Here is a 115,343-nt window from a genome sequence, read left to right on the forward strand (position 1 = left end):
ACCAGCCATACCTCCTGTCAATTTTCTTCGCAAAGACATTAGTAGAAATTTAGTCACTAAATTTCTATTGAGTGTGGAAGGTGGCTCAGCCTTCCCAACGGGTCCACTTCATCAGACAGATTATCTCTACGAATTTGACAAGTACGGTCGGGTACGTCGCCAAATTTTTAACCAAAAAAATATCGAATCGGGCTGGGGTCAGTATGTGCTGGGTAGCCGCATAGCCGTGTTCGACTATACGTATGAGTGTCCTTAATTTTTGTTTCGTTTTGTTCCACTAATTCCCCGTTCACATCTATGCGATCATTTTTCCTGGGGTTAGCCTTTTGGCTGACCTATGCGGTAGCGTTTGCCCAAACGTTATCTGTTACATTCCCTAAAGACGGGGCTGTTTTCCGATGCAACCGTATGATTGTTAGTCTATCAATCATACCGATATAAAGATATTGGTATATTTTAAAAAAAGAAAAATAGTAACTAAAGCTTGACGCGTTCTATGCCTTTATGCACCTTTGCATCAGTTAAACACCCCGCTTAATCCACCTATCGCTATGCCCCGCTTCCTGACCTTGTTGTCCGCCTTCCTACTCCTGCTGACTCTTGCTTTTAGCTGCAAAGAGCAGGTGCAACTGCCCGTTACCCCGCCCGACGAACCCGCGCCGAATCTGGCAACCTGCCGCATTGTGCGTACTGTATATAAAACTCCGTCTGTAGGTAGAACCGGCGACCTCCTCAAAGGTGAAGAAACGGTGAAACTGCCCGATGGCTCAACCACGAAGGTAAGTACAGTAGTGACGACAACCTACCAGTATGATGAGCAGGGGCGTATTCGCGAAGTATATGAACAACGGCTAAAAGGGCAGTACTCCCGTTATGTCTATGAGTATAAAAACGGAGGAGTGTACACGTTTGAGAGAAGTGGGGAACCACAGCGTGACCCTTATCGTACCCAAACTGATAGTGTTCAAACCAATGAGCAGGGTCTCATTATTCGTCCGAGTGGTTTTGGATCGGCTTATTATGTCTACAATCAGGATGGACAACTTCTTAACCATTATCCTTCCTATCTGCCCTATACGCATCAGTATGTCGATGGTAACCTAACGGAGAAATTGCTCTATGCCTCCTGGCAAAAGATAGACGGCCAATGGCGGGGTTTCGACCAGGAGTACCTGCGTTATCGCTACGATTTGAGCCGCCCCAACCTGCCAATCATTCACCAGTTCCGGGGCAAAGAGAGTCGTAACCTGCCTCTGGAAGAGACGTTGGAAATTCAAAATGGCTCCCAATATCCTACTGGGCTGGCCTACCGCAAGCGGTTTGCGTATAGCTACGACCGGTGGGGCCGCGTCACTCGGCGCATTGTTCAGGGCAAGGCCCTGGTCAACTGGTGGCTACTCGAAGATAGTCTCTACGGCATCAGCGTGACCGACTTCGAGTACGCGTGTTCGCCCAACTAAGCTTCTGACTTTCCCTCCCTGACCAGCACTCTTTCAGCACAGGCTCTGCGGCCTGACAGGAAATGTATTGTTCAACCCTTTTAAGTACCTGTATTATGGTAAAACGTTTAGTGTGGCGTTTGTCGCTCTGGGTATGTCTGCTGCTGTCGTTACCGGCAACCGTCCAAAATCTCAGTGTCAGTTTGCCCATCAATGGGGCCGTGTTTCAGCAAAACGCCCAGAAGCACTTATTTATATTTCACATGAACATATTTGTATATATATGTATCAAAAAAAAGTAATAGTTACTAATGCTTGCTATGTATTCAACCCTTACATACCTTTGCATCAGTTCAACCTATCTCGCTTATTCAACCAACTATGATGAACCGAATCACTGCCCACCCCCTTGCCTTCCTACTCCTGCTGACTCTTGCCCTTAGCTGCAAAGAGCAGGTGCAATTGCCTATAGAACCCGCCCCTAATTTGGCAACCTGCCGCATTGCTAAGGAAGTGTACTGGAATGGCTGGCGACCTGGAGCCAACGCTAAAAAAGAAATAGTAAAGGCGGCTGGAAAATCGTATGAAGTGATGTTGGCGCGGGAGACTACTTATAGCTACGATGAACAAGGCAGAATTGTAAAAGAGGATCATAAGATGGCTCCTTTTGAAGCACGAAGTACTTCAGTTACTAATCATACCATCTCTTATACATATACGCCCCAGGCGGTCTACGTACTCTATTCCTATCAAACCAAGACCTACGGTGATACCATCCCGTTGAATGAGCAAGGCTGGCGAAGCCGTGAGTACGAGCGATTATTTTCATATGACGCCCAGGGTTATGAAATCAACAGTGTTGATAAGACAGGGCGGGTGCTGACACAGAATTTTTATGATGCTAGTATGAATTTAACTGTAGTGAAAGATTCGTATTCATGGAGAGGGGCTACTTATACTTACACTTATGCCTATGATCTGACAAGGCCAAATATTCCAAACAAGTACTTTTTTTATGGGCGTATATCTCCCAATTTACCTGTGTACTTTGAATTTGCCAATGATTCAAACCTTGAATTTCCTTTAGGCGAGTTAGTGGAATTAAAAAGTTTCTACTCCTTTGATCAATACAATCGAGTTAGCCGCCAAATCGCGGTAGAAACTCATAAATACCCTGACCCCTACTACGGCCAATACATGCATAGCGGAGGTATTGGCGTCACTGATTATACTTATGAGTGTCCTTAATTTGAATTCCTTTTTGTTTCACTAATCCACCGTTCACATTTATGCGTTTACTTCTACCGGGGTTAGCCCTTTGGCTAACCCATGCGGCAGCGTTTGCCCAAACTTTATCCGTAACTTTCCCCAAAGATGGGGCTGTCTTTCAGCGCGAGGGTTCTTCAGGCACGATTCACATTTTGGGGAGCTATAACTCCCGACTTTACGCCACTGGGCGCATGACCATCAGGGCTACTTTACGCCGGTTAGACGTCCGTACCGGGCAGGTTATTCAGTCCGAAGCTCCGCAGGTTATCACCCTTAACCGCGACAATAGCGTTTTTGCACAAAACACCTTTTTTTCGGGCAGTATTCATACTCCGCAGGGCTGGTACGAGATTAAAACACAGGCATATCTTCAACCTGGCGATACGCCCGTCGGGTCGCCAAACACCAGGAAAGTGGGTATTGGCGAGGTATTCTTAATTGCCGGCCAGTCGAATGCTCAAGGGCTATCGAGAGCCGATAATACAAATGATATCGTGGCGACTGGGTTTGGGGCGTACCCTAACAACAATGCCAATCCGTCGTGGGACGGGGTACGGGTACAACCCCAGGCTATATCGGCTGCAATTGTAGGAGCTAACGTAAGTGAAATTCAACAGCGCGTCAATCAGGAGGTACTCAACAAGCCCTGGCCCGAGCTTGCCAATTTAGCGTCAGTAGGGCAAAACAGCGGAAGTCTCCAAATTGCCCCGTTGGGAAAGTCGCTTTGGTATTGGGCCGCTGTTGGTGAGCGGATTGCCAACCAGTACAACGTACCAGTAGCTTTCTTTAATGCGGCCTGGGGTGGTACAACTATTACCCAATATAGCCTGACAGCAGCTAATCAAACAGCTACTCCGTTGGGCGATCCTCTGCCCGGGAGCGGAGGAAATGCCCGTTTCAATGCGGGCCAGCCTTACTCTTATATTCGCAATACAATACGTTATTTCGCGTCAGCCTATGGAGTAAGGGCTATCCTCTGGATGCAGGGTGAAACTGATAATCAAGCGTGGTACTCCGGCGGTAGGTGGCACGTTGAACCCGCTGCGAACAACGAACGGCGGGCGGTTTGGGACGGCAACGACTACACCAACAAACTGCGGACGGTTATCAACAAAACGCGTAGCGACCTGGGCGGTCATGTGGCGTGGGTAGTTGCTCGAACCTCCTGGTTTGACGACCGTAAAGAACCAATTATCACGCAAGCTCAAGTAAACGTCATTGACCCTGGCAACCGCATCTATCCCGGCCCTGAAACCGATAATATTCCGCACCGGGTAGACCGAACCCACTTCAACAATCAGGGCCTGATCGATGCTTCCAACGCCTGGTGGGTTGCCATCAAAGATATTGTTGGCACAGCTCCCCCGATGACCCCTGACAATTTAGGCACTCAGCCCCGGCCCATTGAAATCAGTGCTGATGGCAATACGCTGCTGGCCCCGCAGGGAAGCCGCTATACGTGGGTCGATGAGTATGGCGACGTGACCAACTCTAACGCGGTCATGAGCAATCAGCGCGGGGTGTCCGCCAATGGAGGTGGTGGCCTTTGCCGGGCTATCGTGCAAAACACGCAGGGTAACGTTATCTTCACGCAGGCCGTTAGTATGCCCTACACTCTAATCGATGACACGGGCGGAGGCAACACCAATACCTGCGATGTCGGCCAGCCCCGGCGCGTTGGCTCCTGGAATGGCATGGAGGTGCAGATCCGCCAATTCAACGACCGGCGCGTGCTGGTGCTGGTTCAGCCCGGCTCCTCAACCGATAAACATTACCCTCGGGGCGATAACTTCTGGGATAGCTTCAGCAAAGACGGTGGGGCCGATCAGTACCGGGGCTGTCTCAACGGGGGCAACACGGGCTGGGGCGGCATGGAAGGTCCCGCCGGGCTGGCTACACCTGCTGGCTACCGAGCCAGTCAGGAAGCCGACGGTGCCAAATTCTTTGAACGCTCCACCGGGGAGGGAGACAACTGCAACTTTACCATATCGGCCAACACCGCCAATGCGGGCTGCGGGCAGGGCGTTACCCTCCAGGCCACCTGCCAGGGCAACAACTGCGACAACATCAGCTACGGCTGGAGCGGCAACGGCATCGGCCAGGGTGGGCAAACCATCAGCGTCAATGCGCCCGCCAGCAATGGAACGTATACCTACACCGTTACGGCCAGTCGGGGTGGGTGCGGCAGCAAAACGACCACCGCTACGGTCAACGTCAGCGGCTGTGGTGGCGGCAGCACGGGCAATGGCGGACTGTCGGCAGGCAACTGCTACGTGATCCGGTCACAGAAGACCAACCAGCTTATGCAGGGTATGGGCGATGGGTCGGTGCAGCAGCAGAATGCCAACGGGCAGCTTAATCAGGTCTGGAAAGCCGAGGACGTGGGCAGTAGCCGCTACCGCTTCACGCTTCAGGACGGCACGGGGCGGGTCATTCAGACACCCAACGGCAACTACGGCGTTGGCCTGACGCTGACGCCCTACACGGGCAACGCGTTTCAGCAGTGGAGTGTGCAGCAAAACGGCAACACGGGCAACTACCGGGTTGTGACGCCCACCAACAGCACCTGGGATTTGCGGGCGGGGGGCAACGAGCCGGTGTTGCAACTGTGGGGTAACACGGGGGAGAGCTTCATGGACTTCCGCTCGTTCCGTTTCGAGTCGGCGGGCTGTAATGGGGGCAGCACCCCCAGTGAGCCGCCGACCAATCCGGGGGGCAGCAACCCGGCTGGTGGCACTTACGAAGGCTTCTTCGACGGTATCGACTGCGGGGGAGCCGGGGGCTGGGTCTGGAACTCGTCGTATCCGAATCAGGCCATTGTGGTCGAGATTGTTGAAGGCGGCACGGTAGTGGGCACGGTAACGGCTTCTACGTATCGGGGTGATTTGCAGGGTGCAGGCAAAGGCAACGGTCAGCATGGCTTCCGGTGGGCGTTGCCGGCGAGTTTGAAGAACGGGCAGTCGCGGACGTTGGGGATTCGGGTGCAGGGTCATGGGTATATATTGAACAACTCACCCCGCACGGTTGCGTGTTCGGGTGGGGGCCGGTTGGCGGCAGCGTCAGCCACTGGCGAAACCGATGGTGGCTTGATTGTGTGGCCCAATCCGGGCAAAGGGTTGGTGACGGCCCGTTTCACGTTGGCAGCAGGCGAGCAGGCCCGGTTGTCGGTGGTCGATATGCTGGGGTTGGAGGTGGTTGGTCGTGCCGTGGTGGGTACGGGCGGAGTCCAGAGTGAGGAGCTGGAGTTGGGCCGGTTGTCGGCGGGGCCGTATGTGGTGCGGCTGCGGGGGCCACAAAGCGGCCCCCGCTCGACCAAATTATTGCTGGAACGTTAACCTAACCCATTTACGGCAGTTGCCCCCTCCAGTTCGTAATCGGATACGAATCGGAGGGGGCAACTGCTTGTATTATTGTGTAGTGTGGCCTTAGTTAGTACGAGCCACGGCTTCGGTCTGGATCAGGCGTTCGGGCGTGACGGGCTGTTTGGTTGCCAGCGTAACAACTTGTTGCGTGGTGTCGACGCCGTTCGAGATTTCGACGGTGTAGGTGCCATCGGGCAGTTCGTTCAGGTCCAGGCGGGTACGGAACTGTTGCTTACTCTTACCGACACGATAGCTGTACAGCACTTCGCCTTTGGTGTTTTTCAACAGAACCAGCACTGTGCCGCTCTGGTCTTTGTCTAAAGCGATGTTCAGCTTGCCGCTTTTGTTGGAGTAGATACCGGTTTGGTACGCAGCGGCTGTTTTGGTTTGGCCACCGGGGTTGCCATCGGCGAAGGTAGCGGCAGTGGTAACGATGCTCAGTGAGAGAGCGAAAGCGAGAGTTTTGATGAGCGTTTTCATGACTATTTGTTGTTTTTTTGGTTGTTGTTTTCTGTTCAAGCAAGTCGGATTATTTCCGATTGGTGAAACAAAGATATAGGCGATAGTTGGTACTATGTAATGCAAACTACTGGAACGGCAAAACTTCGGGATGAGTGGTTGGAGGGAAGATGGAAGTGGTACAGTTTGGTTTAAATAAAAATGAAGGCGATGACCGTCCGGTCGGTCCAGGCATTACGTTTCAGGAGCGTAGGTAGTTCGAGCCACCACAGCAAAAGCCCCAGAATAAAAACAATACCCAACAAGCGTACTAACGGACCAGCTACATCGGCGGTCCAGTCGAACGCTACGCGGGCACCCGTTGTGTGGATGTTGCAGCCGACACTGACGTAGCGTTGGTAGTTGTTTCCGGTGTTTCACTGACTGACGAAGCATGCGACGTAGTGCCTGACGAGTCCTGCGCGAGTAGCTGTGGTCCAGACAGTAAAAAGCCGACAAGTAGCGTAAGAAGAACGGTTTTCATAAAAGAGGTGTGGATAGAAGTAATTGACTGGCACAAAGTTGGCCCAGCGGCAAACACTTGCGCCATACCTGAAATCCGGTATTTTTCAGTTATCAAACTTCCCGTATCTTCGCTATCGTAACCTGACAGTCAGTTACCTGTAGGACTGCCGATATCGCTTCGCCACCCATGACCTACCCATTTACGCTGATTGCCCCCGTACTGCCCCACAAGCGTACTGACCTTCTTCGGCTACTTGAACAAATGGCCCGTGAGCTGGATTGTAATCCGGTACTGCCCTTCGACCGACTGGCTGGGGTGCATTTTGGCCGTGTTATGCTCATCGACGCCGACTCGCCCGGGTTTGCCCCGCTGTTGTCGATGGAAACAAACTTCGACGGTGACGAGTCGGCGCATCTTGCCGATTTGGCGCAGACTGCCGGACCAGGACTGGCGGAGTTGTTTAGCCATTGCGAGGGGTTTACCGGCAACGTGCTGACATTCTTGCAGACGCACCGAAAAAAAACGGCAGCTTTTTATCAGGGCCACCCGTACCGAAGCCGTGAGCAGATTTTGCAGGAGCAGGCGTTGCAACAGAATATCCGCGATTTTCTGGACGCAAACACGGCTTCGCTGGCCGGACTTACGCAACGCAGCATTCGCGAACGCATTCAGCAGCATATAAAAAGTCAGCCCGATTTTGCCTGGGCCGTGCAAAACCGGGGACTGAGTGCCGTTGGGTTGTGGTGGCAGCAGCACCGGGGGCTGCTCGGTATTTACGCAACATTGGCCCTGCTCTTCTCGGTAGCGGGGGCGTTGATGCCGGATGCGCCGGAATTTGCTGTGCCAACTGCCCTACGGGTTTGGCTGTGTGCGCTGGTGGGTGTGCTGTTTGCCATGCTGGCAACGGGCATACGTAAGTTATCGCTTCGGCTGGTGGTGGCTGTTGTGCTGGCGGGATTGCTCAGTTGTCTGCTACGTGTGGGGTGCGCGTTTCTATACGCGGTTTTGTTGGCGGGCGGGTTAGGTCTCATCCTGCGCTACGGCGTCGTTAGCTGGTGGTTTTGGGCCTTGAACAAACGAGAGGCCGCCGATAAGCCCGAACGCATTGTAAGCGAGGGCGAACGACTTCCTCGCTTGCTGGCCGTTGAGGATTTAACAACACAAAACCAGTTAACCCATCTTGTGCGCCTAAAGCCGTATAGTTTCCGGTGCAGAAGCCTGAAGGTGGTACTAACGGCTATCGACCTGCTGGCGAAACTGCTGTATAACAAGGGCAATCTGGGCGGTATTCCAACCATTCACTTTGCCCGATGGGTGCTGATTGACAACGACCAGCGACTGCTGTTCAACAGCAACTACGACGGAAGCTGGGAAAGCTACCTCGGCGACTTTACTGATAAAGCTGCTGAAGGGCTAACGGCGGTCTGGAGTCATACCATCAACTTCCCGAAAGCATGTGACCTGACTGAAGGTGGCGCACGGGATGAGCAACGGTTCAAAAAATGGGCGCGTGCCCACCAGCTACCCACACAGGTCTGGTACAGTGCCTATCCTGAGCTGTCGGTGCCAAACGTCAACAATAATTCGCGCATTCGCGATGGGCTGTTTTGTCCGCTGTCCGATGCGGCACTGGCCCGCTGGTTTCGGCGGCTGTAATCCACTCCACAATCTAACCGCTCAAAAATACGATGAAAGCTCCCGAATCGAATGTCGAACTGGCCGATGTACAGGGCTTGCTGGCGGGCGGCTATGGCAAATTGCCGGTCGCGCAGTTTATATTGCTGCAAATCATCGATGCCCAACGCGCTACGTACTGGCTCCGGCGGCTTGCCGACGATCTGACGAACGCTGCTCAGAACCCCGACGACGGGGCTGTCAATCTGGCGTTTACGCTGTCGGGGTTTCAGGCGTTGGGAATGCCCCAACAGGCGTGGGAACTGTTCAGTCAGGAGTTTCAGCAGAGCATGGCTGCACCGCATCGGGCGAAAAAATTGGGCGATCTAAACGAGAGCGACCCCAAACGCTGGCAGTGGGGCGGACCTTCCAACCAACCAATCGACTTGCTACTGATGCTCTACGCCCGTAGTCTGGACGAACTCAACGACCGGCTCACTACGTATCAGGCGGGTTTTGCGGCTGGCGGAGTGCAGATTGTTCACCTCCCGGCAGTGTCGGCCCCGGCATCGCTCGAAAAAGAGCATTTTGGGTTTGTTGACGGTATTTCGCAGCCCGCCGTAGAGGGTCTGCCCCGTTCGGCAACCAACAGTTTCGCGCAGAATACTACCCGCACCGGTGAGTTTATTCTGGGTTATCCGAATCAGTATAACTGCCTCCCCGACAGAGTTGTATGGCAGAAGTCCGGTCTGCCCGACGATGATTTTAGTAAGAATGGCACCTACGTAGTGTTTCGGCAGTTGGAGCAGGACGTGCGCGGTTTCTGGACATCGGCGCGGCAGGCGGCTCAAAAACTACATAAGCGAGCCGATGCCGATACCTGTTTGCAGGTTGCTGCGAAGTGGATAGGCCGCTCGCCCGATGGTACGCCCACTACATACTTTCCCAATACCGACAAACAAACCGACAATCAGCCGCCGAACGACTTTGCCTACGCGCAGGCCGACCCGCATGGGCTTGGTTGCCCGCTGGGTGCCCATATTCGCCGGGCCAATCCGCGCGACGCCCTCGGTCCCACGCCCGACATTTCGGCGGTTGTGTCGAGCAAACACAGGCTGCTACGCCGGGGGCGGCTCTACGGACCTCCGCTGGTCAATTCGATGGCCCCCGCCGACATGCTGGCCGCACTCGATGAGCAAGCGACCGAAACCGAGCCGCGAGGGCTGTATTTCATCGCCCTGAATGCCAACCTGAGCCGACAGTTTGAGTTTGTGCAGCAAACGTGGCTGCTGAACGGAAAATTTGGGGGCCTCTACAACGACGCTGACCCGATTATGGGCCGCGCTCCGTTTACCACTCAGGCCGAACCGTTTGCCCAGCGTACCGATTCGTTGCCAGCATTTGTAACGGTGCGCGGAGGGGCTTATTTCTTCATGCCCGGTCTGCGGGCCATTCGTTTGCTAACCGAATAATGACCCAAACTCCTCGTTCGACCCGCTTCTGGCTTTGGCTGACCGCGTGCTGGTTGTGGGCGGGCAGTGGCGGCCATGTGTGGGCAGCCCAGCCACCCGTGCTTACCGTTGGGCCTGATTTCAAGGTGTCGAACCTGCGTGGTCATATCTGGCAGCTCGGTGATTCGGCCACTACGTCGGCGCAGATGTTTTTAGAGCTGTTTCAGCAAGGGCAGAACGGCGCGGTGCTTCAGGACGAAGTGCCGAACCTCGGCGACGACGACTTTTTGCAATGGGTAGGTTTTCGACTGCAATACACCGGTCAGAAACCAAAAACGCTTATTCTGGAACTCGACTTTGTAGCTCCCGACGACATCGGTTTCTATGTCTGGCAGGGCAACCGTTTGGTAAAGCAAGTGGCGCACACGTCCTGGAAAACACCGCCCCTTGAGCGCGACGTACCGCACCGGGTTCCGGCTTTTCGGTTTGTGGTACAGCCGGGGCAAACGTACACCTGTGCGCTGCGGCTCCAACAACGGGCGGGTTACCTGGTGCTGCCGGTTCAACTCCACGACGAGCATTACTTCAATACCTACGCTACGTTCGTGAATGTGACCCACGGCCTGACGTTGGGTTTTCTGTGTCTGGCGGCCATTATCGGGCTGGCGTTTTATCTGCTGACCAGGCAACGGCTATACGTGTATTACGTATTGTACGTGATTGGTATAGCCGGTTTTGCCACCGAAGAGCAGGGGTATCTCAACTACTATCTGCTACCGTATTCCGATTTGCTGGCCAGTCAGCGGGCGTGGCCGTTTTTTTCGCAGCTTGCCGTGATTGGCCATACGCTGTTTGCGATTCAGTTTTTGCACCTCGATCAGCAGCGGTATCGGAAGTGGGTCATCGCCGGAGCCGTTGTTTGTGCATTCAGCGTAGGGTTGATTCTGGCCTTGCTGGTTGGCATTTCGTTTACCGATACGTTTTACCGAGTGTCGCTCGCGGTCAGTTTCAGCTATATATCGCTTTCGTTTGTGTATCTGCTGCTGGCCGCCCGCCAAAAACGGCGCGAGTCGTACCTGTACGTGCTGGCCGTTAGCCCACTGTTTCTGTCGATTCTGTATGGCGTATTGGCAACCGTTGGCATAGTACCCGAAAACTGGCTGCTGTTTGCCATGATGAGCTATTCGCCTGCCTGGGAAGTGGGCGTGTTGTGCATCGGCCTGGCCATCAGTTTTAGTTGGGAGCAACGTCAGAAGGTGCGGGCTTTAGAGCAGGCAAACCGAGTGCAGATGCGTATGGTACAGGCGTTGGACGAAGCGCAGGAGTCTGAACGACAGCGTATTGCGCAAGATTTACACGACGATGTAGGCAATACGCTCGCAGCCGCAAAAGGAACGCTTGGTACCATCCTGAACAAACTTATTATCCGTACCGAATTTCCCGAAGTTGCCAAAGCACACACGCTGATCGAAAAAGCCGGGCAGGATTTACGCACCATAAGCCACAACCTGATGCCCGTCGAATTCAGCAGATACGCCCTGACCGACGTGGTGCGGCAAACCGTTGAGCGGGCCGGTCAGGCGTCGCCGGTGCGGTTTGCGTATGTGCAGGCCGGTGTGGTTCGTTCGTTGTCTGCCGAGCAGTCGCTGATTATTTATCGCATTATCAACGAATTAATTAGTAACATTCTGAAGCATTCCGGGGCCAAAACCGCCGTGGTGCAACTGCTGTTTCAGCCCGAAAGCCTCGTTGTGACGGTCGAAGACGATGGAAAAGGATTTTCTAACGTAAATTCTGACCAGACTGTATCTGGAATTGGCCTGCGGAATGTATCTTCCCGGTCAAATTACTTAGGTGCCCGGCTCGACGTTTCTTCTACAACCACTGGCACCTGCGTAATTTTGGAAGTGCCCTATGGCTGAACCTGCTCTAACCATAATTCGTGCGTTGATTGTTGACGACCATCGACTGTTCAACGATGGACTCAAATCCATGCTGGCTAACGAACCAAGCATCGACGTAGTGGGGCAGGTGTATCAGAGCAAAGACACGCCCAATGCCGTGGCCCGGCTAACGCCCGACATCCTGCTGATGGATTTCAATATGCCTGGCATCAACGGCCTCGACCTGACCCGCCAACTCCTGCGCGACTGGCCCAGGCTGAATGTGCTGATCCTGAGCATGTACGCCGAACAACGGCATATCGACGAGTTCAAAAAAGCAGGCGTGAAAGGATACGTCCTGAAAACTGCCGACGTCGATGAGGTCGTAAAGGCCATTCGGGTTACAGCCGATGGTGGTATGTACTTTGGTTTGCTCAATACCCGTACCGCTGATCCACACGCTGATGACGGGTTCATGCGTAAGTTTCGGCTGACGCCCCGCGAGGTTGAAGTGATCGGACTTATTCGGCAGGGGCTTACCAATCCGCAAATTGCTGACCGTATGAACGTGAGTTTCTACACTATCGAAACGCATAGACGTAATGTCTACCTCAAATTAGACGTCAACAGCACCGCTGATCTCATCCGATTTATGGAAGAGAACGGAGGTTGACCGCCACTATGACAACGCAGATTGTACCACCGCTTTTCCAAAAACCAACCATTTTCGCTCCCTTTGCCAACCTGATTGCCGCCGAAAGTACCCGACACGGGGGCGTTAGTCCGGCCCCGTTTGCGTCGCTCAACCTCGGTATCAACACCAACGACGATCTGGCCAACGTTTCCGAGAATCGGCGTCGATTCTTCAGCGCAGCAGGAGCCGAATCAATGGGTTTTGCGTCGTCTTATCAGGTGCATGGCACAGAGGTTTTACATGCTACCGAAGCGGGTCGGTACGAGGGGTACGACGCGCTGATAACCAATCAGCCCAATTTGCTGGTGGGCGTGACCATTGCCGATTGTGTTCCGATTTTAATTTACGATGCCGATAAACAGGCTGTAGCGGCCATTCACGCGGGCTGGCGCGGCACGGTCGGCGGTATCGTAAGCAAAACGCTGACAGCCATGCAAATACAGTTCGGTACTCAGCCCGAAACCTGTTATGCCTACATCGGCACCTGCATTGATGAATGTTCGTTTGAGGTAGGGCCGGAGGTGGCCGCTCAGTTTATGCCGACCTTCCGGCGCGACGACCTGAACTCGACTAAAAGCTTCATCGATTTGAAAGCCGCCAATCGGCAATTGTTGACTGATTTCGGTATTCCGGCAAAACAGATTGAACTGTCTGCATACTCTACGGTTCAGCACAACGCCGATTATTTCTCCTATCGGGCCGAAGCCGGGCAAACAGGCCGGATGCTGGCTGCCATTGGCATAAAAAAATAAACAAGCCTAATCGGTAAGTCGTTATGTATCTGTACGTAAGTTCTAACGTCTAACTCAACGTTTACAAACTAAACTTTTCCGCAATCATGGGTATTCTGATATCTATTCTGGTAGGAGCCGTAGCCGGTTGGCTGGCCGACCTCGTTTTCAAACGCTTTTCGTTCTCACTGCTCACGCAGATTTTGCTCGGTATTCTGGGCGGCTTTGTTGGTGGCTGGATTTTCGGTAACACCTTCTCTACCGGCGCAGGCGGCATTCTCGACCGCATTCTGACGGCTTTCGTTGGTGCCGTTATCGTTCTCGGCATTGCTGCCCTGATTAAGGGTGCCCGCCGGACAGCGTAGAAGTCAAAACCATCAGAACCAGGATTAGCCAGGATTGTCAAGATTAAACAGGATTTATGCGCTGCGCTTGTTTTACAGAATCAACTGAGCGTAGCGTAGAATCCTGTTTAATCTTGACAATCCTGGCTAATCCTGGTTCTGATGGTTTAAATAATTTGCCGGGCAATCACTACTTTCTGAATTTCGCTGGTGCCTTCGCCGATAGTGCAGAGCTTGGCATCGCGGTAAAAACGTTCGACAGGAAAATCTTTGGTATAGCCGTATCCGCCGAAAATTTGCACGGCTTCATTGGCTACGCGCACGGCGGTTTCTGACGCAAATAGTTTTGCCATTGCTGATTCTTTCGTAACCGTTTTTCCGGCATCTTTCAAGTCCGCAGCCTGATAGGTCAATAGTTTGGCCGCTTCGATTTCGGTAGCCATATCAGCCAGTTTAAAGCTGATTCCCTGAAACTTAGCTATCGACTGACCGAACTGTTCGCGTTCGCGGGCGTAGGCCAGAGCCGCATCGTAGGCTCCGTAAGCAATGCCCAAACTGAGTGCTGCAATCGAAATGCGGCCTCCATCCAGCACCTTCAGCGATTGAACGAATCCTTCGCCCACCTGACCCAGCCGCTGACTGTCGGGAATACGGCAATCCTGAAAAATCATCTCCGCCGTTTCCGACGCCCGCATCCCCAGTTTGTCTTCTTTGCGCCCGCCCGAAAAGCCGGGTGTGCCGCGCTCGACCACAAAAGCCGTGGCATTGCGAGACGTATTTGGCTCACCAGTTCGGGCAATCACTACGGCCACGTTGCCGCTTTTGCCGTGGGTAATAAAATTTTTAGCCCCATTCAGAACCCAGTCGGTGCCATCGCGCACGGCGGTAGTACGCATGTTGCCCGCATCGGAGCCAGTGTTTGGTTCGGTCAGGCCCCAGGCACCAATCCACTCACCCGTAGCCAGTTGGGGCAGGTAAGTCTGCTTCTGCGTTTCCTTACCGAATAATAAAATATGGTTGGTACAAAGCGAATTGTGGGCCGCCATCGATAACCCAATCGCGCCATCCACCCGCGACAGCTCGACAATGGCCGATACATATTCACGATAGCCCAGCCCGGCCCCACCATACTCAACGGGCACCAGCATACCCATCAAACCCTGTTCGCCCAACTGGTGGAATAAATCTATTGGAAAATGCTGCGCTTCGTCCCATTGGCGGCTATTAGGCCGAATTAACCGCTCGCTCAAATCCCGCACCGATTGAGTAATCAATGCCGACATAGCCGAACGTTCTGATGTACTTACTTGGTTTTCTACAATTTCGCTGACCATTCTGGTTTACGTTTATGTTAATAGTATGTTGATGAATCTGCCCGTATAACGGACAAATACAATATCTTCTTACATAACCACAATATAGGCAAAATAGATACCAAAGGCTACCTGTTTCGTTCATAGCAAAGTAGAAATAGGTCAAAAAGTTAGCCGGAAATTACTTAACGTAATACTTGCGCTAATTGAACGCCCGAATCGGTGCAGGCTCAACGGTTTGGCAGCTAATCGTTCCTGCCTGATAGCTATTCGCTGGCATTCGTAGCGGGTTATAAAAAAACTCCTATTTTTGTGCCGCGCAGCCAATGTGTTGCTATGTTACCGAAATTGATAACTTTGCAATAAATTTAGCACAATCAATCTATGAAATTAGCAGTTGTCGGAACCGGCTATGTAGGTCTTGTTACAGGTACGTGTTTTGCTGAAACAGGCAATCAGGTAACCTGCGTTGACATTGACGAACGAAAAGTTGAAAAACTCAATAACGGCATCGTACCCATCTACGAACCTGGCCTTGAAACGCTGTTTCACCGCAATGTAGAAGAAGGTCGGTTGCTGTTTACAACAAACCTTGAAGAAGGTATAAAAGGAGCCGAGGTGATTTTTCTGGCTCTGCCTACCCCACCGGGCGAAGATGGGTCTGCTGATTTGAAATACATTCTGAAAGTAGCCAGCGATCTTGGCCCTATTCTGAAGCAATACGCCGTAATTGTCGACAAAAGCACCGTACCCGTTGGCACCGCCGAGAAAGTACATGCCCACATTGCCGATAACGCAACGGTTGATTTCGACGTGGTATCGAATCCAGAATTTCTGCGTGAAGGCGTTGCCGTTGAGGACTTTATGAAACCCGACCGGGTGGTAATCGGTACGAAGTCGGAACGCGCCAAGTCGGTGATGAACAAGCTGTACGCGCCGTTGGTACGTCAGGGCAACCCAATCATTTTCATGGACGAGCGTTCGGCAGAGATGACCAAATATGCCGCCAACGCGTTTTTGGCAACGAAAATTACGTTCATGAACGAAATTGCCAATCTGTGCGAACGGGCTGGCGCGAACGTCGATGATATCCGGCGCGGTATTGGCACCGACAGCCGCATTGGTAAGCGGTTTCTGTTTGCCGGTATTGGCTACGGCGGTAGCTGCTTCCCTAAAGACGTGCAGGCTCTGGCGAAAACAGCACAGGATTTTTCGTATGATTTCAGGGTGCTGAAGGCAGTAATGGATGTCAACGACGCCCAGAAAACCAAGCTGATGCCGCAGATTCTGAATCATTTCGGGGGCGATCTGAAAGGTAAAACCATTGCCGTCTGGGGTCTGGCGTTCAAGCCTTATACCGACGACATTCGCGAAGCACCGGCCCTCGATAATATTCGGGCATTGGTTGAGGCAGGCGCGAAGGTGACGGTTTATGACCCCGAAGCAATGGATAACGTGCGTAACATGATTGGCAATACCGTGACCTACGCGCACACGCAATATGCCGCGCTCGACGACGCCGACGCGCTGATGATTGTGACCGAATGGCCGCTGTTCCGCACCCCCGACTTCGACAAGATGAACCTGTTGCTGAAAAGCAAGGTGATCTTCGATGGTCGGAATGTTTATGAACTCGAAACCATGCGCGAACAGGGTTATACCTACTATAGCGTTGGCCGCGAAGCTGTTTTGGCCCCAGTTGAGCAAGCTGTTAAGTAATGAAAAGTGAAAAGTGAAAAGTGAAAAATGACCGATGCAGCCATTTTTCACTTTTCACTTTTCATTATACATTTTTCAATCATGAAGAGAGTTCTCATCACCGGCGGGGCCGGTTTTTTAGGGTCGCACCTGTGCGACCGGTTCATCAAAGAAGGCTATCACGTCATCGCGATGGACAACCTGATTACGGGCGATATTCGGAACATCGAACACTTGTTTCATTTGCCCAATTTCGAGTTCTACCACCACGACGTATCGAAGTTTATCCATGTGCCGGGCCAACTGGATTATATCCTGCACTTTGCTTCGCCCGCCAGCCCGATTGACTATCTGAAGATTCCGATCCAAACGCTCAAAGTAGGGTCGCTTGGTATCCACAATTGCTTAGGGCTGGCCCGCGTAAAAAACGCCCGCGTTCTGATTGCCAGCACGTCGGAGGTGTATGGTGATCCAACGGTTCATCCGCAAAACGAAGAGTACTGGGGCAACGTGAACCCCGTTGGCCCGCGTGGCGTATACGACGAAGCCAAGCGATTCCAGGAAGCCATGACGATGGCCTACCATACCTATCACGGCCTGGAAACGCGCATCGTTCGGATTTTCAACACCTACGGTCCGCGTATGCGCCTGAACGACGGTCGGGTGCTGCCCGCCTTTATTGGGCAGGCTCTGCGGGGCGAAGACCTGACCGTTTTTGGCGACGGGAGCCAAACCCGGTCATTTTGCTACGTAGATGATCTGGTTGAAGGGATTTACCGGCTGCTGCTGAGTGATTATGCGTACCCAGTTAATGTTGGCAACCCCGCAGAAATCACGATTAAGGAGTTTGGTGAGGAAATCATCAAATTAACTGGTACGTCGCAGAAACTCATTTTCAAAGAGTTACCCAAAGACGACCCAAAACAGCGTCAACCCGACATCACGAAGGCAAAAGCCATTCTGGACTGGGAACCGAAGGTGTCGCGGGATCAGGGATTGCGGATTACGTATGAGTATTTCAAAAGTCTGCCCGAAGAGGAACTCTACAAAGCGGCTTACCACCGGGAGTTTAAGTAACTGACTTTGTATTTCGTAAATCTCTGCATACTTTTACAGTTGTATCTGCCTTGCGCAGAACACCTTTAGCTGTCTATATGAAAACCTGCGAACTTCTTGTGCGCAGGTTTTTTGTTAATGTATAGCCGACCGGGACGGCGGTTGTGCGTTAACTCAGGCGGTCTTTGAAACTCTCGTAGCCATATTCCCGAATCAGGTCGAATTGTCCGTTTGTGCGCAAAATGCCAATGCTGGGCAGGTTTACGCCGTTGAAGGTGGTGGTTTTCACCATCGTGTAATGAATCATATCGTCGAACACAACGCGGTCGCCGATCTGTAACGGCTCATCGAACGAATAATCGCCCATAAAATCGCCTGCAAGACAGGTCATGCCGCCGAGCCGGTAAGTGGGTTTGCCCGCTACAGGGTCGTGGTAAGCTCCCAGAATACGCGGCTTGTAGGGCATTTCGAGCGTATCGGGCATGTGAGCCGCAAACGACGTGTCGAGAATAGCGACATCAATGCCCTGACTATTAAATACGTCGAGTACTGTGGAAACCAGCACCCCCGTTTGCCAGGCAATGGCTGAGCCGGGTTCTAAAATGACTTCCACATCATATTTCTCGCGGAAAGCTTTCAGTACGCCAATCAGGTGCTCCGTATCGTAGCCTTCGCGCGTCATGAGGTGCCCTCCGCCCATGTTCACCCACTTGGCCTGATGCAATAAATCGCCGAAACGGCTTTCTAACGCGTGGAGCGTTCGTTCGAGCGTGAATGAGTCATTTTCGCAAAGGGTATGAAAATGTATGCCTTCCAAACCTTCGGGCAGTTGGTCGGGCAGTTGGTCGCGGGTGGCACCGAGCCTTGACCCCGGTACACAGGGGTTGTACATGTCTGTGGCTACTTCGGAATACTGCGGATTGACGCGAATACCGAAGGAAGGGAGTGAAAAGTTAATAGTGAAAAGTGAAGAGTTTCCTTCAGAGGTATCTGCTTCACTTTTCACTATTAACTTTTCACTAAATCTTTCCCACTGACTCCATGAGTTGAACGTAACGTGGCTGCTGCGTTCCAGTATGTCAACAAACTCATCATCGCGGTAGGCAGGAACGTATGTATGGGCTTTCACCCCCATGTACTCGTTAACGAGCTTGACTTCGTTGAGCGACGAAGCCGTGGCCCCGCTCAGATACTGGCGCACAAACGGGAATGTGCTGTACATGGAAAAACCCTTGAGTGCTAAAATAATAGTGACGCCAGCCGCTTTCTGTACGGAGTCGATCAGTTCCAGATTGCGCTGAAGTTTAGCCTCATCCAATACAAAACAGGGAGATGGAACGTCGTTCGTATAGACCTGTGTGGTTGTGTTCATACGGCAAAGGTACGGTGATTTATACCCGGCCTGAACGCAGTTTTTAAAAATGTGTGGTGCATTAACAGACGCACATTAAAATTTAAAATAATAGTAATACTATCGAAACATTTACTGTTACTATTACGTTACTTAGCACAGGCATAAAAAACTGTTTCTCTAAATCATTTTTTCACAATTACTTAACTTAAACTTTCATCGTTATGCGGATAACGTGTATCAGACTTCTATTCGGGGTTTGGCTGCTGGCATTGTCAGGTTTGGCATATGCTCAGGAACGTACCATTACGGGCCGAATCACCAGTGCCGAAGACGGCACCCCCATTCCAGGAGCCAGCGTAGCCATCAAAGGCACTAATCGCGGTACTACTACCGACGCCAACGGAACTTACCGGCTCGGTGTTGGCACCGCCGACCGGCTGGTTGTCAGTTTCGTAGGTATGCTGAACCAGGAGGTTGAAATTGGCAACCGTTCAGTAATTGATGTGTCGCTCAAAGCCGACTCGCGGCAGTTGAACGAGGTTGTTGTTACGGCACTTGGGGTGCAGAAAGAAGCTAAAGGGCTGGGTTTCTCGCAAACCACCATCAAAAATGAAGAACTGACCGTTGGTCGAACCACTAACATTGCCAACGCATTGAGCGGCAAAATTGCCGGGGTGCGCATTTCCGGTTCTAATGGAGCTACCGGCTCGTCGTCGAACATTCAGATTCGCGGCCTGACCACCTTCACGCAGAGCAATCAGCCGCTGTTTGTTGTCGATGGTATTCCGGTCGATAATGGTGGTGGCGTAGGCGGTTCGGGTTTGCTGAATACGTCGAACTCGCAAACGGGCGTGTCGAACTCAAACCGGGGTATCGACCTTAACCAGGACGACATCGAGACCATGACCGTGCTGAAAGGGCCAGCCGCTGCCGCCCTCTACGGGTCGCGGGCCGCAGCCGGGGTTATCATGATTACGACTAAAAAAGGCAAAGCCGTTGGCAACAAAAAAAATGTGGTGAACTACACAGGTTCGTATAACGTGGTAGAAGTGAACCGCTTCCCCGATTATCAGAACCAGTACGGTCGCGGTACGTCGCTCAATGCTGCCGGTCAGCCCGTTGCGCCTATATACCAGCCCAACGCCGACCAGTTAAGCTGGGGACCTATTATTCAGGGGCAGCGCGTACCGAGTGCATACTCGGCAGCAGACCGGGCTTTGTTCAACCTGCCCGATTCGGTGGCACTTACGGCCTATCCGAACAACGTGCGCGATATGTTCCGGCAGGGCTTCAACCAGCAACACAACGTTAGCTTTTCGGGAGCTACCGATAAGTCGAACTACTACTTCTCATATGGTCTGCTCAGCGACAAAGGCTATATGGAAAGCAACAAACTGGATCGCCACACGTTTACGGCCAATGCCAGTTCGCAACTGACCGACCGGCTGAATGTAGGCACGAATATTCAGTATGTTTATAACACCTCGCAGCGGAGCCAGATTGGTAATCAGCTATCGAATCCGTTGTTCCGGGGTTGGTTTTTGCCGCGCGATTACAACCTGCTGGGCGAACCCAACACCCGCCCCGATGGTTCGCAGGTGTTTTTCAATGCCAACACCGACAACCCGTTCTGGACACTTCGCAACAACCTCTACAACGACAACCGCAGCCGTCTGATCGGTAACGTGAATCTGAGCTATAAGCTCAACAACTGGCTGACGTATTCGGGTCGTGCCGGTACGGATATGTTCACCGAAAACCGCTTCACGGTTGATGCCATTGGCGCACGCGGGCAGGCTAACCACGCCGTTGCCGGTGTTGGAGCCATTGGCAACCGCAATATCACCCGCCGGGAAACCAGCTTTTACAACAACCTGACGGGTACGTTCAACCTGAACGACGACCTGAAGATTACGGCACTCGTAGGCTCTGAAATCAACCAGATCAATCAGGTCGACCAGGCAGTTGTAGGCAACACGCTGGCAACGCGTGACTTCAACAACATCAACAATGCCACGAACTTCATTCCGTATTACGAGCAATTGCGTCGGCGGCTGATTGGCGTGTTTGCCAACGTCGATATCAGCTACAAAGGCTGGGCAAACCTGACCGTAACAGGCCGGAACGACTGGTCTTCGACTTTTGCGCGGGGCAATCGTTCGTATTTCTACCCATCGGTGTCGGGTAGCGTGATTTTAACCGACGCGCTGCCGCAGGTGTTTGGCGATCAGCGGATTCTGTCGTTTGCGAAAGTGAAGGGAGCCTGGGCGCGTGTGGGGCGTGAAGCATTTCTGTTTGCCACGGCTACTTACTTCGACAATGCCAACCCATCCGATGGCTTCGGACCACAGATTCAGTTTCCGTTCTTAGGGCAACAGGGCCGCACATTGCAGGATGGAGCCGGCAACCCGCAGCTTGGTCCTGAGTTTACGCGTTCGGCAGAAGCCGGTATTGAACTCAAGTTCTGGGACAACCGCGTTGGGTTAGACGTTACCCGGTTCAGTCAGCGTTCGACCGACATCATTATATCTGTACCCATTGCTGGCGCATCGGGCTTTACGAACGTAGCCCGTAACGCTGGCGTGCTTGAATCGACGGGCTGGGAATGGAACCTGAGTTTCACCCCCGTTCGGAACCCGAACTTCAAGTGGGACATCAACTTCAACGGTTCACGGATTCGTAATAACGTAATTTCGCTGGCACCGGGCGTACAGAATATCTCGCTCGGACCCTTCACTACGGCCCAGGGTCGTATTCAGGAAGGCTTGCCCTACGGAGCTATGTTTGCCAACACGTTGCTGCGCACGGCAGAGGGCCGGTTAGTGGTTAACCCCACCAACGGATTCCCCATCTTGGATCCGCGCGGCCTGCAATACGTAGGCGACCCGAACCCACGCTGGACGGGTGGTGTTGTGAACAATTTCAGCTACAAAGGCATCAACCTGAATTTCCTGATCGACATTCGGAGTGGCGGGCAGGTGCTGTCGCGCGTGATTGGCGACCTTCGCCGGACGGGCGTTGCCGCCGAAACCGCCGAACTGCCACGCTTTGGTGCCGACGGGCAGCCACTGCGTAACTACGTTGTGGATGGCGTCTTTGGTAACGGAACCGTCAGCAACGGGCAACCTGTATTGACTTCACGTGAGGGCACCGCTCTGGCTACCGGAGCCTCGCCCGTGGCGAATGATGTGGCTATAACAGGGCAGCAGTATTGGGGTCAGCTTTATACGTTCAACGCGCCGGGGATGTTCATCTTCGATGGTTCGTGGACGCGCCTGCGCGAAGCCAGCCTCACGTATAACATTCCGAAGAAATGGCTGCAACGTACTCCATTTGGCAATGTGGAAGTGGGCGTCAATGGCCGCAACCTGCTGCTCTGGACGAAGGTGCCGCACATCGATCCTGAATTTAACGTGAACAGCAATCAGAACCTGCAGGGTATCGAATTCAATACGTTACCACAAGCCCGTACCTACGGTGGCCTGGTGCGCCTGTCGTTCTAAAAGCAGCCAAAACCGAAATCAACCATGAATCTATATAAACTTACACTTCGTTCGCTCACGGTAGCCGCCTTGATGCTGACCGGCACGAGCTGCAACGATTATTTTGAGGTAAATACCAGCCCCAACTTAGCCGCATCGGCACCAGCCAACCTGCTGCTGACCAGCGCACAAGCCCGACTTGGTTTCAACGTAGGGGGTGAAGTGGGTCGCTTTACGCTGCTGTTTGCCCAGCAGGTTGCGGCTCAGAACGGACGGCAAACCGAAGCCTGGGATGCCTACAACCTGCAATCGACCGAGGTGAACAACCTGTTTCGGGATGCGCTGTATGCGGGTGTTCTGGCCGATTTGGAGGAGATTGTGCGGAAAGACCCGCAGGCTACGCACCCGGCATTTTTTGGTATTGCCAAAGCAATGAAAGCGTATACCTACAGCGTGGCAACCGATTTGTGGGGCGACGTGCCGTTCTCGGAGGCTTTGCAGGGTACTGCTAACGTTCAGCCCAAACCCGATAATTCGCGCGATGTGTATGCAGGCGTTATCCGGCTGCTCGATGAAGCCATTGCCGACCTCGGCAGAACATCGTCGCTGACGGCTCCGACCGTAGCCGATTACGTTTACGGTGGCAACGCGCAACGCTGGATTCGGATGGCGAACACGCTCAAACTGAGGCTGTATCTGCACATGCTGAACGCCAATGCCGTAACGCCCGACGTGGTGAATACCTTTGTGCGTGGCTTGGATGCCAACACCACTACCGGCTTTATGACTGGTGTCGCGGATGATTTCCAGCAGCGGTTTGAAACAACGGCCAACCGCCAGAACCCGACGCACCAGTTTATTCTGACACGCACCGACGACATTGCCACCAGCGCGACGCTCGTGAACCTGATGAACAGCAAAGCCGACCCGCGCCGGGCTGCGTATTTTACGCCCGCGCCGTTTACCCCGGCTCTGCTTGCTACACCACCGGTTAGCACTACAGGCGGTTATATAGGTTTAGCAAATGGTACCGGTGGCAACCAGGTACGTAATACTCTTTCGCGGTTGCATACTTTTGTGCGGGGTGCCCTGACAACGCCAGCGGCTTCGCTGCCCGCTGGCCCAACGCTGGGCGTAGCGCAGTTGGCCTACGACGGCACGGCCCCCGTGCAGATGCTGACGTTTGCCGAATACAATTTCATCCGGGCCGAACTGGCGTTGCGTTATGGTGGTCCCGGCAGTGCCCAGGACTTTTTCCAGCGTGGTATCACAGCTTCGTTTACGGATGCCGGGCTGGGTACGCAGGCGGCAGCCTACATTTCCCGGTTAGGTACGCTGACCGGTTCGCCTGAGCAGCAACTCCAGCAGCTAATCGAAGAAAAATACATTGCCAACTTCATGGTGCCCCTCGAACCCTGGAACGACTGGCGTCGGACGGGCTTCCCGGCTCTGTCGCGCATTCCGGTGGGGTCTAACCCTGGCAATCAGGGCCGCGTACCGCGTGCGTTGCCTTACCCGCAACAGGAGGTCGATGCCAATCCGAACCTTCAGCAGCGCACCAACCTGAGTGAGCGGCCCGTATTCTGGGACACGCGTACCACCGGCCCGCAATAAGGCAGTTTTAAGTTAGGTATAAACGGTTAAAAGCCGCCTTCGGTTGAGGGCGGCTTTTTTGATGGTAAGGGCTATAACATGCCATTGAATTACGCGTGGTGGCTGGTTGGCGCAAAGGGTGGCTGACGCGAAGGAGACACAAAGGCTGGCTGGCGCATGTGGAGACGCAAAGGGTTGCGTCTCTACGTGGGATGGTCACCTGTAGAGACGCAACCCTTTGCGTCTCCTTCGCGCCAGCCAGCCACACGATAGCAATGTCAATAGGGTCGTCTATTCAGGACATTACTTTTTGGGTTCAAACACATCAGCAACGCCAAATGATACAGGCAGGTTGTACTTAACATGAATTGGAAAGCCCGACTGTCTGCCGGGATTCCAGCGCGGCATAGCCTTCACAACGCGTAAAGCTTCTTCATTGCAGCCGTGGCCCAGGCCAAGCACCACATCAACGTCAGTTAGTTGTCCATCTTTTCGCACCACAAAGGTCACAAATACCCGGCCTTTCACACCTGCTTTCCGGGCTGATTCGGGGTATTGAACAGCTTGTTTGAGGTAATGATACAGGGCCTTTTCTCCACCCGGAAATGTTGGTGGTGTTTCAACAACGGTGAATACAATTTCTCCGTCAAACTGGTTAGTTTGGCCCAGGCAGTCGATAGCCGTTTTGGGGGAGGTTAGCAAAAATAGTCCCCAAATAAGGGTGGGTAGCGGTTTAAAAATAAGCATAGCATCGAAGCGGTTTAGTGCGATACTGTTTCGATGCTGGTTTTGGGGTGATTACACAAACGGCTTATAAACCATCGTACTCTTTTACCAGCGCGATGGCGTCGGCTTCGGTTTTCAGGCTGAGTTTGTCGGCAGCGGGTTTGAGCGCGTCGCGTTTGTCGGCGAGCGCGTCGAGCAGCGATTTCTTGCTCAGTTTAACTTTCGTCAGCGATTGGTCGGGTTTGAGCAGGTAATAAGTATTGGCGTCGGTGAAGGTATCGTAGCGATCACCGCTGGCGTAAGCACCTTTGAAATCGGCAGCCTGAAAGGTTTTTGAAACGCGTTTGAGCAGACTGGTTTTGCCCTCGTGCAATACCAGAAAATACCCACCGGCGGCTTCTGCTTCGCTGGTTTTGGCCGATGGATACCGCCGAAACAAGTACACCTGCCCCGCGCCGTTGTCTAACCGGAAATTTTGCACTGTAGCCCGGTCAATGATAATAGAATCATTTCCTTGCCGGGGCCGCAACAGAATCAGTGCCTGCCGGGCTGCATCGAATTTGAGTGGTACGTTCGTGTACGTTTTGCCGCCCACCAGATCAACCTGCCCATTGGTCCATTTGGGCAGAAAATAAGGTGTGCCAACCAGCCCTTCGTACCGATTATCGACCGTCAGGATGAATGAATTGGGCGTTATGCCCGCACCCTGCAACACATTGGCCCGTAAGTTAGCATCGGTCGTTTCGAGCGCGCTGGGACCTTGCGAAGTCGAAGTTGCCGCAGCCTTTCGCCGGGTAGTATCGGGTGTTTGCGCCAGTGCTGGCAGCACGGAAAGGCAGAGTAAAAGCAGATAGTAGCGCATTAGAGACTTTATTAGCATCTGTTTCCGTAAGGGGGCGACTTAAGTCGCCCCCTTACGGAAACAGGCGGTTCATGTGACTTCATTAGTTCGGGTACTCGTGTGGAAGCGGAATATTTACACGCTCCTGTACGGGCAGTCCCTGCTTATTCATCTGCTCGATAAACGGATCAGGGTCAAGTTCTTCGCAGTTCCAGACGCCGGGTTTCATCCAGACGCCGGTCAGCATCAGCATGGCGCCAATCATGGCCGGAACGCCCGTTGTGTAACTAACGGCCTGGCCGCGTACTTCCTTGTATGTCTCAGCATGGTCGCAGTTGTTCCAGATATAGTAGGTACGCTCTTCGCCGTCTTTTACGCCTTTAATCTGACACCCGATACTGGTTTGACCGGTATAGTTTTCGCCGAGCGAGTCGGGCGCGGGCAGAACGGCTTTCAGGAATTCGAGCGGTACAATGTCCATGCCCTGAAACTTGACGGGGTCGATGCGGGTCATGCCCACGTTTTGCAACACGTCAAGATGGGTCAGATATGCCTGCCCAAAGGTCATCCAGAAGCGTGCCCGTTTCAGCGTCGGGAAGTTTTTAACGAGCGATTCCAATTCTTCGTGATAAAGCACATACGACTCGCGTGAGCCAATTTCGGGATAATCAATCGGCTTGTGAATGCTCATGGCCGGAATTTCGACCCAGCCGCCGTTTTCCCAGTAGCGGCCCGGCTGCGTAATCTCGCGAATGTTGATTTCAGGATTGAAATTGGTAGCAAACGCCTTGCCGTGATTGCCGGCGTTGCAGTCTACAATGTCTAAATAATCCATCCGGTCGAAATGGTGTTTGGCAGCATAGGCCGTAAACACCTGCGTGGCACCGGGGTCGAAGCCGCAGCCGAGCAGGGCCATCAATCCGGCCTGTTCAAACCGCTCCTTGTAGGCCCACTGCCAGCTATATTCAAATTTGGCAACGTCTTTCGGCTCGTAATTGGCCGTGTCCATATAGTGAACTCCCGCTTCCAGACAGGCATCCATGATGGGTAAATCCTGATAGGGGAGAGCTACGTTAATGACCAACACCGGGCCAAACGACCGAATCAGAGCCACCGTGTCGGCCACTACGTCGGCATCGACCTGAGCCGTTTGAATAGTAACGCCGTGCATTTCCTGAATTTCGGCGGCTATCCGGTCACACTTCGACCGGGTGCGGCTTGCCAGCATAATGTTGGTGAATACGTGGCTGTTCATAGCACATTTGTGTGCTACAACACTACCCACGCCCCCGGCTCCAATAATGAGCACTTTTGCCATATTGTGGTTTGCGTTTGTTGCGTTTGGTTTCGGGCGCAAAGATAGAACAGTTGCCGCTTGGTGGCATCAGTCAGGCTCGTAAAGTAGCTGGGTTGGAAAGTTGGATGCGAACATTATTTTTACTATATTTGTTTAGTAGATAATTCATTGAATTCTCAAAACACACTACGTTATGAAATTTACGTCTTCACTCGGTTCGTTTGAACTGTCGATTGTTGGCTACGGAAAGAAGGTATCGAACTGGCGCGAACGCAACCGGTTGCAGTGCCGTTTTTCGACGCATTGGCGTCAGCAAACCGATACGCAATCGGTGCCGTTACAGACGTGGGAAGTGAGCCGGTTGCTAAGCGGCCTGCGGTCACTGTGGAATAAAGCAGCTAATCATATTGAGCTGACATTTACCAATCCGGGATTAAGCGTAGAAGCCACGGCACTGCCCAACGAACAATACAGGCTCCAAATTCAATTAGATAATGAATTAACGCCTTCGTGGCATCAATACCCCGATTTTCCGGTATCGATGGATATGACCTTAAACCGGAATCAGTTACAGGAAGCGATCAAGGACTTATCGGGCCAACTGGCGGCTTTTCCTGAGCGATAACTCAGTAGTATGCACCGGGTTAATATCCCGAACGGATTGGGTCGATCCGTTCGGGATTTGTGTTTCATGACGTATATGCCTATCTTTCAGACGTATATATACGATTTCTCTTAATAACCAACGAATTACGTGGCCCATAGAGGTCGCTTTTGCTATGCTCCTGACCGGACAACGCAGCTTTTTTGAACTTAATATTCTGGATTATGAACATGACGCGGCCAACCCGGTCATGGCCGACCGGAATTTGTTGTGGATCGCCATCCGGTCGGGCTGGCAGCATCACCAGTCAACCTCAACGGCAGCTATTTTACATACCTATGAGGTGGAAACACTTCTTGGCTGGATGCGTCATTTATACACGACAGGACGTCCGTTACCCCGGCTCTTATTTTCAGAACCCTGCCTGAGCGTTGAGTGCATATCGGCTGATACTGATGAATTTTTGCTACAGATAAAACTGGCCTATGAGATAGCCCCTGATTGGCATTCTGACCCATTTCTACCTTTCTGGTTACCTGTTGTAGTGTCAAAACGGAAGTTAGCCGAGGCAATTGACGAATTATCGGGCCAGTTTATAAATTTTCCCGTACGATAATCACGTTACCGCTTGGTAACAGCGAATCTATTCTACATATTTGTACCCAGACTTGTCTGTCGGTAGCGTTATATAGTTGCTATCCTATGAGGGGTTTTACATGCCTAATTATTACACTAACCAATCACGAGTATGAAAGTCGTCAAGCGTAGAAACCGCCAGATGACCATGGAACGCATCCTGCGGGCTATGGGAGACGTAATGGCCGAAAGAGGTACTGCCAAAGCTGGTATCAATGCCGTAGCCGAGCAGGCAGGCGTAAACAAAGTACTGATCTACCGTTATTTTGGCGGATGGAACGGGCTACTTGAAGCCTATGTTCATCGGGGATTTTTCCTGTCGATGTTCAATGACAAGTTCCTCGATCAGGTGCCGGATAACCTGACCCCCGAAACCCGCAGTAAGGTATGGTCGGAATACACCATTCAGTTTATGCGCGAGTTTCGGCAGCGCAAACCATCGCAGGAACTGATTCGCTGGGAAATGACCAACGGCGAAACCGAACTGGCCCGCCGTTTGGCCGAATTCCGCGACAAATCGTACAAAACGCTGGTAACGAAACTGGCCCCTTACAACGATTTCGACCCTATTGCCATCACCAGCCTGATGGTATCGGCAGTAACGTATATCGTGCTGACCAGCACGCAGCGTGATCATATCGTTGATATTGACCTTACGTCTGAAGCGGGTTGGGAGCGGCTCGAAACGGCCATCCGCCGAATCTACTCCAGCCTGAACATCGCCCTCGAGCGCGAAAAAGCAAAAGAGAAGTAGTTTTGTAGTGAAAAATGAAAAGTGAAAAGTTGGCTGACGCATAGAGGACCTGTAGGCGTCAGCCAACTTTTCACTTTTCACTCATCATTCCTTCAATCTCCTCCGCTTCGAGCGGGATGTTTGCCATCAGGTCGATGTTGCCCGAATCAGTCAATAATACGTTGTTTTCGAGTCGGATGCCTAACTTCTCCTCCCGGATGTAAATGCCCGGCTCTACGGTAAACACCATGCCCGGCTCCATACGCCGGTATTTGTTGCCCACGTCGTGAACGTCGAGTCCCAGGAAGTGCGACGTGCCGTGCATGAAATATTTTTTGTACAAGGGCGCATCGGGGTTTTGTTTCGCTACCTCGTGCCGGTCGAGCAGGCCCAGTCCAATCAGTTCTGACTCCATAATTTTGCCGACTTCGCGGTGATAGTCGTCCCACAGATTGCCGGGGCGTAGCATCTGTTTTGCCTCTTTCATTACGCGCAGCACGGCATCATAAACGGCCCGTTGCCGGGCTGTAAACCGACCATTGACCGGAAGAGTCCGGGTCATGTCGGCGTTATAATTAGCATATTCAGCACCCAGATCGAGCAGCAGTACGTCGCCAGCCTGGCATTGCTGGCTGTTGTCGACGTAATGCAGTACGCAGCTATTGGCTCCCGATGCTATGATGGGCGAATAGGCCGTGCCGCGCGACCGATGCCGCAGAAACTCGTGCATCATCTCGGCCTCGATTTCGTATTCCCAAACGCCCGGTTTCACGAACGTCAGCAATCGCCGGAACATGCGGTCGGTGATGTCGATGGCGGTTTGGATGAGCGGAATTTCGAGCGGCTGCTTAATAGCCCGCAGGTGGTGCATGAGCGGAGCCAGCCGTTCGAGCCGGTGTAGCGGGTAACGCTGCCTGAACTCGTCGACGAAGCGGGCATCACGGGTTTGCACGTCTATCGTTGCGCGGGTGTGTTCGTTGGTATTCAGATACACCTGTTCGGCCTCGAAAACCATCTGCCCGAAGACCTGCTCGAACTGGTGGGTCCAGTAGATTTGCCGCTGTGGCAGACCCGTTACCTGCTCGGCTTCGGCTTTGGTGAGTTTGTGACCTTCCCAGATTTCAATCTGTTCGCTCGTTTCGCGCAGAAACAGCACCTCGCGAAATTTAGGATCGGGATGGTCGGGGAAAAGTACGAACTGGGTTTCTTCCTGGTCAACGCCGGTCAGGTAAAACAGATCGTTATTTTGCCGAAATGTCATGGTGCCGTCGGCATTGGTGGGCATAATGTCGTTGGCATTCAGAACAACCAGCGAGTTGGGTTTGAGCAGAGCCGTGAGCCGTTGCCGATTCTGAACAAACAAAGACGGGTCAATGGGTAAATAGCGCATCGAACATGAATGAGTAAGCCTGTATCTGGCAAAAATACAAAGCCCCGGTACAGATTTGCCCAAAATCGTGCATCTTTAACGGCTTAACCGAAATCATCTGATTACACAACTATGTTCTCCCACCCATGGCGGCTATGGATAGCCGCGAGCTTCTACTTTTTTTCTCAGATAAACCCCATTTTCGCACAAACGGCTTATGACGTTTCGCCCGGCCAACCCGCCCAACTGAATGGCGTTGAATACGGTGTTGAGGTATTGAACGAACGCTCGAAAGATGTGAAAACGGAAGAATACAACCGCGTCGAACTGGGACTTTATGTAGCCAATCGGAGCGGCTGTACTAAACTGATCTTCCCACGTCAAACCCTGTTCGGCACCGAAAGCGACCCCGATTTACTGGCTACGTTCGATTGCCTGAACGCCACCGGCAAGCGCATGACCAGCAAAAGCGGCACCGTCTCGGCCCGGCCCTTTACTATACCCTACAAGCAGACGGTGAAATCTGCCGAGGGTAAAGACGTGGTTACTACTACCGATGTTCCCGCCGGTTTTATACTCCGAAACGGCGAGAGCATCACTAACCGAATTATCGTAATTGTGCCGTCTGGTGAACAACCACGCCTTCGGGTGCGTATTAAAGAAATAGTCGATACGTTTTAATTCTGCCGATGAAACGATTTGCCATAGGATTGGTTGGGTTAGGGCTGCTTATCAGCAACTTGACGCTGGCTCAGCCAGCAGCCAGCGCACCGAAATACTGGATTCTGTTCGACGCTAAAAACACCGCCGATGCCCCGGCCTTGGCACCCGCATCGCTTAGCCGCCGACAGCAGCAGAACCTGCCGCTCGATGATACTGATCGGCCTGTTCAGGCGTCGTATTTGGAGCAACTGGCCGGGCTGGAGGTGCACATCGAGTGCCGGTCGCGCTGGCTTAACGCGGTGTCGGCCCGGTTAACTACGGCGCAGGTGGCGCAGGTGCAGACGTTGCCGTTTGTGAAAGCCATCCAGGCCATCGATCCGGCTATCACGATTACGGCCCTCGACCTGCCTGCCAATCCGCAGTTGGCACCGGTGATGAATCAGATTCAGGCATCAGATTTTTCTCGGGCGGGCCTGACAGGCCGTTTCGTGACCATTGGCGTAATCGATGCCGGGTTTTTCGGGGCCGACTCGACCAACGCGCTCAAACACGTATTTGCCCGGCAGGGAGTAAAGCAGGTGCGCGATTACGTGAACAACGCCAAAACGCGCGGCAACCTGCTTCGCACGATGGAAACCATGTCTGACTTTCACGGCACCGAAGTGCTGGCCGCTATTGCTGGCAGCGACCCCACCGACAATATTCAGTACGGGCTGGCAACCGACGCGCAGTTTTATCTGGCCCGCACCGATCAGGGCAACCGCGAATTCAGGGGCGAGGAAGATAACTGGGTGGCTGCTATGGAATGGATGGACAGCCTCGGTGTGCGGCTCATCAACACCTCGCTGGGCTACGCTAAAGGCATGAGCAATCCGAAAGAAAACTATTTGCCCAGCCAAATGGATGGTCATACCAGTCTCATTAGCCGGGCCGCCCAACTGGCCGCCGACAAAAAAGGTATTCTCATCATTGTGTCGGCAGGCAACGAAGGCGAAGACCGTTCGTGGCGCATCATCAGCACCCCCGCCGATGCGCAGGGCGTACTGGCTATCGGTGCTACGAACGACCGGCTCTGGAACCGCATTGGCTACAGCAGCATTGGTCCCGAAAGTCTGCCGTACCTGAAACCCAACGTGTCGTGTTTTTCGCGCTATGGCACCTCACTGTCGGCTCCGGTCATTACCGGCTTTGCAGCCTGTTTGATGCAGGCGAATCCGAAGTTAACAAATAAAGAGGTGATTGAGATTATCGAAAAATCGTCACATCTGTATCCTTACGGAAATAATTACGTTGGCTACGGTGTGCCACAGGCGTCGCGGGCGTTGGCACTGCTGAAGAATCAGCCGCTGCCTGCCACAGCCCATTTGGTAAAGGCGTCGGGCAAAACGTGGTCGTTGCCGGTCAGTACGTCAGAAACGATAGTATCGGTTTTCCACAAGAAAAACGGACTACACGTATTGCAGCAGGAAGCGGTTAAAGTACAGAATGGCCGGGTTGTGCTGCATCGGGAAAAAGGCGAGAAGCAAACAACCGTTGATTTAAAGAGAAAAGTAATAGAAGTGATTTGGGAGTAATCTGCTGTCGGGTGAACTAACTGGCACTGTCGGGCGTTTTCGGGCTATTAATAGGATTTATGGCTGATATTTTTGACTATAGCCATGATAGTAAACGATTTGCCCGATTTATAATAGACGCACTAATTCGGTGAATCTGCTCCTGACCCTGCTTTGTTTAGGTTATTTACTACTCGCTTATTCACCAGGAGTAGCGCAGATAAATCCGCCCGCAGGTCGGATGGGTGCTCAATCCTTGCCCATCCGAAACCAGTTTGATCATCTGTCGGTGAAAGATGGGTTGTCGAATAATTCGGTTTTGTGCATTCTGCAAGACCGCGAAGGGTTTATGTGGTTCGGCACCGACGATGGTCTGAACAAATACGATGGCTACACGTTCCGCGTGTTCAAACCCGACCCCGCCGACCGGGGCAGCAGCTTCCAGAATAATCAGATTTACGGCTTGTGCGAAGATCACCGGAACCGGCTTTGGGTGGCTACGCTGGGTGGCTTGCATGAGATCGATAAACGGACAGGACGGGTAACGCCACACCTCATACAAACCGCCGATGCTCACCGCTGGAATTACCAGCATTCGGTTTGCGAAGACAGTCAGCACCAACTCTGGATCAGTACGCTGGGGGGCGTGGCCCGCTACGAGCCCCGGCAGCACCGCTTCAGGCTCTACCCGTTGCCCCGCCCCGAAGCTACTATCAAAACCGTTTTTGAAGACCCGCAACATCGGTTTTGGGTGGGCACTTACGAAGGGTTGTATTTACTGAATCCGGCAACGGGACATTATACGCTGGTACCCGTGTCGGTGCCGGCAGGAGCCGTTCAGCCTACGTTCATCGCATTTCAGATCGATGCCCGACAGACCCTCTGGATGGCTACCGCTACAACCGGCCACGGCCTGTTTCGGCTCGACCTGAACCGGCAACCGTTTCGACCCGAACCCTACAATCCGCAGGGAAAAATCAACCCGTTTACGTTCCTGAATTCCCTGCGTAGCGATCAGCAGGGGATTTTCTGGCTGGCTACCACCACCGGACTGCAACGTATTGACCCGGCCCGGCATCAGGTCTTTACCTACCAGCCCGACCCAAACGCGCCCAATGGCATCAGTAGCAACACGGCACAGACAGTTTACATCGACCGGGCCGGTACGCTGTGGGTAGGCACCGATAACGGTGTCGACCGGCAATCTGTCAGCCTGAAATCCTTTCAGACGTATCAGATTCAGCCAACCGTTGGCACGGCTAATCTGACCCAAAACAAAGTGATTGCGCTGGCACCTGATCAGGCAGGCCGGTGCTGGGTCAGTACCGGCTATGACGTATACCGGCCCGCGTCAGATGGTCAGCCGCGACGCGTATTACCAGTGGTGTTAGGCTCAACGAACCGGTTCCGAAACTACATCCGTGCGCTTCTTCCCGATAGTGCCAGTGGCATCTGGCTGGGAACTACTACGGGGCTGTATCGTTTCAACCCGGCATCGGGCCGATACACATTCTACCCATCTGACGTGCCGATAGAATACATTAGTCGGGCAACATCGGGCGAGTTGTGGGTAGGCGGCTACGTAGTGCCTACGTCGGGCATAGCGTCGTTCAATCCGCAAACGCACCGCTACTGCTACTACAAATACCAGCCCGGCAATGCCGCCGGGCTGCCCGATCAATTTATTCATGGCCTATTAGCCAGTCGTACTGGTAATGAGGTGTGGATACCATTTCGGAAGCAGGGTGTAGGGTGTCTGAATCGGCACACGGGCCGGTTCTGTCAGTATCGCGCCGGGCCACATACGGGACTGAGCAGCAATGACATACAAACTATCTATGAAGACGATGCCGGCATTATCTGGGTCGGTACGAATCAGGGTGGTCTCAACCGGTTCGATCCCCAACAGAAGCGGTTCAGGGCGATTACAACCCAGCAGGGTCTGCCCAGCAACAACATTACCGCCATCAGCAGCGACCGGGCCGGTAATTTGTGGATCAGCACCGACAACGGCCTGTGCCGGTTCGACCCCATCGCCAACGTGTTTCGCAATTACTATGCTACCGACGGCCTGCCCAGCAATAGCTTTATGCGTAATGCGGTGTATCGCCAGAACGACCGGCTGTATTTCGGTAGTCTGAACGGGGTGGTGCATTTTAACCCCGATAGCATTCGCGACGATAACCGGCCTTTTCCTGTTCACATTACCGCTCTATCGGTCATGAATCGGCCCCGCCCGCTGACTGATAGCCTGATTACGCTACAGCACGACGAAAATTTTCTGTCGTTCGGGTTTACAGCCCTGAACTACGCCCAGCCCGAACAGAATCGGTTCGCCTATCAACTCGTTGGCATCGATAAAAACTGGGTCGATAATGGTAACCGGCATTTCGCCAACTACACCAATCTATCGCCGGGCCGCTACACGTTCCGGGTAAAAGCCGCCAATGGCGATGGCTTCTGGAACGAAAAAGGAGCGTCGGTAGCGTTGTTGATACGCCCGCCCTGGTGGGCCACCTGGTGGGCGTATAGCCTGTACGCGCTGCTGGCAATGGGGGCTATTTGGGCCTCCGTTCGGGTGTACGCCAATCGGATTCGGCAGCAACAGGCGGTTGAGCTGAGCCGCCAGGAAGCCGGGCAACTCAAAACGGTTGATGAGTTAAAGACGCGGTTTTTCACGAACATGACGCACGAGTTCCGAACGCCGTTGTCGTTGATTTTGTCGCCGGTCGAGAAGTTGTTGCGTGATAATCAGATAGATTCAGTAACGCGGCAGTCGCTGGGTTTGGTGCAGCGTAATGCCGAACGGCTTCTACAGTTGGTGAACCAGTTATTGGACCTGTCGAAGCTCGAATCGAATCAAATGACGGGGTCGCTTGTGCGGGGCGAACCCGGCAGCTTTGTCAGTCGGTTGGTTGAATCGTTTTGTCAATTTGCTGAACAGAAGGGAGTTCGGCTTGACTGGGTGGTAAACATGCCCTCGCACGAATACCTGTTCGATGCCGACAAATGGGAGAAAATAGTCACGAATCTGCTGTCGAATGCCGTGAAATTTACTGACGCAGACGGTCAGATTACCGTAACGCTGCAAGCAGATACCGGGTCTGATACGGCTTTGGCTACTGCCGTAACCATTTCCGTGACGGATACCGGCATTGGCATCGCACCCGAAAACCTGCCGCATATTTTCGACCGATTTTACCAGGTCGACACGTCGCACACGCGGGCTTACGAAGGCACTGGCATTGGGTTGGCGTTGGTGAACGAATTGGTTCGCTGGCTGCGTGGAATTATCGAAGTACGGAGTCAGCCGGGCCGGGGCAGCACGTTTGCGGTAACGCTGCCTGTGCTGCCCGTGTCGGCAAATTACAACGCGCCCCGCCTGCAATTAACTGGCTCTGAGCCTATACCGATGAACTATTCCTCGGCAACCAATGAGTCGATACGTGTCGAGCCGATACAGGATGAGCAAATTCCGCTCGTCTTGCTGGTTGATGACAACGACGACCTCCGAACGTTTCTGGCTTCCGAACTGTCGGCCACGTACCGCGTTTTGCAGGCGGCTGATGGCGAACAGGGCTGGCATCTGACCCAAACCGAACTGCCCGACATTGTTGTTTCCGACGTAATGATGCCCCGGCTCGATGGCTACGAACTAACCCATCGAATTAAAAATAACCCCTATACCGACCACATTGCCGTAGTGATTCTGTCGGCCAGAACGGCTCATTCGAGTCGGCTGGAGGGCTTGCAGGAAGGAGCCGATGATTATCTGGCAAAGCCGTTTCACGTAGCTGAGCTACACCTGCGCCTGCGCAATCTGACCCAGCGGCAGCAGCGATTGCGCGATCAATATCGGCAACTGTTAGCCCAGTCCGATACGCCCAGTCCGCTCAATCGGGTCGAAGACCTGTTTTTGCAGCGGGTGTATCAATTGCTCGAAAGCCACCTCAGCAACCCAGCCCTAACGGTCGACTGGCTGGCCGACGAACTGGCGATGAGCCGTAAAACCCTGTATCGGAAAATTCATAGCCTGACCCAGCTTAACCCGCACGAACTCATTCGGCAATATCGCCTTCGCAAAGCCGCCGATTTACTGCGGGCAGGTCATACGGCTTCGCAAACGGCTTATCTGACCGGCTTCAAAACGCCCTCTTATTTTACAATGGTGTTTAAAGAGTTCTACCGGAAAACACCTACCGAGTTTGTCGCCGACAGCCCGCGCCGAGTCTGAGAAAAGTGCTACATAGCTCGATTCAGGCGTATTTCTTGTAAAATCCGGGACAATTTCTATCAACTGCGGGACAACATCGTAAACGGTGGAGTCGGTGCTGTGCCGACGCTGTATTTTAGTTTCGCCAAATTGGCAGTGCTCAGTTTCTACAACAAAACGTCACTCTTACCACTATGGAACGTAAGCTTCTATCTATCGCATCTGGCGTGAGACTCACGCTCATGGGGTTGCTTCTGCTGAACAGCCGGATCGCCCGCCCGCAATCTATTCCCGACCCGCAATGGGCCAGGGCCGGTGCAACCGTGGCCGTAACAACCGACGGCAATCTGGCAACAACCGAGTCGCTGACGATAGCGGCACAGGCATTTAATTATTCTGCCGACCGAATTATTAAATATGATTTGCAGGGTAATCGAATTCAGGGTATAGGTATATTTCAAGGCGGTTTTTTTATCGGTGGTCGGTTGCCGGGCATTTCTTATGAGTCTATCGGGAAAATCTTTGCTATGGCGGCCACGCAGGACGGGGGCTTGGCTATAGCCGGTAAAACGGGTATTCGGTCGGCAGGCGTGGTTATTAAGACCAACGCCAACGGTACTTTTCGCCGTTGGGAAGACAGCGACCTGTTTGCCGCCGACCAGATCGATGATATGGTTGGTACGCCCGATGGCGGCTTCGTTCTGCTCCGAACGGTGCTAAACTACGACGGGCCAACCAGCGCAACGATTCGCAAATATGATGCGTCGGGTAATTTCCTCTGGACGAAACAGATTGCCTATCCAACACCCAACCCGGCTTCGCCCGACCGCAGCCTTAGCAAAGGAGAAGCCATTATCAATACTGCCGATGGTGGATTTCTGATTGTTGGGTACTACAACACAACCGGCACCATTGTCGATTTAAACAACCTGGGTTCGTTGGCCGCTACGGGCTGGGTTGCCAAAGTAGACGGACAGGGCAACGCAACCTGGCAGAAACTGCTGAATGGTCTGCCATTGATGTCGGGATTTAACGGTTTCGTGCCGGGTACAATCGTCCAACTGACAGCCGCAACTGATGTAATACCGGCTGCTGATGGCATCGGATACGCCATAGCTGGTGCCGGACTTGCTCCGCATTCGGTAGGTGTTCCGCCCGTTGTCTCGGCAATAGTCGAACTCAATGCCGACGGGTCGTTTAAGCGGGCAAAATCGTTTGGAGATGCTCCGTTTTCCGATTCGTTTATTACGCCTTATACGGCTAATGGTGCTTCCCATTATGCCGTTGGCAATACCAACCGGCAGTCGGGTTCAACGCCCCAGGTTTCGCTGATTAGTACAGCCGACGTCCCGAGTAACAGTGCTGACCTGTTCAAAATACTGGCGCAGCGCACGTTCGATGGGGGCGGTTTTTTACAGGGGATTACTACAGCAAGCGATGGCAGTCTGGCATTCGTTAGTTCGGCCAATCAGTTGACTAAATTGAATGCCCCTACAACTGCTAACTGTGATTTTTCCCAACCACGCCGAGTGGGTGTGTGGAACGGCCTGGAGGTACAAATTCGGCAGTATGGCGACAAACGGGTGCTGGTTACGGCGGTGGTTGGTTCGGCGTCGGACAAGCACTACCCACGGGGCGACAACTTCTGGGACGCTTTTACCAAAGACAGCGGAGCAGATGCCCTGCGGGGATGCCTGAACGGAGGCAACACCAATTACGGTGGCTTAGACGCACCAGCCAATCTGAACGCACCGTCGGGTTATCAATCGGGCCGGGAGACTGACGGTGCGTTTTTCTTTGCGCGAAGCAGTGGTGGTCTATGCGATTTTTCGCAACCGCGTCGGGTAGGTAGCTGGAACGGCCTGGAGGTACAAATTCGGCAGTATGGCGATAAACGGGTACTGGTTACGGCGGTGGTTGGTTCGGCGTCGGATAAGCACTACCCACGGGGCGACAATTTCTGGGACGCTTTTACCAAAGATAGCGGAGCAGATGCCCTGCGGGGATGCCTGAACGGGGGGAACACCAATTACGGCGGGTTGAGCGCACCGGCTAATTTACAAACGCCATCGGGCTATCGGTCGGGACAAGAGGCCGATGGCGCATTCTTTTTCGAGCAAAACGGTAGTCAGCCCCCCACGGGCGGGCCGCTTACGCTACTGGCACCGACTTATGACTGCGCGACGGGAGCTTTCCGGTTTAACATCAGCGGAGGCAATGGCAGTACGATTGAGTACCAGTCGCCCGGTATTACCGACTGGACTACCAACCCTAATCAGTTTGTTGATAAAGACAGCCGAACGGCCAACGACGTACCTCCCTTTACGCTGTTGGCCCGCCAGAGCGGACAGGTTGTTACCTACGTCTGGAATCTGAGAGCAGCCTGTGGCCGGGCACGCGCCGGAGCCAACGAACCGGGTACGCGCTTACAGGTGAACGTGCTTGGCAACCCAGTCGAAGGAAGATCGGCAGAGATTGACATCAACGGAGTAGCCGACCAGAACGTACAGGTCGATTTGATTGACATACAGGGCCGCATCATTCATCAGCAGCGCATCGGGCAGGCCGCAGCGACTGAGCGGGTTAACATACCTCTTGGTAACAGCCGTGGTTTGCTGTTTTTAAACGTTAGCACGGCCACCCAACGCCAGCGTTTGACGTTGGTAAAACCATAAATCAATCAAAAAAGGGAAGCCTGCAAGGGCTTCCCTAAATCCTGTTTAATCTCGTGAATCGTGCCAGGCCAGCGTTCTGGTTCAGAAATAGTTTTTCCCCTGCAAATAATTCTGTACGTAATCGGTAATGCCTTCTTCGAGCGTATGAAACGGGCGGTCGTAACCGATTGACCGGAGTTTTGCCATATTCGCCTGCGTAAAGTATTGGTACTTATCGCGGATGTCGGCGGGCGTGTCGATGTAAGAAATAGTGGGTTCGAGACCGAGGGCGCGGAACGTATTTTCGGCCAGGTCGCGGAAGGTGCGGGCTTTGCCACTGCCGAGATTATAAATACCGGAGTTGCGCCGGTGATGCATCAGAAACGAGCAGACTTCTACGACATCTTTCACATAGACAAAATCGCGCATTTGTTCGCCATCTGCATAGTCGGGATTGTGCGACCGGAATAATTTCATTTCGCCTGACTGGCAAATTTGCCGGTGTGCATGGAAGATTACCGATGCCATTCGCCCCTTGTGGTACTCGTTGGGGCCATACACGTTAAAGAATTTCAATCCAGCCCAGAAAAACGGTTTACGTTCCTGTTCTAAGGCCCAACTATCAAATTCATTTTTAGAATCGCCGTAGGGGTTGAGCGGTTTAAGCTGCGGAATCAGCGACTCGTTATCGTCGTAGCCGAGTTCGCCTAAGCCATACGTAGCTGCTGAGGAAGCATACACTAACGGAATCTGGTAATCGATACAGCGTTCCCAAATCTGTTTGGAGTAGTCGACATTTAACTGGTCGAAAATTTCGCGGTCGAACTCGGTCGTATCGGTACGGGCACCAATGTGAAAAATGAATTCAACTTCCTGGTAATTGGCATCGAGCCAGCGAAAAAAATCAGTTCGATCTACTCGTTCCTGAATGCGTTTATGAGCCAGATTGGCTTCTTTTTCGGGGTGCGAAAAATCATCGACAGCGATGATGAAATTGAAATTTTCCTGATTAAGTTTACTAATCAAACAGCTTCCAATAAAGCCGGCGGCCCCCGTAACGATAATCATAAAATGGTGGTCGTAAACGTGTTTGTAGATAAAGAGAGATTGATATCCGGTATAAAGGCGCAAAAGGGTGCGTAAAGGTACGTTTTTTCCAAGAAAGAATAGAATAGCGTTTATAGGGATTAAATTGTATTATTTTTAGATACGGTACGTAAACTGGCACATGTACTGGTCATAAAACAACGCAATCGTTTTTTTGCCCTTGTAGAGTGTGTACTTTTGCAGTTTCATTGTTCATCGGCGTTTCTGGCAACCGCCCTATCTAAACCAGACAAATGGTATACATTAATCGAATCGAACATTTCAATGCGGCTCACCGGCTCTATAACCCAGCCTGGTCGGACGAGCGCAACCGCGAGGTCTTCGGCCCCTGCGCCAATATGAACTGGCACGGCCATAATTTTGAATTAATAGTCACGGTTAAAGGCCAGCCCAATCCTGATACGGGCTTCGTGATTGACCTTAAGGTGCTGGGCGACATTATCAGGCGCGAAGTAATCGAAAAAGTCGATCACAAAAACCTGAACCTCGACGTCGATTTCATGCAGGGGAAAATGGCGAGCTGCGAAATCTTTGTAATGGAAATCTGGAAAATTCTCGACCGCGCCCTGGCTGAAGTATCAGAAGCACATGGCCCGACGGTCGGGCTGCATCAACTGCGTCTGTACGAAACGCCCAAAAATTTCGTAGATTATTTCGGAGAGTAAACAAAAATGGCAGCCGCCAAAAGCTGCTGCCATTCTGAAAACCCACTCTATGAGAAATAAATGAGCGTTTACCGGCCACCCAGCGGAAATACGTAGCCAAGTGTAGCCTGAACGGGGATGACCCGGCTGTCGGTGCTAAAGCCACCATCACTATTACCCAGCGGATACAGACCCCGCACCTCAACGGTGAGGTGGCCCGGCCCCGTTTTTAAGGCAGTTCCAACACCAAGCGCAGCACCGAAGCTGAATCGGCCTTCCCGCCCATCGAGCGATTGATTTTTACCGTCGACACTTGTATTGAGCAGATAGCTGGCGTAGGGACCCACGTTCACAAAAAAGCGGGTACTGTTTGCCGTACCCGACGCTATTTTGAGCAGAAGCGGAATTTCAACTACGTCGGCGGCATTTTTGGTCGTGATAACCTGTCCGGTGAAGATGTCGGGAATTTTTACCGTAGCAGCATAGCGGGTATAGTTAATTTCGGGCTGGAACGAAAACGTACCGGCTCCAAAATTCAGTACCAGTCCACCTACGAAGCCCACGCCCGGCTCAATGCCTGTAACGGTTTCGGTGAAAATTTGATAGGTGACACCCCCCCGAACGCCAATCCGAACACCCGACGCGCTGCCATCCGACGAGCGGGGTGCTGCCTGTGGTTGCCGACTTGCCATGTCTTCGACAGGCTGTGGTTTAGGCGGCTCAGCAGGCCGACTCGGCTGGCGCGTGGGTTGCTGAACAGGCGTGGCAGGAGCCGCCGGTTTTTTTGTGATGCCGTGGTATTGGTCGTATAATTCCTGCTGACGATTGGTTGAGGTTGGCTGGGTTGTTGATGAAGGCGGTGTAACGGGGCGGGTTTGGGCAAGTGAAAAACTGGTTGTTAAAGAGATTAGTGTCGCGAGAAAATAGGGTGTTTTCATCGGAAGGTCTGTAAAAAAACGTTTTTGTAATAATTAGTCGGTAAGGTACAAAATCCCGTAACATCAATGAGGGAGCGGTAAAGTCAGTTGAGTATACGGCTCATTTATTTTGCCAGAGCGGTCTTCACGGCACCATACGCGTTCAACAGCCCGCCCGAACGGCTCAGGCTTTTAAACGGTATCTTTTCGTCGGACCGACCAGGTTTGCGTACCAGTACGTCGGGTTTATAACTGCTTTTTAGCAGAATTTCTTTTACCTGAATGGCTGTTAAATTCGGAAAATACGACCGTAACAAAGCGGCTACGCCGGCTACGCAGGGCGCGGCCATGCTGGTTCCCGAAAAAATAGCGTAGCCGTTGTTCGGCGTGGTCGACACAATTCCCGAACCTGGGGCAAACAAATCGACCGTCTGCGGCCCGTAATTCGAAGAGCGACTGGCTAAATTTTCGCCAACGCGCCCGCTGCTATTGCCCACTACGAGCACATTTTGCGCTACTTGCCCGTTTTCATAGCGGGCCGACGGGTAGGAGGGCAGCGAGTCGTAGTTTTCGCCGTTGTTGCCAGCCGCGTGAACAATCAGCACGTCGCGCTCTTCGGCAAAGCGAATGGCTGCGTCGATTTGTTCTTTAAACGGCGACAACCGCTTGCCAAAGCTCATATTTATCACTTTTGCGCCATTTTCAACCGCATAGCGAATGCCGTTGGCAACGTCTTTATCGCGTTCGTCGCCGTTGGCGGGCACAACCGACACAGGCATAATACGCACATTGTCGGCCACGCCATCGATGCCACGACCGTTGCCGCGTTTGGCTCCGATAATGCCCGCTACATGACTGCCATGAACAGCCAATTGCTCCGACGTGCCGATGCGCATAGTTGGGCTACCGTAGTAGCGTTCGGTGGGGTCGGCTGGGTCATCGCCCACGGCCCGGCGGGCGTTGTAGCTGGGGTTGTAGGCAATAACCGTATCGATGCGTTGCCGTTGCAGAAACAGGGTTTTAGCCCGCTGATAGGTGTCGTATTGCCGCTTCTCGGCTGGGCTTAGTGCAGCCGGGTTGGCTTTGTCGAATTTATTGCGAAACAGCAGGTAGGTCTGCGTAATTTCGGGCTGGTCGTATTCGTAGGTGGTTCCGTCTTTCGCGCCCATAAAATTCCAGCCGTTATAATCGTCGGCGTAGCCATTTCTATCGTCGTCGATGTTGTTATCGGGTGTCTCATTGGGGTTTGCCCAGATCACGTCTTTCAGGTCTTCGTGGGCAATGTCTACGCCTGAATCGAGTACGGCTACCGTTACTGGCACCGAAGGCAGCCCTTTCAATAGTTCATAAGCCCGGTAGAGACTAATGCCTGCAATGGAATCGGTTTCGGGGTCTAAGTGAGGCCAGTTGAGCGGGAGCTGGCGGGCAGGTCGGGCGCGGGCAAACGGTGTTTTACTGGCGAGAAGGTCTGTTCGCTCAAGGCAATCGTCGTTGATGGGCTGGAGCGAAAACTGTTCAGCACTGTTCAGATAAGCCAGCCGGTAACGGCCCATTACGCCCGTACCGCAGGGGCTGCTGCCAACGAGCTTACGCACATAAAGCGTATCGCTTTGCTGGCGGTATTCCATTGCTTCCACCAGCGCGTTGCCGGCCTGAGTTGTAATCAACAGCGTGTCGCGACCAAAGGTAATAAACACCGGCACGTCGCTCGGCGAAAGAACGGTGCCCCGCCAGCGAGAGTTGCGGATGGGCAGTTGCGCTTCAGTCAGTAGGGGCAGCAGGAGACAGGCAGCGACGATGAGTCGTAAAAAGGAGCGTGGATTCATGCAGTTTCTGATTACTTTCGTTTTATCACATCCTAAACGTCGTGGATAACCAATTTGCTTTCCTGTTCTGTCTTTTTATTGTCGGGTTTGTGTACGCGTCGGTAGGCCACGGCGGAGCCAGTGGTTATTTAGCCATGATGGCTTTGTTTGGCGTAGCTCCAGTGCTGATGAAACCATCGGCTCTGTTGCTCAACCTGTTCGTATCGACGGTATCGTTCGCGCAGTTTTACCGGGCGGGGCATTTTCGGTGGGCTACCTTCTGGCCGTTTGCTGTGTTGAGCGTGCCGCTGGCATTTGTCGGTGCCAGAATTCCGCTGAGCGACACGGTTTATCGGCAACTACTGGCTGTGTGTCTGCTGCTGGTGGTGGTACGGCTGCTCTGGACAGTGCGCGGCAACGAAGAAAGCGTTCGGCCCGTTCCTGTTGGCGTGGGCTTGTTAACGGGTGGCGTCATTGGTATCCTGTCGGGTATGATTGGCATTGGCGGGGGTATCATTCTCAGCCCAATCATGCTGATATTCCGGTGGGCACGGCTGAAAGAAGTAGCGGCTACGTCGGCCCTGTTTATTTTCGTAAACTCGCTGTCGGGTTTGTTTGGGCTACTCAGCAAAGGCTACTCGCCCGACCCAGCCTTGTACGGCTGGATTGGCGCGGCTTTCGCGGGCGGGCTGCTGGGCGGGTATTTCGGTAGCCACCGGTTCAATGTGCCCACGCTGCGGTATTTGCTGGCATTGGGCGTGAGCGTAGCCTGCATAAAGTTGATTTTTACATAAACAAACCACTAACCTCAACCCGTAAACCCGTTAGCACAAAGGACTCTACAGCACCGGTTTCAGCGGCAAACGACATGAGTTCGTAGCCTGTTTCCTGCCGCTGATACACCTCAATGCTGCGATTGTTGATATCGACAATCCAGTATTCGGCCACATTCATACGTTCATATAGCCGAAATTTTTTGCCCCGGTCGGTTTTTATCGAACTGGGCGAGATGATTTCCACGAGCAGGTCAGGTACGCCGAAAACACCATCTTCCCGGATAATTTCCTGTCTGGCCGACGAGACGAAAATTAAATCAGGCTGAACATCATCAAAATCATTCAGCACAACGCCGAAGGGCGCGAACAGGACGCGCCCAAGCTGGTTTGCTTTGACATGATTGCCAATGAGCATAGTTAATTCAAAAAGGGCACTCTGATGGGACGCAGTTGGATAGTTACGGGGCACGATTTCTCCGTCGATAAGTTCAAAAATAAACTCGCTGAGTTCCTGCTCCTCAAACTCCATCTCTCTGAACTCCTGGTACGTAATCGGCTTCGTGAGCGTTTGCATACGCGTCGGCGGCTTAGTTGGCATAAAAGTAAGTATTTATACGAACATTTCCTTGTGGAAAACAACGCCTGTACCGCGCAGGGTCACTTTGCCCGTGGCCGGGTCTATGACCGAGCAGGTAATCTCGGCGGTATGCCGGTGGGTGTCGATGCTACGGCACTCGAACCGGGCTTCGTAGTCGGTATCGGGGTACATGGGCCGCACAAACTCCAGCATCTGCGACAGATGTACACCGCCCGACCCGCCGAAATCTCGACCAAAAACCCGCGCAAACACGCTCGCGCTCAACATGCCGTGCATGATTGGCTTTTTGAAGGGTGTTGTGGCTGCAAACTCCGGGTCGAGGTGCAGCGGATTATCGTCGCCGGTCAGTTCGGCAAACGTCCGAACGTCGTCCTGCGAAAAACGATAGGAATAGCTGTGTGTATCGCCAACTTTCATGGTTGAAGGGTTGAATGATTGAGTGGTTGAATGATTGAGTGATTGAGTGATTGAATGGTAGAGTGATTGAATGATTGAATGATTGAATGATTGAATGTAATCCTTGCACTCCATTCAATCATTCAATCATTCAATCATTCAATCACTCAATCACTCTACCAAACCACTAACGCTGAAGCCCAGGTAAAGCCGCTGCCAAACGCCGACAGGCAGATTACTTGTCCGCTATGAAGCCGACCCGATTTCCAGAGTTCGCTGAGGGCGATGGGGACCGAAGCCGCCGTGGTGTTGCCGTACTGCTGAATATTGATCCAAAGCTTTTCGGTGGGCAGGTTCATTGTTCGTTGTACGTACTCCAATATACGCAGATTAGCCTGATGCATCACGAAAAAATCAACGTCATCAAGTGTAAGCCCGTTGGCCTGCACGGCTTCGTTGATAACCGCCGGAAATTTCTCGAAGGCTTTCTTAATGACCATCATGCCCTTAAAAACGCCCGTATGCAGGTATTTCGGCTCGAATGGCCCCATATTGGGCTTCACAAAACTGCCGTTCAGGTACTGCGGTTTGTATTTGTTAAAGTGATAATTGCCGTGGCTACCGGGGTTGATAATGCTCAGTTCCTCGGCATACGTGCCGTCGGCGTGGAGGTGTGTCGACAGGATGCCCGGTTCGGTGGTCGGTTGTAGCACTACGGCCCCGGCTCCGTCGGCAAACAGCACGGCCACGTCGCGTCCCTGCACGCTGTAGTCTAAATTAAACGACTGCCGCTCGGCTCCAACCACCAGAATGTTGCGATACGTGCCGGTTTTGATAAACTTATCGGCCACCGACAGCGCGTAGAGAAAGCCCGTACATTGATTCCGAATGTCGAGCGCACCTACTTCGCCCCGCGTAATGCCCAGTTCACGTTGCAGCAACACGCCACAGCCCGGAATCAGGTAATCGGCACTCATGGTGGCAAAAATGATAAAATCAACATCGTTGGGGGCAATACCGGCCCGTTCGATGGCGATGCGGGCCGCAGCCGCGCCGAGGGTAGTGGCGGTTTCCTGACCCGGTTTGGCGAATCGCCGTTCGCGGATACCCGTTCGGGTTTCAATCCAGTTGCTGTCGACGTCCATACCGGGAGGCAGTTCGTCGTTTGTTACAATCCGTTCGGGCAGGTAATGGCCTACACCGGCTATTCGGGTGTTCATCATCAATAACACAACTCGTTTTCGGGGCGTTTGTCCTGAAAAACCTACAAAAACAAAAAGCCCCCCGATTGCTCTGTTCGACGTAATCAGCGACTATGCTCAACAACTTCAACAAGAATTACGTTTAATAACTTTTACCACTTAGTTGTCTTTAATGCACTCAAATACAGAGCGTCTACGCCTGCCCTCATTATCATCAGTCATATCGATTGTAAGCCTGTTTTTGACTAAAATCCCCAGCTTTTTGCGTCCTAAAAAGAACAGATAGTTATCTAAAGAATCTTTTACGTGGACATCCCCTAAAGTATAATATAATTGAACGGTTGAGTTTTTGAATTGCCTGACTTGAATATCTACCATACCTTCTTTGAGGGGGCTTATTGAAACCGTTGCCGATAAGGTATCTGTGAACATGAACACGGGTAATTCGACATCGTTAACTGCCTTTCCATCGGTGTAGGCAGTCATACGACTTACCCGATAAACACCATATAGGCCATTCTTACTGAGGTTATACTGCTGAAAAGCCCAGAAAGGTGTTGAGGCTAAAAAAACAAGTAGTAATTGACTAACTGCCTTATACTTATTCATATCCATCAAAGATAATATAACTTGAGCAAGGCTTATTTTATGATAAGATTCGAATAGCTATAAAAAATTAAAGGGGCCTGTAATCAACTGATACAGGCCCTTTAATGTTACTGCCGGAACGTCCAGCCAATCCGTTTAAAGTTCTGGCTTGGTCTCCAGTCGGTGCCTGTGCTGTCGATAACCAGGACCAGATTGGCCGTTGGGGCCGTGGTGCTGGTAGTGCGGCTAACCGTTACCGTTACCAACGCCGTGCTCGACTGCGGAGCGAAGACAGCCGTACCGCCGTTGCTGATCGAGTAGCTCGTGGCGGGGGCGGTTGTTGCGGCTGGGTCGGGCAGCACCCGAACGCTCAGCTCCGAACCCCGCTGCCGACCTACCAGATTGAGCCGGGTCGTTAAGGTAGTGGCGGCTGTCAGGTTGTTTGGCACGGCAATGAGTGGGTAGTTCCGGCCCACGGCGGGGTTGGTTGTAACCGTCTGATCAAATTCGATCAGCGTCTGCTCATCGAATACTTTATCCAGACTATTGTCGCAGGCTGCGAAGCCGAACGAGGCTACCGCGATGCCTATGATATATGCAATTTTACGCATGATGATATCGAAAGAAAAATGAATTAATAGCCCGCGTTCTGCCGAATGTTGCGGTTGGTTTGCAATTCGTTGACGGGGATATTAGCCAGAATCCGAATGTCGGTGTAAGGCACTGTGGTGACGCCAGCTCCTGTCTTCACAATATCCTGACCCCGGCGTTTCAGGTCGAACCAGCGGTGGCCTTCAAAGGCAAACTCGATCCGGCGTTGCTTCAGAATCTCGGTCAGCAGCGGAGCACCCGTCAGGACGGTGCGGGCGGTCAGGCCCGAACGCGTCCGAATGGCGTTTACATCGGTCAGTGCGGCTGCGTCGTTGCCCAGCATGGCATTGGCTTCGGCCCGGTTCAGGTACAACTCCGACACCCGAATCAGCGGAATGTTATCGAGGTTAACCGTGCCGTTTTTACCGAGGAATTTCGTGCATTCGATTTCTGCCGTACCACGTCCTGTCGTACCTAATTCATACAACTGTCGGCGAATATCGGGTACGGGGGCCGTTGCGCTTGCCCGCTCTGATTCCAGGTCGGCCAGCAATGAAGCCGTCGGTACGAGGTCGCCGAAGCCGCCGGTGCGGGCGCGGTTCCCCAGTTCAACCAGCGTAGTGTAGGTCGTTTGCAGCGACTCGTTCACGCCCGTGTTTTCAGGAATCGTGTAAACCAGTTCAAAAATTGACTCCGGGTGCCGGGCCGACCGCCAGCCGCCAATGTAACTCGACTGATCGAGGAACCGGCCAACGTTAGTTGCCAGCGCGTCGGTAGCGGCTTTTACGGCGGTGGCATAATCTTTCCGGTACAGGGCCACGCGCGACAGCAGAGCCAGCGCAGAAGCCTGCGTAGCATAAGCGGGAGCTTGTGTGTTGGTCAGCTTCGTGCTGGCTTCGTTCAGGTCTTTGTAAATCTGCGTGTACACCTCCTCGATGGAAGCGCGGGCAGGCAGCGTTACCTGACTCTGGTCGAGTACGCCCGTCAGTAGCAGCGGCACACCGCCCCGGTTCTGAGCGGCTACTTCAACGCCCGGTTCGTAGGCATAAGCACGCATCAGATCGAAATATAACAGTGCCCGCAGAAACTGCGCCTGACCTTCAATACCATTCCGGCGCGTAACTGTAGTCTGGTCGGTGCCGGTAAATACACGGGGTATGTTCTCCAGCACTAAGTTAGCCTGGTTGATAGCGAAATAAGCTGTCGTCCAGTTGGCAAAGTGGCTCTGTAAATTATTGCGGTACTCCGCGTTCAACCGGCCCGATTTGTTGGTAGCCCGGCCATTGTCGGCCAGTGCTTCCGGTATGGCAATCAGGTCGCGGCCATACACCCGGAGCGACTGAAGACGGTCGTAAACGCCGTTCAGGGCACCATCCAGACCATCGGGGGTAGAGAGTGCGGTTTGGGCATCAACCTGTAATTGAGGCTTTACCTCCAGCAACGAGCTGCACGACCCAAGCGTCAGGGCAACAGTAGCTACGGCAACCGCCGAAAAACGTTTTATGTATGCATTCATAAGTAGCAAGTCTTAAAGAATTAAAGTCCGATGTTAACCCCGAACGTGAAGGTTTTGGCGTTCGGAATAAGCCCGCTGTTGCCCGAACCGAAGTTGAGCCACTCCGGGTCGTAGCCCGTCCAGCGCGTCCAGGTCAGCATGTTCAGTGCCTGACCATACACGCGTACCTGCCGCAGCTTAATCCGTTGCAACATGCTCGATGGCAGGTCATACGACAGCGTAATCTGCTTCAGGCGCAGGTACGAAGCATCTTCCAGCGTCCGCGAACCGGCAAAAGCACTGGCACCACGCAGTTCGGCATTGCCGTTGATGGGACGGGGTACATCGGTAATGTCGCCCGGTCTTACCCAGCGACGGTTGTAGACGTCGAGTAACGTGTTGAAATTCCGGCCACCCAGTTCAGACAGGAACGCCGTTTGCCCGTTAAACGACCGCCGACCGTATTCGTACTGGAAGAACACGTCGAGCGAAATGCCTTTGTACGAGAAGGTGTTCGTAAAACCGCCGAAGAACGAAGGCTGCTCGGAACCCAGGTAGCGCAGATCGCGCGGGTTGAGCGGGTTATAGGTGATATTACCCGCGAAATCATACCACATCGGGCGGCCCGTTGCGGGGTTTACACCAGCATACTCAAACGTGTACTGGGGCAACAGCGGCTTACCCAGAATAGCCTGACGACCAACGCCGTAGAAATCGGTGTAGTTAACTAAGCGGGTGCTGTCGGGGTTTGCCAGCGGGGTAATGTTGTCCAACAACTTCGTCACCTTGTTCCGAATAAAGGTGATGTTGAAATTGGTATTCCACTTAAAGCCATCCCGCTCGAAATTGATAGTGTTCAATTCAATCTCAAGTCCCCGGTTCTGAACAGCACCGGCGTTTTGCTGAATGCTGCCATAACCGCTCGTGAAGGGCAGGTTAACGGCCAGCAGCAGGTCGCGGCTATCGCGCTGGAACACGTCGATGGCGCCGTTGATGCGGCCCTGAAACAGACTATAATCCAATCCTAAGTTGACCGTTGCACTGGTTTCCCAACGCAGGTTGGGGTTTGCCAACTGAATGGGAGCCATACCCGCCACGTTGTTGTAGTTGAAGCCAGCCCCGAACAGACCCAGCGACAGGAAGTTGTTCTGCGCGAACAGCGAACCCAACTGGTCGTTACCCGTGATACCGTAGCTGGCCCGCAGTTTCAGGTCTTTCAGTACCGAATTACCTTTCAGGAACTCTTCTTCCGTAACCATCCACGATGCCGACGCCGAGGGGAAGAAACCAAAGCGGTTGTTTTCACCGAAACGCGACGAACCATCATAGCGGCCAATGAGGCTGACGTCGTATTTTTTCTTGTAGCTGTATTTCAGATTACCAAACAGCGACGCCCGACGGAAGGCTGTCCAGGCACCGAAGATGTTGATCGGGTTGGCGGCTGCGCTGGCGTATTTGAAGTCGGGTGTTGGGAAGTTTTCGGCTACCGACAGGTTGTTGGTATTCACTTCACTCCGGTATTCAGCACCCAATAAAACACCGAAATCGTTCGAGCCAACCGACTTGTTGTAGTTCGCCGTGATGTTGGTCAGGAAGTTGGTATTCTGATTCAACTGATCCTGAATCCGGCCCCGAACGGCCACTACGTCGGCAGTACGCAGATCCTGCCAGTTGCGGCCTTTGATGGTCCGGTAATCGATGCTTACGAAAGGCCGGATAATGAGGTCTTTCGTGACTTTGTAGGTGGCTCCGAGACCACCAATAGCCTGATTCACCGTAGCCCGCGTATCATTCAGATCCGCTACCTGAACAATGTTCTGGTTCAATATACCGGCAATACCGCCCTGAGCTGGTGTGCCAAAATACGACCCGTCGGGGTTGTAGATGGGGTTCGATGGCAGCACCAACGGCGAGGAGAACGCAGCCGCGCCGAGGAACGATCCACCCAGCGGAGAACCAAACTGACCCTGCGAAGTAATGGTGCTGAGCGTCAGCTTCTGCTCGATGGTCAGCTTATCGTTTACCGTATGCGTCACGGTGCTGTTGATAACACCCCGCGTAAAGTCAACCCTACGCAGATTGGCCTGCTGGTAGTTGTAGTTGCCCGACAGGTAGAACTTGGTTTTCTCGCTACCGCCGTTCATCGACAGTTCGCCGTTGTGCGACACCCCCGTGCGGAACGACTCGCGCTGCCAGTCGTAGGTGGGCAGGGCGGCAATGGCTTCGGGTGTAAGGTCGGTTGGTTGCCGAATTGTACCCAGCACGTTCCGTAGAGCAGCGTCGGGGGCCGTACCTGAGTTTACCAGGGCTTCTGTACGTGTGCTGATCCATTGCTGTGTGTTCAGTACGTCTAAGTACTGCAATGGCTGCACAATGCCTGTGTAGTAGTTGGCGTTGATCTGCGTCTTACCGGCCTTACCGCGTTTGGTTGTTACCAGTACTACGCCATTGGCTGCCTGCGAACCGTAGATCGAAGCGGCAGCCGCATCTTTCAGCACCTCAATGCTTTCAATATCGTTGGGGTTCAAAAACGCCAGCGGGTTGTTACTCGTAAATGACGAGTTGCTGTTGCTGTTCAACTGCACGCCATCGACTACATAGAGCGGGTCGCTACCTGCCGAAATCGAGCCTAAGCCCCGAATCCGAATCTGTACGGCTCCACCCGGCACACCATTGGCCGATGTTACCTGCACCCCGGCAGCGCGGCCCTGCAACGCCCGGTCGAAGGTTTGCACGGCCATGTTTTCAAACTGCTTGCCGCTCACTTTCGAACTGGACCCCGTAAACTCACGCTTGTTGACCGAACCGCCGTAACCCGTCACAACCACTTCGCCCAACTCCTGCGAATTGTTTTCCAGTCGAACGTTGATACTGGTGCGGTTGCCAACGGCCACTTCCTGCGACAAAAAACCAATGAAACTAAATACCAGCCGGGCATTGGCCGGTGCCGTCAGGCGGTAACGTCCGTCGGCATCCGTAGTAGTACCACGCGTCGTTCCTTTAACCTGTACACTTACGCCCGGTAGAGCCGAGCCGTCATCTGATGAAGTGACGCGGCCACTTACGGCTACGTCCTGCGCCACGGCGGGCAAGCAGAAAAGCAGCATAAGCAACCAGCTTCCAAATAAAATTTTGCTCATTTGTGAGAAGAATTTAATTAAAAAAGGTAATACCGTTAAATAGGGTGCAAAGTTAATATGTACGATTATTGATAGTGCGGTATTGCCTAAAGATTTTTTTTTACTATACAAAGATTTTATAAAGGTAGAGTGACAAAATAGACTAACAAAAAGGGTAGTTACTGAAAGTTTTGCTATTTGCCATAACTACCGTAAAAACAATAAGTTTGCGTAGTATAAAAGCTGCACTTTGCATAAAAAATGTACTTTTGTCAGTATAAATGTATGTACAGCGAAAATTGGACAATTTAATGAATGCCTACAGACTGCTTACCGCGAAAATTTTTTGCTTGAGTATTACTACTCATGCCTTATTCGCGCAGACAACCGCCCTCGGTACACGCATCGACCGGGCTGCCGAAGGTCTCGAAAAGAAGGTTATTGCCTGGCGTCGCGACTTTCATCAGCATCCTGAGCTGGGCAATCGCGAATTTCAGACAGCCGCTAAAATTGCCGCCCATCTGCAATCGCTGGGTATGGACGTGAAAACGGGCGTCGGGAAAACAGGCGTGGTGGGTTTGTTGAAAGGTGGCAAGCCAGGCCCCGTAGTAGCTCTCCGCGCTGATATGGATGGCCTGCCCGTGACCGAACGCGTCAGTGTGCCGTTCAAATCGGAAGTGAGGACCGAATACAACGGGCAGCAAACGGGCGTGATGCATGCCTGCGGACACGATTCGCACGTTGCCATACTAATGGGGGTGGCCGAAGTGTTGTCGTCGGTCAAAGCAGACTTGAAAGGAACGGTTAAATTTATTTTCCAGCCTGCTGAGGAAGGTGCGCCCGAAGGCGAAGAGGGCGGAGCTTACCTGATGGTGAAAGAGGGCGTACTCGAAAACCCGAAAGTCGATGCCATATTCGGGCTGCACATCAACTCCCAAACTGAAGTTGGTACGATCAAATACCGCCCCGGTGCCACCATGGCGGCTGTTGATTCGTATGCCATTAAAATCAGAGGCAAGCAAACCCACGGTGCGTCGCCCTGGTCGGGCGTTGACCCGATTGTGACGGCTTCGCAGGTGGTGATGGGGCTGCAAACCATTGTGAGTCGCAACCTGCCGCTGACCGAAAACGCGGCTGTTGTGACGGTGGGGGCCATTCACGGCGGCATCCGGCAAAACATTATTCCCGAAGAGGTAAATATGATCGGCACGATTCGCTCGTTAGACGCCGACATGCAGAAAACCATCCATCGCCGGATTAACGAGGTCGCTACCAACATTGCCGAGAGCGCGGGGGCAAAGGCCGACGTGAAAATCGACATCATGTATCCCATTACGTACAACGACCCGAAACTGACCGATCAGATGCTGCCGACGCTCGAAGCCGTGGCCGGGAAAAGCAACGTAAGAATTACGCCCGCGCAGACTGGTGCCGAAGATTTTTCATTTTATCAGCAGAAAGTGCCGGGCTTCTTTTTCTTCCTCGGCGGCATGACAAAGGGCAAAAAAGTAGAGGAGGCCGCTCCGCACCACACGCCCGATTTTCAGATTGACGAAGGCGGTTTCGTGCTGGGCATGAAAGCGTTGTGCCACCTCACCATCGACTACATGGAACAGGCTGGCAAAGGCGGGGCCGTTAGCGGTAAGTGAGGTTTTTAAACGCAGAGGGCGCGGAGGTAAGCGCAGAGGAAAGAGAAAAACTCTTTTGACTCTGCGCTTACCTCCGCGCCCTCTGCGTTTAAAAGCTATTTCACTGGCTCAGCCGTGCCATTGTCGGGTAAAAGGCCCTTGCGCCGGAGCAGGGCATCCATGAAACGCAGATCGTTTTCGCTGGTAAAGATGCTGAACGGCAGATACAGAAATTGTGCCTTTGCCAGCCCTTTCGTTACGGTGCGGGCAATCCAGTTGGCTTTTACGCCTTTCATGGCTTCGGCATTGTCTAAATAGAGCAGATACGCCTGTTTATCTTTCTCGACGCCGGCAATTTGATTCCAGCGTAGAATACCACCTTCCTTGGCGTTGATACGCATCAGAATCTGACGACTGTCGATCTCATAAACGTATTTCTGGAACAGGGCTTTGCTTTGTTCCATCTGCGCGATACCCGTAATCTGAACGGCCCAGAACAGCACATATAGAACGGTCAGCAACACAATGACAATGTAAATCCAGTAGTTTGGATAAATGCCTGTCAGTCCCAGTACAACATTCAGCAGAATCAGGCCAAGCGGCACAAAGCCCCATTTCCAATTGTCGCGCAGCCATTGGCGCAGGGCAAGATTGATATACGTTTTTTGTTCTAACGCGTATTTTTTGGTCTTAATAATCATAACACTTCAATAAGGAAGTGCAAAGATATTCGGATTTACGATGTGCCGCTCACGATTTATGCGTCGCTCGAAATTTAAAAGGAAGGTCAGCTTTCTCGTCGGAAATGTAGCGAATTGATGGTGAATTGCCGATTGGCCGACTGGCGGAACAAAATATAGACGGTGAAGGTCTGACCGTTGGTTTCGTAGGTGCCGGTGCTGTAACGTAGCCGGTCGGAAGCACCCTGATACACAAAATTAAAGCTGTGGGGCGGGTACTTACGGAAAAATGATCGTAGAATCAGCTTCGCGTGCGTGGCCTGTATGGATGAAAACTCGACTTTTTCGGCATCGATAACCAATTCGATGGTGCGGGCAAACTGCGCCGACAGTTGCCCGGCGTCGCCCGTGCGCAGGGCCGTTCGGACAACCTGCCGGATGGTTGCGTCTGAAACAGGCTTAGTTGGTGTTAGCCAGATAAATAGAACAAAAAGAAAATTAAGAGGGAAGACCATGATTCCATGAAGAGTAGTAGCAGACGTATGGCGAAAACTGTGCCAACTCAATCATTACCAAATTCGTAATGTCTATTTCGTTCGCTACCCGACTTTTCTCATCTTTGCGTCTTCTTTATGGTATCTCTGCTTCTCAAACATGGCCCTCCCGCAACCCACGCTTATTTTGAACGCCGAGCAGATTCGGCAAAAAATCCGGCGTATCGCGTTTCAGATTTATGAAACCAATTTTGAGGAATCGGCACTGCTGCTGGCGGGCATTGCTGGCGAGGGATACGTACTGGCCGAAGCACTGGCGCGTGATTTGCAGGAAATCGCTCCGTTTACCGTCGAACTAATTGAAATCGCGTTAGATAAAACGCACCCCGCCCAGCCGCCCGTTCAACTCGACCGCCCAGCCACAGATTTTGCTGATAAAGTGGTGGTCGTCATCGACGATGTGCTGTACACGGGCCGGACGCTGGCTTTTAGCCTGCAACCGTTTCTGAGTGTGCCCGTGCGGAAATTGCAGGTGGCCGTGCTTATCGACCGAAACTACCCGCGCTACCCCATTGCCGCCGACTACAAAGGCTATGAACTCAGTACCACCCTCACCGACCACGTGAAGGTAGTACTAAGCGATCCTGACGAGGTGGGCGTATACCTCCGGTAGCCGGGTGCGGGCCACCTGCACAAGATAGAGTTTTCCGTAAAATAAAACGGGTAGTAACCCTCTTTTGAAAGCTGTTAAATACACCGTACTTTACGCCATATCAGCAACTTGGCTATGGCACTGTGTCACTACGTCATTATTTGCTCGCCGTCTGCTTTTGGCGGCTGCAACGACCAGAATACGACGCTTGAATCGGTGACGATTAATGGCCGTACTCAATTGGGGAATGAGCTGGAAGCCCTGCGCCAACCCGGTAAACCCTGCGTTTTTTTCAATCGAAACGGATTCGATGTGGGCCTGGCCGGATCAAGCGTCGACGTAACCATCAATGCGCGGTTGGGGGTGGCTGCGGTGGGCAACCGTAACTTTTCGTTCTTCATGTGCTCGTCGGGTCGTCAATATAATGGCCCCTCCGTCAGCGGAGATAATGACGACAACGGCCTTACTATCTTAGACGCAACCTTTACCATCGGCAATTCGGTGGAGGGCGGCTGCGTGGCTTTTCTGGAGAAGAAGTTCGGTGGTGGAGCGGCTGCGGGGTCGCTGGAGATGGTTGCTTCAACCAGTATAACCTCGTTTACGACGAAGTCAACACCGCGTAAACGAACGGTTCTGTCAGACAAAGAGAAAACCCGTCGGATCGTAAAACGAATTGTAAACAAATGAAATCGTGGCTCATCTGTACCGGTCTGATTAGTCTGCTAACCTTGCCGGGACAGGCACAGTTTATGCAGGGTGCTGCGCCAGAGGGCGTAAGCTCGCTCATTGGGGGTAAAACGGTTAGTTTAGACGTCAACAAAACCAGCCTGCGTTTCGACTATACAGGGAAGTTTGGTAAGAATGCGAAAGGCATCAAAAACAAGCCTTACAGTAATAGCTACCTCAATTGGGGGCTGTCGCTCATTGGTGGTAATAATAACAACATAGCCCAATTAATCACGAAGGGTGCCTTTACGCCGTCGGGTAATGCGTCGGCGTTTGTCTTCTGGGGCAAAACGCTGAATCAGACCAGCAGGAATCAGATTCTTGATCCGTTACTGAACATCAACCAGGAACTCAAAAAAATTGACCGGCAATTCACTATCGACATCAATACTGAGATGAATCGATTGAAGAACGCACTGGTAAGCAGTAATGCGTCGCTTCAAAGCAAAGTAAACGCGCTGGCGAATGGCTTCGATGGCAACCTCGGTGCCCTCATTCTCGACTTGCGCGACCTGCGCCAAACCGATGTACAAACCGCTGGTGCCACTCTCCAACTCGACCAGACCATCAATCGGCTTACGGACATCGAAACCGCCCACCGCGACAACCGCGAACGGCTCGAACTGCGTGAACGGCAACAAACCATTCAGCAGGAATACCGTGATTTCGACCGGTTGAACCCCTATAAACGAATTGTGGTATACGCCCGCGCCGGTACGTCGGCAACGAAATATAAGTTTTACCAAACGCTTAACAGTCAGAATTTTAGCCGCAGCTTTACCGATACGCTCTTTAACGGACATTTCGGCGAAATTGGCGTCAATCTCTATTCTAAAAGCTACCTCATCTGGGGGCTGGCTGCCGGGCTAATCCGCAATAACACGCTACAGGGCGCAGCACCCGAAAAAATTATTATCGAACGAACGGCTACGGACGCGCTTGGACAAACGATAAATACGAAACAGGAAGTCACGGCCTATCAGGGGCGATACATACAGTATCAGCAGGTGTATATCAAAGGCGACGTGGTGGGGCTGCTGCCCACTTCCGAGCGCGGCACGTTTGCCATCAATCCGTTTTTTCGGTACGCCCACGTATCCGACAACACGCTGCCCAGCTCGCTCCGAATAGGTATAAACGGGTATTTCTTTAATCAGAAAGGCGGATTTCTGGGTGGATTGTACATAGAGCGAACCTACCGATTTACGTCGGTCAACGGCAATACATTCTCTGTTTCGCGGCTCGGTCTGGATTTTGGTCTGCGGGCGTCATTTTTGTTCAGTACCGTTTTCGATACGGCCAGGCCCAATCCCTAACTTTACTCAGTACGCCTAAACGTTAAAACAAATTCGGGTAGTCCGTAATAATTCCGTCCACGCCTAAGCCAATCAGGGTGTCGATTTCTGGTTTGGTATTTACGGTCCACGGAATGATTTTGAGACCCTGCTCATGGCAGGCTTTTACCATCTCTGGCGTAACGGTCTTGTAATAAGGGCTGTAGATGGCAGGTTTGAACCCCAGTGTCGTCAGGTTTTCGGCCAGCGTTTTCGGGTTAGCGGTCAGGTAAGCCAGTGCTACGTCGGGAACCTGCTGATGAATCAATTGCAGCGGTCGCACATCGAACGACTGAATATTGAACCGCGTCCCTAACTTCCGGCTGCCGATAACGTCCATCACTAACTTTACAAATTCAGCCGGAGCCGGGTGATACACGCCGTCTGTTGCCGGATTCGACTTAATCTCGATGTTGTACCTCGGCTGCGGCATACCTTTAGCTTTCGCGTAGGTCTCAACCGAGTCGATTAACTCAGCCAGCAGCGGTTTGTAGGCTGGGAAGTTCTGCTGCTGCGGAAACTGCGGGTGCGGCCTGCGACCCACGTCGAAACGCTTGATCTCATCGTAGGTCAACTGGTAGAGGTTAATCGACTTTTCGTCGGCCTTTGTCACGGGTGTGCCATCGGGCCGGGTGGCAATATCGGCAACCATGTAGGTATCGTGCGAAACCACGACTTGTTTGTCTTTCGAGATTACGACGTCTAATTCCAGCGTTGTCACGCCCAGGTCGAGGGCTTTTTTCATGGCCGGAATCGTGTTTTCGGGCATCAGGCCCCGGCATCCCCGGTGGCCCTGCCGGTCGAGCGCGGGCTGGGCGAGGGTGAGGTATGGGAGGAGCAGGAGGGTGAGGAGTATACGCATTTTGTAGGTGTTTTTTTGAGACATTGATTTTGTGACACAGAGATACACGGAGGAAACACGGAGATACACAGAGAAAATTTTTAAAGTAAATCTCCGTGAATCTTTGTGTCTCCTCTGTGCATCTCTGTGTCACAAAATCAATGTCTCACAAAAATTAAAAACTATACCGCACACCCGCCTGTACCTGGAACGGGTCGTTGGTAGGATTGGGAACGCCCGTAGCATTGACGCGGTAGTTGAACCGCGCATTCGTTGCGTCGAAATTTGGGACGGCGGGCGCGGTTGCTGTGGCAGGTGTGCCGCCCGGCGCGTAGAGTGCCAGCGTAGTCAGCGAATTATTGACGCCCCAGTCACGTCGCAGCATGTTGGAAAAGTTAAAAATCTCCGCCGACACCTCAATGTTGTGGTTGCGGTAGATACGGAACCGCTTGGCTGCCCGGATGTCGATGACGCCGTAGAAAGCATTGATGCCCCCGTTGCGTTCAGCAAACCGGCCCGAGTAGGTGTTGATGTAATCTTTCAGGCTCTGGCTGGCCGTAGGGCTGTTGAGCAGGTTTTCCAGACCGGTACGGATGTTGGCCGGCACACCCTCGCCGTTGCGGTCGAAGACGAACGCCAGGTCGTTGGTAGCCACGAAGTCGCCGTTATTGTTCACGCCCGACAGCATGGTGTAGCGCGTACCGCCCAGCCCCGAATACCGAACGCCCACCGAAATGCCCCAGAAGGTCGGCAGTGTACCGAAGACGACCACCTTGTGCCGGAACTGGTTGTCGGAATACGTCATCCGGGTCAGGTTGCGCGGGTCATCCACCACGGGCTGCACCAGCGTGGCAGTGTTGGCTACGTTTCCGTTGTACGACGTATTGTCGCGCACGTCGCTCCAGGTGTAGCTGCCCGTGATTTCTCCGTCGCGGAAGTAGCGGTACGTAGCGTCTGCTACTACGGCAAACTGGTTCACGCGCCCGTCGCCGGTTAGCTCCAGCACCCGGCCTAAGCGGTTGCTAATGCGCCCGTCGAGCCAGTTGGCTACGCCGTTGGCAGGCATCCGGTTGAGCGGCACAAACACGCCCCGGTTCCCCTCGTTGGCCAGCCGGAAGAACGGCTCCGTAGCCATGTTGCGGTCAACGTAGGTATAGTTGTTGCGGGCCATCGACATAAAGCCGGAGAGCGTTACTTTCAGCCGGTCGTTGATGAAGCGCGTATACGATACGTTGGCTTTGTAGAGCGTCGGTACGCGGGCACTGGCCCCAGTCATGTTGATGGTTGGCAACTGGAATTGCCGCAGCGTCGGGATGCTGTTATAGTCCTGGCGGTAAGCCGCAAAATTGGGTGCCGGTACGTCGGCTCCACGCACGTCGACGGTGGCTAAGTTCGAGCCATCGAAGGTCAGGTTATTGATCAGGACGTAGTTGTTGATGTCCGACGCAAATATCCCGGCCCCCAGCCGGATAATGTCCCGGCGTTGCTCGTTAACATCCCACGTAAACTGCAACCGGGGCTGGGCAATAAACGTCCGTAGCCGGTTGTCGGTCCGCAGCCCCAGATCATCGAGCACTATCTGGTTGAGCGACGCTTTGGGGAAGTGCGCGTAATCGAATCGCAGACCAGCGGTCATGTCGAGGCCCGGTGCCAATTTGGTTGCCATCTGACCATAAACACCTGCGTTCCAGATGCCTCCGCGCACACTCCAGTCGTCTTTCAGAGGCACTTCGCGGAAGTAGCGGTATGGACGCTGCCGCTCAAAATTGTCCAATGCCGTGCCTGTGGCATCGTTGGTGAAGTGGAACCGGCCATTCACCTCGCTGCCAAACGTCGAACGGGAGTTTGTGTACATCAGGTCTACACCAAACGTAAACTGGGCCTTGTCGGTGTTGTAGTACAGGTTATTGATAAGTTGAACTACGTTGTTGGTAAACCCTTCCTGCGCGAAGCGGTGGCCACCCAACTGAATGGTAGTAGCACGGTTAGCCCCGTTGATACTCGACACTACGTTCTCGACAAGGGCACGCGGAATGTTGCGGTCGGGCAACTGATCGCCGGGGCTGCTGAGCTGGTAGGTGTGGAGGTGCTGTACTTTCAGCTCGTTGGTCATGCGAGGATTAATAGTCGAACGCAACGTGGCCAACAGGCTATTATCTACGTTGTAGTCATTACCGGTTGATTCAAAAATGTTGATGGGTGAATTGTCAGTCAACCCCAGCTTGTTGCGGTCGCTGGTGAAGTTGTTTCGCACGGTCAGCAGGTTGTTCTGGTTAATTTGCCAGTCGAGCCGCAGGAAAGCCGCGTCGGAGTTGCGCACCCGGTCAAACTGCCCATACTGGGGCGTGTTGGCTACCCCATATTGCCGACGACCAATGTCCACGTACCGGTCGAGCGTTGGAATGGTTGCGTTAAAGCGCAGTTCATCGGCAGGCGACTGAATGTCGGCGATGAAAAGCGGGCGGGAGTCGATTTGCCGCTCCCATACAGCGAAATAGTGTAGTTTGTCCTTAATAATCGGCCCGCCCAGCGAGAAACCGAACTGGTTGGTCGCAAACCGAACGTTGCGCGGGTTGCCCCGAATGTCGAACCGGCTGGCCAACCGGTTGGCGCGGGTAAAGTTGAATACGCTGCCCGTGAGCTGGTTGGTGCCTGCTTTGGTTACGGCACTGACAATTCCGCCCCCGGCACGGCCATACACTACGTCGTACTGGTTAGTAATCACCTTGAACTCCCGCACGGCTTCGAGCGAGATGGTGTACGGTCCTCCGCTCCGGCTGTTCGACGCCCCCGCCGAGGTGGGGTTTTTGGCCGTTGTGCCGTCGATGGTAAAGTTGGTCGAAGACCCCAGTTGCCCCGACAGGTTACCACCCCGGCCTGCTAAGGGCGACAGGTCGGTAAGGGTAGTAAAATTACGTCCGTTGATGGGCAGCGTTGAGATGGTGCGGGACGTAACGGTGGTGGCTGCGCCGAAGTTCTCGACTTTGTTTCGTAACCCCGATGCCACTACCTCCACTACTTGTAACTCCTGGCCGGTTTCCTGCATTGTAATGTCGATGCGGATCAGGTCGCCCTGGTTGAGTAAGTAGCCGGTCAGCCGTTTTTCGCCGAAACCCACCGCCGTTGCCTGTACGGTGTATGGCCCGCCGAGGGGTAATTCTTTGAACGAGTATTCTCCTTTGGCGTTGGTAATGGTGCCGGTTGAGAAGCCGGTCGATTCGTTGCGGAGCCGGATAGTAGCACCGGGCAGGGGCGATTTGCCGTTGTCGGACACATAACCGACGATGGACGTCTGCGTGGTTTGGGCTACACCACTGCTAAGTCCTGTAAATAGCAGGAAAAGTGACAATAAAGCGTGTCTCATACAGTGCAGGTTGTAAATGGTTTTAGCCTGCAAAGAGACACGAGTTACGTGAATCAAAGGTTATGTATTTATTAAGAAATCATCATATTTATCGTGTGTACGTTACGAACTCTGTGGCTCAACGATTTTTGTTTGCCCGTTCCAGGCCGTTCCAGATTTTGTCGGCGGTGCTGTAAGCTTCCACGTAGGCCGGGCCGGAGATCATAAATTGCTTGCCATCGGGGCTGATTTTTACGGCAATGTCTTTCGCCGTTGGCAGAACCGTAACGGTGAAATGCGCTTCGCCACTCTTCGGCGACCATTCGGGGGTTTTATAACCGATTCGCTCCACTACCTCAAACGGGTAGCGCATCATCATTTCATAAGCCTTACCCCGGCACTCCACGGGTGCTTCAACCGTCAGTGAGAATTTGCTGCGAAGATTTTTGATCATCTCATCGATCATCGGGCGGTTTTCTTTTTCGACCTTTTTGTCGTCAACGGCCAGTTCGTATAAATCGCCGATGCCCTCGCGTTTGCAGTACTCAGCCGCATAACGAACCCAGTACCGCATGGCACCGAAGCCCCCGTCATTGCCGGTTTTAGCCGGGTCGGTAAAGGCCGCCCAGCACGTAGGTGAGAGCTTGAGCGTGAAGCATTTGTCTACAATCTGCGCGTTCAGATACGACTGCTCTGAGAACAGCCGTTCAACAAATTCGTCTTTTTTCTCCTTGTCTTCAGCCGGTGCCGCTACTGTTGTGGCAGCACCGGTCGAGACAGGTTTGGTAGTTTGGGCAATAGCACCGGTGGTAAGCGTGGCAAAGGTTAAAGCCATCAATAAAGTCTTCATGCGCTCAGGCGTTTGTTCAGGGCGAATATGCCCTAAAATCGGCTGATTTGTCCAGCATGACTTCGTGAACGGTCAAACTCCGCTTAGGCCAATGCTTTGCTGAACAGCAGAAGCCGTTCGCGCAGTACGTAGCTGCTGGCTTCGGGTCGCAGATTGCCGTTGAGCGAAAAAACGCGCAGGTCGGGAGCCAGCGTAGCATATTTGTCCAATGCCCGGAACCAGGCCACATGATTTTGATAAGGAGCCAGCAATGCCCGCGCCCGATTCAATGCGCGGTGTTGCCGGGGCGACCAGATAGGCCGTTGTTTATAAGCCGCGCCCAAACCGTTGAGCAGGTCGGGCAGGGCCTGGGGTGGGGCCATCGGTAGCAGTTCGGCCAGTAGATATAGCCCCAGTTCTACGTTGAGCAGGCGGTTTGCCACCATGCCGGGCAGCGCGTGCCGAAAGCGGAGCCGGGTTGCCAGCGGCTCCTGCCAGCTCATCAGACTGGCAAGAACCGGACGGGCAACGGGGGCAGTGGACAGAAGCGCGTTCATGTATGTTGCTGTTTATTGTTCGTATCAAAGTTCACACCCTGAGAACGTAATCTTTTTATGTTCTTAATTATTTTTTTCGACGTGCCTACTGCATCGATAAAGTCGGGCAGGGGAATCCGTACACGCAGAAAAGGCCATTGTCGTTAACGAGCCAGCCTTGTTGCTGCACAATAGTCAGCAGCCAGCCAGACACCTCGGCTTCGTAAGCCTGATAGCCCCGGTTACGCAGAAATTGCTGTACGCACAGTACACTCGTACTACCTTCCGCCAGAATGAGCGTAGTAGCTGCTAACCGAACCGCATCGGGCGATAACAGATTTTTTGTCATTTGACTCTGGATAGGTCTGTGTATCAGGCCAGCATCTTGCGAAGAACGGCGATGCGGTTGCGCGAGAAACCAACCGATTTTTCGGCAAAGCGGCTATGGTCGCGGCTGAGGTCGAAGGCCAGCCGGTCGGCGGGGGCGGCAGTGTAGGCGTCGAGCAGAGCCTGCCAGTGGTTGGGGTTGGCAACGTGGGCCAGCAGGAGCCGGGCGCGGTGTAAGTACTTGTGCTGCTGAGGAGTGAGCCGGGCCTGACCCGTGGCCGAAGCTGCCGAACTGAGCAGATCGGGCAGGGCCGTTGGGGGCGCACTGGGGCGCAGGTGGCGAAGCAGATAGAGACCTAATTCGAGGTCAACTAATTGCCGGGTCGAAAGAGTTGCCCGATGGTTGGTGGGCGTGTTTGAGCGCGGACGTTGCGTATGGTTCATGATCGTCGTATGTGATTGTCCGACTCAAAGTTTGCACTATATAAACGTAATCTATTTACGTTGTAAAAAATTTTTTGTTGCTTTGGGGAGTTATAACACAGAGATACACGGAGGAGACACGGAGATACACAGAGAAATTTTTTAAAGTAAATCTCCGTGAATCTTTGTGTCTCCTCTGTGCATCTCTGTGTAACAATTGTGCAGCTCTGTGTAACAGTCATGTCAAAATACAACTATGCCTATAACCCGCTCGGCTTTTCAGCGTTACCGCCTTATCGATGAAGTCATTAGCCGCTATCCACGTCGGTATTCCAAGCAAAAACTGTTTGAACTCTGTCAGGATAAATGCGGTATCCGGTCTATTTCGTCGCTCGAAAAAGACATTCAGCGGATGCGCGAAGACCATGAAGCACCTATCGAATACTGCAAACGCTCAAACGGCTATTATTATAGCAATCCGCAGTTCCGGTTACTAAATCTAATGCTCACGCCCGACGATATGGCCGCACTCGAACAGGCCCGCGAGGTACTGGCAGCCACGCAGGGCGCGTCGGTAGCCGACGAACTCGACCACGCGCTCCACCGCGTCCGGCAGAGTCTCGATATTATTCGCGAGGTAAAAACCGATACAAGCACCCCCGCATCGACGCGCCGGATTGTCTATGTCGAAGAGAAAATTCTGGGCGGCAACCGACAGTATGTGCCGGTGTTGATTCGGGCTGTAAACCAGAACCGGCAGGTGGCGTTTCGCTACCTGAAACACGAAGATGCCGTGGCCGCTCCTACTGTACTGGCTTCGCGAAAAGGCACGACGGTGGGCCGAACTGCCGAACCCGAACGGCCTAAACTGCGGATTCTGCACCCGATTTTGCTGCGCGAAGTGGCTGATAGCTGGTACGTTATTGGCTACGATGCCGCCAGTGGGCGCGAAAAAACCTTTGCCCTCGACCGGATGAGCGAACTCGAAATCTTAGACGACCCCTGCGACGTGCCGCCCGCCGTACTAACCAGCGTGAGCGAACTCTTTGAACACATCTATGGCATCACAGACAGTCACGGCCCTGTTGAAAATATTGTACTGAGATTCAGCCCATTGTTTGGGCGGTACGTGAAAGCAAAGCCTATTCATCAAACCCAGGAGGTAGTGAGCGATACGCCCGATGCCTGCGTGGTGCGGCTCCGGCTCGCGCCCAACCGCGACCTGCTCATGCACCTGCGTAGCTACGGCGAACACCTCACAATTCTGGAACCCGCCAGTTTGGTCGAAGAAATGAAAACGTCGTTGCAAACCACGCTGGCAGGGTACGAGTAAAAGGGCAATGCGTTTCGTTCCATAAGCGGGCGAATTAATTCGCCCGCTTATGGATGATTAGTAACGTATAGATAATCTACAGCTTAAACAAAATGACTCGTGTCGCCCTTTTCTAAACAGACATTCCGGGCAAGCCATGCATAAATTGTTTACGCTCATTTGTTTCGCCCCGTTTTTTCTACCGAAATCAGCTTTCGGTCAGGGCGAACTGACGGGTTTGATTGTCGATAAAACAACGGCCAGACCTGTTCCATATGTGAGCGTTGCGCTGTATCGCCCGGCAGATTCGATGGCTGTTGCCGGTGCCATTTCCGATTCGGTAGGCATGTTTCGCATTGGGCGGGCAACACCGGGGCAATATGTGCTTAAAACGTTCTTTATCGGCTATAAACCGCAGCAGGTAGGGCCGGTAACGGTCAGGCGCGGACAAACGCTCGACGTAGGAACAATTTTTCTGGAAGCAACCAATAATCAGCTTAACGAGGTGGTGGTAACGGGGCAGCGAGCCGACCTGACCATAAAAGCCGACCGTCAGACGTACCGGGCTGCGCAGTTTCAATCGGCAGTGGGCGGCACGGCAACAGATTTGCTGCGAAACCTGCCCGGCATCAGCATCAATGCAGAGGGCGAAGTAACGCAGCGTGGTGCCAATGGCTTTCTGGTATTGCTGAATGGTAAACCCATTCAGGCCAATTTGGGAACGCTGCTCAACCAACTGCCCGCCAATACCGTTGAATCCATCGAAGTGATCACGACGCCATCGGCCCGCTACGACCCCGACGGTAAAGCGGGCATCATCGCCATCACAACCAAAACCGGGGCCGATCTGGGGCTGTCGGTACTGATAAACGGGCAAATCGGGTTGCCCAGCCTGTATGCCTTCAGCAACGCCCGCAATCCCGTTCGCTACGGCACCGACGTTACGCTTAGCTACCGCTCCGCCCGCTGGGACTGGACCCTCAGTACGGCCTACCTTCGTAACGACATTGCCGGTCGGCGCGAGGGCGACGTGAACACCACCATTGGAAACCGCTTTACAACCTTTCCAAGTGTAGGCGAACGAAGTTTTGACCGCTACACATTTACGAACCGACTGGCCGTTAGCTTTACGCCCAACAAAACGAATATCTGGTCGGGAGGACTATACTACGGCTACCGAACCGAAGACCGCATCGCCGATCTGGTTTATAACAACCGCACCATTGACCGGAATACGGGCCAGATGATTAGTCAGATCAGTTACTTCAACGCCAATCTGGTTCGTAAACGCGGGCAGTTTTTTACAGCCAATCTCGATTATACGCACACCTTTGCCAACAAAGCCACGCTGACCGCGAGTGCACTGTATGAATACGACTATTTAGACGGTTTCACGCGCAACCTCAATGTGCGCCGGTCCGACATCCGCGATACACTGCAATACACACTAACCACCACCGACCGGCCTATTCGTAATGCCCGCGCCAACCTTGACGCTACATGGCCGCTGGCGGGTGGCAAACTCGAAGCTGGCTACCAATACCGGCTGCAACAGGACGACGGGACGTATCGGTTTCTGGAGCAGAACGGACGCGGTGTCCCGCTGCTCGTAGTTGATGCCTTTACGGGTCGGGTGCGGGTCGATAATGTGATTCACAGCCTGTATAGTCAGTACGGCAGGAAGACAAAAGCCTGGGAATACACAGCGGGCTTACGATTCGAATCGGCTGACCGGCAGGTGGTTATTCGCCCGCAGGGGCAGTCGTTTCCGCTTACGCTCAACAACCTGTTCCCATCGCTGAATGTGGTTTATCGCCCCAAAGAGGTCTGGCAGTTTCGACTTGGCTACAGCCGCCGGGTGCAGCGAACGAGCAACTTAGCCCTCAACCCGCTGCCCGAACGTGAACATTCCGAAACCCTCGAACAGGGCGACCCGGCTCTGCTGCCCGAATTTGTTGACCTGACCGAGCTGGGCCTGACCCGCACGCTGGGCCGCAGCACTGTTCAGGCCACGCTCTATCATCAGAACGTACAGAACATCGTGAATCGGGTCAACAGCGTGTTTGCCGATACCATTCTGAACCGGATTTACACGAATGCAGGCCGGGCGCAGCGGCTCGGTATCGAACTCGCTACGGATTTGACAATCAGCAGACTATGGAAGCTATATGTTGGCGGCACGGTCTATCGGTCAACCATTGCCGGGCAGTTGTTCCAGAACGCTGTTGTGTTTAACAACCGGGCATGGGTTTATTCGGTCAATGCCAACACCACCCTACAACCGTCGCCAACGTGGATAATTCAGGCAAATCTGAACTATCTCTCGCAGCGCATTACGGCGCAGGGCGAAGATTCACGCTTTTTCGTGCCGAATTTGTCGGTCAGGAAAAGTTTCCGGCAAAACCGGCTGTCGGTCATGATGCAGTGGCAGAATATCGGCATGGGCTGGCTTCCGGCCAACGAACAGCGCATCACCACGCGGGGCGAATCCACGCCGGGCGTATCCACGCGGGGCCGCAACTTTTTTACGACGACTAACTACATTCAGGAGCGGGACGTGCTGCTTATCAACGTCAGTTACTCGTTCCGACAGCGTACCAAACCCGCCAAACTGCCCACCAATGAGTTTGGCGATAAGGAATTTTGAGACTGGAAAGTTGGCAGACGACGGTTCTGTGTAACAGTTAGTTACTGGGGAGCTGTCAATTTATTCCATTGGCTGAATGGTTGAGAATACAATCAAGCCACCGCATTCAGATAAGGCCGCACGTTGACGCCGAACTCGGCCATGCCTGCTACCCACGCATCCTCGTCTAAGAAACTAACACCAATCCAGTGTTCGTCGGGTAGCGACGCCCGCCAGCCCAGGAGTGGGGCCGCATCGGGTCCAACCGGTGCGCGTAACTCGGTATGCTTTCCAGTAATAATGGCTTCAATAACCTCGGCCACCAGCAAAGCCGGAGCGTGATTATCGCGGGAGGCCCGCAGGTAGGCCACCAGTCGAATCTGGTTAGGGTAGTTGGTATGTGCCAGCGCGTCGCCCATTTTGTCGATGATGGGTGTGTCGATGACGCCCGGCTGAACCAGTGCCACCCGAATGCCAAACGGAGCTACTTCGCCCGCCAGACATTCGCTCAGGGCTTCAACGGCTGCCTTCGACGCGCAATAGGCTGAATGATAGGCACTAAACACCTTACCCGCCACCGACGACACATTGACGATGCAGCCGCTCCGGCGTTCACGCATACCGGGAAGCACAGCCTGTATGCAACGCAGCGTACCGAAATAATTGGTTTGCATAATGGCCGCAAACTCACTCAGTGGCCGCTCTTCGACTGGGCCAACCGGACCAATACCGGCGTTGTTTACCAGTACGTCGATTTGCCCGGCCTGCGCCACCACGTCGGCCACAGTCTGCCGAACCGAATCATCGGAATCAACGTCCATTGGCAGCACTGTGATGGGCAGGCCGTCGCGCTGGGCGAGTTGGCTGAGTTCGGGGGCGCGTTGCGGATTCCGCATGGTGGCATACACGGTGTGGCCCGCACGGGCGAGGTGTTCGGCGGTAGCGTAACCGAGTCCGGTGCTGCACCCCGTAATAAGAATAATAGACATGGTGTAGAGAGTTAAGAAGAATGAGCAGTTTAAACCAATTGGCTGATTTGCATCACCGGCTGCACGTCGGTGAAGTTCGGAATGTCGGCAATGAGCGCGGCCCCGTTGGTGGCTAAGGCGGTTTGTAGTTCGTCGAGGCTGTTGAATTTCAGCCGGGCAATCATGCCGTAGGTGGGCGAGGTATCGGGTGCAGCACCGGCCAGCCCGGCTTCGAGATCAATACCGACCAGCCCGACGGGGCCAAGCAACTCGCGCACGAGGGGCGTGTGCCGATTGAGGTAGTAATCCATGTCGAACTGGCTGTCGGCGGGTTTGGGGTAGAGAACGGTTACGCAAAGCATAGCTGTGAGTTGGTTTATTTCATTTCCTGAAATCCTAAGAATACAATTTTCCACGCGGGCCCCTTCGCGCTCGGAACGCGCTCCAGAATTCGGATTTCGCGCTGTTTACCCAATACGGTCCCGGCTTTGTCGAGTTCTTCCTGCGTGTAGGTAGCCCAGGCAGTCTCGCCCGAAACATGCACGTCGTAGTCTGAGAAGCGCACGGTATTGCCCGACGGCTGGAGGGTTTTGAAGTAACTTTCGCTAAAGGCCCGCAAGTTGTCGCCTTTCAAAAACGGTGCGCCCGTAGGGATCAAATTGGCCTGTTGCCGTTCGATGTACGGCTTTTCCGTCGCCCATTGCGCCATAAGCAGTTCCTGATTGGCTTCGTGAAAAGCGCGCGTTTCGGTATCAATAGCTTTCCGCACAAGGTCTTCTTCGTACTTGTTCTGTCCGTAATCCCAAAGGGCCACGAGCGCGTCGATTTTCCATTGGCCGTTCACCTTCTCCAGCACCCGAATCTCCCGCGATGGCTTGTTGTTTTCTTTGCCATAGAGGTACTGATCGTAAACTACGCGGGCCGCATTGGAGCCGTAGAATTTGAAACTGAAGTTTTCTGTTAGCGGGTTCACCTCGCGGGGCTTGCTGCCGAAGATGTCGGTTAGTTTGGTTGGGCCTACTGCCGTTGCATAGCCCGACCGGGTGTTGTAGGCTCGAAACACGCTGGCAGCATTTGTAAAGCCTGCGTCATAGTCAGCCTGTTTGAGCGCGTAGGCATCTTTGGTTGATTGGTTGAGCAGCGTTCTGATAGCGGCTTCGTCGGCAGCAGTCTGGGCAAACGTAGCGGTGCCAAGCAGCAGACTAAGTAGGATAGTGAATTGTGTTTTCATGGGGAGTGATTGGTTTGTTAACTTAAAAACCTATAAGTTTTCAATGAATCAGGCCCTGACGCATGGCTTCTTTTACCAGCCCCGCCACGCTCCGAACCCCCGCTTTGCGGAAGAGGTTGCGCCGGTGCGTTTCCACCGTTGGCACCGATACGCCCAGCGTGTGGGCAATCTCAGCCGTGGTTTGCTCAGACGCAATCAGGTCGAGAATCTGCTGCTGGCGAAAGGTAAGCGTCATGCGCGGAAGCATTAATCATCCCGACAAAGGTGATTGTCTGTGCGTATTTTTTTCTCACGGTTTTCATGGATTTTGGCTCATGGTTTTCCATGATTTGTTCAGATAATCTTTACATTAGCTTCTGATTTACAGAAAACTGGCAGCTTCGTAAGCTGTCTCAAGTTTTAGCTGATGACCACACCGCGACTACTTGGATTACTGGGCTGGCTATGCGTTCACGCAGCCGCTGCCCAGACGCCCGTGCTGACTCTGACCGATTCGGCCCGGTATGTTAATCTCTGGGGGCAAACCGGCGTTGATTTTTACGTCGATTCGAGTCGTTACCTAACCCGGCAGCAGGTAGAAAGGCGGGCGTTTCGGCCAACGGCGGGGCGCAGTAGCAGTTTCGGCTTCACCAATGCCAGCATCTGGGTACGGTTCCGGCTCCGCGATGCTTCCCCTTTGCCCGTTGCCCGCGTGATTGGTTCGGATTTCAACCTGATCGATACGCTCGATTATTACCTGATTCGCGAAGCTACCGGGCAGGTGATTCATCAGCAAAACGGACGTTTGATTCCGCACCACCAACAGCGCATCGATAGCCACTCGCGCATTTTTCCGCTTCATGTACTGCCCAACGAAACCTACGCGGTCTATTTCCGGGTGGCGGGCCGAAACGCGAAACGGATTGAGCTGACAATCGAAGAAACCTATCAGCATCAGGCTGGTTATCAGCGGGCAACCTGGTTTTGGGCGGGTTATGTCGGCTTTTACCTGACTATGATTTTGGTGCAGGTAATCTTCTTCGCCATGACCCGCAACCGCAATTCGCTCTATTACTTGCTGTATCTGTGCGGATTTTTGCTGGTTGAAGTGTGCCGGGGCAACGGCATGATTGGCGACCGCTACCTATGGCCCGATGCTACCTGGTTTAAAAGCAATAGCCTGCTTATTGGTGTGCCAGTGTCTACGGTGTTAGGTATGTGGTTCTACGCCAACGGCTTGCGGCTCAAACAGTATGTACCCGTGTTGTACCGGGTCTTACAGGTCGATGCCGGGGTAACGCTGCTGCTGGCCGGGTGGGCACTGAGTAAGTCGGCAGATACCAACGTCGTGCAGCATGTGCTATTTACTGCTTTGGCATCTGATCTGCTGGTGCTGGTGGCTTGTTTCTGGGTGTGGCGTAAAGGGTATCAGCCGGCCCGGTTCTACCTGCTCGGTACGCTCTGCTTTTTCGGTAGCATTGTGGTAACGCTGTTCTGGAACCTCGGCCTGTTACCCGATCATTTTATTACGGCGCAGTCGCTCAATATTGGCTGTGTGCTGGAAATGCTATTCTTTACGACTGCCTTAGCCGACGAATACCGCCTGACGCAACGCGAAAAACAACAGGCACAAACCGAACTGATCGATGTCTTGCAAAACCGGAACAACGAGTTGCGGGCAGCTCAGCTACAGGGCCAAACCCTCGAACGGCAGCGCGTAGCCGCCGACCTGCACGATAACCTCGGCAGCACCCTCTCAGCCCTGCACTGGAATCTTCAGGCCATGAACACCAGCCAACTGACTCCTGCCGAACAGGCCGTATATACCGCCATTCGGCAGCAGATCGGGCAGGCATATACCGATGTGCGACTCCTGTCGCACAACCTCTTACCACAGGAACTGGCAAAACAAGGGTTGCCCTCGGCCCTGAAAACACTGGTCGGTAGATTAAACAGAAACACAACCACGCACTTTAACCTGACGGATATTGAGATAGTACCCCGACTCGACCCGCAAACCGAGTTTGAACTCTACAGCATTTGCCTCGAACTGGTCAACAACACCCTCAAACATGCCGGAGCTACCGAAGCAACCATTACCTTCAGCCTGACCGACGACACGCTGCATCTGCACGTTACCGACAATGGTGTGGGCCTGAACGAGCAAACGACCAACGGCTATGGTATGCAGAATATAGCCGCCCGGATAGCGTCTATTGGCGGGCAGTGGTCGGTTGAGTCGGAGCCGGGCGCGGGGGTTCGGCATCAGATTCAGGTGCCAGTTGGGGCACCCGTCGGCAACGGTTAATTTTTAGGATACCAACCCGTATTTCATGGCAAACTTCACCATGCCGACAACGCTTTTGACGCCGAGTTTCTGCATTAGATGTCGGCGATGGGTTTCAACGGTCGGTATGCCGATAAACAGCTTTTCGGCAATCTGGTGAGTGGGATGTTCCTCCGCAATGAGCCGCAACACGTCAACCTCGCGCTCAGTCAGTGTAGCGAGTGGGCCGGAGTCTGTCGATTCGTGTTGCTCAATCTGCACCAACTGTTCAAACACTTCAGGGCTGAAGTAGCGTTGACCGCACATGATGGTGGTAATAGCTTTTTCGAGTTCGTCGCGCCCGGCCCGTTTCAGCACGTAAGCCGTCACGCCTGCCCGCACGGCCTCGCGGATCGTAGACGCGTCTTCGGTCATGGTTAGCAGTAGCACTTTCAGGCCGGGATGTGAATGGCGCAGCCGCAACGTAAGGTCGATGCCCGACAGATGGGGCATGTGCAGGTCACAAACCAGTATGTCGGCTTCTGTTTTTGCCAGCGCGGCAGTAACCAGCCGGCTGTCGTTCAGACCACCAACAACCTCCACGCCCGGCACCGAAGCCAGCAGCGTCTGAAGGCTGTCTAACAATAGTTGGTGGTCATCGACAAGCAATAGGCGAACCGGTTTCATGGTGTGGGATATATCCGAAGCTGGCTAATTCAGAAGCGGAAAGCAATCTACCTAAACGTAGGTGTAAATCAGTCGAATTTTTAGGTAAAGGTGCAAACAGAGAGAGCGAGAAATGAAGCGTGAAAAATGCCGTTGCCGCTCAGCATTCCTCACGCTTCATTTTTTACTCTCCCTTTAGCTACCTAATTGTCTGGCAAAACTGGCGGCATCCCAGTTGATGGTCAGGCTCTGAATCTGATCGGCGTCGTTGAATTTGAAAACAAATACATGGTCGGAGTTGAAGCGCAACCCTTTGTTTGGAATACCCAGAAACTCGTTGGTCTGCGTACCGCCAATGGTCACGTTGGCCGTAACGGTGTCGTCTTCGGTAGTAAGGCTATCGACCGAGTTGCTGATATCGGGGAAGCAATCGATGAGCGAATCCCAGACGGCTTTGCCAAACTCCCAGAATGAACCCTTACCTGCATCGCCCAGGGGCAGAAAATGTACGGTGGCATCGGGTGCGGCCAGCCCAATCATCCGGGCGGTGTCGAGGTCGTCGTAAGCGGTGAAGAAGGCGATACAAGCTCCTTTGCGGCTCATTTCAGATACAGATTCCTGTTGTGCGGTTTGCATGGTTTTGGCGAATTTATTTGGTTGATTAGTCATTTGTTAGTTGCTGGAGAAGGGGCTTTTGCCCACACTTCGCGCAGTTTGCCGTCCCAGCCCTGCTGCACGAATTGCCCGTCTTTTACGGTCGCCCTGAACGTTTCTATGTTACCCCGGCGCGAGCCATCGGTCTGCCACGACCAGAACTCGTTGGTTTCGGTGAGCGTCTTGCCATCGAACTGATACATCGCCCCACCCGCCCCGTCGAATTTCCGGGTTTTGGGGTTGTAGTAGGCGTACACGACCATCGGGTAGCTGAATATCTTCACCACCTCAAAATCCTTGTACGTACCCTCGCCGAAGCGACTTGTCCCGCCCCAGGAACCTTCGCGCATGAACCAGACGCCTTCGAGCGCGTTGTTCTTAAGCGGCTCTTTGGCCGTAATGCGTTCGCAGACTTCGTTGATGGGGTAATCTTTGTACTTATCGGAATTCATTTTGCCGTACTGCTCATACTGCGTCGGACTGACGTTATAGCTGAACGAATAGACCTTGCCCACGGCGGTCGAATCCCACGAATAGTAGCCAACCGTCTCGACGTACTTGCCGTCTTTCAGGGCATACGTACCGCCACAGGCTCCGTCGAACGAGGTTCTGCCTTTGCGTTTGTCGTTGTAATAAGCCGCCAGCCAGTGGCCGTCGCGAAACACTTTGATGATCGTAATGGAGTCGCTGGTTTGCCATTCGGTCATACTGCCGTATTTGTTTTTCGTTTGCCGGAACGCGCCGTTCAATTTGCTGGCCGGCTCGTCAGACTCAAAAACCAGCGCGGGCAGTAGCGTCAGTAAAAGCAGGAATTGCTTCATTGTCGTATTAAAAGAGATGATGATGACGACAAAACTACCGGACTTGACCGACGTAGAATTGTATAAATGCGACATTCAGAGACGAGTCGTTCCTATTGGCTATTTCGGGTTTTTAACCCTTCAATAATGATTACGTTCTTGAACGCCACGTGATTGGCTTTGCGCCAGCGGTTGAGAAACACAAAGAAAGAAAGGAGACCCAGCAAGAGGAACAGTACGGCGTAGTCTTTATCAGGACCATTCACCCGCACTGCCCACACGGCACTACCAAAAGTCCAGACAATCACCATGCTTCTGAAAAACTTGGCCGTAGCGTAATAGTGCTCTACTTCGATGAACATGGCGGGTTCTTCTTTCATCAATCGCCGAAATGCGTACTGATAGGCGTCAATAATCTGGTGTCTAAAACCATCGTATTTAGCGCCAATATCCTCGTTCTTATACTCGACAACCTCTATAATTAAAGCGTGGGTGTCGGCTACGTGCGGAAACAGCCACGTAGTGACCCAGTTCCTGACAGGTTTGCCGGTATCAATTCCCAACACGTACCGTTTTATACGGTCATATATCCCATCGAAGGGCGAACTTACTACGTAGGTTACGTATCCAAAGAAATAAGCCGATCCAAAAAACGCGACACCTTTCGCCCAGGCCTGTTGCAGAAAAGCAGATGTGTGCGTACTCAGGGCTGCAGTGTCGAACAACAGTAAAAAGAATGTCAGGACGGCCCCCGGCAGCAGCACCGCCAGGGTTTCCTGGAGCGAAAGACTAATGGAATCGGGGAAGGGTTTCATGGTTTAGTACGCTTGAAATGTCAAACTAAGTTGCCAGCTTAAGTATTCGCAGACAATCAGTAGGCTCGTGCGGGAAAATAATTGGTTCATTGGTTTGGTCTGTTTTTAAACGATGTTACGAAAAGGATGTAATCGGAAAGCATCTGTTGTAATTCATGGCTTCGCCCGAACGCGCTTCTCCTCAAATTTGTCGCCACCCCAGGCATCGGCGGGCATCTGTTTGCCGCTGCGGTCGAAGACTTTTTTAAAGCCCGCAAACAGGAGTGTATCGCCCCGGAGTTCCCACGTTTGCTCGTCGGCATAATCTACCCAGGTGGTGTCGGAGTAGTACCGGAACGTTTCGCGGTAGCGGTTGCCATCGAGCGTGTACGTACCCGCGCCCGAGCCATGAAAACTACCATCGGGGTCCAGGTGCATGAAGCTGAAAAAGCCATCGTGGAAAATTTTGAGTTGCTGGGGCCGCTTCGGGTTCACCAGTTTTCCATCGACCCGATTTTCGACCAGTTCCCAGGCTCCGTCGATAGGTGAGCGGGCCGTAGCCTCAGCAGCCGGTGTGGCTGGTTTGCCTGTGTTCTGGCAAGCTGCATTGAGCAACAGCGCAGCCGCACATAAATAGTTGATATACATCGTGTTTATTGGTTGAAAAGCGTTCCGAAAATCTATCTGTACCTAAGCAGACTCGCTTGGGCAAATGCGACATTTACTCAACAGTTACAGGGGCCGTTGTATCGTAGCTCATCGGCTGCTGAGGTCGGCGAAGGAAGACCCAGCAGCAATCGGTCGAAGGCGTGTGCCAACTGGTCGTAGCCGTAACCGCTGATGGTTTCGGTGAGTCCCACCACTTCTACGCCCGGAATCAGGCTGGCCGCGCTGATCCGTGCACCCGACGGAGTGGGTGCCAAAACGGGTTCCTGCGGCTGGCAGGCCAGCAACCCGCCGAGCAGCAGTACCGTAACGAGCGAAAGGTGGGTAATCGAGAAATTAGTCATAGCAGTGAACGGTTTAATTAGCGAATGATGGGGTAATAGGTTGCGCTGAATTATACAGGACACGTTCGTTGAAGGCTCATTCAAAGCAGCAACAACCCAACGGCCCCGGCCACTATAGCCAGCAGCGATAGAATGAGCCAAAATAGGGGCGGTATGTACCTGACCCGGCGCATGACAGCGGATGTTTAGAAACGTTCTGAGGACATTGTCAGGGTTTCTGGTCAAATTCGAGTACTACGTGGTCGTATCCTTTCATCTTTTGACGAACAAGCTGTACCAATGGGCGGATAAGATAGGTGCGAATGGTGTGCCATTCGTGGATAGCTCCCCGCTCGTCGCGGCCAATGCGCCTTCTTTTTCGTTCGGGATGCCGCTCGAAAAAAACGTGGTCGGTCAGGTAATTTTCATCAGTTTCTCCATCATTGATTAACTCATACACCGATTTGGGAAGCCAGACATTAACAATGGCATGAACCTTTACAGGCCCCAGGGATAGTGTTAAGTCAGATTCGTGTAGTGTGGTCATCTCTTTGTGCAATAGGTTTCGTTCCATGACAGTGGTGTTTATCGGATGGCTAAGAACACGTTTTTGGGGTTAGTTAGCCGATACGAGGGCTGTGGCGCGTTCGGGCAGGGATGCGTAGGCATTTCGGTAGCCTTCTACCCAGCCTTCTACGTCATCGAGCCAAAGGTCGAGCGTGCCACCCACAGCCACCGTCGAAAACTGCGACAGGTCGGCGGTTTCGATGTCGGTCAGCAACCGGTAGCCATACGAAGCGCAGTTGTCGTGGATGATGAAACGGTTGGTTTCGTTCAGCGTTACGGGTCGGCCCGTCACCAGCAGGTCATAAGCCGCCGGAATAAACTCTTCGGGACGCTCGTACTGGTCGGGGATACCAATTTCTTTCCGAACACTGTTGAGCAAACAGAGCGTCATATGTACGGTGGCAATCCCCAGAAAGGTGTTGATCTGATTGCGCCCGTACTGAAACGGCTCAAACTGCTGCTTCAGCACATTGATGGTGTCGCGAATGGACGTTTGCGTAGCCACCGACGACCGAAACTCTGCCGCGTTGTTGATGGCCCTCGACAATTGCTTGGTTTTGTAATACTCCAGCATGTAGTCGATGAGCTTGTTAAACGATTGCATAAAGCCCTCGTTGCGCTCGGTTTTGGCATTCACCGTGTTATCCAGACTCACGCCTAACACGCGCTGGTAGGTACAAACCCGGTCGCGCAGGTTCGAGGAAATGCCCAGCCGGTGTAACGTACAAACGGCGTCCATCAGCACCGAATAGCTGTTGGCGTTGCCGTTTTTGTCGCGCCGACTGCCAGAGAGCGTGTATTTTCCGGTGTAATTATAGTCGTCCATGAGCGCACCCAGAATCTTGAAAATGCCCATGCGTTCGTAGTAGTAGAGCCACAGCACCGCGCCCACGGTCAGGCCCTGGGTAGCGAAGGCAAAGAAGGCGCGGCTGATGGGGTTGCCGTCTTTGTCTTTGGCCTTGATGAGTCGGTCGTCGGGCAATGAGAACAACCGTTCATAGTGAAACAACGGCAGGCAAAACTCCGTTGGGTCGCGGTCGAAACAGGCGTCGGCTCGGGCGGTCCGCCCGGTGGTTAGGGCGTTGAGTTGGTCAGATGCCGAATCAGAAGCCGTTTGGGCGGCTTCGAGGCTGGTTTTGGTCTGGATGTTGGGCGCCTGTTCAAACTGTTTCTGCGCTCGTTTGAGGGCGTTTTCGGTGTTCGCGAAAACAACCCGTGCTTTCACAACGGCGTTGTCGTAGCTCGTTTTTTTCTGGCTGTAATCGTCGTCACTGGCTTTCCATTCACTTTGGGCCAGCGCAAACTTCTTTACTTTATCGGCCAGCGTGGCCAATGGGCTGGTCAGTTGTTCCTTTTTCAGCGTTTTTGTTTTGGCGTCGAATGCTTTCCATTTGCTGTCGAGGTCGGTATTGCTGAATAAGGCTTCGCGCAGTTCGCGTTGTTCGGCATACTCGGCTATCTCTACCTCATTGATGCGGAACTCCATAAGTTGCCAGGCTTCAACCAACTCCTGACGGGCCTTATCTAAGACCAGCGTTTTACTGCGAAGGTCGGTGTCGGCTTGCTGTAGTTTGGTTTTCTCGTCGGCAAAATCGCGACCTTTCGAGGTGGCGGGGCCGTTGGCGCAGTCGCAAATAAACTTTGCCAGCGTCAGGGCGTAGTTTCGGTTCAGGAAGTTGGGCAGGGCCGACGGGCCGGGGTATTGCGTGTCGAAATAGCCGGACTCGACCAGACTCAGGGTTTCGTTGTATTGATTGCGGAGGTGAAACGTTTTGATGGCCTTCCAGTCGAAGGTGTTGGTTGGATTCACGAATAGCGTTGCCATGGGCGTAAACGGGTTTAGGTGATTGCTACAGGTTTGTGAGCCATTCAGTCATGGCGGTATCTAACGTGCGGAGGCTGGTTTGCCGGCTTTCGCGCATCAGCCGAAACACGGCCAACTGAACGCCAATAGGTTGCTGCCGAAAGCTGGTTGTACGAATGGCGGCTTCGTTTGCGAGTCGTTTCAGGACCGTCGGCGACAGGTCTTCGAGCGAGAACAATCCGCTGATGGGCTTATGGTCAAACTTTGTAAACCGGGTTTCGCAGAAAATGCGGGCCACCACCGGCAAAAATCGTTCGAGCGTTTGGTAGGCTTCCTGCATCCGGGCCGGGAGCCGCGTCAGCGGGTAATTTTGCTTCCAGTTCTGCTCCCACTCGTCCCAGTCGCCCCGCCCCCAAATGTGCCGACACCAGGCCACCGATACCAGAAAACGCAGGTAGCCGGGCGGGTGGGTCAGACGAGTGGTGAGGTAGGTAGCCTGTTCATGGCTCAGAAACAATACGTCGCGCAGGCTGCACGTCTGGGCCATACCCGTCAGGCAGAACGCCCAGAAGTCGGGGCCTAACTCGCGCACCCAGTTGGCAAATAACGCCCGCACAAATGCAGGTGCGCCCGCCTTGCCCAACTGCTCATCGAACAGTCGCCGAAGCAACGGCACCATATTCAGTTTCATCAGCGTCTGATGCCCCACTTCGTGATAAACCGAGATGAGGTTGTATTTCTCAACCAATCGTGAATACGGCACGGCAATGAACTGCATGGGGTTGGGCGTATTGGCCAGTAGCGGTACGCCTTCGCGGCAGGTACTGGCCCCGAACCCCCGGTCGCAGTACACCACCGGTGGAATGGTGATGTCGGCTAAAAAGCCGCGACGGGTGCCGTCGAGCGCAATGGCGTCGCAGCCTTTCAGCAAACTGCCAATGGGCTGGCTTAGTCGCTGCGTCAGCACGTCCATATACGTATCGTAGAATGTAAACGACTGCGTGATGTCCATCTCCAGTTCGCCTAAAGCTTGCACCAAACGAACCCGCACATCGGGCCGATTCTGGTCCGACATAAACTGATCGGCATAGCTTTTTAACTTGGTGGTCAACTGGTTGGCCGTACTGTTGAGTTGACTTTCCAGGGCTTCCCACTGTTCGGGTTTCAGGTCGCGTTCGGGGGGCAGGCTAATATCCCGGCGCAGTTCGGTCAGGGCGTTGGCCCGTAGCCGCAGCGACTCGATTTTGTTCAGAAAAAACACCGGCGGCTTCATACCGAGGGTGCGTCAGAAATAAATTGTAACCCGGTCGTTACGCACCACCACGGTTGCGCCTGCCGGCACTGGAATATCGCGCCGACGTTTGCCTTTCCAGGTTGAACCACCCTGCGACCGGGCCACGCTCAACGCCTGTCGGCTCAGACTGTTCAGTTGTGCGTTGAGGTCGCCAGGGCGTAGGTTGCCGAGATTTTGTGCGAGGTGCTGATAGGCGGTTTTGGCGGTTTGTACGGCCTGTCGAGCCTGTTGGCGGGCCACTGGGGCCGTATCGGTTTCTCGGTTGAGCAGTTGGCCCGCAATGGCCCCGCCAATGCCCGGTGCTACGGCGTTGGCTGCAAATGACAACCCTTTTTTGAACAGGTCGGATTTGAGCAGCCCGCGCAGGTTGCCGCCCGCCAGTTGGGCCAGCGATTGCAGCGTATTTTTGGGCAGATAGCGGCTTGCTATCGACTTCAGTTTGCCCAGATTGCGCTGCGCGAATTTTTTCAGACCATTAAAAAAATACTCGGTCTCCATTTCGTGCAGTACCCGGTCAATTTCCTGCTCCATTTCGAAACTACTTTCGTACTCATTGTTGAAAGCCGCGTAGAGCCGGTCTTCATACTCCTGTTCGCGGGAGTCGAACTCATTCAGCCAGTTTTCATTGTCCGGGTTACTCCATTCTGCCGACGTTTTGGAATCGGTTTCCAGTTCAAATTCATCATTTATTTCAAAAGCCGAACCGCTGTCCGTTTCAGTCTCGAAAGCGGTGTCGGTTCCAAACTCCTGCTCAAATTCGCTCAGGTAGTCGTTCTGATACGTTGCCATGTGTGTACGGGTTTAGTAACCCGACAAAATTCCTGTAGAACAGGGCGGCAATCCATACCATAATCTTGGTATTTTGCCACGTAGTATTACGTAGCGAGCGGCACCGAAACGGTGGCCGAGGTACCCGCACCGGGCGAGGAAGTAATGTGGCAGTTGCCTTTGAGCAACTCGACGCGCTGCCGGATGTTCAACAGGCCATTGCCGCCCGATGCGCCGTTTGGCCGGGTAGCGTCGAAGCCCCGGCCATTGTCGTGGTAGTCAACGTAAAGCTGGTCGGGAGTGGTGCGGAGGGTGAGCATAGCTTCGGTGGCCTGCGCGTGTTTGAGGGTGTTTTGCAGCAGTTCCTGCACCACCCGGAATAGGTTGATCTCAACGGCTTCAGGCAGCGTGTCGGGCAGGTTCTGCGCCTGATACGTCACCCGTAGCTGCCGACTCTCGTTGAGCAACTGCACCATGTCGGCAATGGTCTGGGCCAGGCCCTGCTCGTGCAGGTGGCGCGGGTGCATGTCGTGGACCAGCGAGCGCACGTCGCTGACCGAACTGCTCAACACCATCAGCGACCGGTCCCGAATGGCCTCGACCGACATACCGGGGCTGCCCAGCGCACTCAGGTACAGCTTCAGCACCGACAGATTGGCCCCGATGCCATCGTGCAGTTCTTTGGCAAATCGCTGTCGTTCGAGCTCCTGCGTCCGAACCGTTACAGTCAGTTCGTTGGCCTGCCGCTGCTGAAGGGCATAGATACGGTAGCGGTACAGGCCGTACATGCCGCCCATGAGCAACAGCAGCAGCAGCAGCCGAAACCACCACGTACCCCAGAAAGGCGGCTCGATGACAAGCACCATCGATGCCCCCCGGTTATTCCAGATACCATCGTCGTTGCTGCCTTTTACCCGAAACACGTAGTCGCCCGGCGGCAGGTTGGTGTAGTTAGCCGTGCGCCGATGCCCGGCCTGTACCCAGCCGGGGTCGATGCCAGCCAGTTGGTACTGGAACTGGTTTTTGGTGCTGTTCGAGAAATTCAGTGCCGTAAATGCAAACTGCACAAAGTTCTGACGCGGGCCAAGCGTTAGCTGCTGTCGGTTCGGATTGTAAGCACTGTCGAAAACCGACACCGCCGTTATTTTTACGGGTGGCACAAACCGGTTCGGCCTAAACTGATCGGGCCGGAAGTAGGTAATGCCGTTGACGCCCCCAAAAAACAGCGTACCATCGGTATGCTTGTAGCAGACGTTGGTGTTGAACTCGTTGCTTTGCAGCCCGTCGGTCACATCATAGTTTTTTACAACTCGTCCGAGCCTGGGCGAAAAGCGCGTCAGCCCCTGATTGCTGCTCAACCACAAATCGCCCTGATTATCGCTGAGTATGCCGTAAATTACCTCATTGGGCAGGCCGTTGGCCTGTGTATAATGCCGTACTACCCGGCCAGCCCGCAGGTCAAGCTGATACAGGCCGCAGTCGGTACCTACCCACAGTATCGAGCCGGTTTGCAGCAGGCCCCGGACGTTAGCGCACGATAGCCCATTTTTATCGGTAAACGATACGGTCGTTCGGCGAGTCAGATCGTAGCCAATCAACCCGTTTCCCAGTGTGCCGAGCCAGACCATCGTGCGAACAGGCTGGTAGATAAGCCGGGTGTTATAAGCAGAAACGGCTTGCAGGGCGGGCAGGTCGTGCCAGGTTTTCCATTGTCTGGTCCGCAGACCGAAACGGGTCAGACCCCCTTGCCCGGCTATCCAAAGCTCTGCCGAATGGCCCGTTGAATCGGTCAGGGCCAGTGCGCCGTAGGTGTACAGTTGCGTGCGGATGCCCGTAGCCGGATATACCCGCGCCCTGCGCCGAACAGGGTCGTACTGCGCTACCTCGCGCCAGTTGGCAAACCACAACTGCCCGTCCGAATCGGCGGTTATAACACGGGTTTCGTTGTTCATGGCACTAACCGACTTCGGTACCAGCCGGGCCAGCGAGGTCATGCGTCCGGTGGTGGTCGAATACTGGGCCGCCCCGCCTGTTTCGGTGCCGATGTAAAGATTGTCGCCCTGCCCGAATATTCGGAAAATCATGTTATCGGGCAGGGTAGCTTCGGGAGCCTCGTCGTTTTGCTGAATCAGTCCGAACGGAAATCGTTGCGGGTCGTATTTGTCGATGCCCTGGCTACTGCTGCCCACCCACACAATGCCCTGATGGTCCTGATATAACTGCCAGACAAAATCTTCGGCCAAACTGCGCCGACTATACCGCGAATGCCGGACGTATTGAAACTGTTGCGTGCCGGGGTGATAGATGCACAGCCCGCCCGTGCGGGTTCCGAGCCAGACCCGCCCGGCCCGGTCGCACATACCCGTCGTTACGTCGTTGCCGGTCAGGTAGGGCGTCGTGCGGGTCGAAAACTGGGTTGCCATACCCGTTGGCCCTATTCGGAACGCACCAGCTTCTGAGGTAGTAACCCACAAATGCGCCTGTTTATCGGAGAATACGGTTCGGATGAGCGAGTTCGTGTGCAGTTTCTGCCGAATCTGTGCGGACCTGAACGTGCCACTCCGCTCGTCGTATCGAAACAACTCGTTCAGCATGACCACCCAAACCTCGCCCGATGGTTTTACGCAGCCCGATACTAAGGTGTTGTCGTTGGCGAAAAACGGACGCACAGTCCGGCGGGCCGGGTCGAAGCAAAACAATCCCAGCGAGGTGGTGATAATCCAGATGCGGCCCCGCTTGTCTTCAAACAATTTGTGAATAGCCGCCCGCTCAATCAGGTGGTGCAGCCTAAACGCTTCGAAAAACGATTGAAACGTACCATCGCGTCGGTCGTAGATATTGATGCCACTGCCCGTACCAACCCACAGCCGCCCCCGCGAATCGGCCAGCAGCGTCTGAATCAGGTTATTGTTGAGCGAATGCGGCCCGGCTTTACGAAATACGTCGAAGGTGAGACCATCGAAACGATTTAGACCGTCCTGCGTGGCAAACCACATAAATCCATCGTAGCTGACCATGTCGTTGATGGTTCCCTGCGACAGTCCTTCGCTTTGGCCGTAATGCTCAAACTGCATCGGCTCGGGCGCGTTAAATGGCCCGGCCCTGTTTGACTGGGCCGATAGCGGCAATGAATGGAGTAGCGATAACAGAACCAGTAGGCAACGTACCATAGGCAATCAAAGCAGACAGTTTTGCCGGGCTACGCGGGTTAGTTCGATGTTGGTGTGCACACCCAGCTTACGGTAAATATTTTTGCGGTGCGTTTCTACCGTGCGGGGGCTGATGCACAGCCGGTCGGCAATCTGTTTGCCACTCGCACCCCCGGCAATTAAGCGTACTACGTCGGCTTCACGTTCGGATAATCCGCTGCTGTCGAGCGCGTTTCGGCTGGCGTGTCGCTGTTCAAAGTACGTAGCAGGCAGGTAAGTCTGGCCCGCACTGACCGTTCGCAGGGCCGTTAGCAATTCGTCGTAGTCGGCACTTTTGATGCAGTAACCCGTGGCTCCGGCAGTCAGCATACGGTCCATCGAATGCGTATCGCTCAACATCGATAGGGCCAGAATAGGCAGCGTCGGATATAACCGCCGAACCGTCTGCGCCAGATCGAAACCCGATACGTCGGGCAGATCGATGTCCAGCACCAGCAGATCGACCGGTTGCCGAACCAGTGTATAGAGCAGGTCGCGTCCACTCCACAGTACCGAGGTAACAGTGTAGTCGGTGGTTTGGTCGAGCATGAACCGGAGTCCTTCCGAAAACAAACGATGGTCGTCAACAATCAACAGTCTCTTCATAGCATAGGTGTGGGTTAGAGGTACTGACTCAACTCGGTGTTGTCCTTCAAGTAGAGCGTTGGTCGCTTGCCGGTAAATTGCGTGAACTCGCGGATAAAATGCGACTGGTCGTAATAACCGGCCTGAAAAATAAAATCCTGCCAGTCGGCCACTTGCCAGTGTTGTTGCGCCAGCAACGAACATAAATACCCTATGCGCCGAATGCGGGCGTAATACTTCGGACTAACACCCACTTTTTGCAGAAACTGCCGCTCAAATTGCCGTCGACAAACGTATAAGTCGTCGAGTAATTCATTGACGGTCAGCATGCCATACTTGTCAACAATCAGGTTGGCGGCATAATCGGTGCGGTCGAAGCTATCGCCCCGGCGCAGCAGTTGCCGGTTCAGAAACTGTTCGAGGAGGGTCACGCGCCCGGCCACCGACGGGCTTTCGCAGATTTGTTCGTGCAGATCGGTGAGCGATGCACCCAGCACGTCGGGCAGGGCCACGCGCTCGTCGGTAAATTCGTACATGGGCAGGCCGAAGAGCGTACTCAAGCCAGCGGGCCGAAACACGATTCCCACCATGCCAATGCGTCCGTTTAGTTCGAGTTCGTATTGCCGGGTGGCCTGCCCGGTCAGAAACGAAGCGGGTGCAAGGGTAGTGTGCTTTTCGGTCTGAACGTAGTACGGATCGCCGTAAGAAAATACCATCGAGGCAAACCCGGTTGGGGGCGATTCGATACGAAGCGGCTGCGCCAATGCATCAGCTTTTTCCCACGCAAAATAGCACTCCACATACGGAGCGAGGTGCGCAGCAGGCTTGATCTTCTGGTAACGCATACGACAAATCAGCTATAAAGTGGCAAACCGCTAACGGATTGGTTGGGTAATTTGTCGAAATAAACGTACTGATGAATAACAGACCGGCGTACTTTTATCAATCGGTAAAGCTGCGTAGGATGCTCAGAAATCTAATTGGATTCTAACGTAACACAACTAATTTATTCTTTATATTTACGGTTACTTACCGGTCATAAATAGATCAGAGTAAGCGGGTTATGAAAACACGTTTTCCTATAAAGCTCTATGCATTGGCCGGACTTACAGCAGCCCTGCTGTCGGCGTGTGCGCCCACCGTCACAACGTACCGGCTCGAACCTGTTTCGGGCGATGTGGCAACTATCGACGGGCGGGCCGTTACCAAAGCCGAACAGAATGGGGTAGGCGTGGTGGCGTCGTTCGAGCGCGAAGATTTGGATTATGTGGCTTTCGACGTTGAAATCAAAAACAAAACCGACCAGCCCATTGAAGTCAATCCTGCCGACTTTCGGTTTGCGGCCCTCGGTGCTGCTCAGGACACACTGACCGACCCGAACAACGCCAACCAACTTATTAGCCGCGCAGCCGCCGACCCAACGTATGAAGCCGGGCGTATGAATCTGAAACGCAAACAGGAAGAAAAACGGCTAAAACGCGCCAAAATCATGAATACGGTGTTGATGGTGGCCCTGATTGCATCAGACGTTTCATCGTCGGGCCAGAGCCGCTCACCCCGCGAATGGATCAATAATCGGGTTACGCACGATGTTGGGTATCAGGCGTTAGCCGTTAAGCGGGCTGTCGATCATGGCACCTTTGCCAACCGGATGCAGCGGTACGACTACGAAGAATACCGCTGGCGCGAACTGGCTCTAAGAACCAATATCGTTCAGCCGGGGCAGTCTGTGAGGGGATTCGTGTATCTGCCCAAGGTGCAGAACGCCAACTATTTAGCTATTAATTATTCCGTTGCCGAGCAGGCTACTGTGCCGCTGTTGTTCAAACAGGAGCTGGTACAGGAAAAACGACGGCGGTAAACATTACCATTCGTCTTCCTCAAATGCCCGTTGCGCCCGTTGCAATTCGAGCAGCGTTTTGGCATTGTTCTGCGCCTTTGCCAAAGCAATTCCTTTCGCATACAAAGCAGCCGCCCGGTCGCGTTCGTCCAATTCCGCATACAACGCAGCCGCATGGTAATAGGTTGGTAAATAATCGGGATGCTCGCTCAACAACTGGTCGAAATAGGACCGGGCCTGTTCGGGCTGGGTGTTTACGTATTCTATCGCCAGCGCGTAAACATTGAACGGCTCATTGGGTTCTTCCTGTACAAATCGAATTAATTGTTGGATACGGTCGTTATTCATTCAAGTAAAAAATTAGTATGCGTGCATACTATCTGTGTCAACAGTTAGTACATTTGCCCAAAATTAAACCACAAAGCCCATGAAAATTTTAGTGTGTGTGACGAGTGTGCCCGACACCACCACCAAAATTGCCTTCACGGACAATAACACAAAGCTAAACAAAGCAGGTGTTGCGTTCATTACCGGACCTTACGACGACTACGCTCTGGCGCGGGCCGTTGAACTGAAAGAAAAACTTGGTGCCAGCGTAACGGTGCTGAATGTTGGCGAAGCCGACGCCGAGCCGGTGATTCGCAAGTGCCTCGCCATTGGTGCCGACGATGCCTTCCGGGTCAACGCCGAACCCACCGACTCGTATTTCGTGGCCGAGCAGATTGCCGCTATCGCCAAAGAAAACAACTACGACCTTATTCTGATGGGTCGTGAATCAATTGACTACAACGGCGGTCAGGTTCATGGCATCGTAGGCGAAATGCTGGGCATCCCGTCGATTTCGCCCGTAATGTTGCTGGATATTGAGGGCGATGTGGCTAAAATCACTCGTGAAATCGAAGGCGGTAAAGAAGAACTGGAAGCCAAACTGCCGTTGGTGCTGGGTTGCCAGGAGCCGATTGCCGAGTGGAAAATTCCGAACATGCGCGGCATCATGACTGCCCGTACCAAGCCGCTCAGAGTGGTTGAGCCGGTCGGCACCGATAAGCTGACTGCCGTTGGTAGTTATGAACTGCCCGCCCCACGCGGAGCTGTGAAGATGATTAAGGCCGACGAAGCCGAAACGCTCATCCAACTCCTCCGCACCGAAGCTAAAGTCATTTAACTAAGTTGTAAAGTTGTATAGTCATAAAGTTGTAGAGTTGCTCTGCCTACGACAAACAAGACCGGGCGACCGCAAACTTTACAACTATACAACCCTATAACTCTATAACTCATTAAAGAAAATGTCTGTATTAATTTTTGTCGAGTTAGACGAGGGGAAACTCAAAAAATCGTCGCAGGAAGCTATTTTCTATGGCGCGAAAGTCGCCGGAATGCTGGGTACGTCGGCCACGGCGGTAGTCGTTGGTCAGGCCGATGATACCGAACTGGCTTCGGCGGGTCGGTTTGGTGCGACGAAGGTGCTTCATGCTGCCGACGCTAAGCTGAACGAACCCAACGGCATGGCTTATGCTACCGTTGTGGCGGCTGCGGCTCAGCAGGAAAGCAGCAAAGTGGTGGTGCTGGCGAAGTCGTCATTGGCTGATGCTATGACCGCCCGGCTGGCCGGTAAACTCAAAGCCGGTCTGGCGGCCAACGTGATCGAACTGCCCGACCTCTCGAACGGCTTCCGCGTAAAAAGCAGCATCTACACCGGCAAGGCGTTCGCCTACAACGACCTGAAAGCCGACGTGAAAATTCTGGCTATCAAGAAAAATACCATCACGCCCGAAGAAACCGACGCTACGGCTACGGTTGACGCGTTCAGCCCGGCTTTGAACGATAGTGATTTCAGCATTACCGTGAAGAAAACCGAAAAAGCCACCGGCGATGTGCTGCTGCCCGAAGCTGATTTGGTGGTTTCGGCGGGGCGCGGTCTGAAAGGACCCGAAAACTGGGGCATTGTTGAAGAACTGGCAAAGGCTCTCGGTGCGGCAACGGCCTGCTCGAAACCCGTGTCGGACCTCGACTGGCGGCCCCACCACGAACACGTTGGGCAAACCGGTATTAAGGTTAGTCCGAACCTGTACATTGCGGCAGGTATTTCGGGTGCCATACAACATCTGGCGGGCGTAAACTCCTCGAAGGTAATTGTTGTTATCAACAAAGACCCCGAAGCCCCGTTCTTCAAATCGGCAGATTACGGCATTGTCGGTGACGTATTTGAGGTATTGCCGCGTCTGACGAAAGCGGTTCAGGCTCTTTAAGTGATGAGTTATGGGCGATGGGTGATGAACTATTTTTCGTTGCCAATTCATGACTCATCGCTCATAACTCATTACTTTAATTGCTAATTTCGCGTCGTGGATAAGATTAAGCTGGAAATATTAGGACTATCGCCCAGTCAGTCGCAGTCGGGTTCGTTTGCGTTGGTGCTGGGTGAAGAATACGGCAATCGTCGGTTGCCGATCATTATTGGCATGTTTGAAGCGCAGGCAATTGCCATTGAGATCGAGAAAATTGTGCCCAACCGGCCCATGACCCACGATCTGTTCAAGCAATTTGCCGAGCAGTTCCGGTTCACGGTGCGCGAAATTGTGATTTCCGACCTGCGCGAAGGCATTTTCTTCGCCAAGATTGTTTGCTTCGACGGCGTCCGCGAAACCATCATCGACGCTCGCCCGTCGGATGCCATCGCCATCGGCATCCGGTTCGACGTGCCAATTTATACCAACGAGTCTATTCTGTCGGAAGCGGGTATTACGGCCACTGGTGCCGATGAAGACGAAGAACAGGAAGAACTGGTTCGCTCATCGAATCGCCCCTCGTCGCGCTCATTTGGTGATCAGTTGAAAAACGCATCGTCGGAAGAACTGCAGCAAATGCTCGACGAAGCACTCGGCAACGAAGAATACGAGCGGGCCGCCAAAATCCGCGACGAAATGAGCAAGCGGAATTAAGACTTGCTGAACGAATACGCATATTGGGCCAATCCGGGTTGCTGGGCTGGCCCAATATTTTTTTGAGATACGGTGAGGTAAACACATTAGTATCAGTATATTGCTTGCTGATTCTGTCAATGCCTGTTTCACACTCGCTGACTAATCTCATGCTATCCTCACCATCGAAATTACTTGCTCTGCTCTTGCTGACAGGTCTATTCTGCCGTTGCCAGGAGGTGGCTCCCAACGCCGAGCCGTTTGTGTATGTCAGTGCCAGCCGCAACGATGTGTCGCAGCGAACATCTGCCGTTTGCGCTTATCGATACACAATTGCCAATACCTTTGCCCGACTCGACAACGCAACCCAGCGCGAAGCCATTCGGGCCGGGTTTACCGTATGGTCGCGCATCAATCCTAATGTTGGCTTTCTCGAACTGCCCGACCGCCCTGAAATCACAATTCAGTTTGCCGATCCATCGGTGGTGCAATCGCAGGCAGTGCCGGTAGTTACAGGGCTTGTGCCGGGTTCGGCAGTAACGGTATCGGCATTGCGCACGGCAAGCAACGGAGTGCGTACCGTGCTGTTGAGCAACGCTCACGAATGGGATGGCAGCAGCCTGACTAAAGCCGTTGCTTATCAGGTAGGTTTAATTCTGGGCGTGGCTACCTCACAGGAGACCAACTCGATTATGTCGCCAATTTTTGCCGGGCAACCTACCATGCCGTCAAGGGCCGATTCGCTGGCTGTCCGCAGCTTGTATCCATTGCCCTGCGCCGATTTGGCGAATGTAAAATTTCTGCCCTGTTCGCTCAAAGTAAACAAAGAAATTACGCAGACCATCAAGTTTGATAAACAAGGAACGGTTGTAATCAAGGCATCGGGGCAGATGACGGTAGGCATCTTTGTTGGAATAAGCGGACCGGACGGGCGAGTAGATGGGCCATTTGGCTTTGCCATACTCCCTGAATATAACCTCATACAGACTATCCCACATGCTGCCGTTATGTACAAAGTAGATAACGAAACAGAGTGGCGGTTCTGGAAAGATAAACCAACGTTTAGCACGAACGGTCGATTATATGCCACGCTAACGTTCGCCATTAATGATGCCAATTTAACCGACAATAGCGGAGCTTACGACGTTGTTGTTGATTATCAATAGCTTACCACACCTGCTCTTGTTCTCATGTCAGATAGTTCTGTTGCCCATGCGCTTGCGAAGGGCATTCGGGCCGGGTTTAAAGCCGAGCAAACGCTTACCGAACAGGTAATTGAACCACTTATTGCTGAGGCCAGAACAACCTACGGGCTGGCTCATACAAAAGCGACAACCCTGGCCTGGCGGGCGGCAAAAGCGGTTATCCGCTCGCTTCGTCATACCGACGGTTGGCAAAGTAATATGCTTGGGCGCATGTTGCACGACCAAATCGAGACCGACCGCTTTCAGCGTGACGCCATCGACGACCAAACCCTCGCCCGGTACACGCAACCGCTCGACCGCTACATTAACTGGTACGTAACCACGTACATACCCGACGCCGGAGATGACTACAAAGCCGATATTCGGCAGGAAGTGATTGCCCGTTTCTACAGCCAACTGAAAAAGCCCGGCTTCGTACTCGAATCAACCGCCAGTACGCTGCTGATTGGCATTGCTATGCGAACCATATGGTCGCTGGGGCGAAAGCGCAAGACCCAGCAAAAACGTTCGGTAATAGCTGATAGTCAACTTAATAAACTTCAGACGAACGAGATTCAGTTGCGTGAACGGTTTAACTTTTATCGACTGGCTTACCGCCATATCGCGACGCAACTGATGGATATGGACGACGTTTGCCAGACAATTATTTTGCAACGCTACGGCATCGATCAGCACCGTATCGGCGAGTTTGCGCAACTGACCGAGCAACCTCCACTCCTGACCGAAGACGAATTCGACACCTTGTTTAACGTGGCCTTTTCGCCAACCGCAAAAGGCCGGAAGCTGAAAGACATTGCCGGAGACGTAGGTATCAGCCCTAAGCAAATCAGTGATAAGCACCTGGCATGTCTCGATCAACTTGTGCGGAAGGTAACGCCCGCCCTGCTGAACGCCCGGCTGCATTCGCAATACGGGCGGCTCGTGAAACAGCAGATGGAGACCCGCCTGACCGAAGCCAACGCCCGTAAACAAAAAGAACAAGCTGAAAAACAACGGTATGCAGCCCGACGACAATCAGGCCCAAACCTGGCTCATTGAACAGTATGTGCTGGGCGAATTGCCGCCCGGTGTTGCGGCAAAACTGGAGGAGCGTATGCGTGCCGACCCTGTATTGGAGCAGCGTGTGCTGACACAATGGTTAGTGGTCGACTACCTACAACATGAGCAGCAGACGACCCGGTTCTACCAGCAGTCGCAATCGATAACCACTTCGGCGTCGGGCCGGAAGCAGCACACACCGCAGGGTATTCAGTATCTGACGTGGTTGGTGGGCGTGGCGGCTTTGGTGCTGCTTTGCCTGAGTGTGTGGGTCTATTTGCAAATGCGCCCGGCGCAACCGCAGATTGGCAGCGTACCGGTCACGGGCGGGGACGATCACTACGGCATGGTCGATACCGACGATTCGACGGTTGTGCTTCGGTATGATCGCAATCCCCGATTCTGGATTTTCCGCGACCAATACGCCTGGGCCTCAGATACGCTGAAAATCTACAGCTCGTCGCTGAGCCGAGAGTCGTTAGAAAACTGGCAACTCGAACGCACTGAAAAGCGGGGTGTGTTTGTGCTGAAAACGAAACAACAGCAGTATAAACTGACAAATACACACACCGAACTAACCGACCTTGTAGCCGATGAAAATCTTTAACGCAGTACTTTTCGGCTGTTTTGCTGTGCTGAACTTTGGCACTTATGCCCAGCCCGCGCCCAAATCGACGCTCTGCGAGTGCGAGCGGGTAGAAGCTGATAAGAAGCGCAGACAACTTTACTCGAATACGCAGGCTCAGCAGATTATCAATGAATACTGTAAACTGTTCGTGCATCCGGCCAGGATTTATCCGAAGCCGTATGCCTGCAAAGACGTAGGGCCAATTTATTCACAACTATGTGAAGATGAGCAGAAATACGTTTTCTACGATGAGCCATTTCTTGATAATCTCGTAAAATCGTCGCGGTTGGGCGACCGCTTTGTGCTGGCCCACGAAATTGCCCATCATCTGCTGGGGCATACCGAGCGGGCGTTTCGGCTGGGTCGGCAGCAGTCGATACCGGGTGAAGTTGCCAAAGACACGCGCTATAAATCGCGAAACAAAGCCAAAAAAACGCAGATGTATGGCATTACCATGCCGCAACGTCATTTACACGAACTGGAAGCCGACGCACTGGGCCTATGGATGGTAGTACAAAAAGGAGCTACACGTGCCGATATCAAGCAAATTTTCGACGTAATGCCCCGTTTGCTGTCGGTATACAAAGGGATTCCCGATGAAGAAACCTCAACCGATAGTCATCCCAGCTTAGTTATACGCAAAAACCTGATTGAACGCTACTGGACCAAATTTGAACGGCCTACGCTGGCAATGCAATACCAGAATGTGGTTGACAGTATTGATTTTGTACCGCTTCAGCATGAAGTAAAAGAATTTTATGCCTATCAACTGTTAAGTGCCGATGAAGAACGTCAGGCACAGTTGACCCGAACCGAACGCGACATTCGTGATTCGCTGAGTCGCCGTTACCGCTTTTCGGTCGACGTGCTGGGTGGTGGCGTGTATCAGCGGCCCGTTTTGCGCCGGGATGGCGAGCCGGTAGCTGCTACCGACAGCCGGGGCTGGGTGGCGGGGCTGCGGTTTGGCGTTGGTGCGTGGTTTAAACGGCACCGGGCCGAAACCGACGTAAAAGTAGCGTCAAGTTCATTTACGACTCAGGCGGCATTTGCCGATGGGCTGCGCACGGTAGAAGTATTTAACAGCCAATATCTGTATGTTCAGCCACGCTATGTATACAGCCGAATCGGGCGGGGAAATCGCTACAAATACGGAACGGGTGTATGGCAGGCAACAGCAGGGCTATCGGTGAATGTACCGCTGACGTTCGACTATAAAAACTACGCACTGCTCGTAGACCCGGTGCCAACGCAGCGGACATCGGTAGCCCCGGTGATTGGGGTGGGCTATAGCCATGCCAACTGGCTGACCCGTAGCGGCCATGTTCGGATTGGACTCATGTACCAGCCTCAGTTGCTGAATCTGTCCGTTGGGTCGGGCGAAAAAATCAGTGCGTGGTTGCATACGCTCAGCCTCGAAGCATCGGTACGATTGTGGTAAGTTGTTGATAGTTAGAGCAATGCTCATAAAAGCCAGTCCCAAACAGGGCTGGCTTTTTGCGTAGGGGGGTGTTTTTTTTTAGAGCGGCATGAACAGGGCAAACAAACTGACCTGTACCCATGCTAAAGTCCCGTTTGCTTCGCTCCGACGAACACGCCCGCTTCGTCGCCTTCAACAAAACAAATAGCGGTGCCCCCATTCCAGCGGGCTATTTAGACCGGGCTACGATTCGTATTTTTTACCGTGCCAACGACCCTGACCGCTGGGTGGCGGCCTACGTGGTGAATACCACGGTAGACTTTCGCTATTTGAGTGTACTCGAACTGGAGAAGAAAACGGATCTGTTGGCTCAGCACCGTCTGCGCGAATCGGACCTCGTAGAAATTACCCTTCTTTGCCGCGACCGTTCGCTCGATTGGCCCGCTATCGACCGCGAATGGTACTACCTGAACAGCATTATCGACGCCCTGCGCACGGGCCGGCGGGTGGTGCTGGGTGGAACTACCCGCGAAGACCTGCGTCAGGCGCAAATGCAAATTCTGGACTCGCTTCTCCACGAAGGTGAACTGAACATGTTTGGGCAAACAAAATCGGGCTGGCTGTTTTATGCGACCCGAACGCGGGTGCTTGGTAACGTAGCACGCCGGGCTATGGCCGGAGCAACTCAGCGTTTCTGGATAGTGGTGAGTAAACTGGCTGGTCGGCGCGTTGGCTCCCTACCGAATAGTTAATAAGTTAAAAATTGATTCCAATACCGTGTTGCATCACCGAAATTGCCATTTAATAAGCCAATGTAGTCATTTCTCCCAGCCGGTGCTGTTTCTTCTATAGCATCGGCTGGGAACGTACTGTTTCAGCCTCTCTATGACCAATATACTTATACTCGACGACCACCCGATTGTGGTAAGTGGGCTGGCTCTTTATCTTCAGAATAAAGACGATCTCACGGTGGTGGGGAAAGTTCACAGTCCGCACGATGCCATACAGTTTCTGCGAACTCAACCTGTAGACGTGCTGGTGAGCGATATGCACCTCGACAGTGACCTGACCGGCACCGACGTATTGGTACGCATAAAGCAGGCTCACCCCAGCATCAAGGTTGTTTTTTACACGATGATCGAGAAAAACAACGACGTGCGTGAGGCTATTCTGGCTGGTGCCGAAGGGTACGTTCTGAAAAAATATGACGCCGACGAGGTGTATCGGGCTATCCGAACGGTGCGCCACAATAAGCAGTATTACAGCCCCGAACTGGTACATATTCTGGTGCGGGCGTCGTCGGGAGCCGATGCCCGAGACGAAGAACCGCAGGCGTTACGCAACCTCACCAATCGGGAACGCGAGGTGATGGTGCTGATTGCCCGCGACGTGCCCAACGGCGAAATCGCTCAGAAACTGTCAGTCAGCGAATCGACCATCAACTCGCACCGGGCAAACCTGATGCAGAAGTTAGACGTTCGCTCAAACGTTGGTATTGCTCACTTTGCCTTTAAATACGGCCTGATTGATTCTACTATAAACTAAGCAGCGGCACCCGAATCAGGATACTGGTGCCTTTGTGTACCAGTTCGTCGGTGGCTACGGCTGCGGTGCCGCCAATGCGCTCGAGTCGTTGCTGAATGTTTGCCCAGCCGCGCCCGCCACTGCTGCCTTTCTGTGTTTTACTCAGACCAATACCATTATCGCGCATATCTATGGTGAGGTTGTCTTTGTTCACACTGAATCGAATGCTGGCTTCACTGGCCTGCGCGTGTTTGATGACATTGTTTACCAACTCGACCAGCACTAAGTAAAGCTGAAACTGCACTTTCGGTTTAAGCTGATTCTCGGCACCCGTTACGAGCAGAAAAAACTGTGTCTGATGGGTCTGATTCAGGCTTTCAACCAGTTCCTGAAGGGCCACTGCCAGTCCTTTCTGTTCAAATTCTTCGGGCAACAGGTTATTGGCAATCTTACGAACTTCGTCGTAGGTGTGCTGCACCATGCGTTCGAGCGGCTCATACAGAGTGTCCTGATTACTGGCTTCGCGCATACCCCGCAGCGACTGGCGGAGGTTGAGCAGCAGGTTGCCGATATTGTCGTGAATCTCCGAGGCCACACGTTCCCGTTCTTCGGTCAGGCCGCGCATTTCGGCGGCCTCTACCTTCGTCTCCATGTCGCGCTGAAGCTGGGCTTTCTGCTGTTTTTCTAATCGCATGGCATCGGCTAAGCCTAATGTCAGGAAAATAAACTCGAGTACAGAGCCAAGATTGATGGTATAGTGTACGTAGAAATCGGCACTGGAAATAGCCCCGGATCGGTTGAGTGAATGAATCAGCCCGCCCAGAAACAGGGCCACGCCCGCAGCCCAGTAATAGCGGGCGGGCCGGTAGCCGCGATACCAGCCATAGCCACCCAGAAAAACGATGAACGAGCCTACAATAACGCCTACAATGGTGATGACTAAGTTAGTGGAAACACCGGGCAACCCCAGGAGTGTCAGCAGCCAGCCAGCCACGCTCAAACCAATCAGTCCATAGAGCATCGTCTGCAAACCCGGAGCTACCCGTTTCAGATTGAGAATTGAACTATAGAATATCAGAAACGTACTGATGGTGATGGTGAAGAATGTAGACAACGAATGTTGGGAGAGCCACGCATTGCCCGGCCACAAAAACCGGGCACCCACGCAGTAGCCCCGCGACAGTTCGTAAAGCAGATAAGCTCCGAGGTAAATGCTCAGCAGCCCATATCGTCGTTCGCGGGTGAAGAGCCAGACCGTTAAGTGATAGAGAAATACCGACAGAAAAATACCGTAGTACAATCCCCAAAGCAGCCCCGACACCTGCGCCGTTTGTATGAAGCGGTCTTCGCGCCAGAGAAATAGCGGAAACGTAGCCTGCCCAAACGTAGATGCCAGCCGGATGTACACCGTCTGGTCATCGTTGGGGGTTGTGGGCAGATAAAACACGTAGGTGTGGTACGAAATTTCGCGGCCCCGGTCGCCGAAGCGTTCGCCCCCCTGCTTTCGGATAACCTTCCCGGTACGTTTGGAGACAATATACAGATCGATTTCCGAAAAATTGCCGAAGCCGATTTCCAGCAACCACGGTCGGGTCGTAGTGGCCCGGTTGTTGAGATCGAACCGAACCCAGTAGTCAGCGGTTGAAAAGCCCTCGTTGGGCGTATTCTGGGTGCTGGCTGCAAACCGTTGGCGCACAGTTGGTTGCAGCACGTCGCTGAGCGTTCGGTACTGGTGGGCTGAATCTTCCAGAATTGCCACCTGCCGACCAATCACATAGCGCGACACCGAGTCAGTGAGTGTGACCTGGGCCTGGGCTATCTGGCTCAGCAACAGCATGAACCAAATAACCAGCGGAATGCGCTGAACAGCGAACGACATGGAATGGAGTGGTTTAGCCGATACCGGTATCTGGTGCAAGTATCGGTTGAATGTACGCACGGTGAAATAGATAATCAACCGATTTTTATCATAAATGCAGCCAGTTGATACTCGTGAAATTTGCCAGATGCGATTGGTCAGATTGCTATAAAAATGGCGAAAGATGCTATTTCATACGATTGGGTCAGGCGGCAACTTTGTTCCTGAGAAGCGTAAGACTAATCACTGTTATTTGCTTCTATCCACACTATTTAATAGTTACTCGCTGATAGCGAACGTAATACAGAAGCTTCTGTATTACGTTCGCCTACCTGTCCAGTTTTTGGGATTAAGTAGGTGCTAAAGTGATCAACCCTTTGCCTGTAAAGTAATTGCCGCCCGAATAACTGAAGTCCTATGAAAGCAATTAAACTCACTCTGCTGTTTTACTTTTCGGTATCGACTGGCATGGCTCAAAAAACCAAACCTGCGATACTTATTAAAGTGGATTCAACGGTGTTGAAAGCCTACGGATTGAGGTTTCAGGGAAATCAGGTTTATTACCGACTATCTCCATCCGCAAAAATGCAAATGATGCGTTTGCATAGGGTAGAAATTAGCCGGATTAAGTACGCTGACGGAAGAGAAGAGATGATAACAATAAAGCTGCTACCACTCCCCGTGTTGCGTAGTGCCTACACTCAGCTAATAAAGGAGCCGCCGGGAAGTACTCAAAAAGCAAATAAAGGCCATCAACCTGACCGTATTTATAAAAAAGATAAGAGTATTATCGAGTGTAAAATTATTGACATCACACCAACAGAAATAAAGTACGTAGTCATTACAGACCATTCGCAGCGAGTTAGAAGTATCCGACAGAAGGAGATCGAGAGAATAGAACAAAATACGGTTAAAGACAGTGCTCGTGTAGTTGGTGAAATGCCTCAAAGAACACCAGCCAAAGAGCCTGAAAAAAATAGGTCTCCTGTACGGGTTGAAGCACATCGATTAGCACAAAAACAGGATGCCCCTCAGAAGCAAACCGAAGAAGTAACAATGCAGCGGAAAATTCCCAAAAGTGATTATGCGTATTCTACATATATACTAGGAATAGAAGCCTCTCAGATGCTTGCTATTGGAGGGTCTCAATGGGCAGATGAACGTAAAGGGTTGGGATTGAAAATGGCTATAGGAGGTTTAGTGCAGTATACAAAAAGGCTTAACCGTACCATTGGCTTCGTGGCCGAAGTGGGCTTTACAGAATGGGCTTCTGAATATCGCTTTTCCAGGGAGACTGACTTGCTTTATGTTTATTCAGTTGGTCTGTCTCGCGCTTCGGTTCGTATCGGCTCCAAATTATATGTTGGGAAAGCCTTTTACGTGTTGCCAAAAGCTCATATCGAAGGCTTAAGACTTCGCCAGGGAGGGTATGACGGAAAATCTGTAGCTGCACCCGATAGGATACAAAGTACCATTTATTGGGGCGGCTCAGGAGCGTTTGGTTACGAACATCGTGTTGGTAGTAAAGTCATGGTGGATGCAAGCATTGGTTATAACTATATTGCTAAACCACTGCCATTACTCGACTACGCCTATCCTCCCAACGAAGTACTACATCTAATCAGTTTGCGGGTAGGTTTTGGGCTTATATCTTATCGAACACCTAACAGATAAACTGCACCGCACCATGAACCTAAAAACGGCCTTCTCTTTTTTGCTACTATTCATAGTAAACCATAGTTGTAAACAGGTTTATGATGTAGACGTTACGCAGGATACCAGCGAAGCAAGTCCCTTTCATGTCTTTTTTATTGACCGTAGCCTGAATGATAATCTTGGCGTCATCGTAACCGATACGAATAAACGAGAAATCAATCTTTTTTATGGTGATAAGAACTCTAAGGGAAGTTTAGTTAATGTTCGACAAATTGTTACTTACCTGCCAGAACAAAAACTGTTGTTTAGTTTTGAGTTAAATGAAAATCTGTTGCCCCAAAAAATTACGAGTATAAAAAACGATACTACTATAACTGTACAGTTGAAAAATTACAACCTGAAAACAAACACGGTAGATGTTGAGATTTATGATACACAAAATACACTGATTCAAAGCCGTACAGATGTTTCTTGTGGAGAAGCACTTCTGAAATTTAAAGAAGTCAAAAGGCAGTTTGATATTGAAAAAGGGTTACGAGTAGCAGCGGGTGAAGGTTCGAATAACGATGACTGTAATACGACCTTAGGGAAGATTTCATATTACGCTGATGGTTTACAATGCCTTTTAGGCTCAGTTGGCACTGGTCTATCCCTTTTTGCAGCCCCCGTTACGGGTGGTCTTAGTCTTTTTCTAACAGGCGTAGGAGCTGTTTTTACGGCTGCAAATTGCAGTAGTTTTCATGAGACACGCATGAAGCTGAATAATGGTGAGTGTATAGAACTGGGCCCTTTAAATGGTATACAACAATTGGATGTAAGTACTACTTGCTCTGGTATTCTATACGACTTTGCTAAGGGTAAAAAAACTCAGGTAATAGTTGGTACTGTTCTGTGCCTAACTGGTATGCTTGATGCTACAGCTAAACTACTAAAGGAAAAATTCAACCCTCCGGGCCTGCCCAATGATCCTACATTTCCTACATCTAACGTATTCGGCAAGAGTTTTGGCGACCCTAACATTGTAACCTTTGATGGTAAATCTTATGAGTTTAATGGCGTAGGAGAATTTGTAGCTACTAAATCATCCACCGATAATTTTGAAATACAGGTGCGTCAGGAAGAACTAAAAAGTCGAACTAGTTCGGGTAGCGTATCTTGGAATACGGGGCTGGCGATTAATACAGGAAACGATAAGTTGTGCTTTTACCCTACCAAATATTTTATCAATCAAACGCCGTACACCTACTCTTCTTCTATTGATAATGTCTTACAAAGTGGCGGAAGCATTACGGGAGACTCAAAAACGTTTGTGGTTAGTACAGGCAACGGCGATGTCGTCAAAGTATTTAACCGGGGTGATGCCCTTGATTATTCCATTATTCCAGGAACTCAGCGACAAGGCAAAATGATTGGTATTTTTGGGAATTATGACAAGCAGACTGACAATGACTTACAGGTTAGAAATGGCACACTGATCAATGGTGCGTATGGATCACTGTACCCCAACTTTACCAATAGCTGGCGAATTGCCCAGAATCAATCATTATTCGTGTATGATGTGGGCAAAAATACCGATTCTTATACTAACCGCAGTTTTCCGCGTGCTCCACTTGTGATAAGCGCAAGCCAACGTGCCAGTGCCGAGCGAGTTTGTCGTGATGCAGGTGTGAAAGCCCCATTTTTAGAGGGCTGTATAAACGATGTAGTAGCTACCGGCGATGCCGGAATAGCACAAAGAGCCAAAGATTTGCAGGAAGAAAGCATAGTTAAAACATTTGACATAAAGTTTGGGCCGAATGATGATAAGAGTTTGTTAAAGCAGGCTTTTAGCAGCAATCAGTATGGGACAGAATATCTTCTGTGTAATAGTGTAACTTATCCTGCGATCAACAGACCCATTTCTGTAGTTAATGGATTTGAAACAACTATTTATCTGGCATCTGAAAGCCCGAATATTATCCCATCCGAACTTTCTTTCAATCTTGGCCGCTACGAATGGCACTGGTCTGTGAAAGCATTAAACAGTGTCGGCAGATACAGATTTTATGACCCATTATTATATCTTTTTATGGGAATTGATTCGAATATAGCCATATTCGATGGGAAGCTTCATAAAGTTGTTATCCAGTCGGCTATTAATTTAGGTGCAAAAACCAGTACGTACAGGGTCTATTTTGATGATATTCTGGTGTCGGAAAATGTAAATTTTACGATACGACGTTATCGACCCCAAGATGAACTTCTCGTAAACCATCAAAACGTATCTTTAACAGTCAATAATACTGTGAAGCTCTATCGATGGTCATTCAAAAGTTATTAGCTGGCAGGGCAGTCGTAAGCTGATTACTGAGAACAAAAAAACAGTATCTGTTTGGCTGTCTCAGGAATTTAGAAGTAATTGGCAATGCAATTAAGTAGTACGTACATTTTAGCTGATAATGAACGAGATTCAACTCATTAGAAGCTAACTTTTTCTATCAACTGTGTTTAATTCACACCTTATGGATCTGAAAAGATTTACTCAGAAGCAGGCTTTAGTTGCCGCTCTTATTACCGTGTCGAGTCACCTGATGGCACAAATTCCAAGCGTTCCGGGCATTACAGGCAATGCCGAAAATCTAACTCGTGAAACTTCTGACGCTTCCCAGGAATTCTTTGCCAGAGTAAGCCCCGACGGCAAATTTTTACTCTATAACGCTCTTGAAGTATCTTACTCGCTCGGTTTGACCAATGCAGGACTCGAAGTAAGGACCAACAAAAACTTCCGAATCGTCCGTAAAGAGATTGGTAAGCCTGTTACTAATCCATTGGTGAACAATGCTGCCTATCCTACATGGCTACCTAACAATACGGGAGTTATTTTCAGTTACATTAAGCCTGAAAAGCCAGTGATTGTCCGCTCTGACATTAACGGAGTGGGCCTTAATTACATTTCGCCGGGAGCAATGGGTGAAGACGATGCCGAACCCGTTGTGCTGAAAGATAACTCGAAAATCCTGTTCACTACTCGCATGAGCAATAGCCGGATGATTTGCTCGATGGACATGAAAGGAGGTAATTATTCGGTTATTACAGAGGGGGGCACATAAGCCTGAACCCTATGAACAACAACCAGATCATTTACAACCTGAAGGTTGGGAAAACTATTCAGGTGTTTACAATGGATCTGAAAACTGGAGAGAAGACACAGTTAACGTCTGGAGAATATAACAACCGAGATGGCTCTTTCTCCAGAGATGGTAAATATATTGCCTTCGCCAGCAATCGTGAAAATCCAAAAAAGCAGAACAAACACATCTACGTCATGAAAGCGGACGGTACTGAACTAATTCAGATTACTCAGGGAGAAACGGATGAAAGTGATCCGGCATGGGGGATAATGGCATGCTTTTTTTTAGTTCTAATGCTGAAAAGAACTATAATATCTGGAAAGCTAAGGTGAAGTTTGGAAAATAATACAATGAGATTTTAAACAGTGCTCCTCTGGGCAGCCAGTATGTGAATAATAACAAAGTCTGCCCCAGAGTAGGACAATCACACTAAGTTAACAATATTTAGTTCATAGCTAACTTAGTGTGATTGTTTTTTGAGACTGATGATAGATGCTATAGGAGAAGTGTTTTCATTAATTGAGCAATATTTCGATGATGGTACTTTGCGCCATTTAGGTTTCATTTGAAAAAACAGCTATAGTTCTATTGGGTATATTTCGAACCCGATATCTCACTGATCCGCAAAATTTAATTGTTCCGCTTTTTTACAACCAGTTCGCGATAGCCATACGTTGGGTCAGGTTCCCGATCAAATGTTAGTTCGGGCATCACGCCAATGACGAGTTCGGCTGTCGTATAAATCTTACAGCCTGCTACCAAATGCCCACCGAGAGTCTGTCCAGTTGAGTCAGAAACGGACAAATGCAGATGGCTCCCATTGATCGAGAGTGTACCTACCAGTGATACGATTTCAAAATGTCCCTGCCAGTGATTTGATTTTTCCTGATTCGCTAAGCGCAGCGTAACATCGGTCAGGCTACCAACGCATGTTAACAGCGCACCAGCCCGGATGCCCTCACGCGCAACCAGCCCATCGATCTGCTCTTTCAAATCCTGACCGGGCCTGAGCCGGAAAGAGTACGTTTGCATGGTAGCTGCAACGGGTTGCGGAAACGACTGGGCTTGTGCGTCTTCAGTCATCATGTGCCAGATGAGTAAAAATAATAGTGATAAGGCTGGTGGTCGTGTCATAAGAGTAGGAATAAGCTTAGGCGTGGGAGTAAATCAATGGTAGTTTCAACAAAAAAACCGGAAGCGTTGGCCTCCGGTTTTTTTGTTGACAAGTCTGATACGCTTATTCGATGCCGAACATCACGTCTGACCGGCGACCGCTGTTGCCTGCCCGGCGACGGGCGGGTTTTTTCTTAACCGGTGCTGGGTTCAGCAGGTTAGCACGTTGAGCTTCTGTCAGCGGCTTCAGGTCAGTGATCGAGTACGTATTATCGCTGATCGTTGTGTTGAAGCTACCCACCTGCTGCTCAGGCTGACCGTTGCATGGCAGCTTGGTGACGGTGAACACAGCGCGGAAGTAAGAAACCTGCGGACGTACCCGGCGACCTTTGAAGCGAATGGCGTTGCCACTCTCAATTTTCGCCTTCTCAGCCTGAAGCTGTTGAGCCAGACCACCCGGCAGTTCGTTGATGTTCAGGATAACCGTGTTGGTATCGAACTCAACCACGCTCGTTGCCAGACGACGGTTCAGACCACGGTAGCGGAGTCGTGTAACAGTATCGCCAACCGATGTAATCGTGCCGTTACAGTAGCAGACGTTAGCTACTTCGCGGGTGTATGGCGTGCGGTAGTATACTTCCAGACGCTCTAAGCGGTGACGGTATTTGCAGTCAGGTAGGGGTGGTGTCTTTTTCACTACCGCAAAGCTCGTTGTTGCCACTTCACTCATACACGTGCCACACTTAGCCGTTTGCCGGTTGTGAACGGTTACGTAGTAGAAGCCGGGGTTAAGCTGACCGTTCGAGAAATAAGCCGTTGGGAACGCGAGCGTCGTATCGGTTGTGTTCTCCAATTGGGCAATAACCTGATCGCCGGTAGTTGTTCCAACAGAGTCTGCACGATAGTACAACCGGGCCGTAAACGTTTCATTGCGTGGGTTCGGGGTAGTACTCCGCCAGCTAATAACCGGTGCTGTTGCTGATGGATTAACCGTCGCAGCGTTGTCGTTGTAAGCGAGCGACGTTCCCTTAAGCGACGCACCATTGAACTGGATGTTCAAAGCTGGAATCTGTTCGCAGGTAGGGCAGGTAATTGGTGCTTTCGGAATCAGCTTCCGCTGCACAAATCCTTTCCGCACAGCTACACCAGCACTAAAACCACCGTGCTTACGCGTAAACTCGGCCAGTTCATCCTGAATACCATTGATGATCAGGTAATTCAGGCGGGTGTAAAAGCCCTGACCCTGTACACCGATGTTCCAGTTATTGCGCAACGGGAAGAATACTCCCAACGACAACAGGCCACCCGGATGATACAACTTCGCACTGGGGTTGACTGATCGGAGCAATGCGCCACCATCAACAAACGAAGGTACATTTGGCACTGCCGACAGTTGAGACGGAATGTAAGCGGCAATGGTTGCTGCTTCAGTACGGAACAACCCGCCACGCAGACCCAGTTCGATGAAGGTGGTTGCGTCAGGATTCCGGCGGCTGCGAGCCAGCGTAAACTGCACAACCGGCCCAACCGTCAGGAACATATCTTCCGAAGCCCGCTGGCGAATTGTTACCTGATCGCGACCTACGCTTGGTGTGCGCGAAGCTGCCAATGCATACAGATAATCGCGGTAGGCACCTCGTGTGATGTAGTTCTGATAGCCAAAAGCTGTACCCAAACCAAAACGCAGCCGTCGGGTAGCAGGCGTCAGGTAATAATCAACATTACCCGTAATGTTGAACCCGGCACCGTTGTACAGCGAATTGTCGCGCCGAACGGGGCCGAATGTGTTCTCCCAGGTGCCGCAATAGGCAAAATTGGGTCCGGCGAATAAACCGATTCGCCAGGGCGACAGGCGACGGACCAATACAAAGGTCTGAAAGGTGGTGTCACAGTCGTCGAGTTCGGCAACATCAGCAGCTACGGCTTTAAAATCTTCACGGCGCAGCGTATCGGTGTAGACCCCCTTGCCTAAACGATAGATGTTGTCACGCGCGTTCGACCGAACGGCATCAGTGGATTGTACAGCCTGATTGGTGGCGGACTGGACGTCGTCCCGCCGAACCGTGTCAGCTTGTTGAGCTAAGCCGACAGAAGGCATTGCAAAACCTAGCAACACGAGTCCAGCCAGCATCCGCATGGGGTGTTGTTGGATAAATGTTCGCATATTTATTGAGTTAATTTGACGCAATGTTTCTAACTAAACTTTTATTCTCCTAAAGTGAGTTCTGGAAACTTATGCAACGGTCAACCCACTATTTTGGTGGATTTTTTCACTTTTCGAGTCAATCACTTATATAACAGGGGGTTGTTGGTGCCCCTGATACATGTCGGCGGTATTACTACCACTTTTTGACTCAATAGGCTTTAAAACGAACGTTGCACAAAAAAGTACGGAAAACCCCTCCCTCCCGCACTTTCACTGTTAAGCTGTTTCAACTGGATAACCAGATTACAACAGCGGTAACATCAACGAATGGACCTTGTGTCCGTGAAATTTTCTGCAATGTTAAGGCTGAATTGGAAAAGTCAATTCATTCTGTCAATATTTTTTCGCGTCTCCTGCTTACGTAAGCGTGTTTTTGCACCGTTGTCTAAGCATTTTTTAGAGGGTAGACAAGTAGCGCAAATAATCGCAATGCCTCTGTCAGTAGGTGGCCTGATGGCAACGGAATCATTGCTATCAGAACTGGTCTGACGATAAAGACGCTCAATAATAAGGATTGTCACTGAGTTAACAAACGATTTTTCCATAAACTCGCAGTCAATGTCAATTTTCTGCGTTCTGCCCAATTCCTCAGCGTTTTTTTCCTGTATTAACTTGGCTAATACAAATACTATGCCGGGGTGCGCAGAACAGATTGCTCAGACAGGCTTGTCAACTGATCAGAACACATGTCGCAACTGTGAACTAAACAAGAAACCAATAAATCGATAAAGTGTTATCGCCTACAAAATACTGACTGCATCGCTGTCCATATTTTCGTAGAAACAGGAGCTTGTCCATATTACACGATTTTTCTCTGCATTTGCCACATGCGCCGGTACTCAGGTTTCATCAGTTTGTAGCCCAACCATGTTTCGCCAACAGGTTCGAAACCGTGCCTATGGTAAAACGCTATCGAATTTGTGCTGCTATCCATCACGTTCAACCATACATACCGTTTGTTGAGTTGTCGGGCTATCTCGAAGGCGTATTCAATCAGGTAAGTACCCAGTCCTTGTCCGGCGACTTCCCGTAAAAAATAAATTCGTTCAATTTCAAATCCGCCTGCTTCATTGTTCAGATTGCTACTGAGTTTTACTTTCAGATAGCCAGCAGGCTGATCGTTTAGCAGTGTGAAAAAATATTGTACGTTAGGATCTTTGAGTTCGGCCCGGAGCGTTGCTTCGTTGTACGAGTGTTCGATATACCACGCACCCTCATCAAACCACAGGTATGTGAAATACTGTGGGTAAATCCGACGACAGAGGGCCGACAATGCCGGGGCCTGTCCGGGCGTAATAAGCTGAATAGTTTGGAGGTGTTTTGAAACCATTGTCTCAAACGGATAGTAAGGTTTCTGTGCCAGATTTGCAGCGCGAGTAAGTTAAATTTGCCGCCCCTTCATGAAATCACCGGCGGCTGATTTCAACAAACCGGCGACCGAGTTGAGGCAGAGTAACACGCCCCGGTCAATTAAGGCTTTGGCCTGATCACCGGTGGCGGCTGTTGTGCCCACAATCAGGCCCGCTTTACGTATTTTATCAACGACCCCTGCAATAGTTTTCCTGACGTCGTCGTGGCCGGGGCCGTCGTAGTAGCCCATACTCATGGCAAGGTCGCGCGGGCCGATTACGAACCCGTCTACTCCATCTACAAGGAGTATGGCATCTATATTCTGAACGGCTTCAATGTCTTCGATTTGTGGTAATATAAGTGTTTGCTCGTTGGCAAACTGCACATATTCCCCCTGATTCATAGCTCCTTGCAAATAATCAGCCGCCCGTACCAGCCCCAGCCCCCGAACGCCCGTCGGTGGGTATTTGACGGCCTGCACCAGTGCTTCTACTTCTGCCGGAGTTTTGATGCCGGGCATCATCAGCCCCATTACACCTGCATCTAAAAACTGTAATATCAGCTTCGGGTCGTTGCTGCGCACACGGGCGAGGGGCGTAATACCGCTCACTTCACAGGCCCGTACAATGTCCTGCACCTGTGCGGTTGTAACGGGGCTGTGTTCGCCATCGATCATGTAGAAATCAAGCCCGGAAAAGCCGCATAGCTCGGCTATAGTGGGGTCGATGCTGTTGGAAAGTACGCCCAGAACGGGCTGGTTGTTTTTTAACCGGGTTTTTACAATATTTTGCTTCATATTGTCAAGATTGTCTATCTGCCAACAAAATGCAAGTTTCTCGTTGAATTAACCTATACACCTTTTTTCAAATACCACAATCCGGGTATTTCAGAAGGCGAACAGAACCAGTAGCTTTAGGGCGTATTCTACTCATTCGCATACCTAATGCGCTGTCTTGTATTGTTGATACTGCTGGCGTTCAGCGCACAGGCGCAGCGGCCTTTTGCCATTCGGCACCTAACTACCCGTGATGGGCTGTCGCAGGGGTCATGCTTTTATATCCACAAAGATTCGCGCGGGTTTGTCTGGATTAGCAGCCAGAACGCGCTCAATCGCTATGATGGTAATCGCTTTACGGTATACCGGGCCGACGAAACCGATTCAGCGACCATCGGAAAGGGCGAAGTACGCGGTATTCATGAAACCCGAAATGGCGATCTGTGGCTGGGTACGGAAGAATGCCTGAGCCAGTATGTCCGCCGAACCAACTCGTTCAGGCGGTTCTACGCTACTGACCGGCGCGGAAAGCCATTTATCAGTGAACATGAAGTGTTTTACGCCGACGACTCTACCGCGTGGTTTGTCAATAAGCAGCAGGGTGTCGTCAAATTCAACTACATAACCGAACGTCGAACGATCATTGATAAATCGGTAAAACCGCGCTTCAGTATCACCACCGAATGGATTGAACACCAGCCCGACCGGCATTTGCTCATTTACTTACTGCCAACTGGCTTTCGGGTATATAACTACCAAACCCGGCAGGCGCAAACGTTTCTGACCGGGCAGGCTACCGATGCCATACTGCCGGGGTTTGGTGATGTATCGGCATCGTTTCAGACCCTGCACCGCTGCCAAACGCCCGGCCCACACCGGGGCAATTACTGCTTCGTAGGGCCGTCGGGCATTTTCGAGTTCGATCCATCATTAACCCGGCTTGTGCGTCGGTATGCGCTGCGGCCTGGCATCGATAAATTCCGGTTTGTCAGCATGGCCGAAGACCGGCAGAATCGTTGGTGGCTGGCCGTTGAGGGCGCAGGGGTGTGGCTTTACAATCCGGCCCGTGGTCAGATCGAGCAGGAGTTAAAGCCCGGCCCTGTGCCTAACTCCCTGCTGTCGACACAGGTATCGGCGGTTTATGTAGATGACCTCGGCTTAGTATGGGTCAACTGCGACCCGTTCGGCGTAGACCTTATTTACCCGAATGCGTTTACCGTTGAAACTTTCCCCGATAACCCTGCCGACATTACCGACCTCAACAACCATACTATTCGCGGATTATGCGAAGACCGGCAAGGCCATATCTGGGTCGGCACGGTCGAAGGCGGTATCCGGCGATACAACCCCACTACAGGACAAATGCGGGCGTATACGGGCGAGCAGGGCGTTCCTGTTGAGGGCAACATCCGGCAAATCAAACAAACCCGCGACGGGCGGCTGTTGGTAGCTACCATTTTTGGCCTGCTGCGCTATAACCCAAAAACAGACCGCTTCGCGCCAGTGCCTAATCCTCGCTGCGCCGACGCTAACTGTAGCTACGCAGGCGGTCTGCTCGAACTGCCCGATGGCCGTTTCGCCCTGGCAACGCACGGTGGCTTGTTTCTCTTGGATAATAATCTAATGCCTGTTTATCAGATAGATGCAGGTGGCGTTTATGAGGGCGGCATGTACTTTGACCAGAATACAAAGCGGCTGTATGCGGGTCGTCGTAATCAGGATTTGGTGATCTATCGCTATCAGAACGGACAACTTAGGCAGGAAGCCGTTGTATTGCCCGGCCACAATGTCATGGACTATTACGCTGATCCGGCCCGGCGTTCGTTGTGGCTCTGCACAGATCGGGGCTTAGTTCGCTTCGACCCGGCTACGCGGAAAATCATTCGCACCTATACCGTAAAAGACGGTATGCCCGACGATGTCGTATATGGTCTGCTGCCCGACCGGCGCGGGCGGTTCTGGCTCAGCACCAATAATGGCTTAGTCAAGTTTTTTCCGGCAGCGCAAACGTTTAATCCGGTTGTAATGACCAAAAGCCGTGAATACAACAGCCACGCGTCGCTGGCTGGCTCCGACAGTACGTTTTATTTCGGGGGTGTGCATGGGCTGGATCGGTTTGTGCCGCAGCAAATTGAAAACTACCGGGCAGAAATACCCGTTCGGGTCATAGATTTCCAGGTTAACGACCAACCCTACAATATGGGGGCGTTTATCGGCGAAACCGGCTCTGTAACGCTCGACCCAGATGAACGCACGTTTTCGATTGGGCTGGCTGCTTTAGACTACGTGAGCAATGGCAAAAATCAGTTTTTCTACCAACTTTCGGGCGTTGACCGGGGCTGGGTATCGTTGAGCGAAGGCAATACGGTGCGCTACGCCGACGTGTCGCCGGGTAGCTATGCCTTTCGGGTGCGGGCAGTAGATGCACGCGGACAGCTCACGGCTGAAACCAAACTGCACATTACCATTCGTCCGCCGTTCTGGCAGCGTTGGTGGTTTTGGCTGCTTAGCACAGTTTTGGTAGTCGGCAGTATAACATTCTGGATGAACGCGCTCAATCGCAGCAAGCTGGCCCGGCAGCTTCGGCTGTTGCAAAATACGTTGGCAACACAGGAAAGCGAACGCAACCGTATTGCCCGCGATCTGCACGACGACGTAGGTAATACCCTCGCCACGGCCAAAGGAATGCTCGAACGCGCTAAAGAAACGCTTCGCCTGCCCGACACCACCGCCGACCTCGAACAGGCTTACACGCTAATTGACAAAGCAGGTAACGATTTACGCACGATTACGCACGATTTGATGCCCGTAGAGTTCGACAAATACGCTTTGCCCGACGTGGTGGCACAGTTGACAGAGCGGGCCAGCCGGTCGTCGCAAACAATGTTCGAGTACATTCAATTTGGCGAAGTTCGGCGATTGTTTCCCGAACGAGAATTGGTACTATATCGCATTATTGCCGAACTGGTGCAGAACGCGCTCAAACATGGCGGGCCGGGGCTGGCTATCGTTCAGTTGGGTTATCACGAGCGCAACCTGAGCGTATTAGTCGAAACACCAGTCGATACGAATCAAAAAAACGGATTATTTTCTGAACAGATGACGCCGGGAATCGGGCAAAAGAATATAACTTACCGAGCAGAATATCTGTGTGCCACGCTCACGACCGACAGCAACGCCAGTAGCTACCTTGTCATGCTCGACGTCCCGTATGATTCAACCCGCTCAACAACCTATCCGCCTTCTGATCATTGACGACCATCGGCTATTTAATGATGGTTTACGGCTTATGCTGGCCGACGTGCCCGATCTGATCGTTGTTGGGCAAATTTACCACAGCCCCAACGCGCTACAGGCTGTAACCGAATTTCAGCCCGATGTACTGATCATTGATTTTAATATGCCCGAGTTAGATGGCCTCGACCTGACCCGACAACTTGTTGCTAACCGCACTACGCAACGCATTCTGATTCTGAGCATGTATGGCGAACAACGCTACATTGACGATTTCAGAAACGCCGGTGCTACGGGCTACATGCTCAAAACGTCAACGAAAGAAGAACTGTTAGCCGCTATCCGGGCCGTAGCTCAAGGTCAGGCTTACTTCGACCCTAAACTGCATGACTGGAAACAGTTTGGCAATCATACCGACGACATATTCCTCAAAAAATACAAGCTAACCCCGCGTGAGGTTGAAATCATCCGCTACATCAAACAGGGGTTGAGCAGCCCGCAAATTGCTGAAAAAGTGAATCTGAGTCCGCATACGATTGATACACACCGAAAAAACATTCATGCCAAACTCAACATCAGTACGTTGGCTGATCTGGTGCGGTTTGCCATAGAAATGGGTTTGTAACGTGAAGCCCATATAAATCTACCCGGATTGGGGTATTGACATTGGTGCGGATGAAGCAGAACTTTGTTTAGCTTCTTTCTTCACACCATACGCGAAGCCTTCTCTGAACTCCGGTCGCCCGTTAACGAAGGGCGACCGATTTTTTTATGCCTTTCCACGTAGTTGCGAAAAGCGGGTGCTTTCCGGGAAAAGAAACAAACTTGCACCCGACTTACGCCGTTGTAGAGCCATGTCTGCAACCTTGCTCATTATTGACGATGAACCGCGCCTGCGTCAACTGCTTGCCCGGATTCTGCAACTCGAAGGCTATACCGTACTCGAAGCCGAAAACGCCCGCACCGGTCTGAAAACCCTCGAACGCGAAGCCGTACACGTGGTCATCAGCGACGTGAAACTGCCCGATAAAAACGGTATCGAACTTACCGCGCAATTAAAGCAGCTCTACCCGGCCACCGAAATCATTGTACTCACGGCCTATGGCACTATTCAGGACGGTGTAACGGCCATCAAAAACGGCGCGTTTGATTATATCACAAAAGGCGACGACAATGACCGGATTATTCCGCTCGTGAGCCGGGCCGTAGAGAAGGCTAAACTGCAATTTCGGGTGCAGCAACTCGAAGCGCAGGTGAACCGGCGGCATGGGTTTGACAGCATTATCGGTCACTCAAAAGCCATTCAGCAGCCTATTGCACTGGCTCGAAAAGTGGCCGCTACGGATGCCACTGTGCTGCTAACAGGCGAAACCGGCACAGGTAAGGAGGTCTTCGCGCAGGCTATTCACTACGCAAGTCCGCGTCGGAGTGGTTCGTTTGTGGCTGTCAACTGCGGGGCGTTGGGCAAAGACATTCTCGAAAGCGAACTGTTCGGACATCGCGCCGGAGCCTTCACCGGGGCCACCCGCGACCAGAAAGGGCTGTTTGCCGAGGCCGACAAAGGCACCATTTTTTTAGACGAAATCGGCGAAATGCCGCTCGATTTGCAGGCCAAACTCTTACGAGTCCTCGAAACGCACGAGTTTCTGCGCGTGGGCGACACGAAGCCCACTAAAACCGACGTGCGCGTGATTGCCGCCACCAACCGGAGTCTCGAACAGGAAGCCAATGCCGGAACGTTTCGGCTTGATTTATACTATCGCCTGTCGGTATTTGGTATTGAGTTGCCATCCCTGCGCGACCGACGCGACGACATTCCGGCGTTGGCCGAGTTGTTTGCCCGGCAAGACGCGGCTAAGATGGGTCGGCGTGAGATTCAATTGAGTCCGGCGTTTGTGCAGAAACTGCAACAGCACCCCTGGAAGGGTAATATTCGGGAGCTAAAAAACGTAATCGAGCGAGCCGTAATCCTGGCCGATACCAGCGAACTAACACCCGATCTGCTGCCATACGAACTACAAACCGATATAACGGCTCCTGACCCGAACGTGATTGTAGACCTCGCCACACTGGAGCAGCAACACATTTGGCGGGTACTAAAGCATACCAACGGGCAAAAACCCGAAGCTGCCCGCCTGCTGGGAATTGGCCTGACAACGCTGTACCGCAAAATTCAGGAGTATGGTCTGGACTGAGCCAACAGCGAGGTGAAAACCCTACCTGTTAGTTGATTGTAGGCTCGTTTGCAGATGTAGTTACCCGACGAAGGCGCACAAATTCGGCGGGCCGGACAATGAGCGGTACCTGCTCGGTTTCTACGTTTTGCGTGTCGAGACCATAGGCACGTTCGTCGGCTAAGCTCACTCGCTTCAGGCTGAAATAACTACTCATCACAAAAGAATCAAGCGCAGTCAAATCATTTTCATAAGACAGGAAGCGGTTGATGACGATAAATCTAAAGTCGCCGATAAAATTAGGAGACGTGCCAAGTGGCCGGTATTTCGGAAATAACTTCACTTCGCCACAGCGCACCATCTCTTCAACCACTTTTCGGAACAGCAGATTGATGCGGGGCTGCACGCGGAAACCTAACCGGAAGGTTATGCGTACTACTTCTTCCGGCTCCAGAATGTCGATTGAGTACTCAGTAGTGTAGGGGTCATCGGCCAGTTCGACGTGAATAAGCCAATACACGTCGGCCCGTTTGGGCTGCCCTTCCAGAATTGAGTCAATGATGTGTTCTTCAACCTGTCGGGCATCAGTCGACGAGGTTAGATACACTAAGTTGGTGGCGTATTTAGGAATGCTCTCATCGTTGCTTAGTTGCTTTAGAATAGGCAGGTGATCGCGTAGACTCACATAGCGGGTAAGTCTGCGTTTGATACGGCTTCCGAAATGCCAGACCAGCATAACGGTCATCATAATGGCACCCAATAAGAGCGACACCCAGCCGCCGTGCGTAAATTTCCGCAGGTTGGCAACCAGAAAACCCCCTTCAATGAATAAATAGATTGCCAGCAGAACCAGCACCACAAATCCGTTGATGTGGCGGGTATACAGATACATCGCCAGTAGCACGGTGGTCATAAGCATTGTTAAGTTGACCGACAAGCCAAAGGCTGCTTCCATATTTTTCGATTCGCGGAAATAGAGCACTACGGCGAAACAGCCAGCCATCAGCAGCCAGTTGAATGCCGGAATGTAGACTTGCCCGCGTGCATCTGACGGAAACACAATTCGCATTTTGGGCAACAACGTTAGTCGGAATGCTTCGGAAACCAGTGTGAATGTGCCGCTGATAAGTGCCTGACTTGCAATGATGGTAGCCAACGTAGCAATGCCGATGCTGGGCAGGAGAAACCAGCCCGGTATCAAACCGAAAAACGGACTTTGATTGCCTAACGGTTTCCCCAAATGCTGAAGCAGCCAGGCGGCCTGACCTAAATAGCACAGAATCAGGCAAACTTTCACATAAACCCAGGATATCTGAACGTTCTTTCTCCCCACGTGTCCCATATCAGAGTATAACGCTTCAGCTCCGGTCGAACACAGAAACACCCCCCCCAGCAGCCAGAAACCTTCGGGATAGTTTACAATCATGTTGTAAGCATAATAGGGGTTTAGGGCGCGAACCACTGCCGGGTTCTGCACCACCTGCGCCAGACCAATTACCCCAATCATGGTGAACCAAACCACCATAATCGGTCCGAAAGCGTTGCCAAGTTTGTTGGTGCCAGCCTGCTGCACCACAAATAATAGCAGTAAAATAGCCAGCACGATAGGGACTGTTGGGAGATCGGGATATAATGGCAACAGTCCCTCAATAGCCGACGAAACCGAGATAGGGGGCGTAATGATGCTGTCGGCAATGAGAAAACTGCCGCCTGCAATAGCCGGAAACAGCAACCACTTACCGTATCGCCGAATGAGCGTGTAGAGCGAAAAAATGCCGCCTTCCCCGTTGTTGTCGGCCCGCAACGTGATAAATACGTACTTAAGTGTGGTTTGGAACGTAAGCGTCCAGAAAATAGCCGAGGCTCCGCCTAAAGCCAGCGTTTCTGTAACGGAGCGATCTTCAATGATGGCGCGGTACGTGTACAGGGGCGACGTACCAATATCGCCGAAAACAATACCCACAGCTACCAGTAAACCGGCTGCCGTAAGCTTATCCAAATGAGCAGTTGCGTGTTTGTTCATTATTGGGTTATGTGTTGGCGTAGCTTACCGCGAAAGCCGTGCCAACCGTACTTGTAGCTTCTTAGATGGCATTTTCTCCATTAGTTTCCCCAAAATGACAATGTTCTTTTCCATAATGAAAAAAATACAGCTATCATTTACTTATACAATATTCTCGGGGAAAAATTAATAGGTTATCTATCAGATTGTTATG

At 52.4% G+C, this 115,343-nt stretch carries 97 protein-coding genes (1 of these 97 only partly in view); 47 read left to right on the forward strand and 50 right to left on the reverse strand.

Going from position 1 to position 115,343, the window contains the following annotated elements:
* The 4 genes from AWR27_RS03455 to AWR27_RS03475 form a co-directional block, all read left to right on the forward strand.
* A protein-coding gene (locus tag AWR27_RS03455) for a hypothetical protein (protein WP_077129914.1) crosses the window boundary here: on the forward strand, window positions 1-256 show its end. It extends 608 nt beyond the left edge of the window; the window shows 256 of its 864 coding nt (coding positions 609-864); its start codon lies off the left edge, out of view; its stop codon occupies window positions 254-256.
* Between the two features lie 295 nt (window positions 257-551).
* Window positions 552-1,460, forward strand: a complete 909-nt coding sequence (locus AWR27_RS03460) for a hypothetical protein (RefSeq protein ID WP_077129915.1) — start codon at window positions 552-554, stop codon at window positions 1,458-1,460.
* Between the two features lie 360 nt (window positions 1,461-1,820).
* The gene (locus tag AWR27_RS03470; RefSeq protein WP_077129917.1) at window positions 1,821-2,687 is read left to right on the forward strand and encodes a hypothetical protein; all 867 of its coding nucleotides are present in this window, start codon (window positions 1,821-1,823) and stop codon (window positions 2,685-2,687) included.
* A gap of 41 nt (window positions 2,688-2,728) precedes the next feature.
* Entirely contained in the window at window positions 2,729-6,043 is a 3,315-nt protein-coding gene (locus AWR27_RS03475) for a sialate O-acetylesterase (RefSeq protein WP_083732737.1), read from the forward strand.
* Window positions 6,044-6,133: 90 nt separating this feature from the next.
* On the opposite strand, the gene AWR27_RS03480 is transcribed toward AWR27_RS03475, so the two are convergent.
* On the reverse strand, window positions 6,134-6,550 hold the full coding sequence (locus tag AWR27_RS03480) for a T9SS type A sorting domain-containing protein (protein ID WP_077129919.1): 417 nt from the start codon (window positions 6,548-6,550) through the stop codon (window positions 6,134-6,136).
* A 325-nt stretch (window positions 6,551-6,875) separates the two neighbouring features.
* On the reverse strand, window positions 6,876-7,052 hold the full coding sequence (locus tag AWR27_RS25170) for a hypothetical protein (RefSeq protein WP_157579115.1): 177 nt from the start codon (window positions 7,050-7,052) through the stop codon (window positions 6,876-6,878).
* A 168-nt stretch (window positions 7,053-7,220) separates the two neighbouring features.
* Here AWR27_RS25170 and AWR27_RS03485 point away from each other — a divergent pair, with 168 nt between their 5' ends.
* The 6 genes from AWR27_RS03485 to AWR27_RS03510 all read left to right on the forward strand — a co-directional run bounded on the left by AWR27_RS03485 (window position 7,221) and on the right by AWR27_RS03510 (window position 13,772).
* Window positions 7,221-8,690 carry a hypothetical protein gene (locus AWR27_RS03485; RefSeq protein WP_077129920.1) on the forward strand — a complete coding sequence of 490 codons (1,470 nt, stop codon included), beginning with the start codon at window positions 7,221-7,223 and terminating at the stop codon, window positions 8,688-8,690.
* A 32-nt stretch (window positions 8,691-8,722) separates the two neighbouring features.
* Window positions 8,723-10,120 (forward strand): Dyp-type peroxidase, encoded by a 1,398-nt coding sequence (locus AWR27_RS03490; protein WP_077129921.1) that lies wholly within the window; start codon window positions 8,723-8,725, stop codon window positions 10,118-10,120.
* Window positions 10,120-12,021 (forward strand): sensor histidine kinase, encoded by a 1,902-nt coding sequence (locus tag AWR27_RS03495; RefSeq protein WP_077129922.1) that lies wholly within the window; start codon window positions 10,120-10,122, stop codon window positions 12,019-12,021. Before AWR27_RS03490 ends, AWR27_RS03495 begins: the two co-directional genes overlap by 1 nt.
* On the forward strand, window positions 12,014-12,655 hold the full coding sequence (locus AWR27_RS03500; RefSeq protein WP_077129923.1) for a response regulator: 642 nt from the start codon (window positions 12,014-12,016) through the stop codon (window positions 12,653-12,655). Before AWR27_RS03495 ends, AWR27_RS03500 begins: the two co-directional genes overlap by 8 nt.
* An 8-nt stretch (window positions 12,656-12,663) precedes the next feature.
* Window positions 12,664-13,428: a peptidoglycan editing factor PgeF gene (pgeF, locus tag AWR27_RS03505; RefSeq protein ID WP_077129924.1), complete on the forward strand. Its 765-nt coding sequence runs from the start codon at window positions 12,664-12,666 to the stop codon at window positions 13,426-13,428.
* 86 nt (window positions 13,429-13,514) lie between these two features.
* Window positions 13,515-13,772 (forward strand): GlsB/YeaQ/YmgE family stress response membrane protein, encoded by a 258-nt coding sequence (locus AWR27_RS03510; RefSeq protein ID WP_077129925.1) that lies wholly within the window; start codon window positions 13,515-13,517, stop codon window positions 13,770-13,772.
* A 146-nt stretch (window positions 13,773-13,918) separates the two neighbouring features.
* Here AWR27_RS03510 and AWR27_RS03515 read toward each other — a convergent pair whose 3' ends face one another.
* Window positions 13,919-15,085, reverse strand: a complete 1,167-nt coding sequence (locus tag AWR27_RS03515) for an acyl-CoA dehydrogenase family protein (RefSeq protein WP_077129926.1) — start codon at window positions 15,083-15,085, stop codon at window positions 13,919-13,921.
* A 363-nt stretch (window positions 15,086-15,448) separates the two neighbouring features.
* Between AWR27_RS03515 and AWR27_RS03520 the strand changes: the two genes are divergently transcribed.
* Window positions 15,449-16,783, forward strand: a complete 1,335-nt coding sequence (locus AWR27_RS03520) for a UDP-glucose dehydrogenase family protein (protein WP_077129927.1) — start codon at window positions 15,449-15,451, stop codon at window positions 16,781-16,783.
* An 81-nt stretch (window positions 16,784-16,864) separates the two neighbouring features.
* Window positions 16,865-17,839 (forward strand): UDP-glucuronic acid decarboxylase family protein, encoded by a 975-nt coding sequence (locus AWR27_RS03525; protein WP_077133776.1) that lies wholly within the window; start codon window positions 16,865-16,867, stop codon window positions 17,837-17,839.
* 148 nt (window positions 17,840-17,987) lie between these two features.
* Here AWR27_RS03525 and nspC read toward each other — a convergent pair whose 3' ends face one another.
* Entirely contained in the window at window positions 17,988-19,190 is a 1,203-nt protein-coding gene (gene nspC, locus AWR27_RS03530; RefSeq protein ID WP_077129928.1) for a carboxynorspermidine decarboxylase, read from the reverse strand.
* A 203-nt stretch (window positions 19,191-19,393) separates the two neighbouring features.
* Here nspC and AWR27_RS03535 point away from each other — a divergent pair, with 203 nt between their 5' ends.
* Window positions 19,394-22,675 (forward strand): SusC/RagA family TonB-linked outer membrane protein, encoded by a 3,282-nt coding sequence (locus AWR27_RS03535; protein ID WP_077129929.1) that lies wholly within the window; start codon window positions 19,394-19,396, stop codon window positions 22,673-22,675.
* 24 nt (window positions 22,676-22,699) lie between these two features.
* Window positions 22,700-24,268: a SusD/RagB family nutrient-binding outer membrane lipoprotein gene (locus tag AWR27_RS03540; protein WP_077129930.1), complete on the forward strand. Its 1,569-nt coding sequence runs from the start codon at window positions 22,700-22,702 to the stop codon at window positions 24,266-24,268.
* Window positions 24,269-24,550: 282 nt separating this feature from the next.
* Here AWR27_RS03540 and AWR27_RS03545 read toward each other — a convergent pair whose 3' ends face one another.
* The 3 genes from AWR27_RS03545 to AWR27_RS03555 form a co-directional block, all read right to left on the reverse strand.
* Window positions 24,551-24,994: an energy transducer TonB gene (locus tag AWR27_RS03545; RefSeq protein ID WP_077129931.1), complete on the reverse strand. Its 444-nt coding sequence runs from the start codon at window positions 24,992-24,994 to the stop codon at window positions 24,551-24,553.
* A 64-nt stretch (window positions 24,995-25,058) separates the two neighbouring features.
* Complete coding sequence (locus AWR27_RS03550) at window positions 25,059-25,835, reverse strand: hypothetical protein (RefSeq protein ID WP_077129932.1); 777 nt, start codon at window positions 25,833-25,835, stop codon at window positions 25,059-25,061.
* Window positions 25,836-25,917: 82 nt separating this feature from the next.
* Window positions 25,918-27,132 carry a saccharopine dehydrogenase family protein gene (locus AWR27_RS03555; protein WP_077129933.1) on the reverse strand — a complete coding sequence of 405 codons (1,215 nt, stop codon included), beginning with the start codon at window positions 27,130-27,132 and terminating at the stop codon, window positions 25,918-25,920.
* A 172-nt stretch (window positions 27,133-27,304) separates the two neighbouring features.
* Here AWR27_RS03555 and AWR27_RS03560 point away from each other — a divergent pair, with 172 nt between their 5' ends.
* From AWR27_RS03560 to AWR27_RS03570, 3 genes are all read left to right on the forward strand, one after another.
* Window positions 27,305-27,736 (forward strand): WapI family immunity protein, encoded by a 432-nt coding sequence (locus tag AWR27_RS03560; protein ID WP_077129934.1) that lies wholly within the window; start codon window positions 27,305-27,307, stop codon window positions 27,734-27,736.
* Window positions 27,737-27,890: 154 nt separating this feature from the next.
* Entirely contained in the window at window positions 27,891-28,331 is a 441-nt protein-coding gene (locus tag AWR27_RS03565) for a WapI family immunity protein (protein ID WP_077129935.1), read from the forward strand.
* 162 nt (window positions 28,332-28,493) lie between these two features.
* Window positions 28,494-29,105, forward strand: a complete 612-nt coding sequence (locus AWR27_RS03570; RefSeq protein WP_077129936.1) for a TetR/AcrR family transcriptional regulator — start codon at window positions 28,494-28,496, stop codon at window positions 29,103-29,105.
* 70 nt (window positions 29,106-29,175) lie between these two features.
* Here AWR27_RS03570 and AWR27_RS03575 read toward each other — a convergent pair whose 3' ends face one another.
* Window positions 29,176-30,474: an aminopeptidase P family protein gene (locus tag AWR27_RS03575; protein WP_077129937.1), complete on the reverse strand. Its 1,299-nt coding sequence runs from the start codon at window positions 30,472-30,474 to the stop codon at window positions 29,176-29,178.
* 111 nt (window positions 30,475-30,585) lie between these two features.
* Between AWR27_RS03575 and AWR27_RS03580 the strand changes: the two genes are divergently transcribed.
* The 4 genes from AWR27_RS03580 to AWR27_RS03595 all read left to right on the forward strand — a co-directional run bounded on the left by AWR27_RS03580 (window position 30,586) and on the right by AWR27_RS03595 (window position 39,557).
* Window positions 30,586-31,134 carry an ABC transporter permease gene (locus AWR27_RS03580; protein WP_077129938.1) on the forward strand — a complete coding sequence of 183 codons (549 nt, stop codon included), beginning with the start codon at window positions 30,586-30,588 and terminating at the stop codon, window positions 31,132-31,134.
* 8 nt (window positions 31,135-31,142) lie between these two features.
* The gene (locus tag AWR27_RS03585; protein ID WP_077129939.1) at window positions 31,143-32,690 is read left to right on the forward strand and encodes a S8 family serine peptidase; all 1,548 of its coding nucleotides are present in this window, start codon (window positions 31,143-31,145) and stop codon (window positions 32,688-32,690) included.
* 130 nt (window positions 32,691-32,820) lie between these two features.
* Window positions 32,821-36,903: a hybrid sensor histidine kinase/response regulator transcription factor gene (locus tag AWR27_RS03590; RefSeq protein WP_232325964.1), complete on the forward strand. Its 4,083-nt coding sequence runs from the start codon at window positions 32,821-32,823 to the stop codon at window positions 36,901-36,903.
* 173 nt (window positions 36,904-37,076) lie between these two features.
* Window positions 37,077-39,557 carry a hypothetical protein gene (locus AWR27_RS03595; RefSeq protein ID WP_157579119.1) on the forward strand — a complete coding sequence of 827 codons (2,481 nt, stop codon included), beginning with the start codon at window positions 37,077-37,079 and terminating at the stop codon, window positions 39,555-39,557.
* Window positions 39,558-39,638: 81 nt separating this feature from the next.
* Here AWR27_RS03595 and rfaD read toward each other — a convergent pair whose 3' ends face one another.
* Window positions 39,639-40,604: an ADP-glyceromanno-heptose 6-epimerase gene (gene rfaD, locus AWR27_RS03600; protein WP_077129942.1), complete on the reverse strand. Its 966-nt coding sequence runs from the start codon at window positions 40,602-40,604 to the stop codon at window positions 39,639-39,641.
* A 272-nt stretch (window positions 40,605-40,876) separates the two neighbouring features.
* Between rfaD and AWR27_RS03605 the strand changes: the two genes are divergently transcribed.
* Window positions 40,877-41,308 carry a 6-pyruvoyl trahydropterin synthase family protein gene (locus AWR27_RS03605; RefSeq protein WP_077129943.1) on the forward strand — a complete coding sequence of 144 codons (432 nt, stop codon included), beginning with the start codon at window positions 40,877-40,879 and terminating at the stop codon, window positions 41,306-41,308.
* 68 nt (window positions 41,309-41,376) lie between these two features.
* Here AWR27_RS03605 and AWR27_RS03610 read toward each other — a convergent pair whose 3' ends face one another.
* On the reverse strand, window positions 41,377-42,225 hold the full coding sequence (locus AWR27_RS03610) for a porin family protein (protein WP_077129944.1): 849 nt from the start codon (window positions 42,223-42,225) through the stop codon (window positions 41,377-41,379).
* Between the two features lie 104 nt (window positions 42,226-42,329).
* Entirely contained in the window at window positions 42,330-44,030 is a 1,701-nt protein-coding gene (locus AWR27_RS03615) for a S8 family peptidase (RefSeq protein ID WP_077129945.1), read from the reverse strand.
* Window positions 44,031-44,071: 41 nt separating this feature from the next.
* On the opposite strand from AWR27_RS03615, the gene AWR27_RS03620 reads away from it, so the two are divergent.
* Window positions 44,072-44,803 (forward strand): sulfite exporter TauE/SafE family protein, encoded by a 732-nt coding sequence (locus AWR27_RS03620; RefSeq protein WP_077129946.1) that lies wholly within the window; start codon window positions 44,072-44,074, stop codon window positions 44,801-44,803.
* On the opposite strand, the gene AWR27_RS03625 is transcribed toward AWR27_RS03620, so the two are convergent.
* From AWR27_RS03625 to AWR27_RS03655, 7 genes are all read right to left on the reverse strand, one after another.
* Complete coding sequence (locus AWR27_RS03625; protein WP_077129947.1) at window positions 44,796-45,359, reverse strand: Uma2 family endonuclease; 564 nt, start codon at window positions 45,357-45,359, stop codon at window positions 44,796-44,798. The genes AWR27_RS03620 and AWR27_RS03625 overlap by 8 nt on opposite strands.
* A gap of 36 nt (window positions 45,360-45,395) precedes the next feature.
* Window positions 45,396-45,800 (reverse strand): MaoC family dehydratase, encoded by a 405-nt coding sequence (locus tag AWR27_RS03630; RefSeq protein WP_077129948.1) that lies wholly within the window; start codon window positions 45,798-45,800, stop codon window positions 45,396-45,398.
* Window positions 45,801-45,955: 155 nt separating this feature from the next.
* A complete protein-coding gene (locus AWR27_RS03635) occupies window positions 45,956-47,002 on the reverse strand; it encodes a 3-oxoacyl-ACP synthase III family protein (protein WP_077129949.1) in 1,047 nt (348 codons plus the stop codon).
* Window positions 47,003-47,140: 138 nt separating this feature from the next.
* A complete protein-coding gene (locus AWR27_RS03640; RefSeq protein ID WP_157579121.1) occupies window positions 47,141-47,590 on the reverse strand; it encodes a hypothetical protein in 450 nt (149 codons plus the stop codon).
* A 107-nt stretch (window positions 47,591-47,697) separates the two neighbouring features.
* A complete protein-coding gene (locus AWR27_RS03645; protein ID WP_077129951.1) occupies window positions 47,698-48,180 on the reverse strand; it encodes a hypothetical protein in 483 nt (160 codons plus the stop codon).
* A gap of 23 nt (window positions 48,181-48,203) precedes the next feature.
* A complete protein-coding gene (locus AWR27_RS03650; protein ID WP_083732740.1) occupies window positions 48,204-49,676 on the reverse strand; it encodes a RagB/SusD family nutrient uptake outer membrane protein in 1,473 nt (490 codons plus the stop codon).
* 20 nt (window positions 49,677-49,696) lie between these two features.
* Window positions 49,697-52,762, reverse strand: a complete 3,066-nt coding sequence (locus AWR27_RS03655; RefSeq protein WP_232325965.1) for a SusC/RagA family TonB-linked outer membrane protein — start codon at window positions 52,760-52,762, stop codon at window positions 49,697-49,699.
* 323 nt (window positions 52,763-53,085) lie between these two features.
* On the opposite strand from AWR27_RS03655, the gene AWR27_RS03660 reads away from it, so the two are divergent.
* A complete protein-coding gene (locus AWR27_RS03660; RefSeq protein WP_083732979.1) occupies window positions 53,086-54,423 on the forward strand; it encodes an amidohydrolase in 1,338 nt (445 codons plus the stop codon).
* 95 nt (window positions 54,424-54,518) lie between these two features.
* Here the strand turns inward: AWR27_RS03660 and AWR27_RS03665 are convergent, their stop codons facing one another.
* Together AWR27_RS03665 and AWR27_RS03670 are read right to left on the reverse strand one after the other, a co-directional pair.
* A complete protein-coding gene (locus AWR27_RS03665; RefSeq protein WP_077129953.1) occupies window positions 54,519-55,103 on the reverse strand; it encodes a hypothetical protein in 585 nt (194 codons plus the stop codon).
* 86 nt (window positions 55,104-55,189) lie between these two features.
* The gene (locus AWR27_RS03670) at window positions 55,190-55,597 is read right to left on the reverse strand and encodes a DUF4783 domain-containing protein (RefSeq protein ID WP_077129954.1); all 408 of its coding nucleotides are present in this window, start codon (window positions 55,595-55,597) and stop codon (window positions 55,190-55,192) included.
* Window positions 55,598-55,736: 139 nt separating this feature from the next.
* Here AWR27_RS03670 and AWR27_RS03675 point away from each other — a divergent pair, with 139 nt between their 5' ends.
* The 3 genes from AWR27_RS03675 to AWR27_RS03685 all read left to right on the forward strand — a co-directional run bounded on the left by AWR27_RS03675 (window position 55,737) and on the right by AWR27_RS03685 (window position 58,270).
* Entirely contained in the window at window positions 55,737-56,249 is a 513-nt protein-coding gene (locus AWR27_RS03675) for a phosphoribosyltransferase family protein (protein WP_077129955.1), read from the forward strand.
* Between the two features lie 114 nt (window positions 56,250-56,363).
* On the forward strand, window positions 56,364-56,915 hold the full coding sequence (locus tag AWR27_RS03680; RefSeq protein WP_077129956.1) for a hypothetical protein: 552 nt from the start codon (window positions 56,364-56,366) through the stop codon (window positions 56,913-56,915).
* Window positions 56,912-58,270, forward strand: a complete 1,359-nt coding sequence (locus AWR27_RS03685) for a hypothetical protein (protein ID WP_077129957.1) — start codon at window positions 56,912-56,914, stop codon at window positions 58,268-58,270. Before AWR27_RS03680 ends, AWR27_RS03685 begins: the two co-directional genes overlap by 4 nt.
* 22 nt (window positions 58,271-58,292) lie before the next feature.
* Here AWR27_RS03685 and AWR27_RS03690 read toward each other — a convergent pair whose 3' ends face one another.
* The 6 genes from AWR27_RS03690 to AWR27_RS03715 form a co-directional block, all read right to left on the reverse strand.
* Entirely contained in the window at window positions 58,293-59,150 is an 858-nt protein-coding gene (locus AWR27_RS03690; RefSeq protein ID WP_077133779.1) for a glycerophosphodiester phosphodiesterase, read from the reverse strand.
* A gap of 154 nt (window positions 59,151-59,304) precedes the next feature.
* Complete coding sequence (locus tag AWR27_RS03695; RefSeq protein WP_077133780.1) at window positions 59,305-62,493, reverse strand: outer membrane beta-barrel protein; 3,189 nt, start codon at window positions 62,491-62,493, stop codon at window positions 59,305-59,307.
* Between the two features lie 118 nt (window positions 62,494-62,611).
* Window positions 62,612-63,322, reverse strand: coding sequence for a hypothetical protein (locus AWR27_RS03700; protein ID WP_157579123.1), 711 nt, complete (start codon window positions 63,320-63,322; stop codon window positions 62,612-62,614).
* An 83-nt stretch (window positions 63,323-63,405) separates the two neighbouring features.
* On the reverse strand, window positions 63,406-63,858 hold the full coding sequence (locus AWR27_RS03705; RefSeq protein WP_077129959.1) for a pPIWI_RE_Z domain-containing protein: 453 nt from the start codon (window positions 63,856-63,858) through the stop codon (window positions 63,406-63,408).
* A gap of 85 nt (window positions 63,859-63,943) precedes the next feature.
* A complete protein-coding gene (locus AWR27_RS03710) occupies window positions 63,944-64,186 on the reverse strand; it encodes a hypothetical protein (RefSeq protein WP_077129960.1) in 243 nt (80 codons plus the stop codon).
* Window positions 64,187-64,209: 23 nt separating this feature from the next.
* Window positions 64,210-64,608, reverse strand: coding sequence for a pPIWI_RE_Z domain-containing protein (locus AWR27_RS03715; RefSeq protein ID WP_077129961.1), 399 nt, complete (start codon window positions 64,606-64,608; stop codon window positions 64,210-64,212).
* 235 nt (window positions 64,609-64,843) lie between these two features.
* On the opposite strand from AWR27_RS03715, the gene AWR27_RS03720 reads away from it, so the two are divergent.
* Window positions 64,844-65,920, forward strand: a complete 1,077-nt coding sequence (locus AWR27_RS03720) for a helix-turn-helix transcriptional regulator (RefSeq protein WP_077129962.1) — start codon at window positions 64,844-64,846, stop codon at window positions 65,918-65,920.
* Window positions 65,921-66,056: 136 nt separating this feature from the next.
* Window positions 66,057-68,546 carry a TonB-dependent receptor domain-containing protein gene (locus tag AWR27_RS03725; RefSeq protein ID WP_077129963.1) on the forward strand — a complete coding sequence of 830 codons (2,490 nt, stop codon included), beginning with the start codon at window positions 66,057-66,059 and terminating at the stop codon, window positions 68,544-68,546.
* Window positions 68,547-68,638: 92 nt separating this feature from the next.
* On the opposite strand, the gene AWR27_RS03730 is transcribed toward AWR27_RS03725, so the two are convergent.
* From AWR27_RS03730 to AWR27_RS03745, 4 genes are read right to left on the reverse strand one after another with little or no spacing between them, the layout of a single operon-like run.
* Window positions 68,639-69,514: an SDR family oxidoreductase gene (locus AWR27_RS03730; RefSeq protein WP_077129964.1), complete on the reverse strand. Its 876-nt coding sequence runs from the start codon at window positions 69,512-69,514 to the stop codon at window positions 68,639-68,641.
* 29 nt (window positions 69,515-69,543) lie between these two features.
* Window positions 69,544-69,855, reverse strand: coding sequence for an EthD family reductase (locus tag AWR27_RS03735; RefSeq protein ID WP_077129965.1), 312 nt, complete (start codon window positions 69,853-69,855; stop codon window positions 69,544-69,546).
* A gap of 14 nt (window positions 69,856-69,869) precedes the next feature.
* Window positions 69,870-70,724, reverse strand: coding sequence for a Cif family virulence factor (locus AWR27_RS03740; protein ID WP_077129966.1), 855 nt, complete (start codon window positions 70,722-70,724; stop codon window positions 69,870-69,872).
* A gap of 40 nt (window positions 70,725-70,764) precedes the next feature.
* A complete protein-coding gene (locus AWR27_RS03745) occupies window positions 70,765-70,959 on the reverse strand; it encodes a response regulator transcription factor (RefSeq protein WP_077133781.1) in 195 nt (64 codons plus the stop codon).
* Window positions 70,960-71,130: 171 nt separating this feature from the next.
* On the opposite strand from AWR27_RS03745, the gene AWR27_RS03750 reads away from it, so the two are divergent.
* Window positions 71,131-73,011 carry a sensor histidine kinase gene (locus AWR27_RS03750; protein ID WP_077129967.1) on the forward strand — a complete coding sequence of 627 codons (1,881 nt, stop codon included), beginning with the start codon at window positions 71,131-71,133 and terminating at the stop codon, window positions 73,009-73,011.
* A 3-nt stretch (window positions 73,012-73,014) separates the two neighbouring features.
* Here the strand turns inward: AWR27_RS03750 and AWR27_RS03755 are convergent, their stop codons facing one another.
* The 13 genes from AWR27_RS03755 to AWR27_RS03815 all read right to left on the reverse strand — a co-directional run bounded on the left by AWR27_RS03755 (window position 73,015) and on the right by AWR27_RS03815 (window position 85,923).
* Window positions 73,015-73,656: a response regulator gene (locus tag AWR27_RS03755; protein ID WP_077129968.1), complete on the reverse strand. Its 642-nt coding sequence runs from the start codon at window positions 73,654-73,656 to the stop codon at window positions 73,015-73,017.
* A gap of 174 nt (window positions 73,657-73,830) precedes the next feature.
* On the reverse strand, window positions 73,831-74,271 hold the full coding sequence (locus tag AWR27_RS03760) for an ester cyclase (protein ID WP_077133782.1): 441 nt from the start codon (window positions 74,269-74,271) through the stop codon (window positions 73,831-73,833).
* 29 nt (window positions 74,272-74,300) lie between these two features.
* Window positions 74,301-75,110, reverse strand: a complete 810-nt coding sequence (locus AWR27_RS03765) for a hypothetical protein (protein WP_157579125.1) — start codon at window positions 75,108-75,110, stop codon at window positions 74,301-74,303.
* A gap of 92 nt (window positions 75,111-75,202) precedes the next feature.
* Window positions 75,203-75,904, reverse strand: a complete 702-nt coding sequence (locus tag AWR27_RS03770) for a hypothetical protein (protein WP_077129970.1) — start codon at window positions 75,902-75,904, stop codon at window positions 75,203-75,205.
* Between the two features lie 153 nt (window positions 75,905-76,057).
* Window positions 76,058-76,531 carry an META domain-containing protein gene (locus tag AWR27_RS03775; RefSeq protein ID WP_077129971.1) on the reverse strand — a complete coding sequence of 158 codons (474 nt, stop codon included), beginning with the start codon at window positions 76,529-76,531 and terminating at the stop codon, window positions 76,058-76,060.
* A gap of 77 nt (window positions 76,532-76,608) precedes the next feature.
* Window positions 76,609-76,893: a hypothetical protein gene (locus AWR27_RS03780; protein WP_077129972.1), complete on the reverse strand. Its 285-nt coding sequence runs from the start codon at window positions 76,891-76,893 to the stop codon at window positions 76,609-76,611.
* A 208-nt stretch (window positions 76,894-77,101) separates the two neighbouring features.
* On the reverse strand, window positions 77,102-77,446 hold the full coding sequence (locus AWR27_RS03785; protein WP_077129973.1) for a hypothetical protein: 345 nt from the start codon (window positions 77,444-77,446) through the stop codon (window positions 77,102-77,104).
* Between the two features lie 42 nt (window positions 77,447-77,488).
* Window positions 77,489-79,264 (reverse strand): hypothetical protein, encoded by a 1,776-nt coding sequence (locus AWR27_RS03790; protein ID WP_077129974.1) that lies wholly within the window; start codon window positions 79,262-79,264, stop codon window positions 77,489-77,491.
* Between the two features lie 25 nt (window positions 79,265-79,289).
* Window positions 79,290-80,516, reverse strand: a complete 1,227-nt coding sequence (locus AWR27_RS03795) for a hypothetical protein (protein ID WP_077129975.1) — start codon at window positions 80,514-80,516, stop codon at window positions 79,290-79,292.
* A gap of 12 nt (window positions 80,517-80,528) precedes the next feature.
* Window positions 80,529-81,326, reverse strand: coding sequence for a hypothetical protein (locus tag AWR27_RS03800; RefSeq protein ID WP_077129976.1), 798 nt, complete (start codon window positions 81,324-81,326; stop codon window positions 80,529-80,531).
* Window positions 81,327-81,412: 86 nt separating this feature from the next.
* Window positions 81,413-84,475, reverse strand: a complete 3,063-nt coding sequence (locus AWR27_RS03805) for a sensor histidine kinase (protein WP_083732741.1) — start codon at window positions 84,473-84,475, stop codon at window positions 81,413-81,415.
* Window positions 84,476-84,481: 6 nt separating this feature from the next.
* The gene (locus AWR27_RS03810; RefSeq protein WP_077129978.1) at window positions 84,482-85,099 is read right to left on the reverse strand and encodes a response regulator; all 618 of its coding nucleotides are present in this window, start codon (window positions 85,097-85,099) and stop codon (window positions 84,482-84,484) included.
* 14 nt (window positions 85,100-85,113) lie between these two features.
* Window positions 85,114-85,923, reverse strand: coding sequence for a DUF6597 domain-containing transcriptional factor (locus AWR27_RS03815; protein ID WP_077129979.1), 810 nt, complete (start codon window positions 85,921-85,923; stop codon window positions 85,114-85,116).
* A 218-nt stretch (window positions 85,924-86,141) separates the two neighbouring features.
* Between AWR27_RS03815 and AWR27_RS03820 the strand changes: the two genes are divergently transcribed.
* Window positions 86,142-86,939, forward strand: a complete 798-nt coding sequence (locus AWR27_RS03820) for a hypothetical protein (protein WP_077129980.1) — start codon at window positions 86,142-86,144, stop codon at window positions 86,937-86,939.
* A 3-nt stretch (window positions 86,940-86,942) separates the two neighbouring features.
* Here the strand turns inward: AWR27_RS03820 and AWR27_RS03825 are convergent, their stop codons facing one another.
* Entirely contained in the window at window positions 86,943-87,266 is a 324-nt protein-coding gene (locus tag AWR27_RS03825) for an enzyme of heme biosynthesis (RefSeq protein WP_077129981.1), read from the reverse strand.
* Window positions 87,267-87,345: 79 nt separating this feature from the next.
* Between AWR27_RS03825 and AWR27_RS03830 the strand changes: the two genes are divergently transcribed.
* From AWR27_RS03830 to AWR27_RS03870, 9 genes are all read left to right on the forward strand, one after another.
* Window positions 87,346-88,083 (forward strand): electron transfer flavoprotein subunit beta/FixA family protein, encoded by a 738-nt coding sequence (locus tag AWR27_RS03830; protein WP_077129982.1) that lies wholly within the window; start codon window positions 87,346-87,348, stop codon window positions 88,081-88,083.
* Between the two features lie 121 nt (window positions 88,084-88,204).
* Window positions 88,205-89,167, forward strand: coding sequence for an electron transfer flavoprotein subunit alpha/FixB family protein (locus AWR27_RS03835; RefSeq protein WP_077129983.1), 963 nt, complete (start codon window positions 88,205-88,207; stop codon window positions 89,165-89,167).
* Window positions 89,168-89,263: 96 nt separating this feature from the next.
* Complete coding sequence (locus AWR27_RS03840; protein WP_077129984.1) at window positions 89,264-89,860, forward strand: bifunctional nuclease family protein; 597 nt, start codon at window positions 89,264-89,266, stop codon at window positions 89,858-89,860.
* A gap of 149 nt (window positions 89,861-90,009) precedes the next feature.
* Window positions 90,010-91,005 (forward strand): matrixin family metalloprotease, encoded by a 996-nt coding sequence (locus AWR27_RS03845; RefSeq protein ID WP_232325966.1) that lies wholly within the window; start codon window positions 90,010-90,012, stop codon window positions 91,003-91,005.
* Between the two features lie 24 nt (window positions 91,006-91,029).
* Entirely contained in the window at window positions 91,030-92,082 is a 1,053-nt protein-coding gene (locus tag AWR27_RS03850) for a hypothetical protein (RefSeq protein WP_077129985.1), read from the forward strand.
* A complete protein-coding gene (locus tag AWR27_RS03855; protein ID WP_077129986.1) occupies window positions 92,042-92,689 on the forward strand; it encodes a hypothetical protein in 648 nt (215 codons plus the stop codon). The genes AWR27_RS03850 and AWR27_RS03855 overlap by 41 nt, the downstream gene beginning before the upstream one ends.
* The gene (locus AWR27_RS03860) at window positions 92,676-94,148 is read left to right on the forward strand and encodes a M48 family metalloprotease (protein ID WP_077129987.1); all 1,473 of its coding nucleotides are present in this window, start codon (window positions 92,676-92,678) and stop codon (window positions 94,146-94,148) included. The genes AWR27_RS03855 and AWR27_RS03860 overlap by 14 nt, the downstream gene beginning before the upstream one ends.
* A gap of 119 nt (window positions 94,149-94,267) precedes the next feature.
* The gene (locus AWR27_RS03865; RefSeq protein ID WP_077129988.1) at window positions 94,268-94,879 is read left to right on the forward strand and encodes a hypothetical protein; all 612 of its coding nucleotides are present in this window, start codon (window positions 94,268-94,270) and stop codon (window positions 94,877-94,879) included.
* A 133-nt stretch (window positions 94,880-95,012) separates the two neighbouring features.
* The gene (locus AWR27_RS03870; protein WP_077129989.1) at window positions 95,013-95,672 is read left to right on the forward strand and encodes a response regulator; all 660 of its coding nucleotides are present in this window, start codon (window positions 95,013-95,015) and stop codon (window positions 95,670-95,672) included.
* Here AWR27_RS03870 and AWR27_RS03875 read toward each other — a convergent pair.
* Complete coding sequence (locus AWR27_RS03875) at window positions 95,662-97,530, reverse strand: sensor histidine kinase (RefSeq protein WP_077129990.1); 1,869 nt, start codon at window positions 97,528-97,530, stop codon at window positions 95,662-95,664. The two genes, AWR27_RS03870 and AWR27_RS03875, sit on opposite strands and share 11 nt — an antisense overlap.
* Window positions 97,531-97,926: 396 nt before the next feature.
* Between AWR27_RS03875 and AWR27_RS03880 the strand changes: the two genes are divergently transcribed.
* The 4 genes from AWR27_RS03880 to AWR27_RS25690 all read left to right on the forward strand — a co-directional run bounded on the left by AWR27_RS03880 (window position 97,927) and on the right by AWR27_RS25690 (window position 102,607).
* Window positions 97,927-99,183: a hypothetical protein gene (locus AWR27_RS03880; RefSeq protein WP_077129991.1), complete on the forward strand. Its 1,257-nt coding sequence runs from the start codon at window positions 97,927-97,929 to the stop codon at window positions 99,181-99,183.
* A 13-nt stretch (window positions 99,184-99,196) separates the two neighbouring features.
* Complete coding sequence (locus AWR27_RS03885; RefSeq protein WP_077129992.1) at window positions 99,197-101,485, forward strand: VWD domain-containing protein; 2,289 nt, start codon at window positions 99,197-99,199, stop codon at window positions 101,483-101,485.
* Between the two features lie 181 nt (window positions 101,486-101,666).
* Complete coding sequence (locus AWR27_RS25685; RefSeq protein ID WP_077129993.1) at window positions 101,667-102,254, forward strand: TolB-like translocation protein; 588 nt, start codon at window positions 101,667-101,669, stop codon at window positions 102,252-102,254.
* 11 nt (window positions 102,255-102,265) lie between these two features.
* Complete coding sequence (locus tag AWR27_RS25690; RefSeq protein WP_077129994.1) at window positions 102,266-102,607, forward strand: TolB family protein; 342 nt, start codon at window positions 102,266-102,268, stop codon at window positions 102,605-102,607.
* A gap of 298 nt (window positions 102,608-102,905) precedes the next feature.
* Here the strand turns inward: AWR27_RS25690 and AWR27_RS03900 are convergent, their stop codons facing one another.
* The 4 genes from AWR27_RS03900 to AWR27_RS03915 all read right to left on the reverse strand — a co-directional run bounded on the left by AWR27_RS03900 (window position 102,906) and on the right by AWR27_RS03915 (window position 107,740).
* Window positions 102,906-103,361 carry a PPC domain-containing DNA-binding protein gene (locus AWR27_RS03900; RefSeq protein WP_077129995.1) on the reverse strand — a complete coding sequence of 152 codons (456 nt, stop codon included), beginning with the start codon at window positions 103,359-103,361 and terminating at the stop codon, window positions 102,906-102,908.
* Between the two features lie 151 nt (window positions 103,362-103,512).
* Window positions 103,513-105,519: a hypothetical protein gene (locus tag AWR27_RS03905; protein ID WP_077129996.1), complete on the reverse strand. Its 2,007-nt coding sequence runs from the start codon at window positions 105,517-105,519 to the stop codon at window positions 103,513-103,515.
* A gap of 874 nt (window positions 105,520-106,393) precedes the next feature.
* The gene (locus tag AWR27_RS03910; RefSeq protein WP_077129997.1) at window positions 106,394-106,924 is read right to left on the reverse strand and encodes a GNAT family N-acetyltransferase; all 531 of its coding nucleotides are present in this window, start codon (window positions 106,922-106,924) and stop codon (window positions 106,394-106,396) included.
* 51 nt (window positions 106,925-106,975) lie between these two features.
* Window positions 106,976-107,740, reverse strand: a complete 765-nt coding sequence (locus tag AWR27_RS03915; RefSeq protein WP_077129998.1) for an HpcH/HpaI aldolase family protein — start codon at window positions 107,738-107,740, stop codon at window positions 106,976-106,978.
* Between the two features lie 147 nt (window positions 107,741-107,887).
* On the opposite strand from AWR27_RS03915, the gene AWR27_RS03920 reads away from it, so the two are divergent.
* The 3 genes from AWR27_RS03920 to AWR27_RS03930 all read left to right on the forward strand — a co-directional run bounded on the left by AWR27_RS03920 (window position 107,888) and on the right by AWR27_RS03930 (window position 113,148).
* Window positions 107,888-110,974 carry a ligand-binding sensor domain-containing protein gene (locus tag AWR27_RS03920; RefSeq protein ID WP_077129999.1) on the forward strand — a complete coding sequence of 1,029 codons (3,087 nt, stop codon included), beginning with the start codon at window positions 107,888-107,890 and terminating at the stop codon, window positions 110,972-110,974.
* Window positions 110,931-111,578 carry a response regulator gene (locus AWR27_RS03925; RefSeq protein WP_077130000.1) on the forward strand — a complete coding sequence of 216 codons (648 nt, stop codon included), beginning with the start codon at window positions 110,931-110,933 and terminating at the stop codon, window positions 111,576-111,578. Before AWR27_RS03920 ends, AWR27_RS03925 begins: the two co-directional genes overlap by 44 nt.
* A 229-nt stretch (window positions 111,579-111,807) precedes the next feature.
* A complete protein-coding gene (locus tag AWR27_RS03930; protein WP_077130001.1) occupies window positions 111,808-113,148 on the forward strand; it encodes a sigma-54-dependent transcriptional regulator in 1,341 nt (446 codons plus the stop codon).
* A gap of 28 nt (window positions 113,149-113,176) precedes the next feature.
* Here AWR27_RS03930 and AWR27_RS03935 read toward each other — a convergent pair whose 3' ends face one another.
* On the reverse strand, window positions 113,177-115,150 hold the full coding sequence (locus AWR27_RS03935; protein ID WP_077130002.1) for a KUP/HAK/KT family potassium transporter: 1,974 nt from the start codon (window positions 115,148-115,150) through the stop codon (window positions 113,177-113,179).
* Window positions 115,151-115,343: the final 193 nt, after the last annotated feature.

Origin of the sequence: Spirosoma montaniterrae (genome assembly GCF_001988955.1) — a bacterium.
Taxonomy (GTDB): domain Bacteria; phylum Bacteroidota; class Bacteroidia; order Cytophagales; family Spirosomataceae; genus Spirosoma; species Spirosoma montaniterrae.

Coding starts and splice junctions, on each gene's coding strand:
- AWR27_RS03460 (WP_077129915.1), top strand. CDS start 552: ATGCCCCGCTTCCTGACCTTGTTGTCCGCCTTCCTACTCCTGCTGACT.
- AWR27_RS03470 (WP_077129917.1), top strand. CDS start 1,821: ATGATGAACCGAATCACTGCCCACCCCCTTGCCTTCCTACTCCTGCTG.
- AWR27_RS03475 (WP_083732737.1), top strand. CDS start 2,729: ATGCGTTTACTTCTACCGGGGTTAGCCCTTTGGCTAACCCATGCGGCA.
- AWR27_RS03480 (WP_077129919.1), bottom strand. CDS start 6,550: ATGAAAACGCTCATCAAAACTCTCGCTTTCGCTCTCTCACTGAGCATC.
- AWR27_RS25170 (WP_157579115.1), bottom strand. CDS start 7,052: ATGAAAACCGTTCTTCTTACGCTACTTGTCGGCTTTTTACTGTCTGGA.
- AWR27_RS03485 (WP_077129920.1), top strand. CDS start 7,221: ATGACCTACCCATTTACGCTGATTGCCCCCGTACTGCCCCACAAGCGT.
- AWR27_RS03490 (WP_077129921.1), top strand. CDS start 8,723: ATGAAAGCTCCCGAATCGAATGTCGAACTGGCCGATGTACAGGGCTTG.
- AWR27_RS03495 (WP_077129922.1), top strand. CDS start 10,120: ATGACCCAAACTCCTCGTTCGACCCGCTTCTGGCTTTGGCTGACCGCG.
- AWR27_RS03500 (WP_077129923.1), top strand. CDS start 12,014: ATGGCTGAACCTGCTCTAACCATAATTCGTGCGTTGATTGTTGACGAC.
- pgeF (WP_077129924.1), top strand. CDS start 12,664: ATGACAACGCAGATTGTACCACCGCTTTTCCAAAAACCAACCATTTTC.
- AWR27_RS03510 (WP_077129925.1), top strand. CDS start 13,515: ATGGGTATTCTGATATCTATTCTGGTAGGAGCCGTAGCCGGTTGGCTG.
- AWR27_RS03515 (WP_077129926.1), bottom strand. CDS start 15,085: ATGGTCAGCGAAATTGTAGAAAACCAAGTAAGTACATCAGAACGTTCG.
- AWR27_RS03520 (WP_077129927.1), top strand. CDS start 15,449: ATGAAATTAGCAGTTGTCGGAACCGGCTATGTAGGTCTTGTTACAGGT.
- AWR27_RS03525 (WP_077133776.1), top strand. CDS start 16,865: ATGAAGAGAGTTCTCATCACCGGCGGGGCCGGTTTTTTAGGGTCGCAC.
- nspC (WP_077129928.1), bottom strand. CDS start 19,190: ATGAACACAACCACACAGGTCTATACGAACGACGTTCCATCTCCCTGT.
- AWR27_RS03535 (WP_077129929.1), top strand. CDS start 19,394: ATGCGGATAACGTGTATCAGACTTCTATTCGGGGTTTGGCTGCTGGCA.
- AWR27_RS03540 (WP_077129930.1), top strand. CDS start 22,700: ATGAATCTATATAAACTTACACTTCGTTCGCTCACGGTAGCCGCCTTG.
- AWR27_RS03545 (WP_077129931.1), bottom strand. CDS start 24,994: ATGCTTATTTTTAAACCGCTACCCACCCTTATTTGGGGACTATTTTTG.
- AWR27_RS03550 (WP_077129932.1), bottom strand. CDS start 25,835: ATGCGCTACTATCTGCTTTTACTCTGCCTTTCCGTGCTGCCAGCACTG.
- AWR27_RS03555 (WP_077129933.1), bottom strand. CDS start 27,132: ATGGCAAAAGTGCTCATTATTGGAGCCGGGGGCGTGGGTAGTGTTGTA.
- AWR27_RS03560 (WP_077129934.1), top strand. CDS start 27,305: ATGAAATTTACGTCTTCACTCGGTTCGTTTGAACTGTCGATTGTTGGC.
- AWR27_RS03565 (WP_077129935.1), top strand. CDS start 27,891: ATGCTCCTGACCGGACAACGCAGCTTTTTTGAACTTAATATTCTGGAT.
- AWR27_RS03570 (WP_077129936.1), top strand. CDS start 28,494: ATGACCATGGAACGCATCCTGCGGGCTATGGGAGACGTAATGGCCGAA.
- AWR27_RS03575 (WP_077129937.1), bottom strand. CDS start 30,474: ATGCGCTATTTACCCATTGACCCGTCTTTGTTTGTTCAGAATCGGCAA.
- AWR27_RS03580 (WP_077129938.1), top strand. CDS start 30,586: ATGTTCTCCCACCCATGGCGGCTATGGATAGCCGCGAGCTTCTACTTT.
- AWR27_RS03585 (WP_077129939.1), top strand. CDS start 31,143: ATGAAACGATTTGCCATAGGATTGGTTGGGTTAGGGCTGCTTATCAGC.
- AWR27_RS03595 (WP_157579119.1), top strand. CDS start 37,077: ATGGAACGTAAGCTTCTATCTATCGCATCTGGCGTGAGACTCACGCTC.
- rfaD (WP_077129942.1), bottom strand. CDS start 40,604: ATGATTATCGTTACGGGGGCCGCCGGCTTTATTGGAAGCTGTTTGATT.
- AWR27_RS03605 (WP_077129943.1), top strand. CDS start 40,877: ATGGTATACATTAATCGAATCGAACATTTCAATGCGGCTCACCGGCTC.
- AWR27_RS03610 (WP_077129944.1), bottom strand. CDS start 42,225: ATGAAAACACCCTATTTTCTCGCGACACTAATCTCTTTAACAACCAGT.
- AWR27_RS03615 (WP_077129945.1), bottom strand. CDS start 44,030: ATGAATCCACGCTCCTTTTTACGACTCATCGTCGCTGCCTGTCTCCTG.
- AWR27_RS03625 (WP_077129947.1), bottom strand. CDS start 45,359: ATGCAAACGCTCACGAAGCCGATTACGTACCAGGAGTTCAGAGAGATG.
- AWR27_RS03630 (WP_077129948.1), bottom strand. CDS start 45,800: ATGAAAGTTGGCGATACACACAGCTATTCCTATCGTTTTTCGCAGGAC.
- AWR27_RS03635 (WP_077129949.1), bottom strand. CDS start 47,002: ATGATGAACACCCGAATAGCCGGTGTAGGCCATTACCTGCCCGAACGG.
- AWR27_RS03640 (WP_157579121.1), bottom strand. CDS start 47,590: ATGAATAAGTATAAGGCAGTTAGTCAATTACTACTTGTTTTTTTAGCC.
- AWR27_RS03645 (WP_077129951.1), bottom strand. CDS start 48,180: ATGCGTAAAATTGCATATATCATAGGCATCGCGGTAGCCTCGTTCGGC.
- AWR27_RS03650 (WP_083732740.1), bottom strand. CDS start 49,676: ATGAATGCATACATAAAACGTTTTTCGGCGGTTGCCGTAGCTACTGTT.
- AWR27_RS03655 (WP_232325965.1), bottom strand. CDS start 52,762: ATGCTGCTTTTCTGCTTGCCCGCCGTGGCGCAGGACGTAGCCGTAAGT.
- AWR27_RS03660 (WP_083732979.1), top strand. CDS start 53,086: ATGAATGCCTACAGACTGCTTACCGCGAAAATTTTTTGCTTGAGTATT.
- AWR27_RS03665 (WP_077129953.1), bottom strand. CDS start 55,103: ATGATTATTAAGACCAAAAAATACGCGTTAGAACAAAAAACGTATATC.
- AWR27_RS03670 (WP_077129954.1), bottom strand. CDS start 55,597: ATGGTCTTCCCTCTTAATTTTCTTTTTGTTCTATTTATCTGGCTAACA.
- AWR27_RS03675 (WP_077129955.1), top strand. CDS start 55,737: ATGGCCCTCCCGCAACCCACGCTTATTTTGAACGCCGAGCAGATTCGG.
- AWR27_RS03680 (WP_077129956.1), top strand. CDS start 56,364: ATGGCACTGTGTCACTACGTCATTATTTGCTCGCCGTCTGCTTTTGGC.
- AWR27_RS03685 (WP_077129957.1), top strand. CDS start 56,912: ATGAAATCGTGGCTCATCTGTACCGGTCTGATTAGTCTGCTAACCTTG.
- AWR27_RS03690 (WP_077133779.1), bottom strand. CDS start 59,150: ATGCGTATACTCCTCACCCTCCTGCTCCTCCCATACCTCACCCTCGCC.
- AWR27_RS03695 (WP_077133780.1), bottom strand. CDS start 62,493: ATGAGACACGCTTTATTGTCACTTTTCCTGCTATTTACAGGACTTAGC.
- AWR27_RS03700 (WP_157579123.1), bottom strand. CDS start 63,322: ATGAAGACTTTATTGATGGCTTTAACCTTTGCCACGCTTACCACCGGT.
- AWR27_RS03705 (WP_077129959.1), bottom strand. CDS start 63,858: ATGAACGCGCTTCTGTCCACTGCCCCCGTTGCCCGTCCGGTTCTTGCC.
- AWR27_RS03710 (WP_077129960.1), bottom strand. CDS start 64,186: ATGACAAAAAATCTGTTATCGCCCGATGCGGTTCGGTTAGCAGCTACT.
- AWR27_RS03715 (WP_077129961.1), bottom strand. CDS start 64,608: ATGAACCATACGCAACGTCCGCGCTCAAACACGCCCACCAACCATCGG.
- AWR27_RS03720 (WP_077129962.1), top strand. CDS start 64,844: ATGCCTATAACCCGCTCGGCTTTTCAGCGTTACCGCCTTATCGATGAA.
- AWR27_RS03725 (WP_077129963.1), top strand. CDS start 66,057: ATGCATAAATTGTTTACGCTCATTTGTTTCGCCCCGTTTTTTCTACCG.
- AWR27_RS03730 (WP_077129964.1), bottom strand. CDS start 69,514: ATGTCTATTATTCTTATTACGGGGTGCAGCACCGGACTCGGTTACGCT.
- AWR27_RS03735 (WP_077129965.1), bottom strand. CDS start 69,855: ATGCTTTGCGTAACCGTTCTCTACCCCAAACCCGCCGACAGCCAGTTC.
- AWR27_RS03740 (WP_077129966.1), bottom strand. CDS start 70,724: ATGAAAACACAATTCACTATCCTACTTAGTCTGCTGCTTGGCACCGCT.
- AWR27_RS03745 (WP_077133781.1), bottom strand. CDS start 70,959: ATGACGCTTACCTTTCGCCAGCAGCAGATTCTCGACCTGATTGCGTCT.
- AWR27_RS03750 (WP_077129967.1), top strand. CDS start 71,131: ATGACCACACCGCGACTACTTGGATTACTGGGCTGGCTATGCGTTCAC.
- AWR27_RS03755 (WP_077129968.1), bottom strand. CDS start 73,656: ATGAAACCGGTTCGCCTATTGCTTGTCGATGACCACCAACTATTGTTA.
- AWR27_RS03760 (WP_077133782.1), bottom strand. CDS start 74,271: ATGCAAACCGCACAACAGGAATCTGTATCTGAAATGAGCCGCAAAGGA.
- AWR27_RS03765 (WP_157579125.1), bottom strand. CDS start 75,110: ATGAAGCAATTCCTGCTTTTACTGACGCTACTGCCCGCGCTGGTTTTT.
- AWR27_RS03770 (WP_077129970.1), bottom strand. CDS start 75,904: ATGAAACCCTTCCCCGATTCCATTAGTCTTTCGCTCCAGGAAACCCTG.
- AWR27_RS03775 (WP_077129971.1), bottom strand. CDS start 76,531: ATGTATATCAACTATTTATGTGCGGCTGCGCTGTTGCTCAATGCAGCT.
- AWR27_RS03780 (WP_077129972.1), bottom strand. CDS start 76,893: ATGACTAATTTCTCGATTACCCACCTTTCGCTCGTTACGGTACTGCTG.
- AWR27_RS03785 (WP_077129973.1), bottom strand. CDS start 77,446: ATGGAACGAAACCTATTGCACAAAGAGATGACCACACTACACGAATCT.
- AWR27_RS03790 (WP_077129974.1), bottom strand. CDS start 79,264: ATGGCAACGCTATTCGTGAATCCAACCAACACCTTCGACTGGAAGGCC.
- AWR27_RS03795 (WP_077129975.1), bottom strand. CDS start 80,516: ATGAAGCCGCCGGTGTTTTTTCTGAACAAAATCGAGTCGCTGCGGCTA.
- AWR27_RS03800 (WP_077129976.1), bottom strand. CDS start 81,326: ATGGCAACGTATCAGAACGACTACCTGAGCGAATTTGAGCAGGAGTTT.
- AWR27_RS03805 (WP_083732741.1), bottom strand. CDS start 84,475: ATGGTACGTTGCCTACTGGTTCTGTTATCGCTACTCCATTCATTGCCG.
- AWR27_RS03810 (WP_077129978.1), bottom strand. CDS start 85,099: ATGAAGAGACTGTTGATTGTTGACGACCATCGTTTGTTTTCGGAAGGA.
- AWR27_RS03815 (WP_077129979.1), bottom strand. CDS start 85,923: ATGCGTTACCAGAAGATCAAGCCTGCTGCGCACCTCGCTCCGTATGTG.
- AWR27_RS03820 (WP_077129980.1), top strand. CDS start 86,142: ATGAAAACACGTTTTCCTATAAAGCTCTATGCATTGGCCGGACTTACA.
- AWR27_RS03825 (WP_077129981.1), bottom strand. CDS start 87,266: ATGAATAACGACCGTATCCAACAATTAATTCGATTTGTACAGGAAGAA.
- AWR27_RS03830 (WP_077129982.1), top strand. CDS start 87,346: ATGAAAATTTTAGTGTGTGTGACGAGTGTGCCCGACACCACCACCAAA.
- AWR27_RS03835 (WP_077129983.1), top strand. CDS start 88,205: ATGTCTGTATTAATTTTTGTCGAGTTAGACGAGGGGAAACTCAAAAAA.
- AWR27_RS03845 (WP_232325966.1), top strand. CDS start 90,010: ATGCTATCCTCACCATCGAAATTACTTGCTCTGCTCTTGCTGACAGGT.
- AWR27_RS03850 (WP_077129985.1), top strand. CDS start 91,030: ATGTCAGATAGTTCTGTTGCCCATGCGCTTGCGAAGGGCATTCGGGCC.
- AWR27_RS03855 (WP_077129986.1), top strand. CDS start 92,042: ATGCAGCCCGACGACAATCAGGCCCAAACCTGGCTCATTGAACAGTAT.
- AWR27_RS03860 (WP_077129987.1), top strand. CDS start 92,676: ATGAAAATCTTTAACGCAGTACTTTTCGGCTGTTTTGCTGTGCTGAAC.
- AWR27_RS03865 (WP_077129988.1), top strand. CDS start 94,268: ATGCTAAAGTCCCGTTTGCTTCGCTCCGACGAACACGCCCGCTTCGTC.
- AWR27_RS03870 (WP_077129989.1), top strand. CDS start 95,013: ATGACCAATATACTTATACTCGACGACCACCCGATTGTGGTAAGTGGG.
- AWR27_RS03875 (WP_077129990.1), bottom strand. CDS start 97,530: ATGTCGTTCGCTGTTCAGCGCATTCCGCTGGTTATTTGGTTCATGCTG.
- AWR27_RS03880 (WP_077129991.1), top strand. CDS start 97,927: ATGAAAGCAATTAAACTCACTCTGCTGTTTTACTTTTCGGTATCGACT.
- AWR27_RS03885 (WP_077129992.1), top strand. CDS start 99,197: ATGAACCTAAAAACGGCCTTCTCTTTTTTGCTACTATTCATAGTAAAC.
- AWR27_RS25685 (WP_077129993.1), top strand. CDS start 101,667: ATGGATCTGAAAAGATTTACTCAGAAGCAGGCTTTAGTTGCCGCTCTT.
- AWR27_RS25690 (WP_077129994.1), top strand. CDS start 102,266: ATGAACAACAACCAGATCATTTACAACCTGAAGGTTGGGAAAACTATT.
- AWR27_RS03900 (WP_077129995.1), bottom strand. CDS start 103,361: ATGATGACTGAAGACGCACAAGCCCAGTCGTTTCCGCAACCCGTTGCA.
- AWR27_RS03905 (WP_077129996.1), bottom strand. CDS start 105,519: ATGCTGGCTGGACTCGTGTTGCTAGGTTTTGCAATGCCTTCTGTCGGC.
- AWR27_RS03910 (WP_077129997.1), bottom strand. CDS start 106,924: ATGGTTTCAAAACACCTCCAAACTATTCAGCTTATTACGCCCGGACAG.
- AWR27_RS03915 (WP_077129998.1), bottom strand. CDS start 107,740: ATGAAGCAAAATATTGTAAAAACCCGGTTAAAAAACAACCAGCCCGTT.
- AWR27_RS03920 (WP_077129999.1), top strand. CDS start 107,888: ATGCGCTGTCTTGTATTGTTGATACTGCTGGCGTTCAGCGCACAGGCG.
- AWR27_RS03925 (WP_077130000.1), top strand. CDS start 110,931: ATGATTCAACCCGCTCAACAACCTATCCGCCTTCTGATCATTGACGAC.
- AWR27_RS03930 (WP_077130001.1), top strand. CDS start 111,808: ATGTCTGCAACCTTGCTCATTATTGACGATGAACCGCGCCTGCGTCAA.
- AWR27_RS03935 (WP_077130002.1), bottom strand. CDS start 115,150: ATGAACAAACACGCAACTGCTCATTTGGATAAGCTTACGGCAGCCGGT.